The 115,343-nt window shown below is 73.9% G+C and carries 76 protein-coding genes and 1 tRNA gene (2 of these 77 only partly in view); 26 read left to right on the top strand and 51 right to left on the bottom strand.

From position 1 onward, the window contains the following. From ABTZ54_RS01035 to ABTZ54_RS00980, 12 genes are all read right to left on the bottom strand, one after another. Positions 1-1,036, bottom strand: the 5' portion of a protein-coding gene (locus ABTZ54_RS01035; protein WP_351655238.1) for an Ig-like domain-containing protein. The gene continues 266 nt to the left of window position 1, outside the view; 1,036 of the gene's 1,302 nt are visible here — the first part of the coding sequence; the start codon lies at positions 1,034-1,036; the stop codon falls past the left edge of the window. 33 nt (positions 1,037-1,069) lie between these two features. Further along, on the bottom strand, positions 1,070-2,014 hold the full coding sequence (locus ABTZ54_RS01030) for a hypothetical protein (protein ID WP_351655235.1): 945 nt from the start codon (positions 2,012-2,014) through the stop codon (positions 1,070-1,072). A gap of 35 nt (positions 2,015-2,049) precedes the next feature. Further along, the gene (locus ABTZ54_RS01025) at positions 2,050-3,882 is read right to left on the bottom strand and encodes a hypothetical protein (protein WP_351655232.1); all 1,833 of its coding nucleotides are present in this window, start codon (positions 3,880-3,882) and stop codon (positions 2,050-2,052) included. An 88-nt stretch (positions 3,883-3,970) separates the two neighbouring features. Next, positions 3,971-5,545: an Ig-like domain repeat protein gene (locus tag ABTZ54_RS01020; RefSeq protein ID WP_351655229.1), complete on the bottom strand. Its 1,575-nt coding sequence runs from the start codon at positions 5,543-5,545 to the stop codon at positions 3,971-3,973. A 38-nt stretch (positions 5,546-5,583) separates the two neighbouring features. Beyond that, positions 5,584-6,582: a substrate-binding domain-containing protein gene (locus ABTZ54_RS01015; protein WP_351655227.1), complete on the bottom strand. Its 999-nt coding sequence runs from the start codon at positions 6,580-6,582 to the stop codon at positions 5,584-5,586. Between the two features lie 108 nt (positions 6,583-6,690). Further along, entirely contained in the window at positions 6,691-9,276 is a 2,586-nt protein-coding gene (locus ABTZ54_RS01010; protein WP_351655224.1) for a hypothetical protein, read from the bottom strand. Beyond that, the gene (gene pstS / locus ABTZ54_RS01005) at positions 9,273-11,030 is read right to left on the bottom strand and encodes a phosphate ABC transporter substrate-binding protein PstS (RefSeq protein ID WP_351655221.1); all 1,758 of its coding nucleotides are present in this window, start codon (positions 11,028-11,030) and stop codon (positions 9,273-9,275) included. Before pstS ends, ABTZ54_RS01010 begins: the two co-directional genes overlap by 4 nt. A 113-nt stretch (positions 11,031-11,143) precedes the next feature. Further along, positions 11,144-12,427: a phosphate ABC transporter permease PstA gene (gene pstA / locus ABTZ54_RS01000; RefSeq protein ID WP_351655218.1), complete on the bottom strand. Its 1,284-nt coding sequence runs from the start codon at positions 12,425-12,427 to the stop codon at positions 11,144-11,146. A gap of 2 nt (positions 12,428-12,429) precedes the next feature. Continuing rightward, a complete protein-coding gene (gene pstC, locus ABTZ54_RS00995) occupies positions 12,430-13,434 on the bottom strand; it encodes a phosphate ABC transporter permease subunit PstC (RefSeq protein ID WP_351655215.1) in 1,005 nt (334 codons plus the stop codon). After that, positions 13,434-13,880 carry a YegP family protein gene (locus tag ABTZ54_RS00990; RefSeq protein WP_351655212.1) on the bottom strand — a complete coding sequence of 149 codons (447 nt, stop codon included), beginning with the start codon at positions 13,878-13,880 and terminating at the stop codon, positions 13,434-13,436. The genes pstC and ABTZ54_RS00990 overlap by 1 nt, the downstream gene beginning before the upstream one ends. 136 nt (positions 13,881-14,016) lie before the next feature. Next, complete coding sequence (locus ABTZ54_RS00985) at positions 14,017-15,711, bottom strand: MFS transporter (protein ID WP_351655209.1); 1,695 nt, start codon at positions 15,709-15,711, stop codon at positions 14,017-14,019. Between the two features lie 168 nt (positions 15,712-15,879). Continuing rightward, positions 15,880-15,967, bottom strand: a tRNA-Leu gene (locus ABTZ54_RS00980). Positions 15,968-16,231: 264 nt separating this feature from the next. On the opposite strand from ABTZ54_RS00980, the gene ABTZ54_RS00975 reads away from it, so the two are divergent. The 10 genes from ABTZ54_RS00975 (at position 16,232) to ABTZ54_RS00930 (ending at position 27,979) form a co-directional block, all read left to right on the top strand. Then, entirely contained in the window at positions 16,232-16,435 is a 204-nt protein-coding gene (locus ABTZ54_RS00975) for a cold-shock protein (protein WP_007502648.1), read from the top strand. A gap of 89 nt (positions 16,436-16,524) precedes the next feature. Then, positions 16,525-18,240 carry a DEAD/DEAH box helicase gene (locus ABTZ54_RS00970; protein WP_351655205.1) on the top strand — a complete coding sequence of 572 codons (1,716 nt, stop codon included), beginning with the start codon at positions 16,525-16,527 and terminating at the stop codon, positions 18,238-18,240. Positions 18,241-18,428: 188 nt separating this feature from the next. Next, a complete protein-coding gene (locus ABTZ54_RS00965; protein WP_351655203.1) occupies positions 18,429-20,858 on the top strand; it encodes a GMC oxidoreductase in 2,430 nt (809 codons plus the stop codon). Continuing rightward, positions 20,855-22,765, top strand: a complete 1,911-nt coding sequence (locus ABTZ54_RS00960; protein WP_351655200.1) for a metallophosphoesterase — start codon at positions 20,855-20,857, stop codon at positions 22,763-22,765. The genes ABTZ54_RS00965 and ABTZ54_RS00960 overlap by 4 nt, the downstream gene beginning before the upstream one ends. Before the next feature lie 4 nt (positions 22,766-22,769). After that, positions 22,770-23,828, top strand: a complete 1,059-nt coding sequence (locus ABTZ54_RS00955) for a lipase family protein (protein WP_351655197.1) — start codon at positions 22,770-22,772, stop codon at positions 23,826-23,828. Continuing rightward, positions 23,825-24,754 carry an acetoacetate decarboxylase family protein gene (locus tag ABTZ54_RS00950; RefSeq protein WP_351655194.1) on the top strand — a complete coding sequence of 310 codons (930 nt, stop codon included), beginning with the start codon at positions 23,825-23,827 and terminating at the stop codon, positions 24,752-24,754. The genes ABTZ54_RS00955 and ABTZ54_RS00950 overlap by 4 nt, the downstream gene beginning before the upstream one ends. Continuing rightward, complete coding sequence (locus ABTZ54_RS00945) at positions 24,751-25,236, top strand: hypothetical protein (protein ID WP_351655191.1); 486 nt, start codon at positions 24,751-24,753, stop codon at positions 25,234-25,236. Before ABTZ54_RS00950 ends, ABTZ54_RS00945 begins: the two co-directional genes overlap by 4 nt. Beyond that, positions 25,233-25,646 (top strand): hypothetical protein, encoded by a 414-nt coding sequence (locus ABTZ54_RS00940; RefSeq protein ID WP_351655188.1) that lies wholly within the window; start codon positions 25,233-25,235, stop codon positions 25,644-25,646. The genes ABTZ54_RS00945 and ABTZ54_RS00940 overlap by 4 nt, the downstream gene beginning before the upstream one ends. Beyond that, positions 25,643-26,989: a patatin-like phospholipase family protein gene (locus ABTZ54_RS00935; RefSeq protein ID WP_351655185.1), complete on the top strand. Its 1,347-nt coding sequence runs from the start codon at positions 25,643-25,645 to the stop codon at positions 26,987-26,989. The genes ABTZ54_RS00940 and ABTZ54_RS00935 overlap by 4 nt, the downstream gene beginning before the upstream one ends. 102 nt (positions 26,990-27,091) lie before the next feature. Continuing rightward, positions 27,092-27,979 (top strand): hypothetical protein, encoded by an 888-nt coding sequence (locus ABTZ54_RS00930; protein WP_351655182.1) that lies wholly within the window; start codon positions 27,092-27,094, stop codon positions 27,977-27,979. A gap of 65 nt (positions 27,980-28,044) precedes the next feature. On the opposite strand, the gene ABTZ54_RS00925 is transcribed toward ABTZ54_RS00930, so the two are convergent. Continuing rightward, on the bottom strand, positions 28,045-28,878 hold the full coding sequence (locus ABTZ54_RS00925) for a S1 family peptidase (protein ID WP_351655179.1): 834 nt from the start codon (positions 28,876-28,878) through the stop codon (positions 28,045-28,047). A 233-nt stretch (positions 28,879-29,111) separates the two neighbouring features. Between ABTZ54_RS00925 and ABTZ54_RS00920 the strand changes: the two genes are divergently transcribed. Then, entirely contained in the window at positions 29,112-29,669 is a 558-nt protein-coding gene (locus ABTZ54_RS00920) for a hypothetical protein (protein WP_351655176.1), read from the top strand. Between the two features lie 82 nt (positions 29,670-29,751). Here the strand turns inward: ABTZ54_RS00920 and ABTZ54_RS00915 are convergent, their stop codons facing one another. From ABTZ54_RS00915 to ABTZ54_RS00790, 26 genes are all read right to left on the bottom strand, one after another. Further along, positions 29,752-31,149, bottom strand: coding sequence for an APC family permease (locus tag ABTZ54_RS00915; protein WP_351655173.1), 1,398 nt, complete (start codon positions 31,147-31,149; stop codon positions 29,752-29,754). A 279-nt stretch (positions 31,150-31,428) separates the two neighbouring features. After that, positions 31,429-32,283, bottom strand: coding sequence for an ABC transporter permease (locus ABTZ54_RS00910; RefSeq protein ID WP_351655170.1), 855 nt, complete (start codon positions 32,281-32,283; stop codon positions 31,429-31,431). Then, positions 32,280-33,272, bottom strand: a complete 993-nt coding sequence (locus tag ABTZ54_RS00905) for an ABC transporter ATP-binding protein (protein ID WP_351655166.1) — start codon at positions 33,270-33,272, stop codon at positions 32,280-32,282. Before ABTZ54_RS00905 ends, ABTZ54_RS00910 begins: the two co-directional genes overlap by 4 nt. A gap of 98 nt (positions 33,273-33,370) precedes the next feature. Next, positions 33,371-33,526, bottom strand: coding sequence for a VenA family class IV lanthipeptide (locus ABTZ54_RS00900; RefSeq protein ID WP_351655164.1), 156 nt, complete (start codon positions 33,524-33,526; stop codon positions 33,371-33,373). 70 nt (positions 33,527-33,596) lie between these two features. Beyond that, entirely contained in the window at positions 33,597-36,320 is a 2,724-nt protein-coding gene (lanL, locus tag ABTZ54_RS00895) for a class IV lanthionine synthetase LanL (protein ID WP_351655161.1), read from the bottom strand. 179 nt (positions 36,321-36,499) lie between these two features. After that, positions 36,500-37,954: a carboxylesterase/lipase family protein gene (locus ABTZ54_RS00890; protein ID WP_351655156.1), complete on the bottom strand. Its 1,455-nt coding sequence runs from the start codon at positions 37,952-37,954 to the stop codon at positions 36,500-36,502. Beyond that, positions 37,951-39,000 (bottom strand): alpha/beta fold hydrolase, encoded by a 1,050-nt coding sequence (locus ABTZ54_RS00885; RefSeq protein ID WP_351655150.1) that lies wholly within the window; start codon positions 38,998-39,000, stop codon positions 37,951-37,953. Before ABTZ54_RS00885 ends, ABTZ54_RS00890 begins: the two co-directional genes overlap by 4 nt. Before the next feature lie 9 nt (positions 39,001-39,009). Continuing rightward, the gene (locus ABTZ54_RS00880; RefSeq protein WP_351655142.1) at positions 39,010-40,329 is read right to left on the bottom strand and encodes an esterase/lipase family protein; all 1,320 of its coding nucleotides are present in this window, start codon (positions 40,327-40,329) and stop codon (positions 39,010-39,012) included. 206 nt (positions 40,330-40,535) lie between these two features. Then, positions 40,536-41,210: a LamG domain-containing protein gene (locus ABTZ54_RS00875; RefSeq protein WP_351655135.1), complete on the bottom strand. Its 675-nt coding sequence runs from the start codon at positions 41,208-41,210 to the stop codon at positions 40,536-40,538. Positions 41,211-41,541: 331 nt separating this feature from the next. Then, on the bottom strand, positions 41,542-42,294 hold the full coding sequence (locus ABTZ54_RS00870) for a hypothetical protein (protein WP_351655129.1): 753 nt from the start codon (positions 42,292-42,294) through the stop codon (positions 41,542-41,544). A 17-nt stretch (positions 42,295-42,311) separates the two neighbouring features. Further along, positions 42,312-44,306 (bottom strand): CASTOR/POLLUX-related putative ion channel, encoded by a 1,995-nt coding sequence (locus ABTZ54_RS00865; protein WP_351655124.1) that lies wholly within the window; start codon positions 44,304-44,306, stop codon positions 42,312-42,314. 535 nt (positions 44,307-44,841) lie between these two features. Continuing rightward, positions 44,842-45,570 carry a 4'-phosphopantetheinyl transferase family protein gene (locus tag ABTZ54_RS00860; RefSeq protein WP_351656378.1) on the bottom strand — a complete coding sequence of 243 codons (729 nt, stop codon included), beginning with the start codon at positions 45,568-45,570 and terminating at the stop codon, positions 44,842-44,844. A 784-nt stretch (positions 45,571-46,354) separates the two neighbouring features. After that, positions 46,355-47,644 (bottom strand): MFS transporter, encoded by a 1,290-nt coding sequence (locus ABTZ54_RS00855; RefSeq protein ID WP_351655118.1) that lies wholly within the window; start codon positions 47,642-47,644, stop codon positions 46,355-46,357. Positions 47,645-48,297: 653 nt separating this feature from the next. After that, entirely contained in the window at positions 48,298-48,585 is a 288-nt protein-coding gene (locus ABTZ54_RS00850) for a hypothetical protein (RefSeq protein WP_351655112.1), read from the bottom strand. Continuing rightward, positions 48,579-49,976: a glutamate synthase-related protein gene (locus ABTZ54_RS00845; RefSeq protein ID WP_351655106.1), complete on the bottom strand. Its 1,398-nt coding sequence runs from the start codon at positions 49,974-49,976 to the stop codon at positions 48,579-48,581. The genes ABTZ54_RS00850 and ABTZ54_RS00845 overlap by 7 nt, the downstream gene beginning before the upstream one ends. Then, positions 49,973-50,986 carry an asparagine synthetase A gene (locus tag ABTZ54_RS00840; RefSeq protein ID WP_502997164.1) on the bottom strand — a complete coding sequence of 338 codons (1,014 nt, stop codon included), beginning with the start codon at positions 50,984-50,986 and terminating at the stop codon, positions 49,973-49,975. The genes ABTZ54_RS00845 and ABTZ54_RS00840 overlap by 4 nt, the downstream gene beginning before the upstream one ends. Before the next feature lie 217 nt (positions 50,987-51,203). Beyond that, the gene (locus ABTZ54_RS00835) at positions 51,204-52,625 is read right to left on the bottom strand and encodes a methylaspartate mutase (protein WP_351655097.1); all 1,422 of its coding nucleotides are present in this window, start codon (positions 52,623-52,625) and stop codon (positions 51,204-51,206) included. Then, positions 52,622-53,032, bottom strand: coding sequence for a cobalamin B12-binding domain-containing protein (locus tag ABTZ54_RS00830; RefSeq protein ID WP_351655091.1), 411 nt, complete (start codon positions 53,030-53,032; stop codon positions 52,622-52,624). The genes ABTZ54_RS00835 and ABTZ54_RS00830 overlap by 4 nt, the downstream gene beginning before the upstream one ends. A gap of 154 nt (positions 53,033-53,186) precedes the next feature. After that, on the bottom strand, positions 53,187-53,402 hold the full coding sequence (locus tag ABTZ54_RS00825) for an MbtH family protein (protein ID WP_351655086.1): 216 nt from the start codon (positions 53,400-53,402) through the stop codon (positions 53,187-53,189). Next, positions 53,399-60,730: a non-ribosomal peptide synthetase gene (locus tag ABTZ54_RS00820; protein ID WP_351655080.1), complete on the bottom strand. Its 7,332-nt coding sequence runs from the start codon at positions 60,728-60,730 to the stop codon at positions 53,399-53,401. Before ABTZ54_RS00820 ends, ABTZ54_RS00825 begins: the two co-directional genes overlap by 4 nt. Before the next feature lie 656 nt (positions 60,731-61,386). Continuing rightward, entirely contained in the window at positions 61,387-65,241 is a 3,855-nt protein-coding gene (locus tag ABTZ54_RS00815; protein ID WP_351655077.1) for a condensation domain-containing protein, read from the bottom strand. Positions 65,242-65,352: 111 nt separating this feature from the next. Further along, positions 65,353-67,221, bottom strand: coding sequence for a non-ribosomal peptide synthetase (locus ABTZ54_RS00810; protein WP_351655074.1), 1,869 nt, complete (start codon positions 67,219-67,221; stop codon positions 65,353-65,355). Positions 67,222-67,229: 8 nt separating this feature from the next. Then, the gene (locus ABTZ54_RS00805) at positions 67,230-68,270 is read right to left on the bottom strand and encodes a TauD/TfdA family dioxygenase (protein WP_351655071.1); all 1,041 of its coding nucleotides are present in this window, start codon (positions 68,268-68,270) and stop codon (positions 67,230-67,232) included. Between the two features lie 81 nt (positions 68,271-68,351). Next, a complete protein-coding gene (locus tag ABTZ54_RS00800; protein WP_351655066.1) occupies positions 68,352-69,149 on the bottom strand; it encodes a thioesterase II family protein in 798 nt (265 codons plus the stop codon). After that, positions 69,146-81,922 carry a non-ribosomal peptide synthetase gene (locus ABTZ54_RS00795; RefSeq protein WP_351655063.1) on the bottom strand — a complete coding sequence of 4,259 codons (12,777 nt, stop codon included), beginning with the start codon at positions 81,920-81,922 and terminating at the stop codon, positions 69,146-69,148. The genes ABTZ54_RS00800 and ABTZ54_RS00795 overlap by 4 nt, the downstream gene beginning before the upstream one ends. A gap of 188 nt (positions 81,923-82,110) precedes the next feature. After that, positions 82,111-83,652 carry an AAA family ATPase gene (locus tag ABTZ54_RS00790; RefSeq protein WP_351655060.1) on the bottom strand — a complete coding sequence of 514 codons (1,542 nt, stop codon included), beginning with the start codon at positions 83,650-83,652 and terminating at the stop codon, positions 82,111-82,113. A 333-nt stretch (positions 83,653-83,985) separates the two neighbouring features. Between ABTZ54_RS00790 and ABTZ54_RS00785 the strand changes: the two genes are divergently transcribed. Next, on the top strand, positions 83,986-84,228 hold the full coding sequence (locus ABTZ54_RS00785; protein ID WP_351655054.1) for a hypothetical protein: 243 nt from the start codon (positions 83,986-83,988) through the stop codon (positions 84,226-84,228). 18 nt (positions 84,229-84,246) lie between these two features. Here the strand turns inward: ABTZ54_RS00785 and ABTZ54_RS00780 are convergent, their stop codons facing one another. Beyond that, the gene (locus ABTZ54_RS00780; protein WP_351656375.1) at positions 84,247-87,249 is read right to left on the bottom strand and encodes an AfsR/SARP family transcriptional regulator; all 3,003 of its coding nucleotides are present in this window, start codon (positions 87,247-87,249) and stop codon (positions 84,247-84,249) included. 270 nt (positions 87,250-87,519) lie between these two features. Between ABTZ54_RS00780 and ABTZ54_RS00775 the strand changes: the two genes are divergently transcribed. The 7 genes from ABTZ54_RS00775 (at position 87,520) to ABTZ54_RS00745 (ending at position 93,679) form a co-directional block, all read left to right on the top strand. Beyond that, entirely contained in the window at positions 87,520-87,942 is a 423-nt protein-coding gene (locus tag ABTZ54_RS00775; RefSeq protein ID WP_351655048.1) for a nuclear transport factor 2 family protein, read from the top strand. Between the two features lie 268 nt (positions 87,943-88,210). After that, complete coding sequence (locus ABTZ54_RS00770; protein ID WP_351655042.1) at positions 88,211-89,809, top strand: sensor histidine kinase; 1,599 nt, start codon at positions 88,211-88,213, stop codon at positions 89,807-89,809. Continuing rightward, positions 89,806-90,207 carry a roadblock/LC7 domain-containing protein gene (locus ABTZ54_RS00765; RefSeq protein WP_351655036.1) on the top strand — a complete coding sequence of 134 codons (402 nt, stop codon included), beginning with the start codon at positions 89,806-89,808 and terminating at the stop codon, positions 90,205-90,207. Before ABTZ54_RS00770 ends, ABTZ54_RS00765 begins: the two co-directional genes overlap by 4 nt. Continuing rightward, the gene (locus ABTZ54_RS00760) at positions 90,204-90,560 is read left to right on the top strand and encodes a DUF742 domain-containing protein (protein ID WP_351655031.1); all 357 of its coding nucleotides are present in this window, start codon (positions 90,204-90,206) and stop codon (positions 90,558-90,560) included. The genes ABTZ54_RS00765 and ABTZ54_RS00760 overlap by 4 nt, the downstream gene beginning before the upstream one ends. Continuing rightward, complete coding sequence (locus ABTZ54_RS00755) at positions 90,541-91,209, top strand: GTP-binding protein (protein ID WP_351655025.1); 669 nt, start codon at positions 90,541-90,543, stop codon at positions 91,207-91,209. Before ABTZ54_RS00760 ends, ABTZ54_RS00755 begins: the two co-directional genes overlap by 20 nt. Next, positions 91,206-92,438: a cytochrome P450 gene (locus tag ABTZ54_RS00750; RefSeq protein WP_351655019.1), complete on the top strand. Its 1,233-nt coding sequence runs from the start codon at positions 91,206-91,208 to the stop codon at positions 92,436-92,438. The genes ABTZ54_RS00755 and ABTZ54_RS00750 overlap by 4 nt, the downstream gene beginning before the upstream one ends. Continuing rightward, a complete protein-coding gene (locus tag ABTZ54_RS00745; RefSeq protein WP_351655013.1) occupies positions 92,435-93,679 on the top strand; it encodes a cytochrome P450 family protein in 1,245 nt (414 codons plus the stop codon). Before ABTZ54_RS00750 ends, ABTZ54_RS00745 begins: the two co-directional genes overlap by 4 nt. Positions 93,680-93,749: 70 nt before the next feature. Here the strand turns inward: ABTZ54_RS00745 and ABTZ54_RS00740 are convergent, their stop codons facing one another. The 4 genes from ABTZ54_RS00740 to ABTZ54_RS00725 form a co-directional block, all read right to left on the bottom strand. Next, positions 93,750-94,412, bottom strand: coding sequence for a deoxynucleoside kinase (locus tag ABTZ54_RS00740; protein WP_351655007.1), 663 nt, complete (start codon positions 94,410-94,412; stop codon positions 93,750-93,752). A gap of 197 nt (positions 94,413-94,609) precedes the next feature. Then, entirely contained in the window at positions 94,610-95,608 is a 999-nt protein-coding gene (gap, locus tag ABTZ54_RS00735; RefSeq protein WP_351655001.1) for a type I glyceraldehyde-3-phosphate dehydrogenase, read from the bottom strand. A 107-nt stretch (positions 95,609-95,715) separates the two neighbouring features. Then, positions 95,716-96,672 carry a GlxA family transcriptional regulator gene (locus ABTZ54_RS00730; RefSeq protein WP_351654995.1) on the bottom strand — a complete coding sequence of 319 codons (957 nt, stop codon included), beginning with the start codon at positions 96,670-96,672 and terminating at the stop codon, positions 95,716-95,718. 37 nt (positions 96,673-96,709) lie between these two features. After that, entirely contained in the window at positions 96,710-97,051 is a 342-nt protein-coding gene (locus ABTZ54_RS00725; protein WP_351654990.1) for a hypothetical protein, read from the bottom strand. 259 nt (positions 97,052-97,310) lie between these two features. Here ABTZ54_RS00725 and ABTZ54_RS00720 point away from each other — a divergent pair, with 259 nt between their 5' ends. Further along, positions 97,311-98,558 (top strand): sensor histidine kinase, encoded by a 1,248-nt coding sequence (locus ABTZ54_RS00720; protein WP_351654987.1) that lies wholly within the window; start codon positions 97,311-97,313, stop codon positions 98,556-98,558. Between the two features lie 34 nt (positions 98,559-98,592). On the opposite strand, the gene ABTZ54_RS00715 is transcribed toward ABTZ54_RS00720, so the two are convergent. Next, complete coding sequence (locus tag ABTZ54_RS00715; RefSeq protein ID WP_351654981.1) at positions 98,593-99,558, bottom strand: pirin family protein; 966 nt, start codon at positions 99,556-99,558, stop codon at positions 98,593-98,595. Between the two features lie 142 nt (positions 99,559-99,700). Between ABTZ54_RS00715 and ABTZ54_RS00710 the strand changes: the two genes are divergently transcribed. Beyond that, complete coding sequence (locus tag ABTZ54_RS00710; protein WP_351654977.1) at positions 99,701-100,048, top strand: tetratricopeptide repeat protein; 348 nt, start codon at positions 99,701-99,703, stop codon at positions 100,046-100,048. Between the two features lie 21 nt (positions 100,049-100,069). Here ABTZ54_RS00710 and ABTZ54_RS00705 read toward each other — a convergent pair whose 3' ends face one another. Together ABTZ54_RS00705 and ABTZ54_RS00700 are read right to left on the bottom strand one after the other, a co-directional pair. After that, positions 100,070-102,136 carry a right-handed parallel beta-helix repeat-containing protein gene (locus tag ABTZ54_RS00705; RefSeq protein WP_351654974.1) on the bottom strand — a complete coding sequence of 689 codons (2,067 nt, stop codon included), beginning with the start codon at positions 102,134-102,136 and terminating at the stop codon, positions 100,070-100,072. Between the two features lie 13 nt (positions 102,137-102,149). Further along, positions 102,150-104,852, bottom strand: coding sequence for a hypothetical protein (locus ABTZ54_RS00700; protein WP_351654971.1), 2,703 nt, complete (start codon positions 104,850-104,852; stop codon positions 102,150-102,152). A 197-nt stretch (positions 104,853-105,049) separates the two neighbouring features. Here ABTZ54_RS00700 and ABTZ54_RS00695 point away from each other — a divergent pair, with 197 nt between their 5' ends. The 3 genes from ABTZ54_RS00695 (at position 105,050) to ABTZ54_RS00685 (ending at position 107,313) form a co-directional block, all read left to right on the top strand. Further along, entirely contained in the window at positions 105,050-105,601 is a 552-nt protein-coding gene (locus ABTZ54_RS00695) for a hypothetical protein (RefSeq protein WP_351654968.1), read from the top strand. An 89-nt stretch (positions 105,602-105,690) separates the two neighbouring features. Then, a complete protein-coding gene (locus tag ABTZ54_RS00690; protein ID WP_351654965.1) occupies positions 105,691-106,317 on the top strand; it encodes a DUF305 domain-containing protein in 627 nt (208 codons plus the stop codon). A gap of 117 nt (positions 106,318-106,434) precedes the next feature. Further along, on the top strand, positions 106,435-107,313 hold the full coding sequence (locus tag ABTZ54_RS00685; RefSeq protein ID WP_351654961.1) for a F510_1955 family glycosylhydrolase: 879 nt from the start codon (positions 106,435-106,437) through the stop codon (positions 107,311-107,313). 37 nt (positions 107,314-107,350) lie between these two features. Here ABTZ54_RS00685 and ABTZ54_RS00680 read toward each other — a convergent pair whose 3' ends face one another. Further along, entirely contained in the window at positions 107,351-111,136 is a 3,786-nt protein-coding gene (locus ABTZ54_RS00680) for a choice-of-anchor D domain-containing protein (protein WP_351654958.1), read from the bottom strand. 172 nt (positions 111,137-111,308) lie between these two features. Beyond that, positions 111,309-111,830, bottom strand: coding sequence for a cupin domain-containing protein (locus ABTZ54_RS00675; RefSeq protein ID WP_351654955.1), 522 nt, complete (start codon positions 111,828-111,830; stop codon positions 111,309-111,311). Between the two features lie 168 nt (positions 111,831-111,998). Here ABTZ54_RS00675 and ABTZ54_RS00670 point away from each other — a divergent pair, with 168 nt between their 5' ends. Both ABTZ54_RS00670 and ABTZ54_RS00665 read left to right on the top strand, forming a co-directional pair. Continuing rightward, the gene (locus ABTZ54_RS00670) at positions 111,999-112,406 is read left to right on the top strand and encodes a YciI family protein (RefSeq protein WP_351654953.1); all 408 of its coding nucleotides are present in this window, start codon (positions 111,999-112,001) and stop codon (positions 112,404-112,406) included. Between the two features lie 8 nt (positions 112,407-112,414). Beyond that, a complete protein-coding gene (locus tag ABTZ54_RS00665) occupies positions 112,415-113,581 on the top strand; it encodes an RNA polymerase sigma factor (RefSeq protein ID WP_351656372.1) in 1,167 nt (388 codons plus the stop codon). An 18-nt stretch (positions 113,582-113,599) separates the two neighbouring features. On the opposite strand, the gene ABTZ54_RS00660 is transcribed toward ABTZ54_RS00665, so the two are convergent. Beyond that, entirely contained in the window at positions 113,600-114,442 is an 843-nt protein-coding gene (locus ABTZ54_RS00660; protein ID WP_351654950.1) for a 3'-5' exonuclease family protein, read from the bottom strand. Further along, positions 114,439-115,343, bottom strand: the 3' portion of a protein-coding gene (locus ABTZ54_RS00655) for a dihydrolipoyl dehydrogenase family protein (protein ID WP_351654947.1). Its footprint extends 553 nt past the window's final position; the window shows 905 of its 1,458 coding nt (coding positions 554-1,458); its start codon lies off the right edge, out of view — the gene reads right to left on this strand; the stop codon is at positions 114,439-114,441. The genes ABTZ54_RS00660 and ABTZ54_RS00655 overlap by 4 nt, the downstream gene beginning before the upstream one ends.

The raw sequence follows: 115,343 nt of genomic DNA, 5'->3' as shown, positions 1-115,343 counted from the left end.
CCGGGCCGAGTGCCACGCCCAGGGCGGGGCTCGTGGAGACGGTGGCGCCGGTGGTGTTGACGGCCTTGGCCCGGCAGGCGATCCGGTGCGGGTGGTCGGCGGCGACGAGCGCCCGGGTGCGTCCGGTGGCGCCCGCGACGGGTGTGCCGTCACGGAGCCAGGTGTACGCGACGGAGGCGGCGCCGCCGAACGTCACGGCGCAGGTGACGGTGGAGCCGACCCGTACGGTGCCGGTGACCTTGGCGGGGGTGAGCAGCGCCGGGGGCTTGATCTTCACGGTGACCGCGAGCGGCGCGGCGGACGAGGGCGCGTCGACGGCGGGGTCGGACGGCGTGAACTCGGCGGTCAGGGTGTGGGTTCCGACGTTCAGGGCGTCGGTGGTGAGCGTGGCCGTGCCGGTGGTGACGGGGACGGGAGCGCCGAGCGGGGTGGTCCCGTCGAGGAAGCGGACGGTGCCGGACGCGGTGGCGGGGGCGACGGTCGCGGTCAGCCGGACGGGCGTGCCCTGGACGACCGGTCCGGCGGGGCTCGCCGTGAGGGCGGTGGTCGTCGCGGTGACGGGCGGGGTGGTGCGGTAGGCGGTGGTGGAGGTGAACCAGACCGGGGCCGCGAAGTCGCCGTACGTGGCGGAGCCGAAGGCGGCCCGGCAGGTGAGGGTGAAGTCGTAGCGGCCCTGGAGGGTGCTGAATCCGGCGGTGCTCGCGTAGTCCCGCATCGTCTGCGTCAGCGGCACCACGATCCCGCCGTTCGGCGCCGTCGCGTACGTGGCGATCGGCGAGTTGCTGACGACGATCTGGCCGTCGGCCGGGAAGCCGGAGCCCTTCACCGACACGAGGAGGTTGCTGGCCGGTTCGGGGCAGGGGGCGCCCGTGGTGAGGGTGATGCCGCTGGTGTCCGTGCCGGTCCCGGGGGTCACCTCCATCGTGCCGGGGGCGTCGGCCCGGGCGCCGCCGGTGCCGAGGGTGAGGGCCCCGGCGGCGAGCACGGAGACGAGGCCGGCGGTGAGGGGGCGGCGTACCGCCTGGGGGATGCGCATGGTGTCGTCCTTACTTCCGCGGTTCCGCGCGGCTCAGGCGTTCGGCAGGTCGGTGGCGGGGAAGTCCTCGCGGCGGCGGGCGCGCCGGACCAGGACGACCCCGGCGAGGACGAGCGCGGCGGACAGGGCGCCGAGCGCGCCGGTCTGCGCGCCGGTGTGGGCGAGCGTGCCCCTGTCCCCGGAACCGCCGCCGGTGGAGCCGCCGTTGACGTTGGTGGAGACGTCCTGGGAGCCGCCGCTCGTGGTGCCGCCGGCGGCCGAGGAGGTGGCCGTCGGGGAGGCGGTGTCGGTGGGCGAGGCCGTGTCGGTCGGCGTGGCGGTGTCCGTGGGCGTCGCGGTGTCCGTCGGGGTGGCCGTGTCGGTGGGCGAGGCGGTGCCGGTCGGCGTCGCCGTCGTCGAGGGCGTCGTCGTGGGGGTGGCCGAGGGGCTGGCCGTGGTGGTCGGCGGGGTGGTCGGCAGGGCCGGGTCGGTGGCGCGGTAGGCGGTGTTGGAGGTGAACCAGACCGGGGCGGCGAAGTCGCCGAGGCTGGTGCCGTTGAACGCCTTGCGGCAGGTGAGGGTGAAGTCGTAGCGGCCCTGGAGGGTGCTGAATCCGGCGGTGCTCGCGTAGTCCCGCATGGTCTGCGTCAGCGGCACCACGATCCCGCCGTTCGGCGCCGTCGCGTACGTGGCGATCGGCGAGTTGCTGACCACGTTCTGGCCGTCGGCCGGGAAGCCGGAGCCCTTCACCGCCACGATCAGGTTCGTGGCGTCGGCCGGGCAGGCCGCGGCCGTGGTGAGGGTGATCCCGGTGGTGTCGGTGCCGGTCACGGGGGTCACCGTCATCACGCCGGGGGCGTCGGCGGCGTGGGCGGACTGCGCCTGGGCGAGGAGCCCGGCGGTGACGAGCAGTCCGGCGGTGCCGCAGGCGGCGACGAGGGTGCCGACGCGGGCGGCGGTCCGGCCCGGTGCGCGCGGAGTCTGGTGGGTGATGGACACGGTGGGCTCCCTGTGAGGTGGGTGGGGGCGGTGGTTCAAGAAGGGGTGGGGCCGTCGGCCCCGGCGGGGGTCCCGGCGTCGGACCCGCCTGGGGTCCTTCGGCCGCGCAGCCACAGCGCCGCGCCCGCCAGGAGCGCGAGCAGGGCGACGGCGAAGCCGCCCGCCGACCAGGCGGCCGCCGCGCCGCCCGAGGCGTGGGCGGTGGGCACGGGCGCGTCGGACACCGGCCGGGCGGCGGGCGGCGGGGCGGCCGTGGGCGGGGCGGGGGCCGGGGCGACGGCGGGTCCGGTGGGCGTGCGGATCTCGGTGCCGTCCGCGTAGGCGTTCGTCGCGGTGAACCGGAGCGTGCCGGTGAACTCCCGCAGCCCGGTGGCCCGGAAGGCGCCCTCCAGGCAGCTGAGGGTGAAGGCGTAGGTGCCGCGCAGGGTGGTGAACCCGGCGGTGGCCGCGTAGTCCCGCAGGGTGGAGAAGAGCGGGACGGAGAGACCGCCGCCCGGCACCCGCGCGTAGGTGCCGACCGGGGCGTTGCCGACGACGATCTGCCCGCCGCGCGGGAATCCCGCGCCGGAGACACGGGCGATGACGTGCGAGGTCCGCGCGGGGCAGGGGGCGTCGGTGACGAGGGTGATGGGCTGGGCCTCGTCGCCGCGCGGCGGGACGACCGCGAGGCCGCCGGAAGCGGCGGAGGCGCGGGCCGGGGTGTCGACGGCAGTTGCCCGCGCCGGTCCCGCCGTCCCGGCGACGCCCGTCGCGGCGGCCAGCAGGAGGCCCGCCGTCACGGCGACCGCCTGCCGGGGGCGGGGCGCCGTCCGCGCCCGGCCGGTCCCGGCGGTACGGAGCCGTCGGCGCCTGCGTCGTACGGTCAGCAGCGCACCGCCGCCCGAGGCGAGCAGGAGCAGCAGGGCCAGCGACGCCCAGGGCACGGCGGTGAAGCCCGCGGTGCGGGTGACGCGGGGCAGGATCCGGTGCCTGATGTCACCGCGTACGGGCGCGGGGTCGACCGTGACCGTCGTGGTGTCCGAGAAGGCGGGCAGCACGCCGGTGGCCGTGGCGGTGACCCGCAGGCTGTCACCGGGCAGCAGCTCGGGGACGTCGCGGATCTTCGCGACCCGGGCCGCGCCGCCCAGCGGGTCGCGAACCTCGACCGCCTGGCGGGCCCCGAGCCGCACGTTGCCGGTGTTGCGGACGGTGTACGTGATGGTCGCCTCGCCCGTACCGAAGGGGTTGGCCGTGCCGTGGTAGGCGGTGCTCAGGTCCTCGACGGCGAGCCGGGGCGCGAGGTCACCGGCGACGCGGACGTAGATCCGGGCGCCGACCCGCTGGTCGACCGCGACCTTGCTGCCCTCGCGGTCGGTCCTGACGGCCGACAGGGAGGCGACGATGCCGCCGGTGTGGTCGCCGGGGGTCGCGCCCGGGGGCACGGTCAGGGTGAAGGGGACGACGGTGTGGGAGCGGGCGGGCACGGTGACCCGGCCCGGGCGCAGGGCGACCCACGCGCCGACGCCGGTGGGCCGCCGGTCCGCCGCGTACAGGTCGAAGCCGCCGTCGGCGGTGGTGAAGGCGTCCTGGGCGTAGACCCGCAGGGTGAGCGGCGCGGTGCCGTAGTTGAAGACGGCGATGTGGTCCTTGACGACGGCGCCGGGGGTGGCGCCGTAGGAGAAGTGGGGCCGCGCGTCGGGCCGTTTCGCCGAGGACGGCTGGACGCCGAAGGTGGTGCGCCCGGTGTGTCCCGCTCCCCCGTCGCCGGGCAGCGCGGGAGCCGCCGCCGGTGCCGGGGCGGGAGCGGCCGAGGCGGGCGCGGCCGGCAGGGCGGCGAGGAGGCAGGCGGCCAGGGCGGTGGCGAGGCGGCGGGCCGGGTTCGTGGTCATGTCGGGTCGTCCGTTCGGGCGCGGGCGGGACCGGTGCGCGGGTGCCGGTGGCCGGGACGGGCGGTGGGGCCCGTCCCGGCCGGCGGCGTCAGATGGCCGTCAGGGTGAGGGTCGCGGTGTAGGTGCCGGCCACGGTCGAGGTCGGCGCGGAGAGGGCCAGGTCGGCGCCGAGGTGGGCGGTGCCGAGCCCGGTGCCGGTGGCGAGGGAGCGGGAGGACTTGAGGCCCGCGGTGCCCGGGTCGGCCGGGGCGAGGCCGGTGCCCGCGGCGACCGGCGTGCCGGGCGTCACGGTCTGCGCGGCGCCCTTGTCGACGACCTTGGGGGTCCAGCCGAGGTTCTGGCCGTTGATGCGGTGGGCGCCGCCGTCGGAGAAGTCGGTGATCTGGCCGCTGACCGACCAGCCGGGGTTGCCGGCCCGGGTGTCGGTGAGCGTCACCGGGTTGATGGCGCCGGTGGTGGCGAGGAGGTCGCCGCCGCTGGTGAGCGTCGGGGACGGCAGGGTGACGTTCGGGTTGTCGACGCTGATGACGAGCGCGCCCGACTGGACGGTGGTGGTGATGCTCTCCGAGGCCGTGACGCCCTTGAAGGAGCCGATCACGTAGGGGACGGCGCCGGAGGTGGAGGCGGTGTACGCGCCGGTGTCGGCCGGTACGAAGGCGGCCGTGAGGGAGTGGTCGCCCGAGGGCAGGGCGCTGGTGGTGAACGCGGCCTGTCCGGCGGCGACCGGGACGGTGGCGAGCGTGGTGGTGGTGCCGCCGACGGTGTCCTGGAACTTCACGGAACCGGCCGCGGAGGCGGGCGACACCGTGGCGCTGAGGGCGACCGGGCTGTACTGGTCCGCCGTGCCGGACGGGGAGACGGCGAGCGCCGTGGTGGTGGCGGTCGCCGGGGCGGCGTCGACGGTGTAGGAGACACCGGCGGAGGCGGACGGGTTGTAGGCGGCGCTCGCCGGGGTGAACGCGGCGGTCAGGCTGTGCCCGCCGCGGGTCAGCGCGCTGGTGGTGAGCGCGGCGCGCCCGCCCGCCACGGCGACGGGGGTGCCGAGCGCGGTGCCGTTGTCGCGGAACTGGACGGTGCCGGTGGCTCCGGCGGGGCCGACGGTCGCGGTGAGGGTCACCGGGGTGGCCTCGACGACCGGGCCCGCCGGGGAGACCGCGAGGGAGGTGGTGGTGTCGGTCTTCACGGCCGGATCGGTGTTCTGGTAGGCCGTGTTGGAGGTGAACCAGACCGCGCCGGGGAAGTCGCCGAGGCTGGTGCCGTTGAACGCCGTGCGGCAGGTGACGAGGAAGGTGTACTTGCCCGTCAGATTGGTGAAGCCGGCCGTGTTGGCGTAGTCGCGCATGGTCTGCGACAGCGGGATGACGAGACCGCCGTCGGCGGTGGTGCCGTAGGTGGCGATCGGCGAGTTGCCGACCACGTTCTGGCCGCCGGCCGGGAAGCCCGAGCCGGTCACGGCGACGATGACGTTCGTGGCGGCCGGCGGGCAGGCGCCCGAGGTGGTCAGCGTCATGCTGGAGGTGTCGGCGCCGGTGGCCGGGGTGACGACGGCGGTGCCGATCTCGGCGGCCTGCGCCGAGGGGGCGAGGGCGAGGCCGCCCGCCAGGACCGCCACGAGGCTCGCGAGGCTCCCTGCCAGGGTCCGCGAGAACGTTCTGTTCCGCACAGTGGTGCGCTCCTTCTCGGAAGTTCGGTACGGACGGGTCAGGGGGTCTGCTTGGTGGTGTCGCCGCAGTTGGGGTTGGCCGCGAAGCCGTAGGTGTTGATGACGCCCTGCTGCTGGCAGACGAGGGAGCCGGAGCCGACGAAGACGGTGCTCCAGGGCGCGGTGCCGATCTTGCTGGTGGGGATGACGTTGTAGACGTCGCGCTTCACGCCGAAGCCGCTGTTGAGGACGGTGGGGGCGATGCCGTCGACGGTGCCGAGGATGGCCCGGCCGCGCAGGTCGGCGATGGTCTGCGAGCTCTGCGCGTTGTACTGGGCGATGGAGAACGGCACGATCGACTTGTCGTCGAGGACCCGGCCGTCGTGCTCCTGGACGGGGGCGCCGCCCTTGGCGTCCTTGATGCAGGGGTAGACACCGGCGACGACGTCGGCGTCGGTGATGCCCATCTGGGACTCCCAGAAGCTGCGGGTGCCGGAACCGGCCTGCGGCAGGTAGACGGTGATCCCGAAGTTGGGCGCGGTGCCGACGTAGTCGGGGTTGCAGTGGTAGATGGCCTTGAGGTCGGCCAGGGTCAGCTTGCGCGGCACGGTGCTGGTGGGCGTGATCGCGTAGCTGACGGCGTCCACGGCGAACGGCACGTAGGTGAGGCCGGGGCTGGCCGCGCCGAGGTTGAGGCTGGAGGAGCGGGCGAAGTCGAGGCACTTGTTGTCCGCCTGCAACGAGTTCAGCAGGGCGGTGCGGCCGGCGCCGGAGCCGTTGGGGCGGTTGATGGTGCAGCCCGGGGTGGTGGCGGGGTCCTTGGTGGTGATCTGGGCCGAGCCGGTGGCGTCGTAGGAGCCGATGACCTTGGTGCCGTTGATGGTGATGGCGTTGGCCAGGCCGTTCATCACGTCCTGGGTGGTGTCGGAGCCCACGCCGGAGAGCTGGCGGTAGGGCGGCGGGCCGGAGGGGTCGGCGACGGCCTGCTGGGCGGTGACGATGCCGGTGAGCAGACCGGCGATGCCGACGGTGGCGAGAGCGGCCAGGGACTTGTTCACGTGCGGTACCTCTCGGGTTAGGCTTCCGCCGGGCGGTGGTGCCCGGCGCGGTGGATCGGACAGTTCGTTGGCGCGGCCTGTCGATGGATCACGGATGCGCTGTGGGCATCACCTCCCTTGTTTTCCGGGGGACTTGGGCGTGGCCCGCCACTCCCCCAGGACGGCGGCGAGGCGGGGCACGACCCTCGGCAGGAGGGGGCCGCAGACGGCCGCGGCGAGCCCGGCGACGAGGGCGATCAGGAGCGCGTAGCGCACGGCGCCGATCGCCTGCTCCGGGGTGAGCGGCAGCGCTCCGCCGGAGGCGGCGGCGGGGGCCGGGGCGGCGCTCGTGGGACGGCCGGGGGGCGGGGCGGCCGAGGCGGAGTGCCCGGCGGTGCCGCCCGCGCCGGTGCTCGTGCCGTGCGCCTGGTCGCCGCCGGTGGAACCGGAGCCCGCGCTGCCGCCCGTACCGCCGCCGGAGGAGCCGGTCGAGCCCGTCGAGCCGGTCGAGCCGTTCGAGGTGCCGCCCGTGTTCGTGCCCGGCGCCGGGGCGTCGGAGCGTGCGGCGACGGCCGCCGCCGCCGTGCGGGTCTCGGCGCGCAGCGCGCCGGGCAGCGGGGCGTATCCCTCGGGCAGGGTGCCGGCCGAGACGCCGGGCCGCTGGCCGTCGCCCGCCGCGTACCGCAGCAGGGCCGCGTAGTCCCGGCCCTCGCGCGCGGTGAGCCGTTCGGGGACGGTCGCGGCGTAGGTCAGCAGGGTGAGCGGGTACGCGTCGCGGTTCGCGGTGGCCGGGTCGGGCAGCCGCAGGCCGCTGGCCGGGTCGCGCCGCATGGCGGCCTGCCCGGCGAGCAGCCCCTTGGCGTTCGGGGCGACGAAGACGCCCGCGGCGTTGCGCAGCCGGGCCGTCACGAGGCCGTAGCGGGCCGCGGTGGCCGTGTCGGCGAGGGCGAGCACGGCCCGGCGCCCGGCGGGCTGCGGCGGGTTGCGCTTGTAGCCGGGCGGGGTGGCGGTGCCGTCCCAGCTGGCCCGGGCGAGCGTGTCGCCACGGGCGGCGGCGCGGGCCGCCGTGCGCATGTCGACCGTGTACGGGTGCTTGTCCTGGATGCACAGCGGCTGGGCCGGGTGGTCGTCGAAGTGCTGGCAGAACGGGTCGCTCTTCGGGTACGCGTTCCTCGGCAGCTTCAGCTTCCGGTAATTCGGGTTGACCTTCATGCCCGCGTTGCCGGACTCGCCGTACCGCCCCTGGTCGTCCGGGGTGCCGTCGAGGAACTCACGCGCGGCCGGGTCCCGGTCGATCCAGTCCCACAGCTGCCAGGCCGCGTCGGACAGCGCCTCCGGTACGAGGACGTCGCCGAGGGCGCCGCCGAAGTCCTGCGCCTTGTAGGTGGGATTGGCCCGGAGGAACTCGGGGTCGCGCCCGAGGTTGACGGGGTTGCCGGCGGTGCTGGGGGCGAAGCGGGAGTTGCCGTCCGGGTAGGACTCGGTGAGCAGCTTGGCGACCAGCCGGGGCGTCAGGTCCAGCGAGGTGAGCCGGGCTCCGTCGCGGGCCCTGACGTCGTCGGGGGCGCCGAATCCGGCCTGGCTCTCGATGAAGAAGCCGATGGTGAGGCCGGACAGGGCGACCGGGGCGTACACGGGGTCGTGGACGGGCTGCGCGCCGGTCCGGATCTGCTGGGCCGAGGCGGGGCGGCCGACGAAGACGAGGCCGGGGCTGCCGGAGACCAGTTTGGCGCGGGCGGTGTCGTCGGTGACCTGGGCGTAGCCGTAGATCGTCCGCCCGCCGGACTGGCACAGGGCGGGCTGCCAGCGGGAGACGGCCTCGGCGACGGGCTCGTGGCCGAGGGTGCCGCGTTCGGCGGCGCCGATCGGGCAGAAGCTGCCGGTCGGTTCGAAGCGCAGCGGCACGACGAGCCGGTGGCGCCAGTTGCTCGCGCTGAGCGGCGAGGACTGGAGCATGCCGCTGGGCTGCGCGGTGTACGCCGAGCCGTCGACCTCGGTCCTGCCGCGCGGCACCACCACCAGCCAGCAGGCGCGCCCGGCGGTGGCCCCGGAGCTCCCGGGGCGGACGTCGCCGCAGCCGAGGCCGGGCGCCTCGACGCCGGTCTGGGTCTCGAACCAGACCTCGCCGGTGCCGTCGGGGCCGCTGCGGGCGTAGGGGACCTCGTTGCTGGTGGTCACGTCGTAGAAGTCGTTCCAGTTCCCCTTGGTGCTGATGTCGCCGGTCACCGAGCGGAAGCGGACGTACGAGATGCCGGTGCCGGTCGCGGGCGGCAGGGTCTGCGCCGGGTCCTTGAGGCCGCCGTAGGACAGCTGCCGGGTGTTGGTGTAGGCCCCGGCGGCCTGGCTGCCGGCGCCCGCGCCGAGCGCGGAGGAGCCGCCGAACTGGCACTGGTCGGGCTCGGGCCCGCTCGCGGCGTCGCCCCAGCACTGCATGAGCTGGAGGTAGTCGGCGGCGTAGGTGGTGTCCGAGACGGTGGGCGCGGCGCCCTTCCAGCTGACCTTGACGACCTGGTCGACCAGGTTGCGGGTCTGGCCGACCGTCACCTTCAGGGCGGCGTACGGGCCGGAGCCGGAGACGGTCACCGCGGAGCGGGTCTCGGCGGCCTCGGCGGGCGGCGGTGCCGAGAACAGCACGGCGGTTCCGGTCGCCGTGAGCAGCACGAGGGCGAAGGTGGCGGCGGAGGTGGCCGCGAAGCGGCGCAGGGCGGCGATCACGAGCGGCCCCGCTTCAGGCGGCGGCTGAGCAGCGGGGGTCCGACGGTGACCGCGAGGAGCAGCAGCGCCGCCATGGCCATCAGGGCGGTCCGCAGTCCGCTGCCGATGCTCTGGGCGCTGGTGACGGGCATCGCGAAGGCGTCGGCGCCGCCGTCGCCCGCCGCCTGGCCGCCGCCGGTCGTGACGGCCTGTCCGGTGTCCGGGTCGACCGCGCCCCCGCCGGTCGCGGCGGCGCCTCCCGAGCCCCCGCCGCCGGTGGCGCCCGCGCCGCCCGACGTACCGGAGGAGCCGGAGCCCGTCCCCCCGGTGCCGGCCGTGGCCGACCCGCCGGAGGACGAGGCAGAGCCGGAGCCGGACGCGGAGCCCGAGGCGGAGCCGGAGCCGCTCGCCCCTCCGGCGGCCGAGCCGCCGCCGACCTGGGTCGGGTTCTTGGCGCCGCCGGTGCCGGTCGCGCACTGGGCGGTGCCCTGCTTGTCGCAGGCGGGCGGGTAAGGGGCCTGCTTCACCAGGGTGTTGGTGCCGTCGGCGGAGAAGGTGGGGTTGTGGCAGTCCTTGAGGCTGACCCGCTCGACGTCGACGCCGGGGATCCTGCGCACCTGGTCGAGGCCCGCCTTCACGAGGTTGACCGGCAGCGGCGAGTAGCCGAGGTTGTCCACGCTCTGCTGGCCCTGACAGAGGAAGTAGTAGGCGAACGCGCCGAGCGTCTTGCCCTTCTGGGCGTTGAAGTTCGACTCCAGCCGGGTCGGGATGATCATGTAGCTGTAGCTGGAGAGCGGATAGGCGCGCGGATCACGGTCGTTGTAGACGTCGTCGAGGATCTGGGTCAGATAACCGGCCGAGTTCGGGTTCTCGTCGATCCGCGCCTTCGTCAGGGCCACGGCGACGTTCTTCGCGGTCGGCTCGGTGTAGTACCCGGCCTTGTTGAGCACCTTGGCGACCGGGAACCCGGTCGTGTACACGGCGAACGAGTACTCGACGTAGGTGATGGTGCCGATGTGGCTCTCCTCGGCGACATAGCCGGAGACGCCGTTGGAACCGGACTGGCCCACGAAGCCGCTGCCCGCCACCAGCGGGTAGTTGGAAGTCGCGCCGCAGGGCGTGGCGCGCCCGGCCCGGCGGCAGTAGGCGTCCCACAGGCCGGAGTACTGCCTGCTCATCCAGGTGGTGAACTGCGCGGTGGTGCCGGAGCCGTCGGAGCGCACCACGGGGACGACCGGGCGGGCGGGCAGCAGGGCGGCGAGCGCGGGGTTGTCGGCCTTGATCGCCGGGTCGTTCCAGGTCTTGATCTGCCCGGTGAACATCTTGGCGACGACCTCGCCGGAGAGCCGCAGGTTGGTGACCCGCTTGTTCCCGATGACGAGGTTGTACATGAACGAGGTGCCGCCGGCCACGATCGGCATGTACGCGAACTTCCGCGAGGGCGGCGAGTCGACGACCCCCGAGTCCTTGATGCCGTACGGGATCTCGGAGACGGCGTAGTCCACGGTGCCGTTGCGGAACTGGTTGCGGCCGTCGGAGGACCCGTAGCCGGTGTAGTTCACGGTCATGCCGTACTGCTTGACGTTGGCCCGCCACTGGTCGAGCGCGTTCTGGCTCCAGGTGGACCCGGCGCCCGAGATCGGCACGTACGTCGCGGCGACGGCGGGCCTCGCGCCGGGCAGCGCGGCGCCGAACAGCAGGGCGGTCAGGAGAACGAGTGCGGCCAGCGCCCTCGTACGGAGGCGTGCGGGAGCGGCCGGAGGCGATCCGGGCATGACGGGGAACTCCTGGTCGGGTGTGGGAGCGTCGGGGGCGTGGAGGTGGAGGGCTGGGCGGGGCCCGGGCCCGGGTGGGACGGGACGGGGGTCCGGCCCGCGGGGTCGGGCGGCTAGCCGGGCGGCATCGGGCCGGGGGCCACAGGGTCGGCGCCTGGGCCGGGGTCGGGGCTGGGGCCGTCCGGTCGCGGGCGGGACCGGGCCCGCGCCGCCATGCGGGCGGCGTCGCGCCGGGAGGCGAGGACGCGCCGGTGTCGCTGGCCTCGGGTGAGTTCGCCGGGGGCGCGTCCGCCGATCACGCGGGCCACCACGAACAGCAGCAGCACCAGGGCCATCAGCAGGGCGGCCGAGCCGAAGCCGCGGGCGATCAGGCTGGGCTGGGGCGAGCTCACCAGCTGGAAGGTGGCCAGTGGCAGCGAGACCTGCGGGCCGCTGAGCGCGTTCGCGTTCAGTTCGGCGGTGGCCCCGGAGGTGAGCAGCACGGGCGAGGTCTCACCGATGCCGCGCGCGGTGCCGAGGATCACGGCGGTGGTGAGCCCGGACCGCGAGGTGGGCAGCACCACCGTCCACACGGTGCGCCACTGGCTCGCGCCCAGCGCGTAGGAGGCCTCGCGCAGCGAGCTGGGCACCAGCCGGATGACCACGTCGGCGGCGCGGATGACGATGGGCAGCATCATCACGCCGAGCGCGAGCGACGCCGCGGCGCCGGACTTGTCGAGGCCGAGGACGAGGATCACGGTGGCGTAGACGAAGAGGCCCGCGACGATGGACGGCAGGGCCGTCATCGCCTCGACGACCGTCCGTACGAAGCGCGCGTAGCGGCCGGGGACCTCGTTGAGGAACACGGCGCAGGCGAGCCCCAGCGGCACGGTGACGACGAGCGCGAGGGCGATCTGCTCCAGGGTGCCGACGATGGCGTGCAGCACGCCGCCGTCGGAGAGCGGCTGGAGCGGCCCGGTGCTGCTCATGTCCTCGGTGAGGAAGTTGAGGTGCACGAGGGCGGACCTGCCCCGCCACAGGGTGTAGCCGACGACGAGGACCAGGGCGCTCAGGAGCAGCGCGGCGAGGCTCTGCCAGAGGACGGCGGCGACCCTGTCGCGCACGGCGGGGCCGGTCTCGTCGAGCGAGACGAGGACGGCGTACAGGCCGACGAAGAGCAGATACGCGACGACGACGAAGCCGAGGACGGTGTCGAAGGGGGCGACCCAGACGAACAGCAGCGTGGTCAGGGCGAGCGCCCCCACGGCGGCGCCGGCGAGCGCGAGCAGGTCCGAGGCCCGTACGGCGGAGGTGGAACGGCGCGCCTCGGGGGCCCGGCCCTCGGGGTCCTCGGGGACGGGGCGCACGGTCGCGGGGACGGCGGCGGCGCGCTCGTGGTGCAGGAGGTCGGATGTCATGGTCAGGCCTCCGTTCCCGCGCCCGAACGGCTGCGGGCGGCGATCGAGGACGCGAGGAAGTTCACGACGAGGGTCATCAGGAAGAGCGCGAGCCCCGCGGCCATCAGCGCGGACATGCCGAACGCGCTGGCGGAGCCGTAGCGCAGGGCGATGAGCGCGGAGACGGAGTTGGCGCCGTTCTGGAGGATGTGCGGCTGCACGGCGAAGACCGGCGAGATGATCATGTAGACGGCGATCGTCTCGCCGAGGGCGCGGCCGAGGCCGAGCATGGTGCCGCCGATCACGCCGCCCCAGCCGTACGGCAGGACGACGGCGCGGATCATGCCCCAGCGGGTCCCGCCGAGCGCGAGCGCGCCCTCCCGTTCGCCGGCCGGGGCCTGGGAGAAGGTCTCGCGCATCACCGAGCAGGCGATGGGGGTGACCATGAGCGCCACGACGATGCCGGCCACGAAGGTGGAGGAGGTGTAGACGGTGGTGGTCTGGAGGGGGTCGGCGGGGTCGGCTCCGTCGACCTTGAAGAGCGGGATCCAGGAGAAGTAGGTGGCGAGCCAGCGGGAGAGGCCGACGATCCGCTCCTGGAGGAAGAAGGCGCCCCAGAGCCCGAAGACCACGCTCGGGACGGCGGCCATCAGGTCCACCAGGCTGACCAGGGTCCGCTTGAGGCGTCGCGGCGCGTACTCGGATATGTAGAGGGCGGTGCCGAGGGCCAGCGGTACGGCGAGGCCGACGGCGACCAGTCCGATCAGCACCGTGCCGGTGAGCACGGCGGCGATGCCGAAGTGGTGGGAGTCCGGCTCCCACACGGAGGTGGTGAGGAAGGAGCCCTTGGCGACGCCGAGCGCCTGCGCGGCGCGGTAGGCGAGGAAGACGCCGACGAGGAGCATCACGGCGAGCACGAGGGCTCCGCTGCCCCGGGCCACGCCCCGGAAGACCCGGTCGGCGGGGGCGGGCGTGCCGCGCGGCGCGCGCTTGGTGTCGGGGCCGGCCTCGGGTGCGACGGCGGTCATCACACCGCCGCCCGGTCGCCGGGCTCGCCGCCGGGAGCGACCCGCTGCCGGGCGGCGGCTCCGGTCCTGGAGCGGACCGGGGCGGGCTCGGCGAGCTCGGCCACGGGGACCACGTGGAGGAACTGTCCCAGGTTGAACTGACAGTCCCGCTGGCGCTGGTAGGTCCGCCCGGCGACCGCGACGGGCCGCCCCTCGATCTCCAGCCGCCAGGCCCAGCCTCCGCCGCCGGCCGCGTCAGCGGTGGCCAGCAGCGCGCGGGCGTCCCCCACCCGCTGCCGCAGCCGCAGCACCGCGGCCCGGCACTCCCCGGGATCCGCGAACACCTGGGCGCTGCGCCCCAGTTCCCGATGGTTGGCTCCGACGAGCCGCCATGCGAACCGTTGCGCCTCCCCCATGGGTCTCTGGCGCGCCCCGAGCATGACGTAGAGGAACCGTGCCGGAACCATGGAAACCACCCCCCTTCTCTCTCCGAAAGCGCACTGAGAGTCGCGGACTTGTGTGCGACTTGTGTGCACGGATGCGTGAAGGCCGAACGGAGGGCACATGAACGGGAGGAGCCGGTGATCTTGGGGTGGGGCTCCCCTACTGCTCGCCGCGGCCGACGGCGGCAGGGGGGTCGTCGTGCGCCGCCGCACCGGTCGATACGGCCCGTCCCGGGGCTTCCCGCCGCCCGCCTCGCGGGATGCGGGTGGCCGCGGCGAGGCCGAGCAGCATGCAGCCCGCGGCGGCGAAGAGGGTGGTGCGGGTGGCGGCGGCGAAGCCGTCGGCCAGGGCGTCCGCCACGGCGTCGGGGTCCGTGGCGCCCTGCGGCGGGTCGGTCCTGAGCTGGGCGATGGTGCCGCCGGCCGAGGCCCGGGTGGCCTCGGTGGCCTGGGCGGCCGCCTGCGGGGCGAGGCCGGGTACGTCGTCGAGCGCGGCGGGCAGGGTGGAGCCGAGGGAGAGCGAGAGCAGCCCGCCGAGGACGGCGGCGCCGAGGGCGGAGCCGAGCTGCCGCACGGTGCTCTGGGTGGCCGAGCCCTGCCCCGAGTCGGCGGGCCGGACGTCGGCGAGGACGGTGCCGGTGAGCTGCGCGGAGGCCAGCCCGAGGCCGATGCCGTAACCGGCCAGGAGCAGCGCCAGGAGCCACGGGGAGGTGTGCGGGGTGACGACCGAGGCGACGAGGACGATCGCCGTGGCCTCGATGGCGAGGCCGAGCGTGACGATGCGCGGCGGCCCCATGCGGCGTACGAGCCCTTCGGCCGCGCCGCCGGCCAGGAAGGCGCCGAGCGCCATGGTGGCCAGGACGAGGCCGGACTGGAGGGTGGACAGCGCGAGGACGTTGACCAGGTACAGCGGGAGCACGAAGAGCAGGCCGAACTCGCCGAGGGCCACGGCGAACGCGGCGAGGTTGCCCCAGCGGAAGCTGGGCAGTCCGAACAGTCCGAGGTCCAGCAGCGCCGAGCGCCCGGTCCTGGCCCGGCGGCGCTCCCAGAGGCAGAAGAAGACGAGGAGGGCGAGCCCGAGGGCCAGCAGCACGGGGATCGCGGACACGGGTGCGGTCTCCGGCCAGACCACCCCGAACAGGGAGAGGTCCTTCAGCGGCTTCCACCAGCCGTAGGTCTGCCCCTCGATCAGCGCGAACACCAGCACGGCGAACCCGGCGGCGCTGAGCAGGAAGCCCCCGACGTCCAGTCCGGGCGCGCGGATCTCCCCGCGCGTCTCGGGGACGAAGAGGAAGATCCCGACGAGCAGCAGCAGGCCGACCGGCACGTTGACGAGGAAGATCCACGGCCAGGTGAAGCTGGTGGTGAGCCAGCCGCCGAGCAGTGGGCCCACGGCGGCCATGCCGGAGATCACCGACCCCCAGACGGCGAAGGCCATCACCCGGTCCCGGCCGCGGAAGGTCGCGTTCACCGTGGACAGGGTCCCCGGCAGGATGCACGCCCCGCCGAGCCCCTGCACCACCCGCGCCGCGATCAGCGAGCCCGCCGCGCCTGCGGAGGCGGCGAGCACACTGCCGACCACGAAGAGCACCACGCCCACCGCGAAGAGCCGCCGCCGCCCCAGCCGGTCACCGAGCCGCCCGCAGGTCACCAGGAGGGCCGCGAGCACGACGGAGTAGACGCTGTTCACCCACTGCGCCTGCGTGAACCCGAGCCCGAGGTCCTCGATGATCACCGGCAGCGAGACACTGACGATCGTCCCGTCCAGCACGACCATGGACAGCCCGAGGGAAAGCACCCCGAGCCCGACCCACTCCCGCCGCGTGGCGGCCCCTTCCCGCACCTCTTCGCCCATGCGCCACCGCCCCATCACTCGAACGCGCCGTTCCGCTCACCCGATGATCACGGCGATGACAGGGACGCGCGACACGAGGAGTCCCGGGCGGTGACACGAGAAACGCCACGCGGCGGGGGCCGGGGTTTCCCGAGCCGCCGCCGCGTGGCGTTCACTGCGATATTTCTCTGGTGTCCGAGGGGGGACTTGAACCCCCACGCCCGATAAAGGGCACTAGCACCTCAAGCTAGCGCGTCTGCCATTCCGCCACCCGGACAGGTGTTCGTCGGCCGTGGGGTGTTCCCCGCGGCGACAGAGATCAATCTACCAGGTGTGCGGGGTGCCTCTCACCGCGTTTTCCGTGGTCAGGTCGTCGAGTGCGGCGTGGTCGGCCCCATGGACGGGGCAGGTGTGTTACGATCAACGTGTTGCAGTTGTGGTACCCATGAACCTCTTGCGTCTGACGGGAATACTTCTCTTCAGGCGCATTTTGTTTTCCGGCATCTCCGGATGGGGCCTCTGCCTACAGAAGGAGAAGGTCATGGCACAGGGAACCGTGAAGTGGTTCAACTCGGAAAAGGGCTTCGGCTTCATCGAGCAGGACGGCGGCGGCCCGGACGTCTTCGCCCACTACTCGAACATCGCCACCCAGGGCTTCCGTGAGCTGCAGGAGGGCCAGCGCGTGTCCTTCGACGTCACGCAGGGCCAGAAGGGCCCGCAGGCGGAGAACATCGTCCCCGCCTAATCGCGCCTGACGATTTCTGCTCACCGGGGTCCGCACCGATTCGGTGCGGACCCCGGTTTTGCGCTGTTCTCCAGGAAGGTAGCCCCCGCATGTCCCGCAACTCCCACAAGCCGAACCGGCGCGCCAAGTCGCCCCAAACCTCCGCGGCGCCGCCGAGGGAGTTCCGACTGCCGGAGAGCACGACCCCCTCGCTTCCCCCCGTCGACTCCTTCGCCGACCTCGACATGCCCGCCGGGCTGCTGAAGACGCTCACCGCGCAGGGCGTGACCGCGCCCTTCCCGATCCAGGGCGCCACGCTGCCCGACTCGCTCGCCGGCCGTGACCTGCTGGGCCGGGGCCGTACCGGTTCGGGCAAGACCCTCGCGTTCGGTCTCGCGCTGCTCGCGCGCACCGCCGGTCTGCGGGCCGAGCCGAAGGCGCCGCTGGCCCTGGTGATGGTGCCCACCCGTGAGCTCGCCCAGCAGGTGACGGACTCGCTCACCCCGTACGCCACCGCGGTCAACCTCCGGCTGACCACCGTCGTCGGCGGGCTGTCCCTGACGAAGCAGGCCACCGCGCTGCGGCGCGGCGCCGAGGTCCTCGTGGCGACCCCCGGGCGGCTCAACGACCTCGTGGAGCGCGGCGACTGCGTCCTCGACGACGTGCGCATCACGGTCCTCGACGAGGCCGACCAGATGACCGACATGGGCTTCATGCCGCAGATCACCCGGCTGATCCAGCAGGTGAAGCCCGGCGGCCAGCACATGCTGTTCTCGGCGACCCTGGACGGCAACATCGACCGCCTGGTCCAGCGCTTCCTGCACGACCCGGTCGTGCACTCCACGGACCCGTCCGCGGCCACCGTGACGGCGATGGAGCACCACGTGCTGCACGTCCTGGACGAGACCGACAAGAAGGCCGTCACCACGCGGATCGCCGCGCGCGACGGCCGGGTCATCATGTTCATCGACACCAAGCGGGCCGCCGACCGGCTCGCCAAGCGGCTGCTCACCGCCGGTGTCCCCGCGGCCGCCCTGCACGGCGGACGCTCGCAGAACCAGCGGACCCGCACCCTGGACCAGTTCAAGAACGGCCAGGTCACCGCACTGGTCGCGACGAACGTCGCGGCCCGGGGCATACACATCGACGACCTCGACCTCGTCGTGAACGTCGACCCCCCGACCGACCACAAGGACTACCTCCACCGGGGCGGGCGCACCGCGCGCGCCGGCACTTCCGGCAGCGTGGTCACGCTGGTCCTGCCGGAGCAGAAGCGCGAGGTCTCCCAGCTGATGACCCACGCGGGCATCCGCCCCCGGACCACCCGCGTCACGTCGAGCGACCCGCAGCTGGCGGAGATCACCGGCGCCCGCGAGCCCTCCGGCGTGCCCGTCGTCCTGGAGGTCCCGCAGCCGACGCCGCCGAAGGCCTCCCGCCCGGCCCGCAAGTCCGGCCCCAGGACCGGCGGCGGTCGGACCGGCGGCGGCCGTAACGGTGCCAGGACCGGCGACGCCACCACGAACGACGGCCCGAAGACCCGCGCCGCGTCCTCCGACGAGTCCGGCACCCGGTCCCGTCGCCGCCGCCCCAGCGGCTCCGCCGGCAGCGGCTCCGGTGCCGCGACCGGCTCGGCCCCCCGCTCCGCCACCGGCGGCGGCCAGGGCGGCGACCGCAGGGCGGCCGGTGCCCGCGGTGCCGGCCGTGGCGCCTCCGCCGGTTCCGGCCGGGGTACGTCCTCGGGCTCCGCGACCGGCGGCGGCGCGGCCCGCGGCCGTGGCGACTCCGCCCGCAGGGGCGGCGGCGGCCGTCGCGGCACCGCGAGCTGACGCACCGCCCCAGGCGACGAAGCTCCCGGCGGTACGGGTCCTCCACGGAGGCCACCCGTACCGCCGGGAGTTTCGCGTTTTCACCCCGGCGGTCCCCCGGACGCCCCGTCCGCTTGGTGCGGTGGCGCGCGGAACCCTAGCGTCGATGCGGGACGAGATGTCCCGAGTCGCCCGTAAGGGGATCGCCGATGAGGCACACAGTCGATGCCGCGTCCGGGACCGGGGGCGACGACGACGCCGTTGACGTCGTCGTCGTCGGCTCCGGCTTCGGCGGGTCGGTCACCGCGCACCAACTGGCCGACGGCGGGCTGTCCGTCGTGGTCCTGGAGCGCGGCCGCCCGTACCCTCCGGGCAGCTTCGCCCGGACGCCCGCCGCCATGGCCCGGAACTTCTGGGACCCCAGCGAGGGCCTGCACGGGCTCTTCGACATCTGGTCGTTCCGCGGCCTGGAAGGCGTCGTCTCCAGCGGTCTCGGCGGCGGGTCGCTGATCTACGCCAACGTGCTGCTTCGCAAGGACGAGAAGTGGTTCGTCCACGAGTCGCCGCTGCCCGGCGGCGGGTACGAGAACTGGCCGATCGGCCGCGCCGACCTCGATCCGCACTACGACCGGGTCGAGCGGATGCTCGGCGGCACCCCGTACCCGTACGACGACACCCCGAAGACCGTCGCCATGCGGGAGGCCGCCGGGCTGCTCGGCCTGCCCGTGACCCGGCCGCCGCTCGCCGTCTCCTTCGCCTCCCGGCCGGGCGGCACACCGGTGCCGGGCGCCCCGCTGCCCGAGCCCGAGTACGGCAACCTCCACGGGCTGCCCCGGGAGACCTGCCGGCTGACCGGCGAGTGCGACCTCGGCTGCAACCTCGGCGCCAAGAACACCCTCGACCACACCTACCTGTCGGCCGCGCGCCACCGGGGCGCCGACATCCGCACCCGCTGCGAGGTGCGCGGCTTCGCCCCGCTGCCCGGCGGCGGCTACGAGGTGCGGTACGTGGTCCACGACCCGGCCCGCGAGGGGCACCGCACCGACACCGGCAGGCTGCCGCTGCGCCGCGTGCGGTGCAAGCGGCTCGTGCTGGCGGCCGGCACGTTCGGTTCGACCTTCCTGCTGCTGCGCAACCGCTCGGCGCTGCCCGGCCTCAGCTCGGCCCTCGGCACCCGGTTCAGCGGCAACGGCGACCTGCTGGGGCTGGTCCTGAACGCCACCGGCGGCGCCGCGGGCGCCGGGCCCCAGCGGCTGGCGAGCAGCACCGGGCCCGTGATCACCAGCGCCGTCCGGGTCGGCGACGAGCTCGACGGCGACGGCTCGACCGGGCGCGGCTACTACGTCGAGGACGCCGGCTACCCGGACTTCGTGGCCTGGCTCGCCGAGCTCGCGGAGCTGCCCGGAAGCGTGCGCCGCACCGTGGGCTTCGGCCTGGACCAGGTGCGCTCCCGGTTCGGCCTGGGGTCCGGCCCCCGGAGCGAGATCGGCGGGCGGCTCGCCCGGCTGATCGGGCCGGGGGCGTTCTCCGACTCGGCGCTGCCCCTGCTCGGCATGGGCCGGGACGTCCCGGACGGCCGGATGAGCCTGCGCCGGGGCTATCTCGACGTCGACTGGACCACGCTCACCTCCCGCCGCTACTTCGAGCGGGTGCGGGCGACCATGGCCGACGTGGCCGGGGCGCTCGGCGGCGAGTTCCACGACAACCCGCTGTGGTGGGCGCGCCGGGTGATCACCGTGCATCCGCTGGGCGGGGCGCCGATGGGGCGGCATCCCGGTGAGGGCGTCTGCGACGCGTACGGCGAGGTCTTCGGGTATCCGGGGCTCCATGTCCTCGACGGCTCCGTGCTGCCGGGCCCGGTGGGGGCGAACCCGTCGCTGACCATCGCCGCGTTCGCCGACCGCGCCTGCCGCCGCATCCTGGAGACGCACGGGGCGCGGCCCGCGACGGCGACGGCGACGGCGACGACCACCGCGGCGGCGGCCCCGGCCTCGGATCCCCCCGCCCCCGGGGAGCGGCCCACCAGTCTCTCCTTCACCGAGGAGATGAAGGGGTACCTCGCCCTCGACGTCACCGACCCCGAGGAGGGGCGGGAGCTCGGCCGGGCGCGGGGGCAGCGGATGATGTTCCGGCTCACGATCACTGCGGACGACGTCGACCGGTTCGTCGCGGACCCCGGGCACGAGGCCGGGGCGGTCGGTCATGTCGAGTGCGACGTCCTCGGCGGGCGGCTGCCCGTGGAGGCGGGCTGGTTCAACCTGTTCACCCGCGACGGCGACCCGACCCGGCGCCGGATGCTCTACCGGCTGCATCTGCGCGACCCGGGCGGGAACGCGCTCACGCTCGTCGGGCACAAGGAGGTGCACGACGACCCCGGGCTCGACGTCTGGAGCGACACGTCGACCCTGTACGTGCGGGTGCTCGCCGGTCATGTGCCGGCGGACGGCGACGCGGCGGCCCAGGTGCTCGGCGCGGGGGTCCTGGTGATCCTCACCGCCGACTTCGTACGCCAGCTGACGACGTTCCGGACCTCGGGGCCGCATCCCGCGCGGGCGCTCGAAGGCTTCGGGCGGCTGTTCCTGGGCGAGTTGTGGGACGTCTACGGCTCGCACTTCGCGTCGGCCGAGGAGTCCCCGTGAAGGTGCGCGAGCTGCGGAAGCACGCCGACGCGCTCGGGTTCACCCCGCAGGAGCCGGTGCGGTGGATGGCCCCCGGGGAGCTGGCGCGGACGGCGGTCAAGGTGGTGCTCGCGGCGGTCTTCGCCGGGTACGCGGACAAGCGGGAGTACCAGGGGGTGCTGGCGGCGGACCTCCTGGAGGCCCCGTCGGGCGGGCGCGAGGCGCGGGAGCTCTGGTTCGACTTCGTGGCCGACCTCGGCGACGGCTTCGACGCGACGAGCTCGGTGGCGTGGGCGCTGGCGGCGGAGGAGCTGTCGGTCCGGCCGACCGGCGCCGACGGGCCGGACGCCGCCCCCGGGACCGTACCCCTGCGTCTGCCCCGTGGCTCCCTGCTCGTGCTCGGCGGCGACGAGGTGTACCCGACGGCTTCGGCGGAGGGGTACGAGGACCGGTTGAAGGGGCCGTACCGGGCCGCCCTGCCGGAGGCGGCGGATCCGCCGCTGATGGTCGCGCTGCCGGGGAACCACGACTGGTACGACGGGCTCACCGCCTTCCTGCGGATGTTCACCCAGCAGCGGCCGATCGGCGGCTGGCAGACCCGGCAGACGCGCAGCTACTTCTGTGTGCGGCTGCCCGAGCGCTGGTGGCTGGTGGGTCTGGACAGCCAGCTCGGCTCGTACTTCGACGATCCCCAGCTGCGCTACTTCCAGGAGCATCTGTCGGCGCACCTGCGGCCGGGGGACGGGGTGATCGTCTGCTCGGCCGAGCCGACCTGGCTGAAGAGCGCGGACCGGAGCGTGGACGCCTTCAACGCCCTGCACTGGTTCGACCGCAACGTCGTCCGCCAGCACGTCGACCGGGAGACGGGCGAGCGGCGCCCGACGCACGCGTCGGTACGCGTCTGGCTGACCGGCGACCGGCACCACTACGCGCGGTACGCCGAGCTGCTGCCGGGCGAGCCGGTCGGCGGCGGCGCCCCGCCCGCCGATCCGCGGCGGCGGCAGATGGTGACCTGTGGTCTCGGCGGGGCGTATCTGGCGTCGACCCACCGGCTGCCGCCGGTGCTGCCGCTGCCGCCGAGCGGGTCGCGGCTGCGTGACCGGGACGACCCTCCGGTGGAGTTCGCCCGGATGGCGACCACGTACCCGGACGCCGCCGAGTCCCGCCGCCTGGCCCGGGGTCTCGCGGTGCCGTGGTCGGGGCGCTGGCTGCCGTGGCGCAACGCGGGCTTCGCGCCGCTCGCGGCGGGGCTGCACGCCGGGCTCTTCCTCCTGACCAGTTTCCTGTTCGCCCTGGCGCAGGGCGTGACGCGGCCCGTCGACGCCGTGCGCGGGGCCGGGGTCGGCGACTTCTGGGGCTTCGGCGCCGTGTGCCTGGGCGTGGCCGGAGGGCTGCTGGTGCTCGGTTTCCTGGGCCGGCTGCTGCGGCGGCACAGGGCGTCCGGGCCGTCCCGCGCGGCGGTCGCCTCGCTGGCGCAGGCGGTGGTCGCGCTGGCGGCGCTGGCCGTCACCCTGGCCCTGCCGTTCCCCGCGTCCTGGCCCGGCTGGACGGTGCTGCTGCTCTGTCTGGGCGTCGCCGCCCTCTTCGGCGCGGTCGTGGGCTCGGGCGTCTTCGCGCTGTGGATCCTGTCCGTGCGGGACGGGCCGGTGGCGGAGTGGCAGATGTCGGGCCAGTCCATCGAGGACCACAAGGGTTTCCTGCGGCTGCACATCGCCCCGGGCGGCGACCTCACGGTCCACCCGCTGGCCCTCACCTCCGTCTGCCGCGACTGGGAGCTCGCGGACGACCCGACCGGCGGCCGGTCCCGCCAGGCACCCGGCGGGAAGCCGCGGTCGAGGGAGCTGGTGCCGGCGAAACGGCCGGTGCCGGTCCGTCATCCGACGGTCCGGCTGATCGAGGAGCCCTTCGTGATCTCCCGGGGAGCGTGACCGCATGACCCGCACACCCGCCACCGGCCCCACGACCCGCCGTGACCACGTCACCGAGGTGGTGCCGCTGGCCGCGCTCGACGGGCGCCCGCTGACCCTCGTACACATCCGGGGCAAGCTCCCGCCCACCCGGGGTCCGGTGCTCGTCGTGCACGGCGCGGGGGTACGGGCCGAGCTCTTCCGGCCGCCGACGCGCCGCACCTTCGTGGACGCGCTGATCGACGAGGGCTGGGACGTCTGGCTGCTGAACTGGCGGGCCTCGATCGATCTGGCTCCGGTGCCGTGGACGCTGGACCAGGCCGCCGCGTACGACCATCCCGCCGCCGTGGCGCACGTGCTCGCGGCGACCGGCACGGACCGGCTGAAGGCGGTGGTGCACTGCCAGGGTTCGACGTCGTTCATGATGGCGCTGTCGGCCGGGCTGCTCCCCCAAGTGGAGACGGTGGTCAGCAACGCGGTGTCGCTGCACCCGGTCGTCCCGCGGCTGTCCACGTTCAAGCTGGCCCGGCTTGCACCGCTCATGTCCCGGGTGATGCCGGCGATCTCACCGGCCTGGGGCGACCGGCCGGCGGGCCCGCTGTCCCAGGCCCTGGTGTGGTTCGTGCGCGCGACCCACCGGGAGTGCCGGAACTCGGTGTGCCGCATGGTGAGCTTCACGTACGGCAGCGGCTGGCCCGCGCTGTGGTCGCACGCGAATCTGGACGAGGCGACGCACGACTGGATCCGCGGCGAGTTCGCCGAGGTGCCGATGACCTTCTTCACCCAGATGAACCGGTGCGTCCGGGCCGGGCAGCTGGTCGCGGCGGAGGGCATCGAGGGGCTGCCCCGGGCCTTCGCCGAGCGGGCGCCGCGCACCGACGCGCGGATCGTGCTGCTCGCGGGCGAGGACAACCTGTGCTTCCTGGCGGAGAGCCAGCAGCGCACGTACGACTTCCTGAACGCGCACCGGCCGGGCCGCGACTCCCTCCACCTGCTCCCCGGCTACGGCCATCTCGACGTGTTCCTGGGCCGCCACGCGGCGACCGACACGTATCCCCTGATCCTTGAGGAGCTCGCCCGATGAACCGGTTCCTTGATCTCGCCCGGCTGGGGCTCTCGGCCCTGCCGTCGCCGCTGCCGCGCCGGCAGCGGCGGCTCACCGGACGGCACTCCCTGGTCGACGGCATCCCCTTCGAGCTGCCCGTGGACTCGGTCGACACGCCCTGTCTGATGGCCGGGTTCCCCGTCGACCGGGAGGCGGCGGCCCGGCTGCTGCCCGGCGACGAGCTGCACCCCGTGACGCTGCCCGGCGGCAAGGGGCTGCTCGTCGTCACGGTCGTCGACTACCTGCGGACGGACATCGGCCGCTACATCGAGTTCTCGATCGCGCTGGCCTGCACGCACGGCCCGCGGCCGGCCCCGCCACTGCTGCCCGGACTGCTGCGGGGCGCCTTCCGCACCGGACAGTACGTCCTGGACCTGCCGGTGAGCAGCGAGATCTCGGTCAAGGGCGGCAAGGGCATCTGGGGGATGCCGAAGCACCAGGCCAGTCTCGACTTCAAGGTGAGCGACACCGCCGTGTCCAGCCAGTACGAGACGGGCGGGCGGCTCGGGATGTACATCGAGATCGAGCGCCCGCCGGCGACCGCGCTGCCGGTGAAGGCGTCGGCGGTCAACTACTGCGCGTTCCGCGGGATGCTGATGAAGTCGACGGTCTACCTGGACGGCCCGGCCGATGTCGCGGTCGGGCGGCGGGCCCGCGCGCGGCTCGTGCTCGGCGACGCGCCGCAGGTCGCGGCCCTGCACGGGCTCGCCATCGCGGACGATCCGCTGTTCACCCTGTTCCTGCCGTCGGCGCAGGGGGTGCTGGACGACCACTTCGAGTGCTGGTTCCTCACCAGCGGGGAGCCGGGGCGGACGTACGGGGAGGCGCTGGACAGCGTGGTCGGGCTCGGCCTCTCGCAGGAGTGGCCCCCGCCGCCGCGCCTGGACGTGGGGGCGCACCCGTGAAGGAGGCCCTGCTGCTGGTCAACGCCGTGTACTTCCTGTTCGGCGCGACGATGTACATGGGGACGATGTGGGTGCTGAGGTTCTTCCTCTATCCCACCTGGCGGTCCCTCACGCCGGAGAACGTGGGCGACCACTTCGGCATCCCCACCACCCTCGCGACCAAGTTCTTCACGGCGGTCGTGCCCCTGATGTTCGTCTCCGGGATCGTGCTGGTGTGGAGCGAGTGGGGCGAGTGGTACGTCGCCCTGTCGGCGGTCTGTCTGGCGGGCATCCTGGTGCTCACCTATGTCGGCCAGCGGCTGATCATCCCGATCAACAAGCGGATCCGGGCCGGGGACTTCGACGGACCGGCCGGTCTGACGCCCCTGCTGCTGCGCTGGATGCGCCTCAACGACATCCGTTTCGTCGGCTCGACGATCACCTGGGCGGCGATCGTCTGGTACGTCGTCGCCAAGGGCGACCTGCTGGGGGCGCTGGAATGAGCGTGCTGCCGCCGTACGTACGGCGTGACCTCCTGCGCGTGGTGCTGCTGCTGATCGGCGCGGTGACGGTGCTGACCGGCCTCGTCCAGCTGTGCGCGCCGGGGCCGGTGCTGGACCTGCTCTCGGTGGAGTCGACGCGGACCAGCCGCCATCTCTTCGCCACCGTGGGCATGTTCATGGTGGTGGTGGGCGGTCTGGTCGTCCAAGCCCTGCTGACCCCGGCCCCTCCCCCGTACGTGCTGTTCTGGGCGGGGGCGCAGAAGTTCGGCGCCTTCGCGCTGGTGGGCATCGGGGTGATCCGGGACCTGTTCAGCTCGCTCGCCCTCCTGGTGGCCTTCTTCGACCTGGCGACGGCCCTGCTCCTCTGGCTGATGGCCCGCCGCCTGTCGACCGCGGCGGCGCACCCGTGACCCGGCGGTCGCTGGTGCTCGCGGGCGGCGGGATGCGGGTCGCCTGGCAGACGGGCGTGGTGCGGGCGCTGCGCGAGTACGGCCTCGACTTCGACCATGTCGACGGGACCTCGGGCGGCATCATGACCACGGGCATGGTGCTGTCGGGACAGGACCCGGCGGAGATGGGCCGGCGCTGGTCCGAGCTGAACGTACGGGACTTCAGCTCGGCGCTGCCACTCACCGACTACCTCAAGGGCCCCTGGGCCCTGCCCGCCCTCGGGAGCGCGGAGGGGATCCTCGACAAGGTGCTGCCCGCGCTGGGCATCGACGTGGCGGCGATCCGCTCCTCGCCGGTGGCGGGCACCTTCAACGTGGCCGATTTCGTCACCAAGACGTGTGTGGCCGTGCCGCACACGGAGATCGATCTGGAGCTGATGGCCGCGGGCATGTCCCTGCCGCTGTTCGTGCCGCCGCTGCGGCGCGGGGCGCGGGTCTGGACCGACGCGGTGTGGATCAAGGACGCCAACCTGACGGAGGCGCTGCGGCGCGGGGCCGAGGAGATCTGGCTGGTGTGGTGCATCGGGAACACCCCGTACTGGGGCGACGGGCCCCTCGAACAGTACGTACACATGATCGAGATGAGCGCCTCCGGGGCACTCTTCGCCGAGCTGGACGCCGCCGCCGGGGCGCACCGCCCGTTCACCCTCCATGTCGTCGCGCCGCGCCACCCGCTCCCCCTGGACCCGGAGTTCCTGACCGGCCGGATCTCCGCCGACTCCCTGGTGGCGATGGGGTACCGGGACGCGTGGGAGTACCTCGGCTCCGCGCTTCCGTCGGGTGTCCCGAAGGATCCGACGTGCACGACGATGCGGGAGCCCGTGCGCGGGGTGCGCTTCCGGGAGCGGCTGCGCGGCGAGGCGGCGGGCGCCCCGCTCCTGCTCGACGTGACGGTGGAGCTCCCGCTGCCGCCGGACGGCACCCCGTCGCCCGGCGCGCGCCTTGCCGGGCACGTCGACCACGGGCCGTGGGGCGGCCGGGTGCTCCTCGCGGACGGCCGGGTCGAGTCCGAGGGCGACGGTGTCGACTACGTGGCGCGGGTGAACCTGTCCGGGACCTGGCGGGAGCTGCGCGCCCACCGCGACCTGGCCGACGCCCCGGGCCCCGACCTGTGGTCCGACGCCCATGAGGCGGCCTTCCGCGCGGCCGACGGCACCTCGGCCGATCTGCGGCTGACCCTGCGCGAGGCGGCCCGGACGCTGGCCTCCCTCGAACCGTACGGCGCCCATGGCTTCCGGGACCGTGCGGAGGCCTTGGGGGAACTGGCCCGGGTGGGTCTGCGGCGGGCGCTGACGGGGCGGTGAGCAGCACCGGAACTTCACCCGAACGGAGTAGCCCAGCGCCCTGCCCGGCGGCCTCGCTCCCAGACTGGTGAGGTACCTCCGAGTCGAGAGAGCCGCGACATCATGACTGGTGCGACAGATTTCCAGATCTCGTTCGACGACGGCATGGCGGAGTCGGACCGGCGGGACGCGGAGCGTTCGGTCGCCGCCCTGGTGGAGCACTCCCTGGCGTACTCCGCGCGCGAACGCGCGGCCGAGGCCGAGCTGGCGGAGCTCTCGGACGCGCTGGCGGCCCCGTTCACGCGGCTCGTCCGGGAGGACCCCGACGCGGTGCGGGCGGCCGAGCGGCTTGGCGCGCGGGACGTGCTGCGCCTGCGCGAGACGGACGCGCTGCGGGAGGACGGGGCCTCCTACTTCCCGCCCCACGAGCGGGCGAACGTCCGGTCCGTGGGCTTCGTGCCGCCGTACGACTTCAGCTGGTCCTGGCACGAGGACGGCGGCTTCCCGCCGCACAGCCAGATCCTCAACCGGGCCACGGGAGAGGTGGGTCTGGACGGCCGGTCGGGCTCGCTGCCCGACGGGGTCGCGGGGCGGGTCGGGGCGCACGCCGGGTTCGGGGTGGTGCTGCCGACGACGAACCCGGGGCAGAAGTTCCCCCACGCGGTGCTCAATCCCGGCCGGTTCGTCTTCACTCTGAAGGCCGTCGGCATCGGCGGCAACGCCACGTCCGAGGGCGGTTTCGAGCTGACCGTGTTCGAGGACGGGCACTTCCTCGTCGGGGCGAACGCCCAGTTGTGGCGCTCGCGGATCAGCGCGGGCGAGGAGAGCCGGGGTGGCGACGGGCCGCGGCCGATGGCGGGCCCCGAGCTCCAGTTCACGATGGTCCCGGGCCGCTCGTACGTGTTCAACGCGGGGATCTGGGTGGTGAGCGACCGCTCGCCGGGGATCGGCGCGGCGGCGGCGCAGTCGCTCCTCCAGGGCACCGTCACCCGGATGTGGATGTTCGGCTGATCCCGTGACCCGACCCGTCCGGCCGCGGGGCGGCCGGACGGGCGATGGCGATGGCGACGCGGGTGTTACGGCTTCGGCAGGGTGCAGCCCGGGCGGTTCAGGTCGATCACGTTCCCGGGGCCGACGCAGGGGACGATGATGTACGTCTCCTGGGCGTAGTTGATGCCCTGGCGGACCGTCACGACGCCGTTCTCGTCGACCTCGCACGGGTTGTTCACGGTGCAGCTCTCACCGTTCTCGTTGCCCGTGTTGTTGACGGCGACGACCTTGCCGGTGGTCGTGTCGATGACCGGCGAGCCGGAGGTGCCGCCGATGGTGTTGCAGGAGGAGGTGTAGCGGACCGAGTCCTTCCAGGTCCACTCCCCCTCCTTCAGGCGGTAGACGAAGCCGTCGGCGTTGCAGCTGTAGATCCGCTTCCAGTACCCGGACACCACCTTGATCGACGAGCCCTGCGTCGGGTGCGCGTCGTTGAGGGTCAGGGCGCCGATCCCGTAGAGGCTCTGGATCTGCGCGTACGTCTTGGTGACCTGGTAGATCGAGATGTCCGTGTCGGTCATCGTGGCGTACGAGATCTTGCTGGCCCGCAGCGTCGCGACCTTGGTGCCGGCCGAGTTGAGCAGCGAGAACGAGCGGGTGGAGTTCACGTCCTTGACGACCTGGCCCGCCGCGGGCATGCCGGTCTCCAGGCAGTGCCCGTTGGAGAGGACGAGCGCGGGGTCGCCGGGCTGGGAGTTCGGCATACGGACGAGCGAGCCCGAACAGTTGCTGAGCGCGACCGTGCCGGCGAAGTCGACGGCGACGGCCGCGGAGGCCTGCGGCGGCGCGGAGGCCATGGCCGGGGCCGCGGCGGCTCCGGTCAGGAGCAGCGCGAGCAGCGCGCCGACGAGAGGCTTCTTCATGTGGGGGTTCCCCTCTGATGACATGCAACCGAAGATCCTCCGGTTGTCATGAGCATTCTTAGAAGCGCGACGCCAACCCACAAGAGGGCGTGCGGAATTGAGTCATCGTCATATCCGCGCGAGCCGGAGCGGTTGTCCACAGTGGTCGGAAGGGCCTACTGGACAATCCACGGCCGCCGAAGACTGAGGTCCGGACGGGCCACCCGGCCCTCCAGGAGACCGAGGAGACGCACATGGACCTGCGCAGGACATCCGCCGCACTGCTGGCGGCGGCGGGGGTGATCACCGGCGCGCTGCTCACCACGGCGGCGCCGGCACAGGCGTACGGGACGCTGGACGTCCGGAACGCACGGGTGGACACCGGCAACTGCGCCCGGCTGAGCGGAACGCTGACGGTGACACCGGCCACGTACGGCTGCTATCTGTACGACTCCGTGGACGACACGTACTTCGTGAAGGACGCGGGGGGCGAGGCGGCCAAGATCGAGCTCAGGAACGGCGGCACCCTGGTCTCGAAGGTGGAGTTCCACCCGTACGACCGGAACCTGTGGATCTACGACACGAGCAACGACGGCGACACGGTCTACGTCCGGCTGTACTCGACCAAGCGCGCCCAGTGGTCCCCGGTGTACTACGCGAAGGGCACGGACGCCGCGATCGACTACCACCGGGTCACTCCCGAGGACGAGCCCTGGCTGGCGCGGATCGCCGAGGACGAGGACATCCTCGTGGAGGTCTACGACAACTCCGACGCGACCGGCCGGATCACCGGCGTCTGGGCCAGGGCCTGACCTGCGGGAAGCGGGCCGGTACGCCGAGGGGCCGGGGCGGCTGTGGCCGCTCCGGCCCCTCGGGCGCGGTCGGGTGGGACGGTCAGGCCTGCTCGTCCTCGGGGATGCTGACCAGCCAGCGGGTGTCCCGCCGCGGGCGCAGGTACAGGGCCCAGTAGAGGGTGGCCACGGCCGTGATGCCGCCGGTCCACACCAGGTACTCGGTGTCCTGCATGTACAGGACGTAGGCGAGAACGCCGATGAGCAGCACCGGGACGGCCGGCCACAGCGGCATGCGCCATGCCGCGGTCTCGCGGTGCGCGCCCCGGCGGCTGAACAGGGCGGCCACCGCGACCAGCAGGTACATGCCGGTGACGGAGACGCCGGTGACGCCGTACAGGGTGTCGAGGTTCACGAAGCACAGGGCCGCGCCGGGCACGCCCACCGCGAGGGTGGCCACCCACGGGGAGCCGAACTTGCCGAGCCGGGACAGGGCGTTGTTGACCGGCTCCGGCCAGGCCTTGTCGCGGGCGGAGGCGAACAGGACGCGGGAGTTCTGGATGACCATGACGATGCCGGCGTTGATGATCGCCAGCGCGACGCAGAGGCTGATGAAGGTGCCGACGGCGGAGTTGGACCAGGCGGCGATCATGCCGCTGATGTCGCCGCCGGTGAGGGTCTTCAGGTCACTGGCGCCGAGGGTGATCGCGACGACGGGCACCAGGATCACGGCGGTCGAGATGGCCAGCGTGGCGAGCACGGTGCGGGCCACGTTGCGGCGCGGGTTCTCCAGCTCCTCGGAGAGGTAGACGGCCGTGGAGAAGCCCTGGGTGACGAAGAGGGCGATGGCGATGCCGGAGACGACCATGGCGCCGGTGACGAGCGAGTGGCCGCCTGCCCCGTGGGCGACCTGGCCATGGACCAGGGTGTCGACGCCGCGCTGGGAGTGGGAGAAGCCGAGGACGGCGACGATGCCGGCCGCGACGACCTCCAGGACCAGGAAGATGCCGGTGATCCAGGCGTTGGCCCGCAGGTCGAGCAGACCGGCGAGGGTGGCGAGGACCATCACGCCGGCACCGGCGAGCGGCGCCGGGATGTGCACCAGGGGCGCGAGGTAGTCGGCGGTCCCCATGGCGATCACCGGTGGCACGATCATCACGACCAGGAGGGACAGGACGAACACTAGCCAGCCGGCCAGCCGGCCCGAGAGGGTCGAGACGATGGCGTACTCGCCGCCCGCGCTCGGGATCAGGGTGCCCAGCTCGGAGTAGCAGAACGCCACGCCGATGCAGATCAGCGAGCCGATGGCGATGGTGAGGGCCGCGTACGTGCCGACGCCGTCGAACAGGTCCGGTACGACCACGAAGAGGGTCGAGGCGGGCGTCACGCACGACAGCGTGAGCAGCGTGCCGCCCACGACACCGATGGAGCGCTTGAGTTTCTGCGGCACGGGGCCGGTCTGGGGGGCCAACGCGTGCGGTGCGCTGAGGGTGTCCGTCATCAGGCGGTTCCGATCGGTGCGAGCTGTGTTCTGAACGGGAGCGGTATCGCCTCCGAGGCGTCCGGTGATCAGATGGGTCCGTGGCTCCCGGGCTGAATGGAAGCTCGGGCGGAACCGCAGGTCAATGCCCGTTCCACTGCGGAATCCGTCGTTCCAGGATGCCCGAAGGACATCCCGGGGCGCTAAGAACGCGATAAGACGCCGCAAACACTCCGTGCGGGAACCGCAGCCGTCCCCTCAGGACTTTTCCCGCGCTTTACCCCCGTGGGCGCTCCCCGGTCACTCCGGACGGCTGAAGCGGCGGGCGGCCCACAGCAGGGTCAGCGCTCCGACGGCCAGGAGCAGCCCCGCCTCCAGGGCCAGCGGAGGCTGCCGGCCCGCCCATTCGATGCCGCCCACGGCCGCCTGGTCCGGGACGCGCAGGGCGATGCAGCGGCGCAGCAGGTCCACCCCGTACGCGAGCGGGTTCACCGTGGCCAGGGCGCGGGCCCAGCCCGGCATGGACTCCAGGGGGAAGAAGGCGCCGGAGAGGAACAGCAGCGGCATCATCAGCAGGCTGAGCAGCGTGTGGAAGGTCTCGGGGCTGCGCAGGGCGACCGCCAGCATCAGGGCCAGGGCGGTGATGGCGAAGGAGGCGAGCAGCATGCCGCCGAGGAGCAGCAGCAGGAGCAGCGGGTCGTACGGCAGGCCGACCGTGCCGGCCAGGCAGAGCAGGACGGCGCCCTGCACGGCGGCGACGAGGGTGCCGCCCGCGCAACTGCCCAGGAGGAGGGTGGAGCGGCTGACGGGGGCCATCAGGAGCTCGCGCAGATAGCCGCTCTGCCGGTCGGTGATCAGCCGGATGCCCACCATGATGGCCGGGGTCTGCACGGTCATCATGAGCATGCCCGGGAAGAGGAAGGTCTGATAGCCGGTGCCCAGCGAGGCGGCGGGGATCAGGGTGGCGAGCCCGCCGCCGAGCGCGAAGAGATAGAGCACCGGCTGGAGCAGGACCAGCGCGGCGTGCGACCGCTGGCAGGCCAGGCGCAGCAGATCACGGTGGACCAGGGCGTGGACCGCGCGCAGCTCGTGGCGCAGCCGGGGCGCCCGGCCCCGCTCCGTGGCCTCGGGCGCCTGGAGGGTCAGGGCGGTCATCGGCCGGCTCCCGTCGCCGCGGGGGTGGTGGTGATGCTGCGGCCGGTGTGGTGGAAGAAGACGTCGTCGAGCGTGGGCGGGGTGGCGGAGGCGGCGTGCACGGCGATGCCGTGTCCCGCCAGCGCGGCGCACAGGCGCGGGATCCACGCGCTGCCGTCGGGCACCCGCAGCCAGGTCCCGTCGGCGTCCGCGGTGACGGGTCGGTCCGGCGGCGCGGCCTGGGCGACGACCTTGCGCGCCCGCTCGTCGTCGCTGGTGCGCAGCACCACCCGGTCGTCGCCGATCTCCGCCTTGAGCGCCTGCGGCGCGCCCTGCGCGACCAGCCGGCCCCCGTCGATGATCGCGATCCGGTCGCAGTTCTCCGCCTCGTCCAGGTAGTGCGTGGTGACGAAGAGGGTGCTGCCGTGCCGGTCGCGCAGGGCCCTCAGGTGCTCCCAGATCTGGGCGCGCGCGTGCGGGTCGAGGCCGGTCGTGGGCTCGTCCAGGAACAGCACGCTCGGGGAGTGCAGCAACTGGCGGGCGATCTCCAGGCGTCGCCGCATGCCGCCCGACAGGGCGCGTACGGGGGAACGCCGCCGGTCGGTGAGACCGGCTGGTTCGAGCACCTCGGCCGTCCGCGCGCGCACGTCGCGGCGGGGCAGCCCGTAGAGACGGGCGTGGACGCGCAGGTTCTGCTCGACGGTCAGGTCCGGGTCGAGGGCGCTGTGCTGGAAGAGGATGCCGACCTGGCGCCGTACGTCGTGCGGGCGGGTGGCCACGTCGAAACCGGCCACGGTGGCGTGACCGGAGGTCGGGCGGGCCAGCGCGCACAGCAGGGCGATGGTCGTGGACTTCCCGGCGCCGTTGGGGCCGAGGAAGGCGAAGGTCTCGCCCCGGCGCACGTCGAGGTCGAGACCGCGGACCGCGTCGAGGGTGGTGCCGTCCGGGCCCGGATAGCTCTTGACCAGGCCGCGCGTGCGGATGGCGTACCCGGGGTCGGCAAGCTGCATGCGTCTCGTCCTCGTCCTCGTCGGCCTCGTTCGGGGCTGGGACCCGCTCCGGCCGGCGGCTGCCTCGGGGCAACCGCCGGCCGGGGGGTGCTTCGGTGTTACGCGCAGCTGATACCGATACAGACGGTCTGCAGCAGGGTCAGCAGGCCGACGCACGCGCACGTTCCGCTGAACGAGTCGCCGTCGACGCCGACCGGGTCGGTCTCCGGAAGGGCGTGCAGGTGGGCCAGCAGCTCAAGGTCCTGGTTCTCCATGACAATCTCCTTCTCTGTGGTGTGGCGACAGGGGGTCCCACCGGACGGCGTCCGGTGGGATTCCCGCCGCTCAGACCGGCTGCTGGACCATCCAGTGCCGGGGCTCTGTGTGGCGCACCCTCAGGAGGAACGCCAGGATTCCGGAGGATCCGTCGCTCCAGCCCGTCGAGACGTCCCCGTACTCGTTGGGGAAGACGACGTGGCTGCCGCGGTGGGACCGTTCGGAGACGATGAGGCGGGCCAACTGCTCGGCGCTCGCCCGGTGGGCGGGGTCGCCGGTGGCCTCGGCCATGTCGAGGAGGTAGTCGCCGTTGCCGGCGAGGCCGTGGCACTGGCTGACGGCGGCGCGGGAGGCGCGCTCCACGACGGCCCGGGTGCCGCGGACGGCGAGGTCGCCGTAACGGTCGTCGCCGGTGGACCGCCACAGGCGGGCCAGGAAGGAGCCGATGCCGGCCGAGCCGTGGCACCAGTGCGGGGCCGTCGGCACGTCCCCCGCCTGGGACGGCCACTGGGCCGCGCCGTCGACCATGACGGCGTGCGTCACCAGAAGCTCACCCGCCGCCACGGCCAACTCCCGGTGCTCCGGGCTCTTCGTGACGGCCGAGGCCTCCAGGAGGAAGCAGCCGATGCCGGAGGCGCCGTGGGCGAAGCCCAGGTACCGCTTGCCGGCCTCCTCGACGACGGCCTCCGCCGGCACCGGCCAGCTCACTCCCGACGGCTCGCGCCGGGCGGCGGCCACCAGCCGGTCGGCCGCTTCGGCGACCCGCTCGGCGAAGCGGGGGTCGCCCGTGCGGTGCCAGAGGTGGACGGCGGCCAGTCCGCTGCCGGCCGCGCCGTGGGTGATGTCGTGGCTGGGCGTCGACTCCTGCGGCGCGAGGGCCAGCGCCAGGGCGTGGTCGACCAGCGCCCGGTCGTCGACGGCGCGGCCCGCGTCGTACAGCGCCCAGGCGGTGCCGCGGCCGCCGAAGTGCAGGCCGGGGCGGGCGGAGCGGGTGTCGGTGCGGTCCACGATCCAGCGGCCCGCCGTGGAGATCAGCTCCGGCAGGCGGGGGTCGCCGGTGAGCTCGAAGTAACGCGTCAGGACGGCCAGCACACCGGCCGCGCCCTGCTGCACCGTGCAGGCGTCGGTCTCCCCCGCCTTGGTGGACACGGGCCACAGGCGTCGGTCGTCGTCCGGGGTCATGGAGTCGACGAGATGCTCCACGATCCCGGCGATGGCGACGTCGATGGTGTCGGTTCTCGCGTCGGCGCCGGATCTCGTGTCGGCGTTGGCCCTCGCGTCGGCGGCGGCTTCGGCTCTCGCGTGGGTGCTGGGCACGCGTGTGCCGGTCGTGTCGGTACAGCTCTCCCGGAGCGCGTCCCGGGCCCGTGCCGGGTCCCAGCGCTCGGCGGGGTCGTCCTTCATCAGGCCGAGGATCAGGGCGCGCAGGTTGTCCGCCAGTCCCAGCGGGGCGGCGCAGGCGTCCAGCCACTCGGCGAGCCGGTCCTGCGCGGGCCGGGTGGACGGCTCCTCCTCCAGCAGGTTCGGCACCTTGCCGGCCAGGACGAAGCACAGGGTCGCGCCGAGGCTGTAGTAGTCGCCGGTCGGCGAGACGGGCGCGTCCACCAGGCGCTCGGGAGGACTGAACCCGGGCGTGCCGACGCGGGTCGGGAGGGCGTCGTCGTCGGCGAGGACGGCGAGCTCCAGGTCGATGAGGCGCAGCTCGCCGTCCGGACGGACCATCACATTGGCGGGGGTGAAGTCGCGCAGCACACAGCCGTGGGCGTGGGCCGCCTCGACGAGGTCCACCAGCCGCCCGGCCTGGGCGAGCGCGTCCGCCGCGTAGGGCGCGCCGCCGACGTCGCGGAACTGCTCGGCGACCCAGTTGCGCAGGGGGATCCCCGGCACCTCCTCCTGGGCCAGGAACAGGTGCCCGCCGTGCTCGAACATCGCGAGCGGCTCCGGCGCGAGCCCCGTGCCCCTGAGCTTCTCCAGGGTGCGGGCCTCGGCGCGCAGCCAGTCACGGACGTCGTTCCCGGAGGCGTCGGCCTCCACGTGCGGCCGGGTCTCCTTGATCACCACCGGGGCGCCGGTGCCGACGTCGTTGCCCCGGTAGACGCCGCCCTTGTTGGTGTGCCGGATCGCCTCCCGTACCGAGAAGCGGCCGCCGAGCACGACCGGGCGTCTCGGTGTCTCCGTCCTGGGCGGCGCGACGGGCACGGAGTCGGGGAAGGGGCTGACCGCCCACGCGGGCGGGGTGTACTGGCCGGTCCGCTTGTCCTCCACGGGGTTGCCGTCGGGGTCCTCGATGTACCAGATCATCAGGCCCTGGTCCGAGAGCCGCCGCCGCCCGACGAAGGCGCCGTAGCGGTAGTGCACCAGGCTGTTCGGGGCGTACGGCTGGTCGGACAGGATCCGGGGTCCGGCCAGGCCCTCGGTCGCCGTGTGGAGGTCCAGGGCGAGGCGGGCCGCGTCGGCGTCGGAGGCGGGGTAGACGGTGATGAACTTGCCGGAGCTCCCGCGGGGCGTGGCCCGGGTGTTGAGCGCGCTCACCTGATCCAGCGACCGGGCGAACTTGAACGCCGACCGGTCCCGGAGCAGGACCTCCAGGGCCTTCCCGAGCACCGCCGGCGCGGAGCCGGCCGTCGCCGAGACGTGCAGCTTCCAGCCCTGGGCGGGGCCGGTCCCGGAGCGAGGCGCCACCCGGCACCAGCTCTCGTCGGACTCGGTCGCCCAGCTCTCGCCCTGCTCCATGGAGCGCAGCGCGCCATGGAGCAGGGCTTCCAGCTCGGACTCGGTGACTTGGGTCGTCATGCCCATCCCTCTCAACGGGTGAGAACCGCTGGGAGGGAGCGTGCCCCGACGTCTTTGTCATACCAACACACTCGCCACCGAATTCACTTGATTCGGCGAGCGCGCGCACATTGTGTGCCACCTTGTGGCGCGACGGCGCGAGAACGGCGTACGGCCGCTCACTAAGGGGCGCACTTCTGTCAGCGCACTCCTTCCCACAGGGCCCGTTCGCGGGCGCGCGGGTCGCTGACCTGGGCGGGTCCCGGTGCCGTGAACTCCATGGTCGTACGAGTCGCGGGATCGTACGACTCCCAGCCGGGGTCACCCGTCTTCGCGAAGGAGATCCACGCCCCGTGCATGACGTCCGCGAGCTCCTGAGGCGGCCGGGCGCCGAGCACGGGGGCGTAGGCCGGGTCGTGGAGGCGGTCGAAGACGAAGGGGAGTTCGAGCGCGTGGCAGGCGCCGAGCGCCCCGTCGAACCGGGGGGAGCGCCAGGAGAACTCGTACAGGTACGAGCCCGGGACGGCCTCGGCCAGACGGACGGCGGGGATGCGGTAGAACCAGTCGGTGGCCACGGCTTCGAGGAGTTCGCCCGGCGTGGCGCCGGGCCGGGCGGCCTCGTAGACCGGCAGGGCCTCGGCCGGGTCGAGGCCGTAGGCCGAGGTCAGGGCGTCGAGGGTGGCAGGCGGCACGGCGTCGAGGCGCCGGGTCGGCACGAGGAAGAGGCGGTACTCCTCCCGGTTGCTGCCGATGAGCAGGTCGATCCCGCAGTCGGGCCCGGGCAGCGCCAGGCCGGGCCTGACCGGCTCGAACGGCATCATGTTGAGCGCGGCCTCGCCCCAGAGCGCCGGGTCCGGGCGGGCGTTCACCTCGCCGCGCAACTCCGCCTGAGCGGGCAGGAGTTCGGCGAGCGGGACGGCGGCGAAGGCCTCCGGGGTCGGCTCGATGCCCAGCTTCTCGGCCAGCCGGGCGGTGATCAGTCCGGCCGAGGCCGGGCGCAGGAAGTGGTGGCAGGCGCCGGACTGGAGGATGGCCCGGCGGAACAGCCCGCGGGCCGCCGGTTCGGTCAGGAGCACGCCGATGCTCATGGCGCCCGCCGACTCGCCGAAGACGGTCACGCGCTCCGGGTCGCCGCCGAAGGCGTCGATGTTGTCCTGGATCCAGCGCAGGGCGGCGATCTGGTCGAGCAGCCCGCGGTTGTCGGGGCGCCCGGGCAGGCGGAGGAAGCCGTCGCTGCCCAGCCGGTAGTTGAGGGTGACGCAGACGACGCCGTCACGGGCGAAGGCGCCGCCGTCGTACGCGGACACCGAGCCCGCTCCGTTGGTGAACGCCCCGCCGTGCAGCCACACCATCACCGGCAGCCCGGCGCCGCGCTCGGGCGCCGGCGTCCAGATGTTGAGGCGGAGGCAGTCCTCCCCCGCCGTGATGTCGTCCGGGATCAGGGCGTCGAAGGGCGGAGCGTAGGGGGCGTGCGGCGGGGTGGGGCCGTACGCCGTGGCGTCCCGCACGCCGGTCCAGGGCTCGGGCGGGGCCGGCGCCCGGAACCGCAGGTCGCCGAAGGGCGGGGCGGCGTAGGGGACGCCGAGGAAGGAGGTCACCCCGTCGGGCAGGGCGCGGCCGCGGACCGCGCCCTGCCGGGTGGTGCGGACCGTCATGCCGTCAGGACCTCGGCCAGCGCCGCGCCGAACTCCTCGGGACGTTCGAGGTGCACGGAGTGTCCGGCACCGGCGACCGCGACCTCCCGCACCTTCCCGCCCGCCGCCGCGTACCGGTCCAGGACGTACCGGGTCTGCGCCAGCATCGGCTGCGCCGGGGTCCCGTCCCAGCCCGGTACGGCGCCGATCGCGCCGAGGTGCGCCAGGTCGAACATCGAGGCGTCGGCGACGATGACGTCGTCCTCACCGCGTATCCAGAGGATCGGCGGCTTGTCGTCGATCAGGTGCAGGTCGTCGACCCGGAAGTGGGTCGGGGCCAGGCAGTTGAGCACCCCCCTGGTGCCGGGCGCGATGCCGGGCCAGGCTTCGGACGGCGTGGAGTCGCCCGGGTAGTGGTCGTCGCCGGTACGGGTGGTGAGCATCGCCTCGACGTAGGCGTCCTCGTGCTCGGGGCGCAGCGGCGGCTTGACGTAGCAGGTGGCGAGGACGGAGCGCGGGGAGAGCGGGGAGTCCTCGCCCCGGTCGCCCTCGGCGAGCAGGCGCACGAACTCCGGGTTGGCGGTGCCGCCGCCCGATCCGGCGCCGTCGGCGGAGTTGAGGGTGCCCTCCACGCCGCTGGTGCCGCCGAAACCGTACGGCGAGACGGGGTTGACCAGGGACAGGGAGCGGACGGCGGCCGGGTGGTCGCGCAGGAACTGCATGACCACACCGCCGCCCATGGACCAGCCGACCAGGTGCGCCCGTTCGACGCCGAGCGCCTCCAGGAGCGCGGCGAGGTCGTCGGAGTAGTCCCGTACGCCCCGGGTGGCGTCCACGGGCAGCGGGTCGGTGCCGCCGAAGCCGCGCAGGTCCACGGCGATGGGACGGTAGCGGTCCGGCAGCGTGGTCATGGTGGTGTGCCAGAACGCGGAGGTGGAGACGTTGCCGTGGACGAAGAGGACGACCTCTCCGTCGATATCGCCCCCGACCTCCTCCGGCTCATGGATCTCGGTGATCTGCTGGGTGAGCCGGGTGGTGGCGACGCGGCGGGTGTGGAGCGTGTTCATGTCGGTCCTTCAGGACAGCCAGGTGGCGATCTGGGCGGCGGCCGAGCTGTTCCAGCCCAGCTCGAGGTGGTTGGCGGTCAGGACGGTGGCCTTGCCGCCGACCGTGGGGATGCCGGTGGTGTCGAGCGCGCTGGCGGTGAAGACGACGCCGTCGCTGGGGCCGCGGTTCTCGTTGAAGATGCCGACGATGTCGTTGGAGCCGCCGGCCAGCAGGTACGTGGTGACGGAGGCGGGTACGCCGGCGTTGTGCAGCGGCGCGATGAGCGACCCGGCGTCGATGGCGGCCTGGATGCCGCTGCCCGCGGTGTAGTAGCCCTGGCCGCCGTAGTAGGTCGTGTACCAGTCCTGGGCGGCGCCGTCGACTCCGTACACCCCGTCCCAGCGGGCCAGCATCTGCCGCTGGCCGGGGTAGTTGTCCTGGCCGCCGGAGGGCGTGAACGAGAACTCCGGGTGGGCGGTGTACAGGCCGTAGCAGGTCATGTGGGAGTGCGGGGAGGGGGCGTTGATCTTGCCGCCGCACTCGGGCCAGATGGAGAAGTCGTGGGCCCAGCCGTGGGCGTAGGGGTAGTCGTAGCCGCCGTTCGGGCCGCCGACGGTGACGAGCCGGCGTACGTCACCGGCGTACGCCCGTCCCCAGCTCGGCTTCACGGACGACACGTACGCGCGGGTCGACATCTCGCCCTTGCTCCAGCCGACCAGGTCCACCTGGGAGACGCCCAGCCGGGCCTTGATGAGGGCGATGGCGTCGCCGACGACCTGCGCCTGCATCAGGTTGTCGCCCTGCTTGTGCGCGAAGCCGACGGCGAAGACCCGGTGGCCGCGCGAGGACAGGTACTGCATGAGGCCGGTGGACGGGCAGCTGACGGCGCCGCAGCCGTAGCCGCCGGACTCGCCGGGGTTGGCCCAGGCGCGGTCCGCGGAGTCGTTCGCGCCGTGCACGAGGAGGACGGGCGTGGTGCGGCTGCCGGTGTCCCAGCCGGGGGCGGAGTAGAGCAGGAACTTGCCCGAGGAGGGCCGGCCGACACCGCCGAAGTACGTGACCCGCACGCCGTCCTGGTCGCCCCGGCCGTCCGTCGGGAAGCCCTCGGTGCGGAATCCGGTGGTCGTGTCGGCGTACCGCTCGACCTTGCTCCAGCCGTTGGTGACGGTCCCGGCGCCGTAGCTCGCTTCGAGGGTGAGATAGGAGGGCGGTGCGGCGGCGGCACCCACCGCCTGTCCGCTGGCTGTGGCGGGCGGCACCACGAGCGCCGCCGTGACAACCCCCGCGACCGCCATGATCCGGGCGGCCCGCGCCCGCCAGCCCTGCCCCCGGCTCCGTCTTCCGGCCATGTCCCGGCCTCTTCCCCAGTCGTGCGCCCTCAGCGCGTCCGCCCGATGCCGTCCCGGCACCGGGTGTGCACACGCTAGGCGGGCGGGGCGACGACCGGGCATGTCGCCGCCCCACACAAAGGAGGCCGCGCGGATGGCGGCCTCCTCCACACCGTCCTATCCGTCCTATCCGTCCTATCCATCCCATCCGTCCACTGCGGGAGGGCTCACCACCCCGTCCGGAACACCCGCAGGTCGCGCACCTCGAAGGACATCTCGGTCGTGGCGGCGTCGGGCGCGGGGTGGTAGCGCCCCGCGCACACGGACAGATTGACGATCAGATAGGCGTGCCAGCCGCGCCCGACCCCCCGCCCGTCGTCGAAGACCTCGTCCCCGTCGAGCGACCAGGTCACCGACCGCGCCCCGAACGTCACGCTCAGCGCGATCCAGCCGCCGGGGCGCACGGACGGGGAGCGGTGGTAGCGGTTGCTGGAGCGGACGTGGTTGGTGAGCTCCAGGAGGTCGGGGTTGTCCGGGTGGTACTCGAAGACATCCACCTCCTGCCCACCATCCCGCCAGGTCCAGATGGCAGGCCAGGCCCCCACCTCCTCCGGCAGCCGCACCCGCGCCTCCAACGTGTCCCCCGTCCGCACCTCGAACCCGTCCCGACTGCCCTCGGTGGTCAGCAGCCCGCTGTCCCAGAGCCCGTCACGCCGACGCGTGGCCCGGAAGAGACCGGTCCGGCTGTACGCCGGGTCCTCGACGAGGTGGTCCAGCTTGTTGTCACCGGGGTTGACGGGCCCTCCATTGGGATAGGCCCAACTACGACCCGCGACCCACTGATCCGACGAACCGAAGTCCGCGGTGAAGACCGGCTCTCCGGCCGACGGCAGGGTGGACATGGGCGCTCCTCACGTCTGGGGGGCTGCTGGCTGTGTCTGCCGCTGTTGTGCCCGGCGCGGGCGAGGGGACGCGGAATCTCCTGTTCCTGTCAGGAACTCGCCATGGTGGTGCCGGGGGGGCACGCGCACGCGGTCCAGGGCGGGCGGGAGCGGGCTCGCGGTGGGCTTCGCGGCGGAGGCGGGACGGCCGGGGCGCGCCCCGTACGACGACGGCAGGTCACGCCCCTGAACGCCGGTCCGCACCCGATGGCGGAATCCCGTTGACCACCTGCCGGTGATCCCGCCATCGGCCGCACCGACCGTTGCCGGCCTCGCCGCCGAGGCCGCGTGGTCATCGGTCGGAACTGCTGAGGGCACCAGGTGCGCGGCCTGCGAGCCAGACGGCGACCCGCGTCTGCAACTCCTTGTCGGCGCGGGGATAGTCCCAATTTGCGTACCATTCCAGGTACTGCAGGATGTTCTCCGAGCGGGCCGGGTGGGCCACGGCGACCACGTCGACACCGACCTCGCCCGTCGAGCAGCTGATGTACACGCTGCTGTCGAGCGCCATCATGCCGAAGCCCGGGTGGCCCGCACGTATGCCGAGGAACGCGGATGCCGCACCCCGACCCATGATGTCCCAGCGGTCCAGGAGCCGGACCCGGGCCCAGACCTCCGGTGCGGTGCGGCGGCCATGGGGCTGGCTACGCTTCTGCAGTACGGCTTGGTGCGTGTGGGTGCCGTGAGGAAGCAAGACGAGGAACTCGCGCCGGTGGTCGAGAAGCCCCGAGGAGACCGCCAGGTCGTACCAGTCCTCGTTGAGACGCTCGACGAGACGTGGGGTTTCGTACCGGTGGGAGAAGCCGCCGACGATGTCCTCGCGACCGTATCCGAAGACGAACGGCATCGTGCCGTCCGGCACGGCGTCCGGGATCACCTCAAGGCCGGCCCGCCGCAGCGGCCGGTACATCTTTCGTTCACGCTCCTGGATACCCACCGGCCACTGTTCTACCAGGGCCACCGCGCCCCCAAGAATCCTCCGGCCCGGCGCTTCCTTGTGCTCCTCCCGACCTCCCGGATCAGACCGGCACAGGACCAGCCACATGATCGGCCGGACAGACCCTAGACGGAGGGCCGAGGCCGGGGAGGGATCCGCTGGAGGGCGTCGGTGGAGGTGACGACGATCAGGGCATCCTCGTGCGACCAGCGGCGTGTCCCGTTCTTCGGCGGGTTGAGGAGCGGGATCCGGGAGCCGCCGGGGCGGTACCCGAGTGCGGTGGCGCCCTGAAGGCCGGCGGCCTCGACGAGCGTGGCGAAGGGCGCCTCGGTCCCGTGCGGCACGTAGTCGGTGGCGGGACGCAGACGGACCCCGTTACCCACCGGGGCGAAGAGCTCATCGAAGGCCGCCGCGAGCTCGGCGGTCTGCGAAACCTGAGCCATGAGCAGCCCGACGAGCCGCCCACCGACGACGAGCTCCGTGTGCGGGCCGACCGGGGCGAGGGGACGGTGGTGGGCGTCGGTCAGCTCGGCGACGGTGGGGATCCGGCGCCCGGACTCGCGTTCGGCGGCGCGGAGTTGGAGGAGGGTGACGAGCGTGTATTCGTCGGGGTCGGCGTGGGCTTCGGGGCCGCTTAGGACTAGGACGTGGTGGGTGGGGGTGGGGGCGGGAGCCTGGGCGGCGGCCTGGGCTGACGCCGGGGCCGGGGCCGGGGAGGGTGTCGAGGCCGGCTCTCGGGTGGGTTTCAGGGTGGGGTTCGGGGTGGGGTTCGGGGTGGGGAGGGGGTGTTCTTGGGTTGTGTGCCAGCCGTTGTGGGTTAGGGCCTCGGTGATTTCTTGGCCTCGGCGGTTCCAGCCGAGGATGAGGACGTGGCGGGGTGGCGCTGGGTGGGGGGTGACTGCGGGATTTGTGGCTGGGGGTGTCGGGGGTGGGGTCGTGGTCCAGGTTGGTGGGGTGTCGTCCTCGGACAGGACTACGACGGCGTCGCCGGGGCTCAGGGTGGTCCTCGGTGGTGGGTTCAGGAGCGGCGAGCCGTCCGGGCGTACGAGTCCCACCACGCACGCGTCCACGCATGCCGCCCGTAGTTCGGTGAACGTCCGGCCGACGAGCCCGGGGACGCGGTGGACGTGCAGTTCGGCGCCCGCGAAGTCGAGGAGGTCCTCCAGGACCAGCGACAGGCCGGGTTCCAAGACGCACTGGACCAGGATCCGGGCCGCGATGCCGTCGACGTCGAACACGACCGCGCCCGGGCCCGCGGCGAGCCGGGCGGTTGCCACGTGCCGGGTCTGCCGGACCGCCGCCACGACCCGTACCCGGCGCGCCTCCCCGACCACGGCCCGCAGCGCGAGCAGCGTCTTCACCACCTGGGTGTCGGCCTCCGGGGTGTCCGGCGGCAGCACCACGACCGCCCCCGCGGCGGCCGGGCTGACGCGGGCCAGGGCCGCCGGGTCGGCGGGGCGGCCCCGGCGGCAGAGCAGCCGGACGCGTCGCACCCCGGCGGCGGTGGCCACCGCCCGTAACTCCCGTTCCATGTCCAGTTTGTCGCGGTCGGCGAGGACGACGACCGCGCCCTGCCGCCGCTGGGCGTGCGCGGCGAGCAGCTCGGCGACGAGCGTCGGCGTCTGCTCGGACCACCCGAGGACCAAGGAGTGGCCGCGCTCAACGACCGTCGACTGGCCGCGCTGGAGCTCGGTGAGCCGGTCGGTCATCGCGGTGTTGACGAGGCCGACGAGGGTGGAGACGTAGAGCAGGGAGACCAGGGCCAGCAGGACGGAGAGGGCGATCCGCAGCGGCGGGCCGACCTCGCCGCCGAGCCGCAGCGTCTGACCGATGGTCCGCCAGACCGTCTCCAGCTTGCCCTGGACGGTGTCGGGCGAGCGGCTGTCGGTCCACACGAGGAGGGCGCTCGCCGGCGCCACCACGGCCAGGGACACCAACGCCAGCCAGCCCGCGACCGCCGTCATGCCCTTCACAACGGTCCGGTCGATCCAGTACCGCGTCCGGTCCCGCAGGGGCGGCCCGAGCCGCCGCGGGGGCGGGCCGGAGCCCGCCCGGGGCGCGTCGGCCGCGGGGCGGCTCGTCCGTTGGGGCGGGACCGTGTATTCGCACTCCTCACGCACGTCAGCAGGGTGACGGCAGCGCCGGGGGGAAACGCCGTTGTCGGGTGCCGTTCATCCTTTCGGGCAGGCGGGCGGGAGTCAGGCGTTCGATGCGCGTGCGCCGCCGCGCTCCCCCTGGGCGGGGGGGCGGAGGCGCGGGCGGGCCGCTTGTGCGGGGCCGGGGCGGGGCTGCGGGCGGGCCGCCGAGGCCGGGCTGGGGCGGGTTTGCGGGCGGGCAGCCTGGCGTGGCGGGCCAGGCCCCGGGGCGACCCCGGCGGGTGGGCGGCGTCGCGCCTGCCGGCCCGGGCGGGGTGCGCAAGACCGCGCCTGCCGACCCCGCCATGGTCCGCAAGACCGCGTCAGCCGCGCCGGCCTCGGTGTGCAGGACCGCGCCTGTCGACCCCGCCATGGTCCGCAAGGCCTCGCCCGCCGACCGCGCCATAGTCCGCAAGACCGCGCCGGCCTCGGTGCGCAAGACCGCGTCTGCCGCCCCCCGCCGCGGTGCGCGAGGCCGCGCCTGTCTACCCGGCCTCGCCGTTGAGCGGCGCCGGGGGTGTCACGTGCGGACCGCCACCGCCGCCTGGTGGCCGGACGGCACGGCCACGTCCGCCAGGAGCCAGCCGGGCGGGGCGGTCGGGACGGGGCCCGAGCCGACGTACTCGGACGACGGGTCGGCGCCGAGCCCGACCCCGGTCCCCTTCAGGTACGCCTCCTTCCGCGTCCACACCCGGGCGAAGGCGGCGGGGCGCCGGTCCCTCGCGAGCGCCGCCAGTTCGGCGGACTCCGCCGGATGGAGCACCTCGGCGAGCTCGCCGACGAGGTGCGGGGCCGGGATCCGCTCGATGTCCACGCCCACCGGCGAGGTCGCCACGGCGATCAGGCTCATCCCCTCGCAGTGGGAGAGCGAGAAGTGCAGCCGCCCGTCCGGGAGCACCGGCCGCCCGTGCGGCTCGCCGCAGCAGGGGCAGGGCGCCCGCTCCACCGTGACGCCGCGCGGCGCGACGCCGAGGTGGGCGCCGAGCAGCCGGCGCAGGCCGACGTGCGCGCACAGGTACGTGGCACGGTCGCCCGGCCGCCGGAACTCCCCCGCCCTCGCCTGTTCCTCCGCGTCGAGGACAAGGGAGGCGTACCGGGCGGCGCTCTCCTCATGCACCTCGGTGGCGACCAGCCACAGCTGCGGGCGGGCCTCCTCCGGCCCGGGCGGCAGCGCGGGCACCGACGGCAGCGGCGGGAGCGGGGACGGTCGGAGGAGGACCGCACCGGGCCGGAGGTACGGCTCGGGCACCGGGACGCCCTGGTCGCCGGGTCGGGCGAACGGGGCGGACGGGACGGAGGAGTCGAGCGACGGGACAGTCAGGCCGATGGAGGGGTTGAGGAGGGCGGAAGAGGGGGTGGACAGGGCGGTGGAGCCGGTGAACGGAGTGGTGGAGGAGGCGGACCGAGCGGTGGAACCAATGGACAGGCCGGTGGAACGGGCGGACGGGGTGGGAGAGGGAACGGGTACGTCGGGCGGATTCGCGTAGAGGTCGGGCCCTGGGGCGTGCAGGGCGGGCTGGGGTGCGTACTCCGTGAGCTGGCGTGCGGACTCGGTGGGCAGCAGCGCGGACTCCGTGGACTGGGCCGCGTACCCGGTGGGCTGGGGCACGTACCCCGTGGACTGGAGTGAGGACTCGGTGGGCTGGGGCACGTACCCCGTGGACTGGGGTGCGGACTCCGTGGGCTGGGGCGCGCACTCCGCGAGCGGGCGTGCGGACTCCGTGAGCTCGGACACGGACCCCGTGAGCTCGGACACGGACCCCGTGAGCTCGGACACGGACCCCGTGGGCTCGGGCACGGACCCCGTGGGCTCGGGCACGGACCCCGTGGGCTGGGGTGCGGACTCCGTGGGCTGGGGTGCGGACTCCGTGAGGTGGGCCGCGTAGACAGTGGGCTGGCGCGCGTGCTCGGTGGGCTCGGGCGCGTACTCCCTGGGCTGGCGGGCGTACACGGCGGACTCGGGTGCGTACACGCCGCGCTCGGGTGCGTACGTGGTGGACGGGGGTGCGGGGGTCTGCGGGGTCATGTCTGCCTCACACGGACGTGGCGGTGGTCTCCGGTGCGGTACGGATGCGGTCCTCGGTGGGCCGTTCGGTGGTCTTCGCCGTCGTGCCCGCGCGCAGCGCGACGGCCGCCGCGATCGGGGACACCAGGGCCAGGCCGGCGCACATCAGCCAGGTGCCGGTCACCCCTAGGTGCAGCGAGACCGGGGTGAAGACGGCCAGCGAGAGCGGCGCCGCGCCGATCCCGGACAGAGCGAAGGTCGACATCGCCGCGCCCATCCGGCCCTCGGGCACCGCCTGCTGATAGGCCGTCACCAGCGCCGGGCCGTTGAGGCCCGAGAGCAGGCCGACGGCCGCGGCCGCCCCGGCCAGCAGTCCCGGCGACGGTACGAGGGCCATCGCGCCCATGCCGAGGGCCAGACCGGTGCCCGTCACCACCAGCTTGAGGTGGGTCGGGATGCGGTGGGCGAGCGCCGCGCCCAGCGCGGCCGACGCCAGCGCCCCCGCGCTGAACGCGGCGAGGACGAACGCGACCGCCCCCACCCCCCAGCCCTGGTCCGCGGCGCGCAGCGGCAGCGCGACCTCCGCCGGCCACAGGAACGCCAGGTCCATCGCGAAGCAGGCCACGAACATCCAGCGCAGCCGCGGGTGCACGGCGAGCAGGCGGAAACCGTCGCCCGAGCGGCGCAGCAGCGACGGGCCGCCCGGCGCGGCGGTCTCGGGCCGCTTCATGCCGTGCGTCACGTGCGCGGCGCAGCCGAGCCACAGGGCGCAGCCGACGGCGGCTGCCGTCATCGCGACGGGCAGTCCGCCGACCACCACGAGCCACGCTCCGAGCGGGGAGCCCGCGATGGGGGCCAGGCGCAGCACCATGGAGAAGAGGGAGTTGGCGCGGCCGAGGTGCTCCTGGGGTGCCAGGTGGGGCAGCAGGACGCCGGAGGCCGGTCCGGTGAGGCCGAGCAGGATGCCGTCGACGAGGGCGATGACGATCAGCGGCCACAGGGTGTGCGTGGTGGCGGTGACGACGACGCCCGCGGTGAGGACGACGACGCGGACGCTGGTGGCGCGCAGCAGGAGGGCGCGCGGGCCGAGGAGGTCGGTCAGGGCGCCGCCGAAGAGGAGCAGCAGCGCGCGGGGCAGGGTGGCGGCGAGGGTCACCGCGGTGACGGCGCCTCGGCCGCCGAGCTGGACGGCGGTCCAGCTCATGGCGATGAGGAGCGCGAAACTGCCCGCCTGGACGGCGGCCTGGCCGACGACGAGGCTGCTGATGCGGCGCCAGTCGACGGTGGGGGCGGGCGGATCGGCGAGGGACGTGGCCATGGTGTGGTGTCGGCTTTCTGTGGGCGGGGCGGGGTCGCCGCCACGGCGCTGGTCGGGTGCCGTCGTGACGGGTGGGCGGGGACGCCGCCGTGGTGGTAGGCGGGAGAGGTCGGCGTCTTGGGAGTGGGGCGGGGCAGGGGTACGGGGTGGGGGCGGATGCCAGTGGTCGAGGGCGCCGGGCGTGTGCTGTCGTGGCGGCTGGGCGGGGTCGCCGCCGTTTCCGTCGGGCGAGGGCCCCGGTCGTAACAGCCGGGCGGCTTCGCCGCCGTGGGAGTGAAGGCGGGCGGTCAGGTACGGGGTCGGGGGCGGAGGTGGAGGCGGATACCAGGGGTCCAGGGGCCTGGCGCGTGCTGTCGTGGCGGCTGGGCGGGATCGCCGCCGTATCCGTCGGGCGAGGGCCCCGGTCGTAACAGCCGGGCGGCTTCGCCATCGGGGGAGTGAAGGCGGGCGGTCAGGTACGGGGTCGGGGGCGGAGGTGAAGGCGGATACCAGGGGTCCAGGGGCCTGGCGCGTGCTGTCGTGGCGGCTAGGCGGGGTCGCCGCCGTGGGCAGCGGGGGCGGGATCGCCGCCGTGGGTAGCCGGGCGGCATCGCCGTCGCGTAACAGCCGAGCGGCCACGCCCTCGTAGCGGTTGGCCCGACTCAGGTGCGCGGTTACAAGTGAATGCCCGTGGTCGGCGGACTGCCGTGGAGAGTCGCGGCCACCGCCAGGGACACCGCTCGGTCCGTGGCCCTGAGGAGGGCTCGGGGGGCCAGGCCCCGGGGGGTGCGGAGTTCTACGTGGCCGCCCAGGTAGCCGCGGCCGGCCTCGCTGAGTGCGCGCTGCGCGGTGCGGCGGGCGGCGCCGTCGAGCCCGTACGGCAACGGGGCCGGGGCGCCTACGGTGATGCCCGGGGTCTCCCGTACCGAGAAACGCGCGTGCACGCGCGGCGGCCTCAGCACGGCACCGCTCCCTGGGCCGGGTCCCAGAGGTCGTCCGGGGCGAGGGCGGCGGGCGCGTACTTCCCAAGGGCGCTGATCAGCAGCCGCAGTTCGAGGGCGAGGGCCTCCACCAGACGCTCCAGGCCGTGCTCGGGGTCCTCGTCCACGGCCACGAGAGCGGCGCGGCCGAGGCCGACGGCGCTCGCCCCTAGGGCGAGGGTGCGGACGGCCCTGCCGCCCTCCCACATCCCGCCCGTGGCCAGCAGGCAGCCCTCGGGACGCCCGATCCGGCGCAGGCACTCGGCCAGCGGCAGTCCGACCTGGTCCAGGAAGACCCCCGGCGCCCAGCCCGTGCCGCCCTCGGCGCCGTCGACGGTCACCGCGTCGGCTCCGGCGGCCCACGCCGTACGGGCGGCCGGCCCGATGTCCCGGCCCGGGTGGAACTTCACCCAGGTACGAGCCTTGGGGAAGTTGTTGCGCATGAAGCGGAGCTGCTGGCGGAGGATCTCCTCGGTGAACGTCCCCGGGGTCGCGCAGCGGAGCCGCTGCGGGGCGTCCTCTCCGAAGACCTCCCGGACCGTGAAGCGGCGGGCCAGCTGCTCCGCCTCGGCGCGGCCGACGACGGTCATGCCGCCGAGGCCGGGCTTCGCCCCCTGACCCGTCTTCAGCTCGAACGCGAGCCGGCCGCTCTCCAGGAGGGGACGGAACGCGGGGTCACTGTAGAGGAGGTTCCACACCTCGGAGTCTGCGTCCTCCGTGGACTGCTGGACCACGATCCCGCCGACCCCGTCCGGCACGGCCTCCAGATACGCCTCGACCCTGGCGCGCAGGGCGGAACGGGTCGCCTCCCCGGCCTTGCGGTAGCCGTGGACGGGGACCATGTTCTCGCCGATCACCATGGGGATGCCCAGGCGGGCCGCCTGCCGGCTCGCGTGGACCGCGAGGTCCCCGCTGCCCGCCCTGGTCGAACCGAAGGCGGACAGGTAGAGGGGCAGCCTGGCCGTGAAGCCCCCGACACGGGCGGTCAGATCGACGTCGCCGAACTCCGGCTCCCGGGCGAGGTCGATGAGCTTCTCCAGGCGCTCCGGCATGAAGACGGGCGGGACGATCCTCGTACGGTCCAGGGCGTCACCGGCGTGGGCGGTGGCAGCCGGGCCGAAGAGGCGGGCGCCGTAGCCGGCCGGGTCCGGGAACACGGCCGCGGATCCGGTCCTGGCCCGAGCCCGTACCTGCTCCTCGGGGAAGCCGGGGGCGGAGAGCCCGGACGGGGTGGAAGGGGCGGACGGGGTGGTGTACGTCGGCGGGGTGGGCGCGGCGTGCGGGGCCGGGGCCGTGAGCAGGAGGGACGAGGTGAAGTCGTCCATCGGCTCAACAGGCGGGGCGGCCAGGGCGGCGGGGATCGTCGTCGTCACGGGGTCACCACCCCGGGCAGCTTCGGGTAGGCGCTGACCTGCCAGAGGGCGTCGAAGCCGGTGAGGAAGCGGACGAGCCGCTGGAGGCCCATGCCGAAACCGGCGCTGGACGGGATGCCCTCGCGCGCCTCCTTCAGGTACCAGGCGTACTTGGCCGGGTTCTCCCCGCTCTCCCGCATCCGGGTCACGAGGGTCGCGTAGTCGGCCTCGCGCTCGCTGCCGGAGACCAGCTCGCCGTAGCCGTGCGGGGCGATCAGGTCGAAGTTGCGGAGCACGCCGGGGCGTTCGGGGTCCTCGCGGTCGTAGAAGCCGCGCGAGCCCTTGGGGTAGTCGTCCACGAAGAACGGGCGGTCGCTCTCCAGCGAGAGGATGCGCTCGCCGGCCCAGTCGATCTCGCCGTCGGGGTTCTGCGGGTGGCCGAGGGACTGGAGCCGGGTGACGGCCTCGTCGTGCGTGCGCACGTCGTACTTCCCGGCGCGGATGTCCGCGAAGTCGGCCTCCATGCGGCCGAGTCCGGTGAGGATCTCGGGGATCGTGGTCCACACGTGCTCGGTGACGTGGGTGAGGAGTCCGGCCGCGATCTCCTGGGCCTCCTCGCGGCCCGCGTCCGCGATCTCGACGTCGATCTGGTGGAACTCGACCAGGTGCCGGCCGGTGGTGGCGGTCTCCTCGGGCTCCACGCGGACGTTGGGGGCGATGTAGAAGAGCCGGGGGAAGCCGCGCAGGGAGGCCTGCTTGTAGAGGATGGCGCTGGTCATGAGCTTGTACGGGTGCCCGTAGTAGTCGACGTCCAGGGCCTTGGCGCCACGGCCGCCCGGGTCGGTCACGGGCCCGACGAGCGGCGGCAGCAGCTCGGTGAAGCCCTGGCCCCGCAGGTAGTCCCGGGCGCCCTGAAGGGCCTCCTGCTGAACGAGCATGGCGGCCCGCAGCTCGGGCGAACGCAGGTGCTCGCCGAGCGGGGGCGGGGTCGCGGGGGCGGGGGCGGCGGACACGGGGGCGGGCTGTTCCATGGCGGGGCTCCTGGTCACGGTCACGGTCACGGTCTGGGGCTGGGGCTGGGGCTGGTTCACGGTCTGGGACCCGTTCACGATCTGGGGCTGGGGCTGGTTCACGGTCTGGGACCCGTTCACGATCTGGGTCTGGGGCTGGTTCACGGTCTGGGACCCGTTCACGATCTGGGTCTGGGGCTGGTTCACGGTCTCGGTCTCGTACGGGAAAGGCGGGCGTTCAGACGGTCAGCGGGGTCGCCGCCGGGCGTCCCGGACCGTCGCGGTGCTGGGCGAGGGCGCGGTGGTCGGCCGGGGTGTGGTGGTCCGCCGCGTCGTGGCCGTCGAGCGGGCCACGGCGGTCCGCGAAGGCACCCTGGCCCTCCGGGTCCTGGTGCTCGCCCAGGCCCCCGTCGTACCGGTCCGCCACATGCTGGAGCGCCGCGAGCAAGCCGCTCGACGTCAGCGGGCTCTCGTCGGCCCCCCTCTCGGGGCGCAGCGGCATCGCACCCGTGCGGGCCCAACGGAGGCGGCCCGTGGGGTCGATGAAGCCCAGGGAGTCGCCGGCGTTGTCGGGGTGGAGGCAGAAGGGGACGTCGAGGAGGCCGCGGGCGAAGGCGGTGGGGAGGGCGCGGGCCAGGTCGGGGTGGAGGGTGAGGGCGGTCTCGATCAGAGTGCGGGCTTCCTGGTAGATCTCGCTGTCCTCGGGGGCGGTGTCCGGGGCGGGGGCGCCCGCGAGCGCGGCCGCGGCGGCCGCGGTCTCCAGGGCGCGGACGTTCTCGTCGACCGTGGGGATCCGGTGGGCCTCGGCGGCGGTCTTGACGATGAGGCGACCGGCTCCGGAGCGGACGGCGAGGCGGGCGGACGCCTCCAGGAGCCGCAGGGCCCCGCTCTCGGTACGGGGGTAGACGCCCATGTACGTGTAGAGGACCACGTGGTGCTCGACGCCCGCCGGGAGGAACTCGGCGGCCAGCCGGTGCAGGGCCCGCAGCGCCTCCTCGTCCTGGGCGGCGTCGGTCTGCTGGGCGTAACTGAGGGAGACGCTGCGCAGCCCGTGCTGGGCGAAGAAGACGCACTCCAGGACGCTCATGGCGACGAGCAGGCCGGGCGGGCAGAGCTGGCCGAGGAGGCAGCCGCCGAAGCTCTCCAGGTGCGGGGTGCCCGCGCTGCCCTCGGCGAGGAGTTCGCAGGCGCGCACCCACGCGGCGACGGACTCCCGCAGCGGGGTGCGGCCGTAGGGCAGGCAGTACGAGACGGGGCCGCCCTCGGTAGCGTCGAGGCCGGCGGCGGTGAGGGCGCGGATGATGTGTTCGGGACGGGCCGAGCCGTGCCGTACCTGGACGGGGAAGTCCGGGCCGCGCAGCCCGGCGAGGACGGCGCGGGTGGTGTCCGGGGAGTGCGCGGCGATGGGGTAGCCGTTGAGGCGGGTGCCGTCGGCGACGGCGGCACGGGCGGCGTCGAGGGCGCCGACGCGGGTGTAGCTGTCGACGGTGAGGGTGCCGACGGTGTGGGCGGTGGCCGCGCGGGTGCGGGCGAGGCCGGTCCGCATGAGGTCGGCGTCGCCGAAGCCCATGCGGGGCTGGACGACGAGCCGGCCGGCGGCGGAGGCGGCGGCGACGAAGGCCCCGAAGCCCGGGTCGGAGGGGCGGTTGGCGGCGGTCACGCCAGGACCTCCCTGCGGGCTCCCGCGGCGAGGAAGGCGCGCAGGGCGTCGAGGTCGTCGCCGAGGACGGCGTCGCAGCCGGCGTCCAGGAGCCGGCGGACCTCCTCGTCCTGGCGCCGTCCGACGACGCCCAGCTTGCCGCCGAGCACGACGGGCAGTGCGGCGAGGGCGGGTTCGGCGCGGAGCGCGCGGACGGCGTCCAGGCCGTCGCGGTAGCCGTGCCCGTTGACGCTGCTGAGCACCACCGCGTCGGGGGCGTGCCGCAGGCAGGCGTCGGCGAGCAGGCCGGCGTCGACGCAGGGGCCGAGGCCGACGACCTCGTGGCCGTGCTCCTCCAGGAAGAGGCGGAGGTACACGAGATTCCACGTATGGGAATCCGAGGCGGTTCCGCTCAAGAGAATCTTCATGCCTGAAGAATAATTTCGCGACGGTTCCGGAAGGGGAAGTCCGAGCGGCAGCAACGACCGGCACTTTCGTTTCCGGAATTACACGGGAAAAGGCGCCGCGCCCCGCTGTGGATGCGGGGCGCGGCGCCTTCGGGGGCGAGCTCTTCCGGGACGGTCAGGCGTACTGCGCGACGAGGCTGCGCGGGCGGATGTCGGTCCAGTTCACCGTGATGAACTCCAGGGCCTCGCCCCGCTCACCGGGGCCCCAGACGCTGGTCCAGCCGGCCGGTACGGCGGCGAAGGACGGCCACAGGGAGTGCTGGCCCTCGTCGTTGACGACGACGTGGAAGGTGCCCTCGGCGTTGTCGAACGGGTTGACGGAATCGCTCATGACTGGGTCCTCATTTCCTTCTTCTGGAGTGCGGAGAGCTTCTCCGCGAGAATGCTTCCGATGTGTGCGAGAGGTTCCGGTTCGGCCATCTGGAGATGTCCGCATTCGATGGTGTGGTTCTCGATGATTCCCTCGGTGAAGGGAATCCAGGTGGCGGCCAATGCGCCTTCCGGCTCGGCCGGCCTGCGGGCGGTGAAGAACAGGAGGTCGGTGTCGGCGACGCCGGGGACGTGCCGGGCCATGAGTCCGGCGTGGGTCTCGGAGGCGCGGAGCACGGCGCGGAGCTCGGAGGCGGTGAACCCGGCGAGGACGGGGTCCTCGCGCCGGATCCGCTCCATCGCCTCGGCGAGGTCGGCGGGCGGCTCGGCGGCGGCGCGCTCCTCGGGCGGCAGTACGGAGACGCTGCCGGGTCCGGTCTGGTGGACGTCCATGAGGGCGAGGAGTTCGACCTCCTCCCCCGCCTCCCGGAGCCGTACGGCGACGGTGTGGGCGACGAGTCCGCCGAAGGACCAGCCGAGCAGCCGGTAGGGGCCCCAGGGCTGGACGTGGCGGATCCGCTCCAGGTAGGCGTCGGCCATCTCCTCGACGCCGGCGGGCCGGTGGCCGGGGTCGCTGAGGGAGCGGGCCTGGAGGGCGTACAGCGGCTGCTCGTCGCCGAGGTGCTTGGCGAGGCCCGCGTACGCCCAGCCGACTCCGGTGCCGGGGTGGACGCAGAAGAGCGGGCGGCGGGTGCCCCGGGTGCTGAGCGGGAGCAGCACCCCCAGGGCGGAGGTGTCGCCGCCGTCCGTGCCGGAGTCCTCGTGCGAGCCGAGCAGCCCGGCGGGGGTGGGCGAGCGGAACAGGTCGCGGACCGTGCGCTCGACGCCGAGGACACCGCGCATCCGGTTGACCAGGCGGACGCCGAGGAGGGAGTGCCCGCCGAGGGTGAAGAAGTTGTCGTCGATGCCGACTTCGGGGACGTCGAGGATCTCGGCGTACAGCGCGCAGAGGACCTCTTCGCGGGCGTTGCGCGGGGCGCGGCCGCCGGGGTCGGCGGCGGGGCGGTGCGGGGCGGGCAGGGCGGCCCGGTCGGGCTTGCCGTTGACGGTGAGCGGCAGCGCGTCGAGGACGACGACCGCGGACGGCACCAGGTGTTCGGGGAGCAGGGCGCGGGCCTCGGCGAGGAGTTCGGCCTCGGTGACGGAGTCGCCGGCGCGGGGGACCGCGTATCCGACGAGGCTCTTGTCGCCGGGCCGGTCCTCGCGGACGACGGCGAGGGCCTGGCCGACCGCCGGGTGGGCGGCGAGCACCCGCTCGACCTCGCCGGGCTCGATGCGCACGCCCCGGAGCTTGATCTGCCCGTCGGCCCGTCCGAGGAAGCGGAGTTCGCCGGCGGGGGTCCACAGCACGCGGTCGCCGGTGCGGTACATGCGGCTGCCGTCGCCCTCGAAGGGGTCCGGGACGAACCGTTCGGCGGTGAGGCCGGCGCGGCCGACGTAGCCCCGTGCGACGTGTCCGCCCGCGACGTACAGCTCGCCGGGGACGCCGGGCGGGACGGGGCGCAGGCGCTCGTCGAGGACGTGGCTGCGGGTGTTGTCCATGGGCCGCCCGAGGTGGAGTCCGGCGCCGTGCAGGACGCGCCCGTCGCCGGGCTTCGTGGTGAACCACTGGTTGTGGGAGGCGAAGGTGGTCTCGGTGGGGCCGTAGGAGTGCACGAGGACAGTGTCGGGGCAGTGGGTGAGGACGCGCTGGACGGCGGCCGGAGAGGCCACGTCGCCGCCGGTCCACACCTCGCGCAGCAGGCCGAGGGTGTCGAGTCCCTCGTCGGCCATGACGTGGAAGAGGCCGACGGTGAAGTACGCGGTGGTGACGCCGTGTCGGCGGACGGCGCGGGCGGTCTCGTCGAGGTCGGTGCCGTCACCGCTCAGCAGGACGAGGCTGCCGCCGCCGAGAAGCGGGGCCCAGATCTCGAAGACGGAGGCGTCGAAGCCGGTCGCGGAGTGGACGAGCATGCGGCGGTCCGGGCCGAGGGAGAGGTCGCGGTCGGCGGCGAGCTCGACGACGTTCCGGTGGGTGACACCGACGCCCTTGGGCCGGCCGGTGGAGCCGGAGGTGAACATCACGTACATGAGGTCGGCCTCGGTGGCCACGGTGGACTGGGAGTGCGTGGCCCGCGCCGGAGCAGCCCCCTCCGGCGCGTCTACGCGCAGCACCGGCGTGCCGTCCGGCGGGGTGTGGTCGCCGTCCGTGGCGACGAGGCAGGCCCCGGCGTCCTCCAGCATCAGCCGGATCCGCGCCTCGGGCAGCCGGGGGTCGAGCGGCAGGTAGGCGGCGCCCGCCTTGAGGGCGGCTAGGGCGGTCACGATCAGCGGGACACCCCGGCCGAGCAGGACGCCGACGGTGTCGCCGCGCCGGACCCCGGCGGCGCGCAGCCGGGCTGCGAGCGCGTCGGCGCGGGCGTCGAGACCGGCGTACGTGAGGGTCTCGTCGTCGGTGAGGAGGGCGGGCGCGTCGGGGGTGCGGGCGGCGCGGCGGGCGATCAGCCCGTGGACGGTGCCGCGTTCGGGCAGGACGGTGGCGGTGTCGTTGTAGTCGGCGACGAGCCGGAAGCGGTCGGCGTCGGTGAGCAGGGGCAGTTCCCCGATCCGTACGCCGGGGTCCGCGGCGGCGGCGCGCAGGGTGCGCTCCAGGTGGGCGGCGAGGAGGGCGGCCGTGTCGGCGTCGAACAGGTCGGTGGCGTACTCCAGTCCGCCCGCGAGACCGGCGGGCCGGCCGTCGGCGTCGCGCCGCTCGCCGAGGGCGAAGGTGAGGTCGAACTTGGTGGTGACGGTGGTGAGGAGTCCGGGCCCGTCCTCGCGGAAGAGACGCGCGGCGGTGTCCGCGCCGGGGACGCCCCGGGTGTAGTCGTGGTGGAGCTGCACGACGATCTGCGCGAGCGGGTGATGGGCGGTGGTGCGGACCGGGTTGAGGTCCTCGACCACCCGGTCGAAGGGGAGTTCCTGGTGGGCGTAGGCGGCCAGGTCGGTGCGCCGGACGCGGTCGAGCAGTTCGGTGAAGGCCGGGTCGCCGGAGGTGTCGGTGCGCAGCACGAGGGTGTTGACGAAGAAGCCGACGAGTCCGCCGAGGAGTTCGTCGTCGCGGCCGGCGGTCATGGTGGCGAGCGGCAGGTCGGTGCCCGCGCCGTGCCGGGTGAGGACGGCGGCGAGGGCGGCCTGGAGGACCATGAAGAGTGTGGCCCCGTTGTCGCGGGCGATCTTCTCCAGCGCCTCGTGGGTGGCGGCGTCCACGGTGACGGCGGCCCGGTCGCCGCGGTGGCTCGCCTCGGCGGGCCGGGGGCGGGCGGCGGGCAGTTCGAGGGCGGCGGGGGCTCCGGCGAGGGCGGTACGCCAGTGGTCGCGGTGGGCGTCGGCCCCGGGCCCTTCGAGGAGTTCGCGCTGCCAGAGGGTGTAGTCGGCGTACTGGACGGGCAGCGGCTCCCAGCCGGGGGCACGGCCCTCGGCCCGCGCCCGGTAGGCGGTGGCGAGGTCGGCGAGGAGCGGGCCGGTGGACCAGCCGTCGGCGGCGATGTGGTGGACGAGGAGGACGAGGACCTGGGAGGGGGCGGGGGCGGCGGCCGCGTCGGCGCCGGCGCGGGCCGTGGCGGTGTCGCCGGCGGCGTCGGATCCGGCCACGGCGCTGGCGGCGGCGCCTGCACCGGCATGGTCGGTGTCGCCACCGGCTACGTCGGCGCGGGCCGTAGCGCTATCGCCAAAGGCGGAACCGGCCTCGGCCCCGGCCCCGGCACTGAGGAGCGTGGCCCGCAGCGGAATCTCCTCCGCGAGGTCGAAGACATGCCCCGCGGCCTCGGCGACGGCGTCCGCGAGCCCGGCGGCGGGGACGGTGTGGTGGTCGAGGGTGGGGCGGATGCCGGTCAGGATCTCCTGGTGGGGTTCGCCGTCGACGGAGCGGTAGACGGTGCGGAGCACCTCGTGCCGGTCCGACACGTCGGCCAGGGCGGCGGCCAGCGCGGCGGGGTCGAGGGGCTCGGCGGGGTGCAGGACGAGGGGGATGTTGTAGGAGGCGCTGGGGCCTTCGAGGGTGTCGATGAACCAGAGCCTGCGCTGCGCGTACGAGAGGGGGACGCGGTCGGGCCGTTCCGCGCGCGGGACGGGCCGGGGCCGGGCGGTGCCGTCACCGGCGGCCGCGGCGTCGGCCGTGGCGGCGTCGGCGATGCGACGGGCGAGGGCGTCGGGGGTGGGGGCGAGGAGCAGGTCGCGGACCTGGATGTCGACACCGAGGCGGGCGCGGACGCGGTTGGCGAGGCGGACGCCGCTCATGGAGTGCCCGCCGATGGTGAAGAAGCCTTCGTGCGGCCCGACCTGGTCGAGCCCGAGGACCTCGGCGAACATCGCGCACAGGGTGGCGACGAGCTCGGCGTCCGCGTCCGCGCCGGTCCCTGCGGACGTCTCGGCGGGCGACTCGGCGACGGCGGCGGCGCGGGCGCGGCGCTCGTCGAGGGCGCGGCGGTCGTCGGCCGGGACGAGGACCTCGTCCCGTACCGCCGTACCGGGGTCGGCGGCGACGGTGCGCAGGGCGCGTTCGAGGGCGGTGAGGAGGAGCCGGGGCACCTGCTCGTCGGCGAAGACGTCCTTCGCGTACTCCAGGCCGAGGCGGAGTCCGGCGGGGGCGCCCTCGGCGTCGCGGGTGTCGACGCAGGCGGCGGTGAGGTCGAACTTGGTGGTGGCGGGCCCGTCCCCCTCGGCGAACCGGCCGGTCACCGGACCGAACGGGAAGGCGCCCTGGTCGGGTCCGGTGGCGTTCAGCGTCAGCATCACCTGGAAGAGGGGGTGGACGCCCGGGTGCCGGGGCGGGTTGAGGTGTTCGACGAGCAGGTCGAAGGGGATCCGCTGGTGGGCGAAGGCGCCCAGGTCGGCGTCGCGGACGCGGTCGAGGAGGGTGGTGAAGGCGGGGTCGCCCGAGGTGTCGGTGGGCAGCACGAGGGTGTTGACGAAGAAGCCGACGAGCTCGTCGAGGGCCTCGTCGTCCCGGCCGGCGACGGGGGTGCCGAGGGCGACGGATTCGCCCGCGCCGGTGGCCCGCAGGGCCAGTCCCAGGGCGGCCTGGAGGACCATGAGGAGGCTGGCGTCGTGCTGTTCGGCGAGGTGGACGAGGCGCGCGTGGACGTCCGCGTCGAGGGCGGTCTCCAGCAGGGCGCCCGCGTGGTCGCGGGCGGCGGGCCGGGGCCGGTCGAGCGGCAGTGCGGTGACGGCGGGCTGTCCGGCGAGGGCGGTACGCCAGTGGGCGAGGCCCTGGGCGAGGACGGAGTCCGGGTCGTCGGCGTCGCCGAGGACGTCGTGCTGCCAGAGGGTGTAGTCGGCGTACTGGACGGGCAGCGGCTCCCACTCGGGGGCGCGGCCCTCGGCGCGGGCCGTGTAGGCGCGGGCGAGGTCGGTCATCAGCGGGTTGAGGGACCAGCCGTCCCCGGCCACGTGGTGGAGCAGCACCGCGAGGGTGGCCCCGGCGGCCTCGCCCTCCGGGAGGAACAGGGCGACGCGCAGCGGCAGTTCGCGGGAGAGGTCGAAGGTCTCGGCGGTGAACCGGGCGACCAGCGCGGGGAGTTCGGCGGCCGGGGCGTCGACCGTGCGGAGCCGGACGGCGGCCGGGGCGAGGATGTGCTGGTACGGCTCGTCCTCGGGGGCGAGGAAGACGGTACGGAGCACCTCGTGGCGTTCGACGAGGTCGGCGACGGCGGCGGCGAGCGCGGCGCGGTCGGGGGCCGTGTCCAGGTGCAGCACGATCGGCATGTTGTAGGCGCCGGAGGGGCCGTCGAGCTGGTCGAGCAGCCACAGGCGCCGCTGGGCGTGCGAGAGCGGGATCCGGTCCTCGGCGGGCAGCGGCTCCTCGTGGACGACGGGCAGCCGGGGGTCGGTGGTCCGCAGCGCCTTGCGGTTGATCTTGCCGGAGCTGGTGCGGGGCAGGGCGACGACGACGGAGACGGTGGGGACGGCGGCGGCGGGCATCCGGTCGCGTACGTGGGTGCGCAGCTCCTCGGCGCCGGTGCCGCCGTCGGTGACGACGAAGGCGACGAGCCGCTTGACGCCGTCGGTGTCCTGCTGGGCGACGACGGCGGCCTCGCGGACGGCGGGGTGTGCGGCGAGGACGGAGTCGACGGCGGCGGGGTCGATGCGCTGGCCGCCGATCTTCACCTCGTCGTCGAGGCGCCCGTGGTAGAGGATCTGCCGGTCCTCGCCGAGGGTGACGAGGTCGCCGGTGCGGTAGGCGCGTTCGCCGTCGAGCTCGGTGAAGCGGCGGGCGTTGAGCTCGGGCCGGTGCAGATAGCCGCGGGTGAGGCCGCCGCCGAGGAGCCACAGCTCGCCGCCGACGATCGCGGCGCGCACGCCGGGCAGCGGGCGCCCGATCGGCACCGGCCGCCCGTCCTCGTGCCGGGTGAGGTCGGCGACGGTGGCGACGACGGTCGTCTCGGTCGGACCGTACGCGTTGAGCAGCCGTACGGAGTCGCCGACGAGCCCGCGCCACTGGGCGATCCGCTCGGGCAGGGCGGCCTCGCCGTAGATGATGACGGTCTGCAGGCACTCCGGGAGGCGGACGGAGCCGGTGGTGAGGACGTAGACCAGCTCGTGCCAGTACGCGGCGGGCAGGTCGAGGAGGGTGACGCCGTGCCGGGCGCAGCCGGCGAGCAGTTCGGCGACGTCGAGCATGTCGTCGGTGCGCAGGACGAGGGTGCCGCCCGCGCCGAGGGTCGCGAAGACCTCCTGGACGCTGGCGTCGAAGTGCAGCGGGCTGAACTGGAGGACGACCGAGTCGGCGTCGATGCCGTACGCGGGGATCGCGGCGGCGATGAAGTGGGCGAGGGAGTCGTGGGCGACGACGACGCCGTTGGGGACGCCGGTGGAGCCGGACGTGTAGATGACGTAGGCGGCGCCCGCGTCGGTGCCGGGTCCGCCGAGGACCACCTCGCCGTGGCGGGCCACCTCGGACGGGGCGGGTGCGGCGGTGCCGCAGGCGTCGTTGAGGATGGCCTCGTTGCGGGCGTCGGGCGCCTGGACGTCGAGCGGCAGGTAGGCGGCGCCGGTGGCGAGGACGGCGAGCAGTCCGACGATCGCGTCGATCCCGCGCGGCCGGTGCAGGGCGACGAGCCGGCCGGGACCGGCCCCGTCGGCCGCGAGCAGGGCGGCCCGCTCGCGGACGGCGGCGCCGAGCCCGGCGTACGTCAACCGCGCGTCGGCGTGGACGAGGGCGACCGCGTCGGGGCGGGTGCGCTCCTGCCGGGCGATCAGGTCGAGCACGGGCGGGGCGGGGGCGGGAGAGGGTCCGCCGTCGAGCAGGTCTTCCGTTCTGCTGGGCGCCATGCTGGCTTCCTCCGGTGACTGGGGCGAGAGACCGGGGCGAACGGTTCCTCTCGCCTCCGTGCCGTCCACGCTAGGCGCGCACGGGTCGCCCCCGGGGCAGTAGACGCGGCAGCTCCGAGCGGCAGAAACGCCGCCCGGAGCTGCCGGTGCGCGGGAATCCTACGGGTGGCGGATCCCTGTGTCGCCGGGCGTTGTGGGCCCGGGCGGGAAGGTGGCCGGATGGGGCCGGGGGGGGAAACGGGCTGGTGGGGCCGAGTTGGGGGGCTGGTGGGGCCTGGGGGCCTGATGGGCCCGGGGCAGTGGCTTGGCAGCCGGGCTGCATGGACAGCGGGCCTCGTGGGCCGAGTTGGCGGCCTGGTGCGGCCGGGGGGGGGAAGGGCCTCGTGGGCCCTGGCACGGTGGCCGGATGCGGCTGGGCGGCTTGAGCGATGGGCCTCTTGGGCCCGCAGGCGATGGCCAGGTACGGCCGGGGCGGACACAGGCCTCGTGGGCCCGAGTTGGAGGCCCGGTGAGGCCGACGGGCCTCGTGGGCCCGAGTTGGAGGCCCGGTGAGGCCGACGGGCCTCATGGGCCCTGGGACGGTGGCCTGGTGCGGCCGGAGGCCGACGGGCGGCGGGCCTTGTGGGCCCTCACCACCCTCTCTGCACCCGCCCCCCTCACCCTCCCTGCCGGCTCCCCGCCCGGGTACGCCGCTTCAGCGCGGGCGCCGACGGCGCGGGCCGGCCCGGGGTCGGTACAGGGGGCTTCGGGCCCGGGTGGGGCGTGGGTGCCTCGGGGGTGGTGAGGCGGCGGGACAGGGAGGCGGCCGTGGGGTTGCGGAAGACGTCTCTGAGGGTGAGGTCCTGGCCGAACTCGGCGCGGATGCGGTTGAGGAGGCGGACCGCGAGGAGCGAGTGGCCGCCGTTCTTGAAGAAGTTGTCGTGGCTGCCGAGCGGCCGCCCGCCGAGGACGTCCCGGAAGAGGCCGAGCAGCCTCGCCTCCCGCGACGAGGCGGCGGAGTCGCCCTCGGCGGACGGGCGCCCGCCCGACGGCTGTCCGGCGATCTCGATCCGGGCCGGCGCCAGGTACTCGGGCAGCCGCTCGGCGGCCCAGTCGCGCAGCTCCTCCGCCGTGGCCCGCGCACCGGCGGCCCGGGTGACGGTGGCGTACAGGCGCTCGTCGCGGACCTCCACGACCGCGCGGGTCACGGCCGGGTGGCCGTGGAGGACGTCCTCCACGCGGCCGGGCTCGACGGGATATCCGGCGACGGTGAGGGTCGCGACGGCACGCAGGGAGCCGTCGGCGGTGGCGTACGCCCTGCGGCCGGTGGCGCGCAGCCCCCCGCCGGGGTTCGGCTCGTACACCTCGCCGGGCACCCGCGCCGGCGCCCGGCGGCCGCGTTCGTCGAGGACGGTCCCGGCGCCGAGCGGCGCGGGCGTCCCGTACTCCGGCGCGGAGAGCGCGAGTCCGGGGTCGGCGGCGAAGGCGTCGAGCGTCGCGACGAGGCGCTGCGCGAGCAGCCGGGCGGTCTCCTCGTCGTAGAGCGCGGTGGCGTACTCCAGGGCGCCGGTGAGCCCGGCGGGCGTGCCTTCGGCGTCGGCGCGCTCGGTCAGCGCGAAGGTGAGGTCGCTCTTGGCACCGGTCCCCCGGAACCCGACCGGCTCGCCCTCCAGCGCCGAGGGACGGGACGCGTCCGACGCGCCCGAGGAAGGGGTCGCCGCGGCGTGCACCTGGAGCATCACCTGCACCAGCGGTGCGTGCGCGGCGGACCGCTGCGGGCTCAGGTCCTCGACGAGCCGGTCGAAGGGCAGGTCCTGGTTGCCGTAGGCGGCGAGCCCGGTCTCGCGGACCCTCCGGACGAGGTCGGCGAAGGCGGGGTCGCCGGAGATGTCGGTGCGCAGCACCAGCGTGTTGACGAAGAAGCCGACGAGCGGGTGGAGGGCGTCGTCGGCGCGTCCGGCGACGGTGGTGCCGAGGGCCACGTCGGTCCCGGCGCCATGGCGGCCGAGGAGCGTGGCGAGGGCGGCCTGGACCACCATGAAGAGGGTGGCGCCCTGGGCGCGGGCGCAGCGGAGCAGGGCCCGGTGGGTGGCGGCGGAGACCTCGAAGCCGGTGAGGGCTCCCGCGCCGTCGCTCTCCAGCGGGCGGGGCCGGTCGGTGGGCAGGGCGATGAGCGGCGGCAGCCCGGCGAGGGCGGTGCGCCAGTGGGCGAGCTGCGCCTCGGCGAGGCCGTGTTCGCCGTCGAGGAGCTCGCGCTGCCAGAGGGTGTAGTCGGTGTACTGGACCGGCAGCGGCTCCCACTCGGGCGCCCGCCCGGCCGCGCGGGCCTGGTACGCGGTGTCGAGGTCGGCGAGCAGGCAGGAGGTGGACCAGCCGTCCCCGGCGATGTGATGGGTGAGGAGCACGAGGGTCTGGCGCCCGTCGTCGCCGGTGACGAGCGTGGCGCGGAAGGGCAGTTCGGCGACGAGGTCGAAGACGTGCCCCACGGCGGCGTCGACGGCCGACCGTACCTCCGCGTCCCCGCCGGCCAGGATCCGGTCGAGTACGGGCCGGGCGTCGTCGAGCACCAGCTGGTACGGCTCGCCGTCCGCCGCCCGGTAGACCGTGCGCAGCACCTCGTGGCGCTCGGCGACGTCGGCGAGGGCGGCGGCGAGCGGGGCGGGCTCGACGGGTCGCCGCAGCCGGGTGACGACGGGGATGTTGTAGGTGGCGGAGGGCCCTTCGAGCCGGTTGACGAACCACAGCCTGCGCTGGGCGTACGACAGCGGGATACGGGCCGGTCGCAGCGCCTCCGGTACGGGGCGGAGCGCGGGCCTGACGGGTCCGCCGCCCTGTTCGCCGAGGCGGCGCAGCAGCTGCCCGGGGGTCGGCGCGAGGAAGACGTCCTTGATCGCGGCCTGGAGCCCGAGGGCACCCCGGATCCGGTTGGTCAGCTTCCCGGCGAGCAGCGAATGGCCGCCCAGCTTGAAGAAGTTGTCCCCGTCCAGGACCTCGTCCCGGCCCAGGATCTCGGCGAAGAGACCGCGCAGGATCTCCTCGCGCGGGTCGGCGGCCTGGGGGCCGGAGCCCTTGGCCCGGCCGTCGTCGCCCCGCCGGCGGGCCTCGTCCCGCGCTTCGGCCGCCGCCCTGGCCTCCGCCGCGGTGGCGGCGTCGGCCAGGGCGCGGTAGCGGCGGTCGAGTCCCGCGCGCTCGTCCTCCGTCGGCAGGGCGATGTCGCTCAGCCGGGTGTGCTCGGGCCGTTCGGCGAGCTCGGTGAGCGCGCGCCCGAAGAGGCCGAGGAGGAGGTGGGCGGTGGTCTCGTCGTACCGCTCGGTGGCGTACTGGAGCACGAGCGTGAGCCCGCCGGGGTCTCCGGCGGTGTCGCTCCGCTCCAGGCAGTGGAAGCTGAGGTCGAACTTGGCGGTGGCCAGGTCGGCTCCCAGGAGGGTGGCGGGGATGCCGCCGACGCTCAGGTCCTGCTCGTCCTGGGTCTGGGCGCTGACCATGACCTGGAAGAAGGGGTGGCGGCCGAGGGAACGCTCGGGGTTCAGGTCCTCGACGAGGAGGTCGAAGGGCAGGTCCTCGTGGGCGAAGGCGGCGAGGTCGGCGTCCCGGACACGGCCGAGCAGCTCGCCGAGGGTGGGGTCGCCGGACAGATCGGTGCGCAGGGCGAGTGTGTTGACGAAGAAGCCGACGAGGTCGTGCAGGTCCTCCTCGGGGCGGCCCGCGACGGGGGTGCCGACGACGAGGTCGGTTCCGGCTCCGGCCGCCTGGAGCGCGAGCGCGAGGGCGGCCCGTACGACCATGAAGAAGCTGGCCCGTCGTTCCTTCGCGACACCGGCGAGCGCCCGGTGGACGGTGGCGTCGAGCTCGCCGGTGACGGCGGCGCCCGCGTGGGTGGGCTCGGCGGTGCGGGGGCGGTCGGCGGGGAGCCGGGTCTCGGCGGGGATGCCGGCCAGCGCGTCGCGCCAGTGGGCGAGCTGCTCGTGGGCGGTGCTGTCGGGGTCGGCGGGGTCCCCCAGCATGTCGTGCTGCCAGAGGGCGTAGTCGGCGTACTGGACCGGCAGCGGCTCCCACTCCGGCGCCCGCTCCTCGGCGCGGGCCGTGTACGCGGTGTCGAGGTCGCGGAGGAGGCAGCCCACGGACCAGCCGTCGGTGGCGATGTGGTGCACGGAGAGCACGAGGACGGCGCCGTCACCCGCTCCCGCCACCTCGAAGAGACGTACGCACAGGGGAAGTTCACGGCTGACGTCGATCGGGCGCCGTGCGAATTCGGTGACCGCGGCGTCGACGTCGTCCGCCCCGAGCGCGACGACCTCCACCGGCACCGCCGGATCCGCCACGATCTCCTGACGCGGCTCCCCGTCGACCGCCGGATACACCGTCCGCAGCACCTCGTGCCGCTCCACCACGTCCCGCAGCGCCGCCTCCACCACCGAGGCGACCGGACGCCCCGCGAGCCGGAGGACGACGGGCGCGTTGTAGGCCGCCGAGGAACCCTCCAGGCGGTTCAGGAACCACAGCCGACGCTGGGCATAGGACAGGGGGATCACGGTTGCTGCTCCTCGTGGGTGGCGGAACGGGTGGGGTGGGCCGGTGGCGGAGGGCGGGGTGCGCCGGGCGGGCCGGTCGGGGTGCGCCGGTCGGGCCGGGCGGGCCGGCGCTCAGGCGTCCCGCGCGGCCGTCAGTTCCTCGATGCGGGCGGCGAGGTCCCGCAGCCGGGGGTTGGCGTAGACGGCCTTGACCGGCAGGGCGACGGAGAGTTCGGCGCGGACCCGGGAGACCAGCTTGATGGCGAGCAGGGAGTGGCCGCCCAGCTTGAAGAAGTTGTCGTCGGGCCCGATGGAGGCGGCGCCGAGGACCTCCTTCCACACCCGGCCGATGAGCTCCTCGGCGCGGCCCTCCAGACCCGGGCCGGAGACGGTGTCCGCCGGGGCTGCGGGCGCCTCGACACGGGTCGGCAGGACGGAGCGGTCCAGCTTGCCGCTGGGGGTGGTGGCGAAGCGCTCCACCGGGACGAAGGCCGCGGGCAGCATGTACGCGGGGAGGGCGGCCTCGAGGCCGGTGCGGAGGGCCTCCGGGTCGCCGCCCCGGTGGTAGGCGATCAGGGCCGGGCTGCCCGAGGCGTCCTCGCCGAGGACGACGGCGGCTTCGGCGACAGCGTCCTGGCGGGTGAGGGCCGCCTCGATCTCGGGGAGTTCGATGCGGTGGCCGCGCAGCTTGATCTGGCCGTCGGCGCGGCCGAGGTAGCCGAGCCGGCCGTCCGGGAGGAGGCGGCAGCGGTCGCCGGTGCGGTACATGCGGTCGCCGTCGGCGGCGTCGGGGGCCGAGTCGGCGAGGAAGCGCTCGGCGGTGAGGACGGGCCGGTTGCGGTAGCCGCGGGCCACGCGGGGGCCTGCGAGGTACAGCTCGCCCGCCTCGCCGGGGGCGACCGGGTTCAGCTTCTCGTCGAGGAGGCGCATCCGCAGGCCGGGCAGAACGGTGCCGATGTGCGCCTCGCCGGGGCGGTCGATCCAGCCGGCGGTGGCGTCGACGGTGGTCTCGGTGGGCCCGTACACGTTGAGGGCGCGCAGCAGGCCGGAGGTGTGGGCGGCGGCCAGCCGGTCCCACAGGGCCGGCCCGATGGCCTCGCCGCCGACGAGCAGGGTCAGCGGGCGGGGGCCGCCGCCGGGGGTGAGCAGGTCGAGCAGCGGGTCGGCGTGAGAGGGGGTGATGTCGAGGTCGGTGAGGCCCTGCGCGTCGATGAAGGCGGCGAGGAGCGCCGGGTCGCGGCGGGTCTCCTCGTCGATCATGACGAGGGTGTCGCCCCGGCAGACCCGTACCCACTGCTGTACGGAGGCGTCGAAGGACGGGGAGGCGTTCCAGCCGACGCGGCGGGCCTCTCCGGTGGCGGCGCCGACGCCCTCCAGCTCGGCGAGGAGCAGCGAGGCGGCGCCGCGCCCGATCTCCACGCCCTTGGGGCGGCCGGTGGAGCCGGAGGTGTAGATGACGTAGGCGAGGGTGCCGGCGGTCACGGGCGCCGGGCGGTAGGGGGCGTCGGTGTCGGGCGTCGCGGTCAGCTCGGCGAGGGTGACGGAGCGGGCGCCGGGCGCCGGGGAGTCACCGGGGGCGTCGAGGACCACCAGGTCGGCGCCGGAGTCCTCCACGAGGTAGCGGCGGCGGTCGGCGGGGAGCGCGGGGTCGACCGGCAGGTAGGCGGCGCCGGCGGTGAGCGTGCCGATGAGGGCGGTGACGAGCCCGGCGCCGCGCGGCAGGCAGAGCGCGACGACGCTCTCCGGGCCGACGCCGAGGGCGGTGAGGCGGGCGGCGAAGGCGCCGGCCTCGGCGCGCAGTTCGTCGAAGCTGAGGCTGCGGTCGGCGGCGACCACCGCCGTACGGCCGCCGGGGGCGGTGGCGAGCCGGGCGAGGAGGTCGGCGTGGCCGGTGCCCGTGGCGCAGGCGGCGCAGGCGCAGTCGGCGGGTCCGGTGACCGGGGCGGGCTGCGCGGCTTCGGGCGCGGCGAGGGTGGCGGGCTCGGGGAGGACGGCGGTCATGGCGGGGCTCACATTCCGTACGGGGTGGCGGAGGGGGCGACGGTCGGGGCGCAGTCGGCGAGCGGCACCGGCTCGCCCATGGCGACGAGGATCTTGCGGGCGCCGGTGTACGCCTCACGGCCGTGGGCGCAGAGGATGTTGTCGACGAGCATCAGGTCGCCGTCCTGCCAGGTCTCGCGGACGGTGACGGCCTCGTACGCGGCGATGATGGTGTCGACGTCGGCGTCGGTGAGGGCGGTGCCGTCGCCGAGGCGGGTGTCGAAGGGGAGGCCGTCGGCGCCGAAGGTCTCGGTGAGGACCTCGCGGACGTCGTCGTCGAGGCCTCGGGCGTTCCAGAAGGCGAAGTGGTTGAACCAGGCGCGCTCGCCGGTGACCGGGTGGGTGATGACGGCGGAGCGGAGCTGGCGGGTGCGCAGGGTGTCCTCGTCGAGCCATTCGTAGCCGATGGCGTGCTCGTCGCAGTAGGCCTCGGCGCCGGCCGGCTCCTCCGAGGAGAAGGCCTTGCGCCAGGGCATGCCCGCGAGGTCGGAGTAGTTGCGGACGAGGAGCCAGCCGGCCTCGGTGAAGCGGGCGACCAGCTCGTCCGGGAGGAGCGCGAGGGCGCGCCGCATGTCGCCGACGGTGGTGGCGCCGCCGGTCTCGGGGGCGGTGACGCAGCCGAAGAGCAGGACGCCGGGGAAGTCCAGGGTGTAGCTGTTCTCGTTGTGGAGGCGGATCGGCTGGATGGCCGGCAGGTCGGTGGAGGAGAAGACGCCCTCGCCGAAGTCGGTGCGCGGGGTGGCCTTCTCCTTGTATCCGGCGCGGGTGGCGATCAGCGCGTCCCGCGCCTCGGCGAAACTGGCCGCGTCGGTGACGGGCAGGCCCCGGAGCATGACGGCGCCGGAGCGGTGCAGTTCGGCCTGGATGTCGGCGCGCCGGGCGGTGAGCCAGGCGGTGGCCTCGGCCGTCGTCTCGTGGCGGGGGACCTGGATGAGGGCGGGCTTGCCGGGCTCGCGGACGACGGTGATGCCGTCCTCGGTGGTGGCCGGGTGCGGGGCGAAGGTGGTCATGGCGGGGCTCCTGTGGTTCACGGGGTGGGGGCGGGGCGGGTTTCGGGCCGCTGCGAGGCCCGGGGAAGTCCTGGAGGGCGGTCAGGCGGCGGTGGCGGGCGCGCCCTGGAGGGAGTCGAGGACCGGGTTGAGGCGGGCGAAGAAGCCGGCCAGGTCCTGCTGGAAGTAGAAGTGGTCGCCGGGGAGCACCACCGGGACGACGTCGTTTCCGGCGACGAGCGCCCAGCCGTCGAGCAGGCCGACCGGCACGATCGGGTCGACGTCGCCGCCGAAGACGGCCACCGGGCAGTCGAGCCGCACGTCGGGGGCGGTGCACTGGTAGGCGTCGTCGATGGCGAAGTCGGCGCGGATGGACGGCAGGACGATCTCGCGGAGCTCCGGGTCGTCGAGGATGCCGTCGTCGGTGCCGCCGCGCTCCTTGATGGAGGCGACCAGCTCGTCGTCGTCGAGCCGCTCGGGGTGGACGGGGGCCTGGTTGGGCAGGACGGGCGCCCGGCAGGCGGAGGCGACGAGGCCGAGCGGGGTGCGGCCGGCGGCCTGGAGCGCCCGGACCACCTCGAAGGCGACGAGGGAGCCCATGCTGTGGCCGAGGACGACCAGCGGGCCGGTGTCGCCGGGGAGGGCGTCCACGACGGGAAGGGCGAGGTCGTCGACGGAGCCGGGCAGGTCCTCGCAGTAGCGGGCGCCTCGGCCCGGGTACTGCCCGACGAGCAGCCGCACGTCGGCCGGGAGCTGCTCGCGCCAGGCGCTGTAGGCGTGGGCGTTGCCGCCGGCGTGCGGCAGCACGAGCAGGGACAGGCGGTGCGGGGCGTCGCCGGGCAAGTCCCAGACGACGTCCTCGGGCGCGGAGGTGAAGGCGGGGGTGGCGTGGGTGCTCATGAGCTGATCCGATCCGTTGCGGTGCGGCGGCGGAGGGCAGGGCGCGCCTTCCGGGCCGGAGCGGTCCTGAGGGAGTCGATGTGCGCGGCGAGCCGGGCCGGGGTGGGGTGCTGGAAGACGTCACGGACGGTGAGCCGCACGTCGAGGGCTCCGGCGATGTGGTTGGTGAGCCGTGCTCCGAGGAGGGAGTGGCCGCCGTGGTGGAAGAAGTCGTCGTCGATGGTGAGGGCGGTGGAGGTGTCGAGGGTGCGGGTGAAGAGGTCGAGAACGGTCTCTTCGAGAGGTGTACGGGGCGCCCGCCCGCCGCTGGAGAGCGCGGCCGGGGCGGGCAGAGCCCGCTTGTCGATCTTCCCGTTCGGGGTAAGCGGCAGCCGGTCGAGCACGGTGACGTGGCTGGGGACCAGGTGCTCGGGCAGCCGGTCGGCGACATGCCGCCGGATGTCCTCCGGGGCGACGCCCTCCCCCTCGACCACCAGGTAGGCGGCCAGCCGCTCCTGATAGACCGTCACGACGGCCTGGGAGACCAGCGGATGGGTCAGGAGGGCGGCCTCTGTCTCGCCCGGCTCGACCCGGAAGCCGCGGATCTTGATCTGGTCGTCGGCCCGGCCCTCGTAGACCAGCCGACCCTCTCGGTCGAAGCGCGCCAGGTCGCCCGTGCGGTAGAGACGGGTGCCGGTGCGGCCGAACGGGTCCGGGACGAAGCGGGTGGCGGTGAGGTCGGGCCGGCCGAGGTAGCCGTGGGCCAGCCCCTCGCCGCTCAGGTAGAGCTCGCCGGTCACACCGGGCGGGCAGAGGTTCAGATACGGGTCCAGGACGTAAGCGCCCTTGTTGACCAGGGGCGTTCCGATCGGGACCGCAGTCTCCCCCGCATCCCCCTCGTCGAGGGCGTGCGTGGTGGTGAAGCCCATGGACTCGGCCGGGCCGTATCCGTTGACGACTTCGATGCCGGGCCGGAGTCGGTGCAGCTTGTGGACGTGCGCCGGGGAAGCGGCCTCGCCGCCGGTGTAGGCGACGGTGACGGTATCGAAGGCGCCCGGGTGCTCGTCGACGAGGAAGTTGAAGAGGCTAGCGGAGAGTTGGAGCATGGTCACGCCGTGGCGGCGCGACAGCTCCTCGATCAGCACCGGCTCAGGCCGCTGCCCCGGTTGGAGCACCGACGTCCCACCGTGCAGCAGCGCGCCCCAGAACTCCAGGCTGAACGCATCCCACGACACCGGCGAGCACTGAAGGAACACCTCGTCCTCGCCGAACCGGCCGTACGACTGACCACTCACCGTCGACACCAGATTCCGGTGCGAGGACAGAATCCCCTTCGGCCGGCCGGTGGAGCCGGAGGTGAACATGAGGCACGCGGGGTCGTCGGGTCCGAGCGGTACGCGCAGGTCGTCGGCGGCCAGGTCCGCCGGCAGGTCGTCGGCGTGAGTGACCGTCCAGGGGCCTTCGGCGCGGGCGGCCAGGGCCGGAGAGGTGACGAGGTGGCCGATGGCCGCGTCGGCGGCGGCGGCACGCAGCCGCTCGTCGGGGAAGTCGGGGTCGAGGAGGGTGTAGGCGGCCCCGGTCTTCAGCACGGCGAGCACCGCGACCGCGAAGTCAGTACCCCGATCGAGCAGCACGCCCGCCATGTCGCCACGCCCCAGGCCCTGTTGGGCCAGATGGCGGGCCAGGCGGTTAGCGGAGAGGTTGAGTTCGGCGTACGAGATGGTCCGCTCACCATCTACGAGAGCCGTCCGCTCGGGGACCCGCGCTACTTGCTCCTCGAAGCGCCCGACCAGCGAACCCTCCCCCGCACCAGGCGCCTTGGCCCCGGCCCATGGACCGGTCAGCAACTCCCGCTCCTCGGGCGCCAGGACCTCCAGCGCGGAGAGCCGGCGGCCCGGGTCGGCCAGGACCTGCTCCAGTACGCGGCCGAGGAGGGCGCCCATGCGCCGTACCGTGTCGGCGTCGAACAGGTCGGCGGCATAGAGCACCGCGCCGTGCAGCCCGCGCCGGTCGTCGGAACGGAGCAGGAACTCCAAGTCGAACTTGGCTGAGCCGTTGCCCGCACCGGAGACAGCGGCGGTGACACCGGGGAGGTCCAGCTCGGGCACTGCGCCCAGGTCGAGTCCGAGGCAGATCTGGAAGAGGGGATGCCGGGACAGGGTCCGGGTCGGGTTGACGGCCTCCAGGACCAGGTCGAAGGGGGCCTCCTGGTGGGCGAAGGCGTCCAGGTCGGCCGTACGGACACGGGCGAGGAGTTCGCGGAAGGTCGGGTCGCCCGAACTGTCCGTCCGCAGGACCAGCGTGTTCACGAAGAACCCGACCAGACCGTTCAGGACCTCGTCGCTCCGGCCGGCCACCGGCGAACCGATCGCCAGGTCCGCACCCGCCCCCAACCGCGACAGAGCCGCCACCAAAGCCGCGTGCACCACCATGAAGGGCGTGCAGCCCTCCGCCCTCGCGAGGGCCGTGATCGGCTCGAAGACGCCGGGCCCGAAATCGACCGCGACCTCCCCACCCCGGTGGGAGGCGGTGACCGGACGCGGACGGTCGAGCGTGAGCCCGTGGTCCTCGGGGAGGGCCGCCAGGCGGTCCCGCCAGAAGGCCAGTTCGGTGCCGAGCAGGCTCTCGGGCTCGTCGGCTGCGCCGAGGACCCGCCGCTGCCAGGCCGCGTAATCCGCGTACCGCACCACCAGCGGCTCAAGCACCGGCCCTTCCGCCGATACGCCCCCGCCCGCCGCGCGAACGGCATAGGCCCGCTCCAGATCGGAGAAGAACACCCCGTTCGACAGGCCGTCGGTCGCGATGTGATGCAGGACGAGCACCAACACGACGGACCCGTCGGGAAGTTCGAAGACAGTGGCGCGGACAGGAATCTCCGACACCAGATCGAAGACGCGTACCGCCGCTTCGGCAAGGCCGGCGTCGAGGCCGTCGGCGTCGGTCCGGCGCCGCTCGATGGTGAGCCGTGCCCGCTCGGGAGCCAGGACCCGCTGGAACGGCTCTCCCTCCACCGCTTCGAACACCGTCCGCAGCGGAGCATGCCGCTCCACCACGTCGTTCAACGCGGACTCCAACACGTCCAGGTCCACGTCACCGCCGAACCGCACCACTGTCGGCACGTTGTACGCGGCGCTCCCGCCCTCCAACTCGGCCAGCAGCCACAACCGGCGCTGCGCGTAAGACACCGGGACCAGCTCGCCATCGCCCTCCCCCGGCACCAGCGCCGGGAGCAGACCCGAACCCGTCGTCCCGCCGCCGTGCTCCGCGAGCAGCTCCACGATCAGTTCCGTGAGCCCGGCCACCGTCGGCCGCCCGAAGACGTCTCTGATGGTCAGCCGTACACCCAGGGCCTCGGCGACGCGGTTCGTCAGACGAGCCGCGAGGAGGGAGTGGCCGCCGTGGTGGAAGAAGTCGTCGTCGACGGACAGAGTGGCGGAGGTGTCGAGGGTGCGGGTGAAGAGATCGAGCACGGTCTCTTCGAGAGGCGTACGCGGCGCCCGCCCGCCGCTGGAGAGCGCGGCCGGGGCGGGCAGAGCCCGCTTGTCGATCTTTCCGTTCGGGGTCAGGGGCAGCCGGTCGAGCACGGTGACGTGGCTGGGGACCAAGTGCTCGGGCAGCCGGTCGGCGACGTACCGCCGCACGTCCTCCGGGGCAACACCCTCCCCCTCGACCACCAGGTAAGCGGCCAGCCGCTCCTGATAGACCGTCACAACTGCCTGGGAGACCAGCGGATGAGCCAAGAGCGCGGCTTCCGTCTCGCCCGGCTCGACCCGGAAGCCCCGGATCTTGATCTGGTCGTCGGCCCGGCCCTCGTACACGAGCCGCCCGTCCCGGTCGAAGCGGACGAGGTCGCCGGTGCGGTAGAGACGCGTGCCGGGCGGGCCGTAGGGGTCGGGGACGAAGCGGGTGGCGGTGAGGTCGGGCCGGCCGAGGTAGCCGTGGGCGAGGCCGTCACCGGTGAGGTAGAGCTCACCAGTCACGCCGGGCGGGCAGAGGTTGAGGGAGCCGTCCAGGACGTAGGCACCCTTGTTGACGAGCGGGACACCGATGGGGACGAGGGTGTGGGGCCGGTCGGCGGACTCGACGGGGTGGGTGGTGGTGAAGCCCATGGACTCGGCGGGCCCGTAGCCGTTGACGATCTCGATGCCGGGCCGGAGTCGGTGCAGCTTGTGGACGTGCGCCGGGGAGGCGGCCTCGCCGCCGGTGTAGGCGACGGTGACGGTGCCGAAGGCACCCGGGTGCTCGTCGACGAGGAAGTTGAAGAGGCTCGCGGAGAGCTGGAGCATGGTCACGCCGTGGCGGCGCGACAGCTCGTCGATCAGCACCGGCTCAGGCCGCTGCCCCGGCTGAAGCACCGTCGTCCCGCCGTGCAGCAGCGCGCCCCAGAACTCCAGGCTGAACGCGTCCCACGACACCGGCGAGCACTGGAGGAACACCTCCCCATCACCGAACCGGCCGTACGACTGACCACTCACCGTCGACACCAGATTCCGGTGCGAGGACAGAATCCCCTTCGGCCGGCCGGTCGATCCCGATGTGAACATCACGCAGGCCACGTCATCCCCGGTGGGCGCCATGCCCAGGTTCTCTCCAGAGAGGCCGGAGAGCTCCTCGGGTGCGCAGACGACGGTCTCCCACGGTCCGTCCACCCGCCCGACGGCGGCGCGCCCGGCATCCGTGACGAGCAGACCGATACCCGCATCCGTGGCGGCGGCACGCAGCCGCTCGTCCGGGAACTCCGGGTCGAGCAGGGTGTATCCGGCGCCGGTCTTCGTGACCGCGAGGACCGCGACCGCGAAGTCCACACCCCGGTCGAGCAGCACACCCGCCATGTCACCACGCCCCAGGCCCTGTTGGGCCAGATGGCGGGCCAGGCGGTTGGCGGAGACGTTGAGTTCCGCGTACGAGATGGTCCGCTCACCGACCACCAGCGCCGTCCGCTCGGGGACCCGGGCCACCTGCTCCTCGAAGCGCCCGACCAGCGAACCCTCCCCCGCCCCCGGCGCCTTGGTCCCGGCCCATGGACCGGTCAGCAGCGCCCGCTCCTCGGGCGCCAGGACTTCCAGCGCGGAGAGCCGGCAGCCCGGGTCGGCCAGGACCTGCTCCAGTACGCGGCCGAGGACAGCGCCCATACGCCGTACCGTCTCGGCGTCGAACAGGTCGGCGGCATAGAGCACCGCGCCGTGCAGCCCGCGCCGGTCGTCGGAACGGAGCAGGAACTCCAAGTCGAACTTGGCTGAGCCGTTGCCCGCACCGGAGACAGCGGCGGTGACACCGGGGAGGTCCAGCTCGGGCACTGCGCCCAGGTCGAGTCCGAGGCAGATCTGGAAGAGGGGGTGCCGGGACAGCGTCCGGGTCGGGTTGACGGCCTCCAGGACCAGGTCGAAGGGGGCCTCCTGGTGAGCGAAAGCGTCCAGATCGGCCCCACGGACACGGGCAAGCAGCTCACGGAAGGTCGGATCGCCCGAGCTGTCCGTCCGCAGCACCAGCGTGTTCACGAAGAACCCAACCAGACCGTTCAACACCTCATCGCTCCGCCCGGCGACCGGCGAACCGATCGCCAGATCCGCACCCGCCCCCAACCGCGACAGAGCCGCCACCAAAGCCGCGTGCACCACCATGAAGGGCGTGCAGCCCTCCGCCCTCGCAAGGGCCGTGATCGGCTCGAAGACGCCGGGCCCGAAGTCGACCGCGACCTCCCCGCCCCGGTGCGAGGCGGTGAGCGGACGCGGACGGTCGAGCGTGAGCCCGTGGTCCTCGGGAAGGCGGTTCAAGTTCTGCCGCCAGAAGTCCAGTTCGCGTCCGAGCAGACTCTCGGGCTCGTCGGCCGCGCCGAGGACACGCCGCTGCCAGGCCGCGTAATCCGCGTACCGCACCACCAGCGGCTCAAGCACCGGCCCCTCCGCCGATACGCCCCCGCCCGCCGCACGAGCGGCATAGGCCTGCTCCAGATCGGCGAAGAACACCCCGGTCGACAGACCGTCGGTCGCGATGTGGTGCAGGACAAGGGACAGGACCGCCGAGTCGTCGGCGAGCCGGAAGAGCGTGGCACGGACCGGGAGCTCCGACGCCAGGTCGAAGACCCGCCCGGCCTCCTCGGCGAGCCCGGCGTCCAGCCCGCCGGCGTCCACACGTCGCCGCTCGATCGTGAGCCGTGCGAGCTCGGGGGCCAGGACCCGCTGGAACGGCTCCCCGTCCACCGCCTCGAACACCGTCCGCAGCGGCGCGTGCCGCTCCACCACGTCGTTCAGCGCGGACTCCAGCAGGCCGACGTCAAGACCGGCGCCGTCGAGACGTACCACCATCGGCACGTTGTACGCGGCGCTCCCGCCGTCCAACTCGGCCAGCAGCCACAACCGGCGCTGCGCGTACGACACCGGGACCAGCTCACCGTCACCCTCCCCCGGCACCAGCGCCGGGAGCAGACCCGAACCCGTCGTCCCGCCATCGCGCTCCGCGATCAGCTCCGCGAGCCCGGCCACCGTCGGCCGCCCGAAGACGTCCCTGATCGTCAGCCGTACACCCAGGGCCTCGGCGACCCTGTTCGTCAGACGGGCCGCGAGGAGGGAGTGGCCGCCGTGGTGGAAGAAGTCGTCGTCGATGGTGAGGGCGGTGGAGGTGTCGAGGGTGCGGGTGAAGAGGTCGAGGACGGTCTCTTCGAGGGGGGTACGAGGCGCCCGCCCGCCGCTGGAGAGCGCGGCGGGTGCGGGCAGAGCCCGCTTGTCGATCTTTCCGTTCGGGGTCAGGGGCAGCCGGTCAAGTACGGTGACGTGGCTGGGGACCAAGTGCTCGGGCAGCCGGTCGGCGACATGCCGCCGCACGTCCTCCGGCGCCACCGCCTCACCCTCCACCACCAGGTAAGCGGCCAGCCGCTCGTCGTGCACGGTCACCACCGCCTGGCTGACCTGCGGGTGGGTCAGCAGCGCGGCCTCGGTCTCGCCCGGCTCGACCCGGAAACCGCGGATCTTGATCTGGTCGTCCGCGCGGCCCTCGTAGACCAGCCGACCCTCTCGGTCGAAGCGCGCCAAGTCGCCCGTGCGGTAGAGCCGCGTCCCGGTGCCGCCGAACGGGTCCGGGACGAAACGGGTGGCCGTCAGGTCGGGCCGGCCGAGGTAACCGTGGGCCAGCCCCTCGCCGCTCAGGTAGAGCTCGCCGGTCACACCGGGCGGGCAGAGGTTCAGATACGGATCCAGGACGTAGGCACCCTTGTTGACCAGGGGCGTTCCGATCGGGACCGCCACCTCCCCCGCGTCCCCGTCCTCAAGGGCGTGCGTGGTGGTGAAGCCCATGGACTCGGCCGGGCCGTATCCGTTGACGACCTCGATGCCGGGCTTGAGCCGCTGGAGTTTGCGCACATGCGCCGGGGAGGCGGCCTCCCCTCCCGTGTAGGCCACTGTGACGGCGTCGAAGGCACCCGGGTGCTCGTCCACAAGGAAGTTGAAGAGGCTCGCGGAGAGCTGGAGCATCGTCACCCCGTGGAGGCGCGACAGCTCCTCGATCAGCACCGGCTCAGGCCGCTGCCCCGGCTGAAGCACCGACGTCCCACCGTGCAGCAACGCACCCCAGAACTCCAGACTGAACGCATCCCACGAAACCGGCGAGCACTGAAGGAACACCTCCCCATCACCGAACCGGCCGTACGACTGCCCACTCACCGTCGACACCAGATTCCGGTGCGACGACAGAATCCCCTTCGGCCGGCCCGTCGAGCCCGACGTGAACATCACGCAGGCCACGTCATCCCCGGTAGGCGCCATGCCCAGGTTCTCCCCCGAGAGACCGGAGAGCTCCTCGGGTGCGCAGACAACGGTCTCCCACGGTCCGTCCACCCGCCCGGCGTCCGTGACGAGCAGACCAATACCCGCGTCCGTAGCGGCAGCGCGCAGCCGCTCGTCCGGGAACTCCGGGTCGAGCAAGGTATATCCGGCACCAGTCTTCGTGACCGCCAAGACCGCGACCGCGAAGTCCACACCGCGTTCCAGCAGAACCCCCGCCATGTCACCGCGCCCCAGGCCCCGTTCGACCAAGTGGCGGGCCAGCCGGTTGGCGGAGACGTTGAGTTCGGCGTACGAAATCCTGCGCTCACCGTCGACGAGGGCCGTCCGCCCGGGGACCCTCGCCACCTGCTCCTCGAAGCGCCCGACCAGCGAACCCTCCCCCGCACCCGGCGCCTTGGCCCCAGCCCACGGACCGGTCAGCAGCTCCCGCTCCTCCGAAGTCAGGATCTCCAGGGCGGAGAGGGGCGCTCCGGGCTCGACAAGGGCGTGGTGGAGGACCTGTCCGAGCACCGACGTCATGCGCTGGACCGATTCCTCGTCGAAGAGGTCGGCGGCGAAGAGGACGGTGGCGCGCAGGCCGTGCTCGTCGTCGGAGCGGAGGAAGAACTCCAGGTCGAACTTGGCGGAGCCGCTGGTGATCTTCTCCATGGGTGCCGGTGCGACTCCGGGGAGCGCGAGCGGCTTGGCGGCCTCGGCGCCGCTCTCCAGGGTCAGGCAGATCTGGAAGAGGGGGTGCCGGGAGAGGGTCCGGGTCGGGTTGACGGCCTCCAGGACCAGGTCGAAAGGAGCCTCCTGGTGGGCGAAAGCGTCCAGGTCGGCCGTACGGACACGGGCGAGGAGTTCACGGAAGGTCGGGTCGCCCGAGCTGTCCGTGCGCAGGACCAGGGTGTTCACGAAGAACCCGACCAGACCGTTCAGGACCTCGTCGCTCCGCCCGGCGACCGGCGAACCGATCGCCAGATCCGCACCCGCCCCCAACCGCGACAGAGCCGCCACCAGCGCCGCGTGCACCACCATGAAGGGCGTGCAGCCCTCCGCCTTCGCGAGCTGCTTCGCCCGCTGGAAGAGGTCGGCGCCGAGGTCGAGCTCGACCTGACCGCCCCGGTGCGAGGCACGTACCGGCCGGGGGCGGTCGAGCGTGAGCCCGTGGCCCTCAGGGAGGGCGGTCAACTCCTGTCGCCAGAAGTCCAGTTCGCGCCCGAGCAGACTCTCGGGCTCGTCGGCCGCGCCAAGGACGCGCCGCTGCCAGGCCGCATAATCCGCGTACCGCACCACCAGCGGCTCCAGGACCGGCCCCTCCCCCGCCGAAACCTCGCCCGCCGCACGAGCGGCATAGGCCTGCTCCAGATCGGCGAAGAACACCCCGTTCGACAGACCGTCGGTCGCGATGTGGTGCAGAACGAGCGCCAATACGACGGACTCGTCCGGGAGTTGGAAGGCGGTGGCCCGTACGGGGGTCTCCGACCCCAGGTCGAACGCGCGTCCCGCCGCTTCGGCGAGGCCGGCGTCGAGGTCGTCGGCGTCCACACGTCGCCGCTCGATCGTCAACCGCGCCCGCTCCGGGGCAAGGACCCGCTGGAACGGCTCCCCGTCCACCGCCTCGAACACCGTCCGCAGCGGAGCATGCCGCTCCACCACGTCGTTCAGCGCGGACTCCAGCACGCCGAGGTCAAGGCCGGCGCCCCCGAACCGCACCACCGTCGGCACGTTGTACGCGGCGCTCCCGCCGTCCAGTTGGGCCAGGAGCCACAACCGCCGCTGGGCGTACGACGCCGGGACCAGCTCGCCGTCGCCCTCCCCCGGCACCAGCGCCGGGAGGGCCGAGGCGCCCGAGGTCTCGCCACCGCGCTCCGCGATCAGCTCCGCGAGCCCGGCCACCGTCGGACTCCCGAAGACGTCCCGGATCGTCAGCCGCACGCCCAGGGTCTCCGCGACGCGGTTGGTCAGGCGGGCCGCGAGCAGCGAGTGGCCGCCCAGGGCGAAGAAGCTGTCGTCGATGCCGATCGTGTCCGGGTCCGTGCCGAGGGTCAGGCCGTAGAGGGCGGCGAGGGTCTCCTCGGTGCGGTCGCGCGGGGCGCGGCGGGCGGTCAGGAGGGCGGTGGGGGCGGGCAGGGCGCGCTTGTCGATCTTGCCGTTGGGGGTGACGGGGAGGCGGTCGAGGACGGTGACGTAGGTGGGGACGAGGTGTTCGGGGAGTCGCGCGGCGACGTGTGCGCGGATGTCCTCGGGGTCGGGGGTGTCGTCGCCTTCGGTCACGAGGTAGGCGGCCAGGCGCTGTTCGTGGACGGTGACGACGGCCTGGGTGACGTTCGGGTGGGACAGGAGGACGGCCTCGGTCTCGCCGGGCTCGATGCGGAAGCCGCGGATCTTGATCTGGTCGTCGGCCCGGCCCTCGTACACGATCCGTCCGTCGGCGTCGAAGCGGGCGAGGTCGCCGGTGCGGTAGAGCCGGCCGCCGGGGGTGGTGCCGATGGGGTCCGGGACGAAGCGGGCGGCGGTGAGGTCGGGCCGGCCGAGGTAGCCGTGGGCGAGGCCGTCGCCCGCGACGTACAACTCGCCGGTGACGCCCGGCGGGCAGAGGTCGAGGCGGGCGTCGAGGACGTAGGCGGGCTTGTTGACGAGGGGGGTGCCGACGGGGATCGACGGGTGCGGGTGCTCGCCGGGCTCGACCGTGTGGGTCGTCGCGAAGATCATGACCTCGGCGGGGCCGTAGCCGTTCAGGACGCTGATGCCGGGCTTGAGCCGCTGGAGCTTGTGGACGTGGGCCGGGGAGGCGGCCTCGCCGACGGTGAAGGCGGTGGTGACGGTCTCGAAGGCCTCGGGGTGCTCGTCGGTGAGGTAGTTGAAGAGCGTCGCGGAGAGCAGGAGCGTGGTGACACCGTGGCGGCGGGACAGCTCGGTGACGAGGGCCGGTTCGGGCTTCTGGCCGGGCTGGAGGACGGCGGAGCCGCCGTGCAGGAGCGGGCCCCAGAACTCCAGGCTGAAAGCGTCCCAGGAGACCGGCGAGCACTGGAGGTAGACCTCGTCGGGGCCGGTGGGGAGGTAGGGCTGGCCGATGAGGGTGGCGACGAGGTTGCGGTGCGAGGACAGGATGGCCTTCGGGCGGCCGGTCGAGCCCGAGGTGAACATGAGGCAGGCGGGGTCGTCGGGGCTGATCGGCACGCCGAGGTCGTCGGCGACGGCGTCCGGGCCGGGGCGTCGTCCGGCGTGGGTGACGGTCCAGGGGCCGTCGGCGCGGGCGGCGAGGGCCGCGGTGGTGACGAGGTGGGTGATCCCGGCGTCGGTGGCGGCCGAGCGGAGCCGCTCCTCGGGGAAGTCGGGGTCGAGGAGGACGTGGCCCGCGCCGGTCTTGAGGACGGCGAGGAGGGCGGTGGCGAAGGGGACGCCCCGCTCCAGCAGGACACCGGCCATGGCGCCGCGCCCGAGGCCGGCGTCGCGCAGCTCGCGGGCGAGGTGGTTGGCGGAGGCGTTGAGTTCGGCGTACGTGACGGTGCCGGCGGCGTCGATCAGGGCGGGGCGGTCGGCGTGGCGGCGTACCTGCTCCTCGAAGCGGGCGACGAGGGTGGTCTCGACCGGCGGCGCGACGGGTCCGGCCCAGGCGCCGGTGAGGAGCGCGCGCTCGTCGTCGGCGAGGAGCGGAAGGCCCGTGACGGTGACGTCCTCCGGGGCCTCCAGGGCCTCCAGGGCCTGAGCCGTCCCCTCCAGGTAGCGGGTGACGAAGGCGGTGAAGCGCTCCTGGTGGGCGGTGACGAGGGCCGGGTCGACGTCCTGGACCGGGGTGTCGAAGTCGATGCGGAGGCCCTGGGCGGGGCCGAGGTCGAGGACGGCGACGCTGAGGTCGTCGACGGGTCCGTTGCTGACGTTGTGGTTGACGGTGGGGTGGCCGCCGACGGTCAGTTCGGCGTGGAAGCCCATGATGTTGAGGACCGGCGTGGCGAGGCGGCGGGTGCCGTCGATGACACCGGCCTCGCGGCTGAGGTCCTCGTACCGGGTGCGCTGGTGGCGCAGGCCGTGCTTCACCTCGGCTGACACCGTGCGCACCAGGTCGGCGAGGCGGTCCTCGGGGCGGACCCGGAGGCGCAGCGGCACGACGTTCGACATCATGCCGGGGGTGCTGCGGGCGGCGCGGGTGGTGCGGCCGGTGACGGGCAGGGCGATCATCAGCTCCTGGCGGCCGGTGACGCGCTGGAGGTAGGCGGCGAAGAGCGCCACGAGCAGCACGGACCAGGAGACGCGGGCGGCGCGGGCCGCGGTGCGCAGGCGCTCGGCGTCGGCCGCGGAGACGGGGACGCTGCGGCGGGCGAATGGCAGTCCGCCGTGTGCGGAGGGTGCCCGGTCGCGGCCCCGGACGAGGCCGGCGGGCGCGTCGGGGGCGTCGGCGAGGTGGGCGCGCCAGGCGGCGAGGTCGGAGGCGGCCTCGTCGGAGGCGCGGTAGGCGGCGTCCTCGGCAAGGAGTTCGGCGAGGGTGCCGAACGGGGTGTCGCCCCACGGTTCGCCCGCGACGGCCCGCTCGTACAGCTCGACCAGCCGGGCCAGGGCCATGGAGACGCCGACGCCGTCGACGACCAGGTGGTGGAAGCCGTAGAAGTAGAAGAAGCGGTCCTCCGCCAGCTTGATCAGCGCGCAGCGGACCGGGGCCTCGGCGGCGAGGTCGAAGGGCGTGCCGATCAGCACGTCGATGAGGTCCCAGGCCGCGCCCTCGGGGTCGGCGGCCCCGCTGAGGTCGGTGAAGGCCAGCGTGCGGTCGCCGGCGTCGGCGTCGAGGAGCTGCCAGACCTGTTCGCCGTCGTCCTCGAAGCCGCGGATCCGGAGGAAGTCGGCCTCGTCGACCAGGCGCCGCCAGGCGGCCGCCATCAGCTCCGGGTCGACCGGGCCCTGGATCTCCCGGCACTCGCCGACGTTGTACTTGATGCCGGTGGGGTCGAGGAGGTGGGCCGTCCAGATGTCCCGCTGGGCTACCGAGAGCGGCAGCCGGACGGCGGCCGGTGCGGAGGCGACGGGCTTGTCGAACGGCATGGGGGCTCCTGGTGGGTGACCGGGGTCGGTGGCCGGGCCGGCGGCCGGGAACGGTGCGAACGGCGGGGGCGCTGTGCGGGCCGGCCGCCGCGTTCGGCGGCCGGGCAGTGGCCATACAACCCGTGCGCGGGCCCCGCGAGCGGCAGTTGATCCGGCGGTACGGCAGCGGATCGGCGGCGTTGCGGCAGTCAGGCGGCAGGGGCGGGGGCAGCGGCGGCGGGGGCCTGTGCCGCCGGGGCGCCGGTGCCGTCGGCCGGGGCCAGGGCGGCGCGGACGACGCACAGCACCCGGAAGCCGGAGCGGCCGTGGTCGGTGCTGGGGCGGATGACACCGCCGATGAGCAGGGCGCGGACCATGCGGCCGCCGTCCGGGAGGGGCCTGCCGGTGAGCCTGACGACGTCGTCGAGCCCGAAGTCCGGGGCTGTGGTGGTGTCCTGGGCGGCGCAGAGGGCGGTGAGGAGGTCCCGCTGCTCGGGCGGGAGGGCGCCGAGGGTGCGGGTGACGCGGTCGCGGAGGCGGGAGCCGCTGTGGCCGTCGGCGAGGTGGTCGAGGACGGCGACGGGGTCGGTCTCGACGATGCCGCGCAGGGTGGGCAGGTCGCAGACGCTGAGCCAGGAGGCCGCGGCGGCGAGCGCGAGGGGGTGTCCGTCGAGGCGGTGGGCGATCCAGGCGGTGTGGGCCAGGGTCTGCTCGTCGGGGAGGAGTTCGGGCCGCATCCGGCGGAGCCGGGCGAGGAGGAAGCGTACGGCGGGCGCGTCCGCACCGGCACCGGGGACCGCGGGGCCCGCCGGGAGGGGCGCGTCCAGGGGGGCGAGGAGGAAGAGGCGCTCGCCGGGGACGTTCCAGGGGGTGTCGGCGGTGAGGAGCAGCCGCAGGCCGGGGAGTTCGCGGCGGAGCCGGGTGAGCCGGCCGAAGTCGAGACGGGCGGGGTCGACGCCGTCCAGGACGAGCAGGGCGTCCCGGTCGCCGAGCACGGCGGCGAGGGAGACGGGCGGCAGGTCGCTGGAGAACGAGGAAGCGGGGGCGGCGGGGCCGGGTCTGTGGCCGGGGGCGGGTCTATGCCCGTCAGAAGGGGCGTACGGGGAGGGGGAGGCGTACGGGGAGATGGCGGCGTACGCATCAGCCGCGGCCCCCGCCGCGTACGCCCCGGCTCCCTGGAGATACGCGGCGCACTCGGCGACCACCTCGGCGAGCGGGTCCTCGTCGGCCGCCGGGAGGCAGTCGGTGACGGCGTCGGGGGCGGTGTGCCAGAGGACGGGGAAGCCGCTCCCGTGCAGGCGGGCGGCGGTCTCCAGGGCGAGGCGGGTCTTGCCGACGCCGCTGAGGCCCACGACGGTGACGAGCCGCTCGGCTCCGGAGCGCAGTTCCTCGGCGAGGATCGCGGCCTCGGCCTCCCGGCCGATCAGCGGGTGCAGCGGGACGGGCGGGGCGCAGCGCTCGGCGAGGAGGTGCCGGCCGGCGCCGCCGGGGTGGCTCCGGGAGACGGACTCCTCCAGGGCGGTGCGGGCCCGGGGGCCGAGGCGGAGCGCGTCGGCTATCAGCCGGATCGTGTCGGCGCGGGGCCGCAGGGCCTTCCCCTTCTCCAGGTCACGGATGGCGCGGACGCTGATGGTGGAGAGGTCGGCCAGTTCGCGCTGGGTGAGGCCGATACGGAGGCGGTGTCCGCGGATGAGGGTGCCCAGAGCGGCGGTGGCCGTCGTCGTGCCCTCGGGGGAGAGACCGGTCGTCATGGAGAGCTCCCGCTGGTCAGGTGGGGGGCGAGCGCCGGGGAACGGCCTGGTCGGGGCCGCTTTCCGCGCTGTCTCGCCGGTTGCTGGGAACCATCCTCCGAATCCGCCTATCGGTGGGGCATCCCGCCGCTAACCGGCATCGGGGGCGGGTCGGGCGTCCGGGGCGTGTCCGTGATAGCGGGAGGGAGCCCGCGATAGCGGCCGGAGGGCGGTGATAGGGGGTGTGGTCCGGTGATAGCGGGGTGATAAGGCTGCGGCCGGTGCGGTGAATCCGCTCGTTCCTAAGTTGGTGGTCAGAAGGAAACGCCAGCCCCGAACGAGACGGAGAATCCGATGTCGAAGACCACCACCGCCCGCACCGCCCTCCGCGCCGCCGTCACCTCCGCGCTGATCGTCCTGGTGACGGGCGCCGGCCTCCAGACCAGCTGGGCCGACGAGCCGGTCCCCGCGACGGGCACGCCGGGCACCTCCGCCACCTCGGACGCCGTCCCGCCCACCTGCGTCCCGGCGGGCACCCCGGTCACCGCCAACCCGGGCAACCTCCCCACCTGCACGGACAACAACCCCTGGGACTGACGTCGCCCGGCGCGGCCGTCAGCAGGCGCCGAGCAGCCGCTCCGCCTCGACGAGTTCCCGGGCCATACGGCGGTCCCGGAAGACCTCGACCGCAGGGGTGAGCAGTTCCCGTGAGCGTCCCGGCTCCGTCGTCAGGAGCCGTGCGAGGTCCAGGCGCGCGAGCGCGCCCCCGCTAAAATCCATGATCTGCTCCCGCGCCGACACGGCGCGGTCGAAGAAGTCCCGCGCCCGGTCCGGCCGTCCCATGACCGTGAAGGCGTGGCCGAGGTCCCGCAGCAGGTGCCCTTCCCCGATGACGTCGCCGGAGTCCCGGCAGAGTTCGAGTACTTCGGTGAAGGTGAGGACCGCGAGGTCGCTCCGGCCCTGTTCGAGGAGGAGCTGGCCGACGCGCCGCAGGGTGCGTGCCCGGCCGCCGGTGTAGCCGATGCCCTCGTAGATGTCGAGCGCCTCGTCGAGCTGCCGCTGTGCGGTGTCGATCTCGCCCTGGCGCATGCGCACGTGGGCGCTCTGGGTGAGGACGATGGCGCGGCCGACGACGTCGCCGGCGCGGTCGAAGTCGGCGAGGGAGCGCCCGTAGAGCTCCAGTGCGGCGGTGTCGTCGCCGTTGGTGCGCGCGATGAGTGCCATGTCGCGGCGGCAGAGCGCCTCGCCCATGGGTTCGTCGAGGGCCTGGAAGACGTCGAGGGCCGACTGGAGGGCCTGGCGGGCGGTGTCGTACTGGTTGCGGCTCATGTAGAGCGAGCCGAGCGAGGCGCGGATCGCGGCGGTGCCGCGCAGGTTTCCGGCCTTGCGTACGGCGGCGAGGGCGGTGTGGTGGGTCCGCTCCCAGAGGTCGTAGTGGCCGCGCACCTCGAACAGGGTGACGAGTGAGGTGGCGAGGTCCCAGCTGAGGTCGTGGAGCCCCTCCTCCGCCGCGTGCTCGACCATGCCGCAGAGGGCGCCCTGTTCGGCGTCGAGCCAGGCGAGCGGGTCGGCGAGCGCCTCGTCGGTGTAGGCGGCCGGGGGTTCCCAGCGGGGCGCGTCGCCGTGCAGGACGGTGAAGTCGCCCCCGTACACCTTGCGGTGGGCCTGCTGGGCGAGGTGCATCCAGCCGCCGGCCATGCGGGCGAAGGCGGCCTTCCGCTCCTCGGGCGGGTGCCGGTCGGCGAGCTGCTCGCGGGCGTACACGCGGATGATCTCGTGGAAGCGGTAGCGGAAGCCGCCGGTCTCCATGCCGGCGACGTCGAGCATCTGGACGTCGACGAGGGGTTCGAGGAGGTCCGAGGGGAAGGGCCGGCGGTCGTCGAGGAGGGCGCCGGCGAGCCAGCTCGGCAGGGTGGGCGCCTGGGCCATGCTGAGGAGCCGCAGCAGGCTGCGGTCCTCGGGCGCGAGTCCCTCGTAGGTGAGGGAGAGGCTGGCGCGCATGGTCATCTCGCCGTGGGCGAGTTCGTCGAGCCGGTGCCGTTCGTTGGCGAGCCGGTGGACCATGGACGCGAGGGTCCAGTGGGGCCGGGCGGCGAGGCGGGCGGCGACGATGCGGAGGGCGAGCGGGAGCCGTCCGACGGTGCGGACGAGGGCTTCGGCGGCGACGGCCTCGCCGGTGACGCGGTGCTCGCCGATGATCCGGGAGAGCAGTTCGAGCGCGCGGTCTTCTTCGAGCACGTCGAGTTCGACGCGGTGGGCGCCGGGCAGCGCGGTGAGGCGGGCGCGGCTGGTGACGAGGACGGCGCAGCCCCGGCTGCCGGGGAGCAGCGGGAGGACCTGGCCCTCTCCTGCGGCGTCGTCGAGGACGACGAGGACGCGGCGGGAGGCGAGCCGGGTGCGGTACATCTCGGCGCGTTCGTCGAGGGATTCGGGGATGAGCTGGCCGGGGATGCCGAGGGCGCGCAGGAAGCGCCCGAGGATCTCGACGGGGGTGGCGGGGGCGCCGGTGGTGCCGCGCAGGTCGCAGTAGAGCTGTCCGTCGGGGAAGCCGGTCTCGGCGAGGGCGTGGGCGACGTGGACGGCGAGGGTGGACTTGCCGGTGCCGGGCTTGCCGGTGATCGCGGCGAGCGGGACCGTACCGCGTCCGTCGCCGCCGGCGAGGGCCTTCTCCAGGGCGTCGAGGCGCTGTCGGTCGGCGACGAAGTCGGCGATGTCGGCGGGCAGCTGGTGCGGGACGGTGTCGTGGCGAACCGTTTCAGCAGAGGCAGCGGGGGTCGCGGACGGCTCGGCGGATGCCGGGCGCTGCTCCGCGCGCGTCTCGGGGGCCGGGTCGGCGGGTCTCGCCGCGGGCACGACGGGCACGCCGGGCGGCGCGGCGGCGTTGGGCGGCGGGAGTTCGCCCGCGAGGATGGCGGCTTCGAGGTCGCGGAGTTCGCGGCTGGGTTCGAGGCCGAGCTCCTCGGCGAGATAGCGGCGGGCGGTGCGGAAGGCTTCGAGGGCCTCGGCCTGGCGCCCGGACCAGTACAGGGCCTGGATGAGCTGCCCGTGCAGCTTCTCGCGCAGCGGGTGTTCGTGGGTGAGGCGCTGGAGTTCGCCCACGAGCCGGTCGTGGCGGCCGAGTTCGAGCTCGATGCGGATGCGCAGCTCGACGGCGGCGAGGCGCTCCTCGTTGAGCTGGCGGGCCTTGTTGGCGAGCGGGCCGCTGTCGAGTCCGGTGAGGCATTCGCCCTGCCAGAGGGTGACGGCGGAGCGGAGCAGGCCGACCGCCTCCTCGGCGGCACCGCTCTCGCGCAGCGCGCGGGCGCGCTGGACGAGGCTGGTGAAGAGGGCGGCGTCGACGTTCCCGGCGCCGGTGTGCAGGACGTAACCGGGGGGCCGGGTCACCAGGGTGACCTCGCCCTCGGCTCCGGCGAGCAGCTTGCGCAGCCGGGACACGCAGATCTGCACCTGGGTACGGGCGGTCTCCGGCGGGTTGTCCTCCCAGATGAGGTCCACGAGCTGGCTGGTGCTCACGACGCGGTTGCTCTCCAGGAGCAGCGCGGCCAGGATCACCTCCTGCCGGCCGGGCGGGACGCGCAGCGGCCCGGCGGCTCCCTGGACCTGGAGCGGCCCCAGCACCCGGAAGGTCAGGCGCGGCCCGCCCTGGACGTCCTCGTCCGCTAACCCGCCGGCGGCAGCAGCCACTGATCCCCCACCCAGAAAGAAGAATCGACACGCCAGGACCAGACCGGACCACGCCGGGATGTCAGGCTCAAGTAAGGACAGTCTCCACATCTCTTCCCGCCGTGTCCATGCCGTGAAGATCCCGGTCGGGGATAGGGAGGCGATAACGCGGAGTTGGGGAGGCCCCGCAGAATCCTGGAGCGAGAGTGAAGGGGGTTGGCACCGTTGAACAGCGAAGACGGCACGAGGGCCGGATGGGCCGACGGTACGGGGGCGGTGGATCTGGTGACCGCGGCGGGGATCGACCACGTGAGGCTGGTCTACGACTACCTCGACGCGGGCGATCTGGACGGCTGCGCGTCCCTGCTGCACGACGCCGTGGTCTTCGAGCTGCCGGGTCTGCCGCCGGCCCGGGGCCGCAGCGAGGCGGTGCGGGCGCATGTGGGGCACGTGCTGCCGACGGCCCGTCACGAGGTGGAGCAGCTGGTGGCGCGGGACCGTACGGTGATCGCCACGGGACGCCGGGTGCCGGCGCCTCCCGCTGCCACCGTGCCGGGCTCCGCCGACCACCGTTTCGTGGACGTGTTCACGATCGCCCCGGACGGGATGGTCCGCGCCTGCGTGCGCTACTACCACGCGGCGCCCTGACGGGGGCGGCACCGGGCATCCCTCCCGATGGGCCTCCGGTTCGCCTCCGGTTCGCCTCCGGTTCGCCTCCGCTTGTCCCCCGGTTGCCTTCCGGTTGGCCTCCGTGTGTACCCGACAGGGAGTCAGGACCAGCGGAAGGACGGGTAGATCGATACTTTCCCGTAACTCCGGATACCAATCCGATCACCTCTGTTCCTAAGTGATCATGAGCGGCTCTATAGTGCGGTCGTTCCCGCACCTCCCCTGCCCGCTCTTGAGAGTCCGGTTGATGTCGGCGTCGCCCACCCCGTTCCGTCCTGCCCTGACCGCCGCGCTGCTGACCACCGCGGCGGGCGCAGCGCTCACCGTCGCCGCGGTCACCGCCGTCCCGACGGACCTGCGCTCCCCGATCGCCTGGTTCGCCGCCTGCGGTGTCCTGCTGCTCGCCGCGGCCTCGTTCGCCGTCACCTGGTACGCCCGCTCCCTGAGGGCCCTGACCGAGCGGGCCGCGCGGCTGGCCGCGCAGGTCTCCTCCCAGGACGCCTACGCCGCCCAGCGCCAGGCCGCCGCCGACAGCGAGGCCGCGGCCCTGAAGGAGCGTCACGAGACCCGTGCCGCCGCCGAGGCCGCCGGTCACGCGGCCCGCGCCGAGGCGCTCGCGGAGCGGCACCGCACCGAGGCCGACGAGCTCGTACGCGCCCACCGCTCCGAGGCCGAGCGGCTCGCCACCGAGCACGCCGCCGGTGTCGCGCGCCTGGAGGAGCGGGTCCGCCGCGCCGAGTCGGCCCGCTCCGCCGCCCTGGCCGCCGCCGCCAACGCGGCCGGGCGGATGCAGGCCCTGGCCACGAGCATGATGGCCGACCTGCGGGACATGGAGCACCGGCACGCCGACGAGGACGTGCTCGCCGACCTCCTGCACCTCGACCACCGCACCGCCCAGGCGGGCCGGCTCGCCGACTCCGTCGCCGTGCTCACCGGCGCCCGCTCCGGCCGCCGTTGGGCCCGGCCCATCGTCATGGAGTCGATCCTGCGCGGCGCCATGGGCCGTATCGCGGGCTACCAGCGCATCCGGCTGCACTCCAAGAGCGAGGCCGCCGTCGCCGGGCACGCCGCCGAGGGCGTCATGCACGCGCTCGCCGAACTCCTCGACAACGCCGCCAACTTCTCCCCGCCCAGCGCCGAGGTCCACGTGTACGTGGAGGAGGTCCCCGCCGGGGTCGTCATCACCGTCGAGGACAGCGGACTGACCATGAGCGACGTGCAGCTGCGGCGCGCCGTGGCCGCCGTCGACGCCACCTCCCAGGACCTCGCCGGGCTCTCCGGCACCCGCCTCGGCCTGCATGTCGTCGGCCGGCTGGCCCGCAAGCACAATCTGTCGGTCTCCTTCCGGCCCTCCGCGCGCGGCGGCACCGGCGTGGTCCTGATGCTGCCCCAGGAGATCATCAGCCGGGGCGCCGAGACGCAGGCCGCGCCCGTGCCCGTACCGGCCCAGCGGACCGCGTCGCCCGTCGCCCCGGCCGCTCCCGCCGCCGCGCGGGCCGCCGAGCCCGAGGCCGCCCACGCGTCGCCGGACGAGGCCGGGGCGACGGACGAGGACGTCGTCCTTCCCCGTCGCAGGCGCGGCAAGACCCTCGCCGCGCACCAGGACGCCGCCCGCCCGGCCGCCGAGCGCCCCGCGCCCCGCACCGCCGACGCGCCCACCGTCTCCATCCGCTTCGGCGGCTTCCACAAGGCCGTGCGCGGCGCGGAGACCGCGCCCGCCGAGGCCGCCCGCGAGGCCGCCGTACCCGACGACTCCCTACCCGACGGCTCGGCGCCCGGCCAGGCGGTCGCCCCCGCGACGCCGCCGTCCTCGAACCACCCCCATTCGGAAGGCGATCCGCGATGACCGGCACCACCACCGACGAGAAGCTCAGCTGGCTCCTGGAAGGGCTCCTCGAACGGACCCCCGGCGCCCGGCACGCCCTCGTGCTCTCCCGTGACGGCCTGAAGCTCTGCCGCACCACCGGGCTCTCCGTCGACCAGGCCGACCAGCTCGCCGCGATAGCCGCGGGCATCCAGAGCCTGTCGCACGGCGCCTCCGTCGAGTTCGGCGACGGCACGGGCGGGGTGCGCTCCGCGATGGCCGAGTTCTACGGCGGCATCCTGTTCATCGTCGAGGCCGGGGAGGGCGCCCACCTCGCGCTCGTCGCCGACGAGGAGGCCGACGCCGGACTCGTCGGGCACAACATGACCGAGCTCGTCGAGCAGCTCGGCGAGCACCTCGTCGCGAGGCCCCGGGGATGAGCCGCGTCAGGCCGGGTCGGGACGACTCCCCCGACCGGCTCTACACCCTGACCGGCGGCCGCAGCCGCACCGGCTCCACCGCCTTCGACGTGGTGACGCTCGTGGTCGCCGAGAGCGACCCGGTGCCCGGCATGCAGTCGGAGCACGCGGCGATCCTGCGCATGTGCCGCTTCCCCACCGCCGTGGTGGAGGTCGCGGCCGGGCTCGGGCTGCCCGTGTCGATCACCCGGATCCTGCTGGCCGACCTCCACGACACGGGCCGGATCAGCGCGCGGCACCCCCGCCCCACCTCGTACCGCCTTCCCGATCACGACATCCTGGAGCAGGTGCTCGTTGGACTCCGCAATCTCTGAACCGCCTCCGGCCGCGCCCCCGCACCAGACCCTCAGCAGCACCGCCGACAACGGTCTGAAGATCGTCGTGGTCGGCGGCTTCGGGGTCGGCAAGACCACCCTGGTCCGCTCGGTCAGCGAGATCCGTCCGCTGAACACCGAGGAGACGATGTCGCAGGCCGGCGAGGACATCGACGACACCGACGGGGTGCGGGCGAAGACCGCCACCACGGTGGCCTTCGACTTCGGCCGGATCTCGCTGGACGCCCGCAACGTGCTGTACCTGTTCGGGGCGCCCGGCCAGGAGCGGTTCTGGTTCCTGTGGGACCGGCTGTTCTCCGGGACGCTCGGCGCGGTCGTGCTGGTCGACACCCGACGGATCGCCGACTCCTGGTACGCCGTGGACCGGCTGGAGCACCACGGCACGCCGTTCGTCGTGGCCTGCAACGACTTCGGCGGGCCCGGGCACGCGCCGGCCGACATCCGGGAGGCGCTGGACCTGGGCGAGGAGGTGCCGCTGGTCTTCTGCGACGCCCGGTCGCGCGAGTCGAGCAAGCAGGTCCTGATCGCCCTCGTCGAGCACCTGAAGGCGATCAGCGAGCCGAGCGGCCGCCCGAACGCGTCGTACCCGCAGCCCCACCCCGAGCCGATACCGGAGCACGCCCCGTGACCACCACCGAGCCCGCGCCCGTCCCGCTGAGCGGACCGAGGTTCCACACCGACCCGACCGAGCTGTACCGCCGGATCCGGCGCGAGCACGGCGCGGTCGCCCCGGTCGTGCTCGACGGCGACGTGCCCGCCTGGCTGGTGCTCGGCTACCGCGAACTGCACCAGGTCACCAGCGACCCGGTGCTCTTCTCGCGCGACTCCGAGCTGTGGAACCAGTGGGACGCGATCCCCGCCGACTGGCCGCTGCTGCCGATGATCGGCCGCCGCCAGCCCTCCATCCTGTACACCGTCGGCGAGCGGCACCGCGAGCGCGCCGGGGTGATCTCGGAGGCGCTGGAGGCCGTCGACCCCTTCGAGCTGAAGCGGCGGGCCGAGCGCTTCGCCGACGAACTCATCGACGGGCTCTGCGGGAAGGGCTCCTGCGACATCATCGCCGAGTACGCGACGCTGCTGCCGGTGCGGGTCCTGGCCAGCATCTACGGCTTCGCCGACGAGCAGGGCCCGGCGCTCGTCACCGCCCTGAACGACATGATCAACGGCCGGGAGGGCGCGCTGGAGGGCCAGCGGTACCTGGCCGAGTCGATGGGGGCGCTGCTGGCGGCCAAGCTGGCGGAGCCCGGCGACGACGTGGCCTCCCGGATGCTCGGCAACACCCTGGGCTTCACCGTCGAGGAGGTCGCCCAGGACCTGATGGTGATGCTCGCCGCCGGGCACCAGCCGACCGCCGACTGGATCGGGAACTCGCTGCGCCTGATGCTGACCGACGACCGCTTCGCGGCCTCGCTCTCGGGCGGCCGGCACAGCGTCGGCGAGGCCATGAACGAGGTCCTGTGGGAGGACACCCCGACCCAGAACGTGGCCGGCCGGTGGGCGTCCCGCGACACCCACCTCGGCGGGCGGACGATCCGCCAGGGCGACCTCGTCCTGCTCGGCCTCGCCGCCGCCAACGCCGATCCGCATGTACGGGCCGACGCCGGGTCCGCCCTCACCGGCGGCAACAACGCCCATCTGTCCTTCGGCCACGGCGAGCACCGCTGCCCGTTCACCGCGCAGGAGGTCGCCGAGACCATCGCGCGGACCGGCATCGAGGTGCTCCTCGACCGGCTGCCGGACGTGGACCTGGCGACGTCCGAGGACAGCCTCACCCGCCGCCCCTCCCCGTGGCTGCGGGGGCTGACCGCGCTCCCCGTCACGTACACCCCGACCCCCGCCCTTGGAGCCCACGCATGAGCTGCCCCTTCGACCACACCGCCGCTTCCGGCGCCGAGCCCATCGTCCTCGACCCGTTCGTCTCCGACCTGGACGGGGAGAGCGCCCGGCTGCGCGCGGCCGGCCCGCTGGCCCGGGTCGTGCTGCCCGGTGGCGTCCCCGTCTACGCGGTGACCCGGCACGCCGAGGCGCGGGCCCTGCTGACGGACTCCCGGCTGGTGAAGGACATCGGCGTGTGGGGGGCCTGGCAGCGCGGCGAGATCCCGCTGGACTGGCCGCTGATCGGTCTCGCCAACCCCGGCAGGTCGATGCTGACGGTGGACGGCGACGAGCACCGGCGGCTGCGGACCCTGGTCGCGCAGGCGCTCACGGCACGCCGGGTGGAGCGGCTGCGGGCCGGGATCGAGGCCCTGACGACGGACCTCCTGGACCGTCTCGCGGAGCGTCCGGCCGGTGAGCCGGTGGATCTGAAGGCCGCGTTCGCCTATCCGCTGCCGATGAACGTGATCAGCGAGCTGATGGGCGTGGACCCGGCGGACCACCCGCGGATGAAGGCGCTCTTCGACAAGTTCTTCTCGACGCAGACGCCGCCGGAGGAGGTGCCGCAGATGATGGCGGACCTCGGCGCGCTGTTCGCGGGGATCGTGGCGGCGAAGAAGGAGACGCCGGGCGACGACCTGACGAGCGCGCTGATCGAGGCGTCCGAGGACGGCGACCGGCTGTCGACCGAGGAGATCACCAACACGCTCCAGCTGATGGTGGCGGCCGGTCACGAGACCACGATCAGCCTGATCGTGAACGCCGTGGTGGCCCTGGAGACCCACCCGGAGCAGCGGGAGCTCGTCCTCAAGGGCGAGGTGCCGTGGGAGAACGTGATCGAGGAGACGCTGCGCTGGTCGACGCCGACCTCGCACGTGCTCATCCGGTTCGCCGCCGAGGACATCGAGGTCGGCGACCAGGTGCTGACGCGGGGCGAGGGGCTCGTGGTGTCCTTCGGCGCGATCGGGCGTGACGAGGCCCAGCACGGCGCGACGGCGGGCGACTTCGACGTGACCCGTACCCCGAACCGCCACATCTCCTTCGGGCACGGCCCGCACGTCTGCCCGGGCGCGGCGCTGTCCCGTCTGGAGGCCGCGGTGGCGCTCCCGGCGCTGTACGCGCGCTTCCCGGGGCTCCGCCTCGCGGTGCCGCGCGAGGAGCTGCGCAACAAGCCGGTCGTCACCCAGAACGACCTGCACGACCTCCCGGTCCACCTGGCCTGACGCCGTCCGGTACGCCGATGGCCCGCGTCCCCTTCCCGGGGCGCGGGCCATCGGCGCGTAGCCGGTCGGGTCAGGCGCGGTCCTTGGCGGCGGCCAGGGCCTCCCTGACCTCCCGCACCACGCGGGCCGCGTCGTCGGCGTCGTGCACCACGTCGGTGTTGTTCATGTCGATGACGAGGACCTCGCTGGCCGAGTAGTGCTGGTTGACCCAGTCGTCGTAGCCGGACCAGAGCGTCCGGTAGTACTCGACCAGGGCCTCGTCCTGCTCGAAGTCACGGCCGCGCAGCCCGATGCGCTTGAGCACCGTCTCGAAGTCCGCCTTGAGGTAGACCATGAGGTCGGGCGCCTTGCGGTAGGGCAGGCCCTCGATCTCGCGCATCATCTCGTCCAGCAGCCCCTCGTACACCTGCATCTCAAGAGAGCTGATGCGGCCCAGGTCGTGATTGACCTTGGCGAAGTACCAGTCCTCGTAGATCGACCGGTCGAGGACGTTGTCGCCCTGCTTGTACGCCTCCTTGATGGAGGCGAACCGCGTGCGCAGGAAGTAGAGCTGGAGCAGGAAGGGGTAGCGCCGCGCCTGGATCTCCTCGGGGCTCGCCGTGTAGAAGAGCGGCAGGATCGGGTTGTCGTCGACGCTCTCGTAGAAGACGTCGCTGCCCAGCTCCTTGGCGAGCAGCTCGGCGACGCTCGTCTTGCCGATGCCGATCATGCCTCCGACGCAGATCACTGACATTCCTCGCTTCTCCCTGGGGCTTCCGTTCACGCCGCGGGCCGGCCCACCCACAGGAATCTGCGTGATCGGTGTCGTGTGGTCCCCCGGCCGGAGGAACGAGCCATCGCCTCGCGGCCGCCTTGAAGCATAGAGGACGCGGCGGGGCGCTCCGGTCGGCCCGTGCGGCCGGCCGGAGCGCCCTCCGGGTGTCCTTGCGCTCAGCGGCCGGCGAGGAGCTCCAGGGTGTCGATCACGCGGTTCGAGAAGCCCCACTCGTTGTCGTACCAGGCGACCACCTTGACGTGCCGGCCGTCGACGCGGGTGAGCTCGGAGTCGAAGATGGACGAGGCGGGGTTGCCCGTGATGTCGGAGGAGACGAGCGGGTCCTCGGAGTACTCCAGGACTCCGGCGAGGGGCCCCGCGGCGACGGTACGGTACGCCTCAAGCACCTCGTCGCGGGTCACGTCGCGGGCGACGGTCGTGTTGAGCTCGACGATGGAGCCCACCGGCACCGGTACGCGGATGGAGTCGCCGGACAGCTTGCCGTCGAGGTTCGGCAGGACCAGGCCGATCGCCTTGGCGGCGCCGGTCGTGGTCGGCACGATGTTGACCCCGGCGGCGCGGGCGCGCCGGGCGTCGCGGTGCGGGCCGTCCTGGAGGTTCTGCTCCTGCGTGTAGGCGTGCACCGTCGTCATGAAGCCGTGCTCGATGCCGGCGAGCCGGTCGAGGACCGCGGCGAGCGGCGCGAGGGCGTTGGTGGTGCAGGAGGCGTTCGAGACGATGGTGTGCACGTCCGGGTCGTACGCGTCGTTGTTGACGCCGTACGCGAGGGTGACGTCGGCGCCGTCGGAGGGCGCGCTGACGAGCACCTTCTTCGCGCCCGCGTCGAGGTGGGCGCGGGCCGCCTTGGCGGAGGTGAAGCGGCCGGTGGCCTCCAGGACGATCTCGACGCCGAGCTCGGCCCACGGCAGGTTCGCGGGCTCGCGCTCGGCGAGCACCTTGATCCGGCGCCCGTCGACGACGAGGACGTCGCCGTCGACGGTCACCGGGCGGCCGAGCCGGCCGGCGGTGCTGTCGTAGGCGAGCAGCCGGGCGAGCGTGGTCGGCTCCGTCAGGTCGTTGACGGCGACGACCTCGAAGGCGCTGTCCCGTTCGAGCAGGGCGCGCAGCACGTTGCGTCCGATGCGGCCGAATCCGTTGATGGCGATGCGAGTCACGAGTGGTGTCCCTTCCCTCTTGTCCCTCTTGGCCACCAGGCTCGCAAGTGGGCGCGGCGCGGGACAGTGGCGCGACAGCCACGGTCCGCAAGGATCTCGCCAGGGACTCACTCGCCCTGGGTGAAGGTGCGCCGGTACTCGGTCGGCGAGGTCCCGAGGATGTGCTGGAAGTGCAGGCGGAGGTTGGCACCGGTCCCGAGACCGACGTCCTCGGCGATCTGCTCGACACTGCGCTGCGAGCGCTCCAGGAGCTCCCGGGCCAGGTCGACGCGGGCCCGCAGCACCCACTGCATGGGCGTGTAGCCGGTCTCCTCCACAAAACGCCGCGAGAACGTACGCGCCGAGACCCCGGCCTGCCGGGCCAGGGTGTCGAGGCTGAGGTGTTCACCGAGCCGGTGCAGCGCCCACTCGCGGGTGGTGGCGAACCGCTCGCCGAGCGGCTCGGGGACGCTGCGGGGCACGTACTGGGCCTGGCCGCCGCTGCGGTAGGGCGCGGCGACCAGCCGCCGGGCCGCGTGATTGGACGCGGCCACGCCGAGGTCGCCCCGCAGGATGTGCAGGCACAGGTCGATCCCGGACGCGGCCCCGGCCGAGGTGAGCACGCTCCCCTCGTCGACGAACAGCACGTTCTCGTCGACCTGCACCAGCGGGTGCCGGGCCTTGAGCGCCCGGGTGTAGTGCCAGTGCGTGGTGGCCCGCCGGCCGTCGAGCAGCCCGGTCGCGGCCAGCGCGAAGGCCCCGGTGGAAATGGCGGCGAGTCGAGCCCCCCGCCCATGGGCCCCGACCAACGCGTCGAGCACGCCCCGCGGCGGATCGTCCCGGTCCGGAAAGCGATACCCCGGCACAAAGACGATGTCGGCCCACTCGACCGCCTCAAGCCCATGGGCAACGTGATAGGCAAGCCCATCTCCCCCGGTCACAAGCCCGGGCACCGCCCCACACACCCGCACCTCGTACGGCATGCTCGCCCGCGTACTGAACACCTGCGCGGGAATCCCGACATCCAGAGGCTTCGCACCATCGAGCACGAGAACGGCGACGCGGTGAAGATCGGAGGACGACACGGGACGAGGGTACGCGGGTACGCGCTCCCCGCCCTGACTAGCCTCCGCTGCCACCCTCGCGCAGCGCGGCACGGACCAGAGCGACGTCCGCGGCGGGGACGGCCAGCTCCCAGTAGCGATCGGCGGCTTGCAGGGACAGCAGACGGAACATGTCCTTGTCGACCGCCGCATGACCCGGTCCGACGACCGGACCCGCCCCGTGTACGTGAAAGGGGGCGGCCAGGGCGATCTCCTCAGCGGCTCTGCCGAGCAGCCGGAACGGCCGCCACACCACCGGCGGCGAGGCGGCGGGATCCAGGATCAGCGAGCCCTGCCGGAAGCGGTGCCCGTCACGGACGAACGCGGAGACCTCGCGGGCCTCCCCGGCGTTCAACGCCACGACGTCCGCCTCGGCACGGCGCCGAACGTCCCCCGCGAGGTGCCCGGCGAGGTGACTCGGATGCCGGAGCAGATCCGTGAAGGTCAGCGTCCCCGCGGCCCGTCGTACCCTTCGCCCCACCCTTGCCCCCTGTTTCACGGTCGGATCCGGACTGACAACCCTAGTGCTCCAGCTGTAGATCTTGCTGGTGCCAGCTCCACCATGAGATCGGGTACGGGTGTCATGGCACCGTCCTCCCGCGGTGCCCTAGCGTCGTGCCATGACGATTCCAGCTGGGCTGAGACGCGCGGTCCTCCGGGCGCGGCGGGACACCGGCTTTCTTGCCGCTGGTGTGCTGCCGCATCTGGCGCTGGTGCCCGTGTGGGGGTGGGCGGCGGCGACTGCCGCCAGGACGGGGGACTGGCTCGTCACGGGTTCCGTGTCGGCCGCTCTGGTCCTGCTCGGCGCCCCGGTGCTGACGGCGGTTCAGCGGGGTCGCTACCGGGTGCTCATGGGGGTGGACGTCCCCCGGCTCGCCCCCACCGCGCCGGAACGGAGGACGTGGGCCTCGACCGCGCGGTGGCTCGCGGCGACGCGGCCTTGGCGCACGATCGGCTACCACCTCTTGCTGGGCCCGCTGTTCGCGCTGCTGGAGCTGCTGGTGCTCGCGGTGGCAGTGGCGGGCCTGGCGGGCGTCGTCGCCTACGCCTGGGCGTGGGCGCTGCCGACAGGGATCCGCCAGGAATGGTTCGGTTACGTGAGCCAGCTGCCGGTTTACACAGCGGCCGGCCTCCTGCTCCTGTGCGCCCTGCCCTGGGCCGCGCGGGCCGTGGCCCGGGCCGAGACGCGGCTGGCCTTGGGCCTGCTCGGGCCCAGCCGGGCGCAGCGGCTCCAGGAGCGGGTCGATCAGCTGGCCGTGAGCCGGACCGACCTGATCGAGGCCGTCGACGCGGAGCGCCGCCGGATCGAGCGGGACCTGCACGACGGCACCCAGCAGCGGCTGGTGTCTCTCGCGGTCAACCTGGGCCTGGCCCTGGCCGGCCGTCCGGACCAGCCGATGGATGCCCGCGAGGTGATCGCGAGAGCGCACCTGGAGGCGAAGGAGGCGATCGTCGAACTCAATGACCTGGTGCGGGGGCTGCACCCGGCCGTGCTCGAAGACCGGGGGCTGGACGCGGCGTTGTCCGGGCTGGCCGCCCGCACGCCCCTGCCGGTGCGGCTGCGGGTCGATCTGGAGGAGCGGGTGGCGCCCCACGTGGAGTCGGTCGCGTACTTCGTGATCTCCGAGGCGCTGACCAACGCGACGAAGCACGCCGACGCGACGCGTGCGGAGGTGGTGGTCCGCCAGGTCGGCGAGGTGCTGCGCGTACGCGTCACCGACGACGGGCTGGGCGGTGCCGACGCCACCGCCGGCACCGGGCTGACCGGGCTGGCCAAGCGGGTCGGCTCCCTCGACGGGGCCTTCCACGTCAGCAGCCCCGCCGGCGGGCCCACCACCATCACCGCGGAGCTGCCATGCGCGCGGTGACCGTCGCTCGTCCGGGGGGACCGGATACCCCAGGTCAGCGCACGCGGCCCCGCGCCTTCAGCGTCGCGGCCGGGACCTCCGGTGCCTCCAGGCGGTCGCCGTCGTAGCCCTTGACCTCGCCGAAGCGGCCGGTGTTCGTCCAGGCCTCGCGGGCTTCGCGGATCTCCTCGTCCGTGCGGCCGACGAAGTTCCACCACATCACGATCTCCTCCTCGAACGGCTCGCCGCCCAGGAGCATCAGGCCCGCGTCGGAGGTGGCGCGGAGGGGGAGTTCGCTGCGGCCGCAGCCGAGGTAGAGCATGGAGCCGGGGAGGACGGGGACGCCGTCGACGTGGGCCTCGCCGGACATGGCGAGGACCGCGTACTCGAAGTCCGGCTCCAGGGGGAGGCGGACCTCGGCGCCCGCCGTGAGGGCGAGGTCGGCGCCGGTGATCGGGGTGTACGCCGTGCCCGGGGAGACCGCTCCGGCGAGTTCGCCGAGGATCACCGTGGCCGTGAGGCCGGGCGCGGTGACGTGCGGGAGCTCGGCGTGGTGCTGGAAGTGGGGCTCGACGTGGCGGTGGGCGTCGGGGAGGGCGACCCACAGCTGGGCGCCGTGCAGGTAGCGGGCGTGGCGGCGGGGGCTCTCCTCGGAGTGGGAGATCGCCCGGCCGGAGGTCATCAGGCCCAGTTCGCGCGGCCCGATGGCCTGGAGGCTGCCGGTGGAGTCGCGGTGCAGCACCTCGCCCTCGTGCAGCCAGCTGACGGTCTGCAGGCCCATGTGCGGGTGGGGCGGGACCTGCATGCCGGGTTCGTCGGCGATGTCGTCGGGGCCGTAGTGGTCGACGAAGGCCCAGGCGCCGACCATGCGCCGGCCGAGGTTGGGGAGCAGACGGCGCACCTGGGTCGATTCGCCGAGCTGGACGTGGCGGGGGCTGAGGAGTTCCCGTACCGGTTCGGCGACGACGAAGCCGCGTCCGCCGCAGACCTGGAGGGCGGCCTGGCGATCAAGATTGCTCATGGCGCTCAACCTATTCCTGTCGGGGGTCCGTAGGGCCCCGGTACGGCGTGGACCCGCGCCGCAATATTGGTGGAATGTTCAACCAGGTGCCGGTGTTGCAGGGGTACAAGGATTTCCCAGCACAGGAGAGAGGGACGGAGCAGTGAGCGAGGAGACGTACTACGAGTACGGGACGGCCGGCGAGCGGTGGGACCGCGCGCAGTTGTTCTTCGAGGCCAAGGAGTACGGGACGGCCGTACGCATCCTGCGCGGTCTGGTCGCCGAGCACCCCGACCAGACGGCTCAGCGTCTGCTGCTCGCCCGTGCCTACTACCACTCGGCCCAGCTCTCCCGCGCCGAGGAGGAGCTGCGGACCGTCCTGGAGCGCGACCCGGTGGAGCACTACGCCCGGCTGATGCTCGGCCGCACGCTGGAGCGGCAGGGCAGGGCCGCGGACGCCGCCCCGCATCTGCGGATGGCCGCGGCCATGGCGGGTGAGCTGCCGGAGTGACCGGCCGCGCGCCCGTCGCGCTCACGCCTTGAAACGGAGGTCGGCGGCGCCCTTGAGGAGAGGGGCGTCGTTGGCCTCCGTCCATTCCCGGTGGTTCAGGAGGTCCTGGACGCAGGTCTCGTTCGCCGTGGCGATCACCGTGCCCGGCTGCACCGCCGACGGGTAGCCGCGGGTGAGGGCCGTGTTGCCGTGGACCATCCTGCGGACCGAGGCCAGCGTCACGTCGACCCTCGGCGCGTCCGGGAACGTGGCCTGGAGGACGAAGATCCCGCCGCCCTTGGCGAAGCGCGGCTTGGCCAGCGGGACGCGGTGTTCGTCGTATCCGCAGCCGTTGCCCGTGATCTCGCTGGCCGCGTCGGTCCGGACGGTCACCTGCGTGACGCCGAAGACTTCCCGGAGGATCGCGGTCCACATGTCCGGGACCCCGCCCATGTTCCCCTCGGTGTCGGCGTAGTGGACGATGCCGCCGCCCGGCCGGTCCGAGGTCGTGTTGCCGGTGACCCGGGTGCCGGTGAGGGTGAGGTCGGCGTTGCGCGCGGAGATGCCGCCGCCGCCCGGCTTGGCGCGGCGCGGCTCGCCCGGCCGGGGCGCCGGTTCAAGGCCCCGCGAGACGTTGTCCTTGATCACGCACTGCTCGAAGGCGCCCGCCGAGCCCATCGTGATCCGTACCCCGCCGCCCATGCTGCCCGCCCGGTTGCCGCTGACCTCGGTGGCCACGAGCCGTACCGGGGAGAGGACGGAGGCGTAGAGACCGCCGCCATCGTCGGCCGCCGCGTTCCCCGTGATACGGCACTCCCGCACCGTCACCGCCTTGCGCCGCGCGTCGGTGATCTCCTGCTCCTGCCAGGCCGACCAGCGGTCCAGGCGCAGCGCGGAGGCGGCGATGGCGTAGAAGGCGAGCTGGACGGCCTCGTCGACCCGGCCGCCGATCAGCTCGGCGAGGATGCGCGGGGTCTTGGCGAGGACGGGGTTCGGTTCGAAGGGGTTCAGGAGCCAGCGGAGGTAGTGGTAGAGCTCGCTGGGGGTGAGGCCGACGATGCTGCCGGGGCTGAGCACCGCGGTGCGGGCGGCGGTGGCCCGGTCGGCGAGGAATCTGATCAGGTCGAGCTCGCTGAGGTCGCGGGTGAGCCGTCCTGGCACCGACACCTCGCAGCCGATGCCGCCGCCGTCGAGCCTGCCCCGGCGGCCGGAGGAGTTGTGGTCGATCCAGCAGCCCTCCAGGGTGGGCCAGCCGTAGCCGACGACGGCGAGGCCACCGCCCCGGCCCTCCGCCGTGTTGCCCCGGATCAGACAGTGGCGCAGGGTGGGGCTCGCCCAGACGGTGGCGACGCCGCCGCCGAAGGACTGGCCGGCGAGCCACATGGCGACCGTGCCGGGCGGCACGAGGGCGTCGAAGCGCTTCGACGCCTCGGCGAGGAGCGCGGGCCGGTCGATCCGGGGCAGCGCGGGGATGCCGCCGATCAGCGCCAGCATCCTGTTGACCGCGTCGATCGTCCGGTTGACCGAGCCCACCGCCCCGGCCGGCAGGACGTCGCCGATGAGGTCGAGCACGGCGCTCCGCAGCGCCGTGCGGTCGCTCTCCGGCCAGGCCCGGAAGGGGGCGGTCTCGGTGCGGTTGCCGGTGATGGCGCACCGCTCGACGAGGACGTCGTCGGCGTCGATCACCGCGATGCCGCCGCCCGCGCCGAGCCCCGGGTCGCTCGGGGTGTGCGTGGCGTGGCCGCCGTTGACGCGCAGCCCGCGGACGGTGACGGGGCCGAAGCCGCGCCGCCCGGCGGGGGTGGGCGGCCCGATCCGCAGCACCCGGTGCCGGTCCCCGCCGTGCAGGGCGGGCAGTACGCGCGGGTCGAAGCCGGGGGCGGCGGGGTCGGCCGTGGGGTGCTTGAGGAGGTGGTCGCTGGTGAGGGTGACGGGCCGGTCGAGGACGAGCTCGGGTTCGCGGTAGACCGCGTTGTCGAGGATGACGACGGTGTCGCCGGGGGCGGCGGCGCGCAGCGCGTCGGCGACGGTCCTGGCCGGTTTCGCCTCGCTGTCGAAGCGGCCGGACCGTACGCCCTTGGTGGCGTGCACATAGCGGGTGGTGGGCATGGGCCGGGCCCGCCTACAGCTGCTGTCCGGTCTTGGGGTCGTACGTGACCTCGACGGCGACGACCTGGTCGGTGGGCAGGACCTCCACCCACTGGTCGAAGACCTGGTACGGCAGGGCGGGCCGGAAGCCGCCCGCGAGCGGGTCGAAGCCGGTCTCGAAGACCTGCTCCCCGGCCAGCGTGTGCGGGACGCTGGTGTTGGACGCGGCCAGTTCGGCGGCGAGGAGTTCGAGCACTCGGCCGATGGTCTGGTCGCGGTACTCGTCGGGATCGCCCTCCTGCCAGGCGTACGGACGGCCCAGCGCGGCCTCGCCCTCGACGCCCGCCTTGGTCAGCCAGCCGAGCGCCTCCAGCTCGTGTCCGGGCCGGATCGGCAGGACGGCCTTCACCCAGGCGGAGTTGAGGAACTCGTTGCGCCGCTCGTCGCCGTCCGTCTGGACGAGCCAGCCGAGCGAACTGCCCATGGGGGCGGGCTGCGAGTCGGCGGTGAGCAGGTAGTCGACCCGCCACTCCTGGGCCGGCTCGGGGGCCTTGGCGTCCGGTGCGTTGTGGGAGCTGGTGCGGGCGTAGGCGGTCGGCACCGTCTCCCCCGCCAGCGGGTCGCCCTCGACGCCGTCCCAGCGGGCGGGCGGCACCGGGTAGCGGCCGAGGGAGTCGGGTCCTGCGGGGGCGGAGAGGTCGCCGGGGCGCCAGAACTCGGGCGAGACGAAGTAGAGCATCTCGTCGACGTCGAAGATCTGCCGGATGAGCTCGGCCTCCAGATGCGCGTCCCTGGGGTCGAACAGGCGGAGCTGTTCCAGGAGATGGGCGAAGACCGAGTGCCGTTCCTCCTTGCGCAGGTCCTCGGCGGGGCGCGGCCTGACCTTGCTGAGCAGGGTGGTGCGGTCCCGTACGGCGGCGGCGTACGCCTTGCGCTGGAGGGCGGCGACGTCCTTGCCGTACTGGACCATGGCCGCCTGGTAGGCCACGTCGGCCGGATTCACCGCGGGCGGCTCCCAGCGCAGTTGGAGGGTGAAGGTGATGGTGGAGGTGCCGCCGAAGTGCACGTTGTCGGCGCGGACCTGGAAGCGGCCGGTGTCGGGGCGCTGGATGACGTACTTCACGAGGAACTTGGCGTCGGTGCCGTGGCCGTTCTTCGCGGAGACGAACTGCACGAAGTCGGGGTTGGTGCTGAGGGTGTAGCCGGGCGCGGGCGGGATGGCGCCGTAGTCGAAGTCGGCGACGATGTACTCGTCCTCCTCGCCCCGCCACATGCGGTCGAAGCCGTCCTGGCGGCGCCAGTCGGCGTCGTTGTGCGGGGCGTTGGTGCTGTCGGGGTGCTCCTGGATGGGGAACGTGCCCGTGAAGGTGGTGAGGATCGGGGTGAGCGGCTCGGGCGGCTCGGGCTTGCGCAGCGAGGTCAGGTCGGGGGCGGGGACGACGTCGACGAGCTCGCCGAGGCCGAGGAGGCGGCCGGGCGCGTTCACGAACACCTGCCAGCTCATCCGGGTGCCGATGTGCTGGACCTGGACGCCCACCTTGCGCATCTTGCGGCGCAGCTCGTAGTTGGCGAGCCGGTCGGTGGTGTTCTGCACGACGTAGCGGCGGCTGGAGGTGTCGGTGGTCTCGGTCACCGTCTTGAAGGTGGTGGTGAAGTTGCGCCGGATCTCGCTGCTGACCTTGGAGCTCTGCGTCCTGGTGTGCTTGTGGGTGAGCTCGGAGGACTTCCCGGTGGTGGACTTGGTGGCGAAGCTGGCGCTGGCGTCGGCGTGGTAGACGCCGGCGAAGGAGCCGCCGGCGGAGACGGTCGCCCCGAGCGAGGTGTCGTTGGCGTTGGACTCCTTGACGGCGTCGGCCACGTCGCTCTGGTCGGTCAGGGTCTCCTCGGACTTCCGGGTGGTCTCCTCCGACTGGCTCGCGGTCCGCTCGACGAGGGTCCGGCGGGTGGTGGTCTCGACGAGCTCCACCATGCCGCCGGGGCTGAGCCAGAGGTGCCCGGCGGGCGCGCCGAGGAAGGTGTCGAACTCGAAGAAGTACTGCCGGAAGAGGTTGACCAGGCCGACGGGCGACAGGATGCCCTCGGTCGGCGGGTCCTGGCCCACGAAACGGGCGAGCGCGGCCAGCTCGGGGCTCTCCAGGGCGCGGGCGGCGGGCCCCGCGAAGGCCTCGGGCCCGGGGCGCGGTCCGCGCAGGGCGGCGAGGCGGCCCGCGCCGGAGTAGCCCAGCCAGCCGGGCAGCGGCTGGTAGACGCCGAAGAGCTCACTGGCGTACGGGAGGGTGCCGGCGAACTCCCCGACGGGCCGTCCGACGCGCACCGGCCCCGGCACGGGCGCCGTGAGCACCCGCACCGGGCCCGTGGGGCCGCCGGAGGCGGTGGCGAAGGGCGTCACGGTCCACGGCTGGCCGGGGCTGCGGGTGACCAGGAGCAGGTCCCGGTCGGACTCGGTCGGCGGCGCGACGAAGGAGAGCGTGAGCGCGCCCGTCCCCGTCACCGACCGGCCCGCGTACTGGCGGCCGGAGCCGGGGTCCGCCTCGATGAAGGCCCCTTCGAGGGCCGGCACCCCGGGGAAGAGCGCCGGATCCCGAAGGTCCACGTCGGCCGGGAGGGCGAGGGCGATCCGCTGCCCGGGGCGGAGGTCGGCGGGGCTCGACGGCTGCACCCGGTACGACCAGATCTGGTACCAGGACCCCGCGGTGGGGAGCGGGGCCCTTCCGGCGAAGGTGACGACGATCGACATGGACGTGCCTCCCGGCGTGTTCACGACGCACGAGCGGGATGCCGGGACGCCGCGTGATCAGGGTCGGGCGGTGGGCCCGGCCGTGTCACCGGCTTGGCGTACATACGCCACGGGGGCTGTGTGAGGAGAATCGTCCTGGTACCCGTGCGGGGTATCCCCGCCGCGTTCGGTATCGTCAGGGGCAGGAGGTCGACGACGTGCACGTGGGACGGGCGGGACGCAGCGCCACACGAGCGGGAGGTGCCCTGGCGCACCTGCTGCTCGTCGTCGTGCTCGCGCTCGGCGTCTTCGTGATGCACTCGGTCGGCCACCCGGAGGGCTCCTCGGGGGCCGACGGGATGAGCGGGACGAGCGGGACGAGCGGGATGGACACGACGGCCGTCGCCTCCGACATGGCCGCCGCCTCCGGAACAGCCGCCGCCTCCGTGACCGCCATGTCGGCGGAGCCCCTCCCGCACGGCTCGCCCCCGCCGCCGGCCACCCCGCCCCATCACGAGGGCTCCTCCCCCGGGACGACCGCGTACGCGGCCACCCACGGCTCCACCCACGGCTCCGGCACGGGGATGGACATGACCACGCTCTGCGTGGCCGTCCTCGGGGTCTGGCTGCTCGCCGCCCTCCTCAGGGCGGCCCTCGGCCGCCGTGCGGACGGGACCGCCCCGCTCCTGGCGCGGCTGCTGCCCTTCCTGGGCCCGAACGCACCGCCGCGACCACCCGACCTCGCCCAGCTGTCGATCCTGCGGATCTAGGCCGTATCGCCACCGCGGGCGCCTCGCGCTGCCCGCACACGCGATCGGACCTTCCACGAACGAACGACAGCACACGAGGTGTGACACATATGCGTGCCAAGACGATCCGCACCACCCGCAAGCTGGCCCTGACCGGCGCCGTCGCCGCCGCGGGCCTGCTGCTCGCCGCCTGCTCGGGCTCCGGCTCGGGCGACTCCATGGGCGGCATGGACCACGGCGGGAAGGCCACAACCTCCGCCTCCGCCGCGCCTTCGTCGGCCGGCGCCTTCAACGACGCGGACGTGATGTTCGCGCAGATGATGATCCCGCACCACGAGCAGGCCCTGGAGATGGCGAAGCTGGCCGACGGCCGGGCCGAGGACGCCGAGATCAAGAAGCTGGTCGGCGAGATCGAGAAGGCCCAGGACCCGGAGATCCAGAAGATGAAGGGCTGGCTCAAGACCTGGGGCAAGCCCGAGAGCATGGGCGGCGGCGGCCACGGCATGGCCGGGATGATGTCCGACACGGACATGAAGGCCCTCTCCGCCACGAAGGGCAAGGCCTTCGACCGCAAGTTCGCCGAGCTGATGATCGCCCACCACGAGGGCGCGGTGGAGATGGCGAAGACCGAGCAGACGAACGGCAGCGACGCGGCGGCCAAGCAGGTGGCCGACGACGTGGTCCGGACCCAGGCGGCCGAGATCGCGCAGCTGAAGAAGATCCTCGAACGGCTCTGACCGCCCCGCGGCGCCGCAGTCGAAGGACCGGCGCCGCACCCCTCGCCCTTCCCGGGCGGCCCCCGCGCGTCTCCGCCGGGGCCGCCCCCTCCCCCGTACCCCTGGGACCACAGACACATGAAGAAGCACCGCGCTGCCCTCGCCGCCGCCCTCACCACGGCGCTCGCCCTCGCCCTGACCGCCTGCGGCACCGACGACGCGCCCGGCTCGAAGACCGGCTCCGACGCCACCACGGCCCTCAGTCACATCCACGGCGTCGGCACCTCCGCCGGGAAGCTGTACGTCGCCACCCACGAGGGCGTCTACACGCCCGGCGCCGACGGGCGGCCCGCCCTCGTCGGTGACCGGAAGGACGACTTCATGGGGTTCACGGTGACCCCGAAGGGCGCCTTCCTCGCCAGCGGCCACCCGGCCCCCGGCACGGGCGGACCCTCGAACCTCGGCCTGATCGCCTCCACCGACAAGGGCACCTCCTGGACCACCAGGTCGCTCGCCGGGCAGGTCGACTTCCACGCCCTCGACACCGCCGCCGACGCGACCGTCTACGGCTACGACAGCACCAACGGAAAGCTGCGGGTCAGCCGGGACGGGGTCGCCTGGGAGGACCGCGCCGATCTGCGCGCCCTGGACATCGCCGTCGCGCCCGCCACCCCCGGCATGGTGCTCGCCACCACCGAGCAGGGCGTGGTCCGCAGCATCGACGACGGGCGCAGCTTCGGGAAGCCGCTCTCGCCGCAGCTCGTGGCGTACGTGTCGTGGGGCGCCCCGGACGCCCTGTTCGGGGTCGACCCCCAGGGGGTCCTGCTGCGCAGCATCGACGCGGGCGGGAGCTGGACCCGGGTCTCCACCCTGCCCGGCGGCGCCCCGCAGGCGCTGACGGCCGTGGACGCGCGCCGGCTCCTCGCGGCCACGCAGGACGGGGTGTACGAGTCGGTGGACGGCGGGAAGTCGTTCACCCGGCGGATGGCCGTGACGTCGGGCGGCGACGGCCACTGAGGACCGCCGCCGCCCCGTACGGGAATCAGCCCCCGGCTCAGTAGCCGATCCGCACGCCGGTGACGGCGTGCCGGTCGGTGAGGCCGCCGGTGCTGCCGCTGAAGCCGACGAGGACGTTCTTCGGGAGCGTCACCGCCACGTCGATCACGCGGGTGCCGTCGACGCTCACCTGGAGGCGGCCGGTGGAGGTGACGACGGCGTCGACGGTGTGGCTGCCGGTGCGCAGGGCGGGGACGTTGGTCGCGGTGGCCGCGTAGGTCAGGGTCGTGCCGCTGCCGCCGGTGGCGACCGCGACGAAGTTGGCCGAGGGGTCGTTGGCGCCGTTGTCGTAGGTGTCGAGGGTGACGGCGACGCCCGGGAGTCCGGCGAAGCCGAGGCTGCCGCCGCTGTTGACGGCGAGCGCCTTGGGGGTGGCGCGGCTCGCGTCGAGCAGCAGCAGGGCGAGTCCGTCGGCGCCGGTGCCGCCGCCGATGGTGGCGGTGAACCGGGCCTTCAGCCGGGCCGAGGGCACGGCGGTCGCCTGGATCGCGGAGCCGCGCTGGGAGGTCTGGACGGGGGTGAGTTCGAGGGTGGTGCCGGACAGTTTGGCGCTGCCGTTGTACGTCCAGCCGTTGGGTCCGGGCGGCGGCACCGCGTACGCCGTGGCGGTGAGGGCGACCTTGCGGACGGCGTGGATGTCGGTCCGGCCGCCGGTGGCTCCGGTGAAGGCGAGGAAGGCGGTGGGCGGCAGCGAGGCCACGCTGGTGCTCAGCCGCTGGGTGCCGTCGACGGAGACGGTGAGGGTGCGTCCGGTGACGGAGACGGCGACGGTGTGGGCGCCCGCGCGCAGGTCGGGCACGCTGGTCGTGGTCGAGGCGTAGGTGAGGGCGTCGCCGCTGCCGGTGGTGGCGATGCCGACGAAGTTGGCCGAGGGGTCGTTGGTGCCGTTGTCGTACGTGTCGAAGGTGACGGCCGTGCCCGGCAGGCCGGAGTAGCCGAGTCCGCCGCCTCCGGCGCCCAGGGCGCTCGGGGTGGTCCTGGCGGGGTCGAGGAGCGCGAAGGAGAGTCCGTCGGCGCCGGTGCCGCCGCCGATCACGGTGGTGAAGGTGGCCTTGAGGCCGTCGGTGAGGACGGGTACGGGCCAGACGGCGGTGCCGCGCTGTCCGGCGGTGGCCTGGGTGAGCTGGAGGTCGCCGCCGGAGATCTGGGCGTTGCCGTTGAGCTTCCAGCCGCCCGCGTTGGGCCCGGGGACGGTGACGCCGGTGCCGGCGGCTCCGGTGCCGGTGAGGGTCTCGGCGAGGGGGCCGTGTCCGTCGTCGGAGGTGAGGTCGTAGGAGGCCTGGACGGTGCCGAGGGAGGTCGGCGAGAAGGTGACGGCCTGGTGGACGACGTCCTCGGGGCCGAGCACCTGGCCCTCGCTGAGCGGGTTGGTGACGAGGAAGGGCGCGGCGGGCGCCTTGGCCTTGGTGATGGTGAGCGGGATGTTGCCGGTGTTGCTGATGTCGAAGGTCTTGGTGACGGACTGGCCGACCTTCACCGAGCCGAAGTCGGTCGAGGTGGGGGTGAGGGTCAGCCGGGCCTGTCCGGTGACGGCGGTGCCCGTCAGGTCCACGGTCGCGGTGCCGTTCTGGCCGGTCACGGAGAGGCTGCCGGTGTCGGTGCCGGCGGCGGTGGGGGCGTAGGAGACCTGGACGGAGACGGACTGCTGGGGCGGGACGACGGTGCCGTCGGCCGGCAGGCCGGTGGTGCCGAACGGGGCGGCCGGTGAGGTGGTCGCGGAGACCGTCTCGGGCTGGGTGCCGGTGTTGGTGAAGGTGACGCCGAGGGACTTCGCGGTGGTGGTGGCCACGGTGCCGAAGTCCAGCGCCGTGGGGGCGGCGACGAGGCCCGGTCTCGTGCCGTAGCCGGTGAGGCCGAGCGCGCTGTCGCCGAGGTCGGTGGCGAAGGTCAGGACCGAGCTGTCGGGACCCGGCACGGTCGGCGCGAAGGACACCGGTACGGAGTAGGTGTCGCCGTTGTGCAGGGTACGGGGCAGTCCCGTGGGGCTCGCGGTGAAGGCGGCTCCGGCCGGGGTGGTGACGGCGCTGATGGTCACGTCCCGGGTGGCGGTGACCGTCGCCGTCGCGCCGCCGGTCGAGCCGACGGCGACCGTGCCGAAGTCGACGGGGGCGGCGGTGAGGGCGGTGTTGGCGGGGCGGCCGAAGGCGAGGACGTGCCCGTCGCGGGTGCCGACGTAGATCCGGCCGCCGTCGGTGGCGGGCACGGTGAACTTGGCGGCGGTGCCGATCGGCGCGGACCAGCGCAGCTTCAGCGTGCCGCCCACGGGGACGGCGTCGTACGCGCGGAGCCGGCCGTTGGCGCCGTTGGCGCCGTCCGCGTGGATGGCCCAGACGAGCGCGGAGCCGGGGTTGGTGCCGGTGGAGGTGATCACGGGCGAGCCGGAGGTGTAGCCGAAGGTCTCGGTGCTGCTGCCGGTGTTGGTGAGCGCGGGCGTGCCGGCGCCGGTGAGGCCGTAGGCGAAGGCGCGCAGCGGCCCGCGGGTGCCGACCGTGTAGACGTAGCCGCCCTGTCCGCCGTACACGCCGGGGTGCCCCCAGACGCCCTCGTACGGTCCGAAGGTGCCGAGGACCTTGTCGGTGCCGCCGGGGCCCTGGGAGCGGCCTCCGAGGTCGTCGCGGTCGAGGAGGAAGAGCCGCCCGTCCTTGCCGATCTGGACGAGGAGCCTGGGGTGGGCGCTGGTGCCGAAGGGGGTGCCGGGGAGGGCGACGGGGCCGCCGGAGCCGAGGTCGGTGTCGTTGAGGTCGAGCTGGTTGGCGTTGGACGGGCTGAAGAAGTCCTGCGCGGACAGGGTGCCGTCGCTGTTGACGCCGAGCCGGACCACGGATTCCGACAGCTGCCCGGGCGGCATGCTGCCGGGGCCCGGGGCAGGGGTGACGCCGTTGCCGGTAGTGAGGATGATCCGGCCGGGGCCGTCGGAGACGAGTCCGCCGCCGCTCATCCAGACGCCGGCCATGCCGTTGGCGGAGGAGTCCTCGGTGGCCCACAGGGTCTGCTTGCGGGTCGAGGTGTCGACGCCGAGGACGTAGCCGACGTACGGGCCGTGGTCGCAGTGCGAGGCGAAGCCCGCGTAGACGGAGCCGCCCATGAGGAGCAGCCCGGGGCGCTGTCCCGCGGTGAGCGGGTTGAAGGCGCGGCCCGGGTCGTTGGTCGGCGCGCCGGCGACCTTGACGGGCCAGCCGCTTCGCTCGGCGCCGGTGACGGGGTCGACGGCGTGCACGTACCAGCTGGGGTGCTGGTCGTCGGCCCCGTCGTTGACCTTGGAGGTGAGGTAGAGGGCCTTGCTCGCCGGGTCGTAGACGGGGGTGGCGGTGACGCCGATGTTCGGCACCAGGTCGCCGCAGCTGATGGCGGAGGCGGGCCAGGGTGCGCCCAGGTTCCGGGTCCAGCGGATGGTCCCGGAGGCGGCGTCGAGGCCGTACAGCTTGTTGTTCTCGGTGCCGACGACGAGGGTGTCGCCGACGACCAGGGGCTGGGCGTAGACCTGTCCGTCGACGGCGGTCGAGAACTGCTGGCCGAAGTCGGAGCTGGACACCTGGTCGGGGGCGAGTCCGGGCTCGTCCTGGTCCCAGCCGGTACGGAGGGTGTCGTGGGAGACGGTGGTCTGGTCGGCGGCGCGCCGGGCGTCGGGTGACCCGGCGGTCCGCTCGGCGGGGGCGCGTCCGACGGGGGCCGGAGCGGGTGGCGGGGTGTCCGCGCCGGCGGCGCCGGGGCCCAGGACGCCCGCCGTCCCCAGGACGAGACACATCGTCAGAAACCGTGCGAGCGCCCTGCGTCTGCCGGTCATCGCGTCCACCTTTACGTCCGCGCAGCGGGGGCGGAGCCCGGTGTGCGCGCCCCGACCGTGGCCATGGTGAGGCCATGGTGGGGCGAGCCTGCCGCGACCGGGCCCCCGAACGTAAGGGACTCGGCCCACTTCACCTGGTCGGGTGGTCCGGCCGCGTCCTGGTGGCGGTCGGTCAGGCCGACGCCTCCAGGGCGGCGCGCCAGACCGGGCTGTCGACGTAGTGGTTGTCGTACCGCTCCGCCGACGCGGCGATCTCCTTGGCGTCGGCCTCGCCCCGCATGACCCGGCCCAGCAGGCGCAGGTAGTCGAAGCGGCCCATGCCCGGGGTGAAGACGAACAGGACGTCCGCCTCGCAGCCCGGCGCGGCGGCGAAGGCGTGCGGGGTGTGCGGCGGGACGGCGAGGAAGTCGCCCGCGCCGAGGACGCTGATCTCCTCGCCGACCAGGACCTGGAGGGAGCCGCTGATGACGAAGAACAGCTCGGTCGCCTTGGTGTGGAAGTGCGCGGGCGCGCCCACGGCCCCCGCGGCGAAGGTGGAGCGGTAGCTGGTGAACCCGTCGGCCGTCTGGTGCGAGTCGGCGAGCAGGGTCATGACACTGCTCGGGTCGGCGCAGGTCTCGGCCTCGGCGTGCCGGGTGAGGAGGGGCGGGAAGGGAGCGGTGGCGGGGGACTCCGAAGGCGTCTGATCGGTCATGGCGTCAACTTTACGATCTTGAAATCCGAGTGTGCGATTCCGTTTTCGGGACGGCTGGGAAGTCCCGCGAAAGAAAATCCCGCCCCGATGTCGAGAAGCCGCGTCCGGCTCCGTCCCCGGGGTGCATGCGGCCAGAATGGGGCCGCACGAGCACCGAGGAGAGACATCATGGCCAAGTACCTGCTCCTGAAGCACTACCGGGGCGCCCCGGCCGCGGTCAACGACGTGCCCATGGACCGGTGGACCCCGGAGGAGATCTCCGCGCACATGCGGTACATGCACGACTTCGCGGCCCGGCTTGAGAAGACCGGCGAGTTCGTGGACGGTCAGGCGCTCGCGCCCGAGGGGGCGTGGGTCCGCTACGACGGGGAGGGGCGCCCGCCGGTCACCGACGGCCCGTTCGCCGAGACCAAGGACCTCATCGCCGGCTGGATGATCATCGACGTCGACGACTACGCGCGCGCCGTCGAGCTCGCGGGTGAGCTGTCCGCCGCCCCCGGAGCGGGCGGGAAGCCGATCCACGAGTGGCTGGAGGTACGCCCGTTCCTGAGCGCCCCGCCCACCGTCACGGAGTGACCTCCCCCATGGACGAGTCCCTGCTCAGGGCCGTCACCCCGGGCGTGATCGGCGTCCTCGTCCGCCGCGGAGCCGACTTCGCGGCGGCCGAGGACGCCGTCCAGGAGGCCCTGGTCGAGGCCTTCAGGGCCGAATCGTTCCGGGCCGGGGCGGACGACGGGCCACGGGACCCGAAGGGCTGGCTGGTCACCGTGGCCTGGCGCAAGTTCCTCGACGCGACCCGCGCCGACGCCGCCCGGCGCCGGCGCGAGGACCGGGTCGCGGAGGAGCCCGCGCCCGGCCCGGCGCCCGGGGTGGACGACACCCTGCGGCTCTACTTCCTGTGCGCCCACCCCTCGCTCACCCCCGCGTCGGCGGTCGCGCTCACGCTGCGCGCCGTCGGCGGGCTCACCACCCGCCAGATCGCCGAGGCCTATCTCGTGCCCGAGGCGACCATGGCGCAGCGCATCAGCCGCGCCAAGCGCACCGTCTCCGGGGTGCGCCTCGACCGGCCGGGCGACGTCGCCACCGTGCTGCGCGTCCTCTACCTCGTCTTCAACGAGGGCTACTCCGGTGACGTCGACCTCTCCGCCGAGGCCATCCGGCTCACCCGGCAGCTCGCGGCGCGCATCGACCACCCCGAGGTGGCGGGGCTGCTCGCCCTGATGCTGCTGCACCACGCCCGGCGGGCCGCCCGGACGGCGCAGGACGGCAGCCTGGTGCCGCTCGCCGAGCAGGACCGCGGCCGGTGGGACACGGCGCTGATCGCCGAGGGCGTCGAGATCCTCCAGGCCGCGCTCGCCCGCGACCGGCTGGGCGAGTTCCAGGCCCAGGCGGCCGTGGCGGCGCTGCACGCCGACGCGCCCAGCGCCGGGGAGACCGACTGGCCGCAGATCGTCGAGTGGTACGACGAGCTCTTCCGCCTGACCGACAGCCCGGTCGTCCGGCTCAACCGCGCGGTCGCCGTGGGCGAGGCCGACGGCCCGCGCGCCGGCCTCGCGGCCCTCGCGGCCCTTGACGCCTCGCTCCCCCGCCACACCGCGGTGGCCGCGTACCTCCACGAGCGCGACGGCGACCTGACGACGGCGGCGCGCCTGTACGCCGAGGCGGCCCACAAGGCCACCGACCTCGCGGAGCGGGACCATCTGACGCGCCAGGCGGCCCGGCTCAACACGCTTCTGAGGGAGGGCCGTTAGGGGGAGCCGTGCCCGGTCTCACTCCACCGGCGGCGGCTCCCAGGGAAGGGGCTCGACGGGGGTGAACGGCCAGTCGGGGGCGTCCGGATGACGGCGGGTCTGCTCCGCGTACCAGAGGATCTGCCGCGTGTGCAGGGCCGGCCGGGAGAGCCGGGCCAGGGGCGGATGGCAGGCGGCCACGGCCTGCGCCACCAGCAGGGTCGCCGCCGCGTCCGACGCCGGGTCGCCCGGTGCGGCGTGCGGGACGTCGTACCAGGCGGCGACCGTCCGCAGCGACCTGCCGCCGGGACGGTAGCGGTCGGCGTGCCGGTCGAGCACGAGCGGGTCGCACACGGGCGCCACTCCGGCGGGCAGCCGCTCGGCCAGCGGGGCCAGGCCGTGCCGGAGGAGCTCGGCGTGCAGGGTGCCCAGGACGTGGGGGGCGTACCAGACGACGAGCAGTTCCCCGGCGGCCAGGTGGGCGGTGACGAGGGCGGCGAGCTCTTCGAGGGCGCGGGGCGCCGGGAGCGGGGTGGCGGAGGGGTGGGCGGGGGAGCCCGTGCCCGTCTGCGTACCCGTAGGGAGGTCCGTGTCCAGGTGCCAGTCGTGTGCCGTCCCGTCGCTCCCCCGCAGGGCGGCGGAGCCGATCCGGTCGACGCCCGGCCGGTGGCCGGTCGTGCCGATGTCCAGCGCCAGCAGCCGTCGCCGGTGCCACCCCGGATGGTCGCCGCGCGGCGGGGGTCCCGGCTCCGGGGCGTGTTCGGGGTGGTGGACCTCCCAGCCGCCGGCGCCGTGCCGCAGCAGCCCGGTGCCCGCCGGGACCGGGAGGCCGCAGGTGGCGCAGGAGGCGTCGTAGTCGTTGACGCGCTCCCCGCCGCTCACGGCGTGTCCGCCCCGTCCCGGTACGCCTCCAGGAGGCGCAGCCAGGCCTCGCCGAGCGTCGGGTAGGCGGGTACGGCGTGCCAGAGGCGGGCGATCGGGACCTCGCCGGTGACGGCGATGGTGGCCGCGTGGAGGAGTTCGCCGACGCCCTGGCCCACGAACGCGGCGCCGAGGACGGTCCCGCGGTCCAGGTCCACGACCATGCGTGCCCGGCCCCGGTAGCCCGGGGCGTACAGACCGGCCCCGGCGACCGACGCCATGTCGACGTCGACGGCGCGCACCCGGTGCCCCGCGGCCTCGGCGGCGGCCAGGGTGAGGCCGACGGAGGCCGCCTCGGGGTCGGTGAACACCACCTGGGGTACGGCCGCGTGGTCGGCGGTCGCGCTGTGCGGGCCCCAGGCCCCGGTGTCCACGAGGCCGTCCCCGGCGGCCCGGGCCGCGATGGCCGCGCCCGCGATCCGCGCCTGGTACTTGCCCTGGTGGGTCATCAGGGCCCGGTGGTTGACGTCCCCCACGGCGTACAGCCAGTCGTGGCCCGGCACGCGCAGGCTGTCGTCGACGGGGAGCCACGCCCCCGGTTCGAGTCCGACCGTCTCCAGGCCGACGTCCTCGGTCCGGGGCCGCCGCCCGGTGGCGAACAGCACCTCGTCGCCCTCGACCCGGTCGCCGCCCTCCAGGACGACGGTGACGGGGCCCGTGTGCCCGTCCCGTACGACCGCGGCGACGGTGACGCCCGTGCGGACGTCGGCGCCGCGCTCGGCGAGGGCGGTCAGGACGTGCTCGCCCACGAACGGTTCCATCCTCGGCAGCACTCCCCCGCCCCGTACGAGCAGCGTCACGCGCGAGCCGAGCGCCTGCCAGGCGGTCGCCATCTCCACGCCGACCACGCCCCCGCCGACCA

It is taken from the genome of Streptomyces sp. NPDC094032 (assembly GCF_040303965.1).
Taxonomy (GTDB): Bacteria; Actinomycetota; Actinomycetes; order Streptomycetales; family Streptomycetaceae; genus Streptomyces.
The sequence above is the reverse complement of the archived record's forward strand: the minus strand, read 5'-3'. Positions and strand labels throughout refer to the sequence as shown.

Coding starts and splice junctions, on each gene's coding strand:
- ABTZ54_RS00870 (WP_351655129.1), bottom strand. CDS start 42,294: ATGTGGCTGGTCCTGTGCCGGTCTGATCCGGGAGGTCGGGAGGAGCAC.
- ABTZ54_RS00925 (WP_351655179.1), bottom strand. CDS start 28,878: ATGAAGAAGCCTCTCGTCGGCGCGCTGCTCGCGCTGCTCCTGACCGGA.
- ABTZ54_RS00825 (WP_351655086.1), bottom strand. CDS start 53,402: ATGAGCGATTCCGTCAACCCGTTCGACAACGCCGAGGGCACCTTCCAC.
- ABTZ54_RS00785 (WP_351655054.1), top strand. CDS start 83,986: ATGTCGAAGACCACCACCGCCCGCACCGCCCTCCGCGCCGCCGTCACC.
- ABTZ54_RS00885 (WP_351655150.1), bottom strand. CDS start 39,000: ATGAACACGCTCCACACCCGCCGCGTCGCCACCACCCGGCTCACCCAG.
- ABTZ54_RS00830 (WP_351655091.1), bottom strand. CDS start 53,032: ATGAAGATTCTCTTGAGCGGAACCGCCTCGGATTCCCATACGTGGAAT.
- ABTZ54_RS00705 (WP_351654974.1), bottom strand. CDS start 102,136: ATGCCCACCACCCGCTATGTGCACGCCACCAAGGGCGTACGGTCCGGC.
- ABTZ54_RS00805 (WP_351655071.1), bottom strand. CDS start 68,270: ATGACCACCTTCGCCCCGCACCCGGCCACCACCGAGGACGGCATCACC.
- ABTZ54_RS00690 (WP_351654965.1), top strand. CDS start 105,691: ATGCGTGCCAAGACGATCCGCACCACCCGCAAGCTGGCCCTGACCGGC.
- ABTZ54_RS01025 (WP_351655232.1), bottom strand. CDS start 3,882: ATGACCACGAACCCGGCCCGCCGCCTCGCCACCGCCCTGGCCGCCTGC.
- ABTZ54_RS00760 (WP_351655031.1), top strand. CDS start 90,204: ATGAGCCGCGTCAGGCCGGGTCGGGACGACTCCCCCGACCGGCTCTAC.
- ABTZ54_RS00680 (WP_351654958.1), bottom strand. CDS start 111,136: ATGACCGGCAGACGCAGGGCGCTCGCACGGTTTCTGACGATGTGTCTC.
- ABTZ54_RS00930 (WP_351655182.1), top strand. CDS start 27,092: ATGACTGGTGCGACAGATTTCCAGATCTCGTTCGACGACGGCATGGCG.
- pstA (WP_351655218.1), bottom strand. CDS start 12,427: ATGACATCCGACCTCCTGCACCACGAGCGCGCCGCCGCCGTCCCCGCG.
- ABTZ54_RS00740 (WP_351655007.1), bottom strand. CDS start 94,412: ATGTCAGTGATCTGCGTCGGAGGCATGATCGGCATCGGCAAGACGAGC.
- ABTZ54_RS00820 (WP_351655080.1), bottom strand. CDS start 60,730: ATGGCGCCCAGCAGAACGGAAGACCTGCTCGACGGCGGACCCTCTCCC.
- ABTZ54_RS00940 (WP_351655188.1), top strand. CDS start 25,233: ATGAGCGTGCTGCCGCCGTACGTACGGCGTGACCTCCTGCGCGTGGTG.
- ABTZ54_RS00795 (WP_351655063.1), bottom strand. CDS start 81,922: ATGCCGTTCGACAAGCCCGTCGCCTCCGCACCGGCCGCCGTCCGGCTG.
- ABTZ54_RS00720 (WP_351654987.1), top strand. CDS start 97,311: ATGACGATTCCAGCTGGGCTGAGACGCGCGGTCCTCCGGGCGCGGCGG.
- lanL (WP_351655161.1), bottom strand. CDS start 36,320: ATGACGACCCAAGTCACCGAGTCCGAGCTGGAAGCCCTGCTCCATGGC.
- ABTZ54_RS00985 (WP_351655209.1), bottom strand. CDS start 15,711: ATGGGCGAAGAGGTGCGGGAAGGGGCCGCCACGCGGCGGGAGTGGGTC.
- ABTZ54_RS00685 (WP_351654961.1), top strand. CDS start 106,435: ATGAAGAAGCACCGCGCTGCCCTCGCCGCCGCCCTCACCACGGCGCTC.
- ABTZ54_RS00665 (WP_351656372.1), top strand. CDS start 112,415: ATGGACGAGTCCCTGCTCAGGGCCGTCACCCCGGGCGTGATCGGCGTC.
- ABTZ54_RS00990 (WP_351655212.1), bottom strand. CDS start 13,880: ATGGTTCCGGCACGGTTCCTCTACGTCATGCTCGGGGCGCGCCAGAGA.
- ABTZ54_RS00900 (WP_351655164.1), bottom strand. CDS start 33,526: ATGGAGAACCAGGACCTTGAGCTGCTGGCCCACCTGCACGCCCTTCCG.
- ABTZ54_RS00855 (WP_351655118.1), bottom strand. CDS start 47,644: ATGGCCACGTCCCTCGCCGATCCGCCCGCCCCCACCGTCGACTGGCGC.
- ABTZ54_RS00840 (WP_502997164.1), bottom strand. CDS start 50,986: ATGGAACAGCCCGCCCCCGTGTCCGCCGCCCCCGCCCCCGCGACCCCG.
- ABTZ54_RS00890 (WP_351655156.1), bottom strand. CDS start 37,954: ATGACGGTCCGCACCACCCGGCAGGGCGCGGTCCGCGGCCGCGCCCTG.
- ABTZ54_RS00810 (WP_351655074.1), bottom strand. CDS start 67,221: ATGACCGCCGTCCTCCCCGAGCCCGCCACCCTCGCCGCGCCCGAAGCC.
- ABTZ54_RS00700 (WP_351654971.1), bottom strand. CDS start 104,852: ATGTCGATCGTCGTCACCTTCGCCGGAAGGGCCCCGCTCCCCACCGCG.
- ABTZ54_RS00790 (WP_351655060.1), bottom strand. CDS start 83,652: ATGACGACCGGTCTCTCCCCCGAGGGCACGACGACGGCCACCGCCGCT.
- ABTZ54_RS00675 (WP_351654955.1), bottom strand. CDS start 111,830: ATGACCGATCAGACGCCTTCGGAGTCCCCCGCCACCGCTCCCTTCCCG.
- ABTZ54_RS00910 (WP_351655170.1), bottom strand. CDS start 32,283: ATGACCGCCCTGACCCTCCAGGCGCCCGAGGCCACGGAGCGGGGCCGG.
- ABTZ54_RS00745 (WP_351655013.1), top strand. CDS start 92,435: ATGAGCTGCCCCTTCGACCACACCGCCGCTTCCGGCGCCGAGCCCATC.
- ABTZ54_RS00770 (WP_351655042.1), top strand. CDS start 88,211: ATGTCGGCGTCGCCCACCCCGTTCCGTCCTGCCCTGACCGCCGCGCTG.
- ABTZ54_RS00970 (WP_351655205.1), top strand. CDS start 16,525: ATGTCCCGCAACTCCCACAAGCCGAACCGGCGCGCCAAGTCGCCCCAA.
- ABTZ54_RS00955 (WP_351655197.1), top strand. CDS start 22,770: ATGACCCGCACACCCGCCACCGGCCCCACGACCCGCCGTGACCACGTC.
- ABTZ54_RS00880 (WP_351655142.1), bottom strand. CDS start 40,329: ATGGCCGGAAGACGGAGCCGGGGGCAGGGCTGGCGGGCGCGGGCCGCC.
- ABTZ54_RS00875 (WP_351655135.1), bottom strand. CDS start 41,210: ATGTCCACCCTGCCGTCGGCCGGAGAGCCGGTCTTCACCGCGGACTTC.
- pstC (WP_351655215.1), bottom strand. CDS start 13,434: ATGACCGCCGTCGCACCCGAGGCCGGCCCCGACACCAAGCGCGCGCCG.
- ABTZ54_RS00965 (WP_351655203.1), top strand. CDS start 18,429: ATGAGGCACACAGTCGATGCCGCGTCCGGGACCGGGGGCGACGACGAC.
- pstS (WP_351655221.1), bottom strand. CDS start 11,030: ATGCCCGGATCGCCTCCGGCCGCTCCCGCACGCCTCCGTACGAGGGCG.
- ABTZ54_RS00975 (WP_007502648.1), top strand. CDS start 16,232: ATGGCACAGGGAACCGTGAAGTGGTTCAACTCGGAAAAGGGCTTCGGC.
- ABTZ54_RS00905 (WP_351655166.1), bottom strand. CDS start 33,272: ATGCAGCTTGCCGACCCCGGGTACGCCATCCGCACGCGCGGCCTGGTC.
- ABTZ54_RS00950 (WP_351655194.1), top strand. CDS start 23,825: ATGAACCGGTTCCTTGATCTCGCCCGGCTGGGGCTCTCGGCCCTGCCG.
- ABTZ54_RS00920 (WP_351655176.1), top strand. CDS start 29,112: ATGGACCTGCGCAGGACATCCGCCGCACTGCTGGCGGCGGCGGGGGTG.
- ABTZ54_RS00765 (WP_351655036.1), top strand. CDS start 89,806: ATGACCGGCACCACCACCGACGAGAAGCTCAGCTGGCTCCTGGAAGGG.
- ABTZ54_RS00670 (WP_351654953.1), top strand. CDS start 111,999: ATGGCCAAGTACCTGCTCCTGAAGCACTACCGGGGCGCCCCGGCCGCG.
- ABTZ54_RS00915 (WP_351655173.1), bottom strand. CDS start 31,149: ATGACGGACACCCTCAGCGCACCGCACGCGTTGGCCCCCCAGACCGGC.
- ABTZ54_RS00715 (WP_351654981.1), bottom strand. CDS start 99,558: ATGAGCAATCTTGATCGCCAGGCCGCCCTCCAGGTCTGCGGCGGACGC.
- ABTZ54_RS00800 (WP_351655066.1), bottom strand. CDS start 69,149: ATGAGCACCCACGCCACCCCCGCCTTCACCTCCGCGCCCGAGGACGTC.